Annotated in this window: 121 protein-coding genes, 1 pseudogene and 1 riboswitch (1 of these 123 running past the window's edge); of the genes and pseudogenes, 34 read left to right on the top strand and 88 right to left on the bottom strand. The window is 47.4% G+C overall.

What is annotated here, in order from left to right; genetic code table 11:
* Positions 1-63: 63 nt before the first annotated feature.
* The 9 genes and pseudogenes from IQ294_RS04960 to IQ294_RS04925 all read right to left on the bottom strand — a co-directional run bounded on the left by IQ294_RS04960 (position 64) and on the right by IQ294_RS04925 (position 9,293).
* Entirely contained in the window at positions 64-672 is a 609-nt protein-coding gene (locus IQ294_RS04960) for a 3'-5' exonuclease (protein WP_203332920.1), read from the bottom strand.
* Between the two features lie 53 nt (positions 673-725).
* Positions 726-2,750, bottom strand: a complete 2,025-nt coding sequence (locus tag IQ294_RS04955) for an ABC1 kinase family protein (protein ID WP_203332919.1) — start codon at positions 2,748-2,750, stop codon at positions 726-728.
* A gap of 115 nt (positions 2,751-2,865) precedes the next feature.
* A pseudogene (locus IQ294_RS16280) lies at positions 2,866-2,991 on the bottom strand (DNA mismatch repair protein MutT); the annotation flags it as partial.
* 167 nt (positions 2,992-3,158) lie between these two features.
* A complete protein-coding gene (locus IQ294_RS04950) occupies positions 3,159-3,812 on the bottom strand; it encodes a hypothetical protein (RefSeq protein ID WP_203332918.1) in 654 nt (217 codons plus the stop codon).
* 402 nt (positions 3,813-4,214) lie between these two features.
* Positions 4,215-4,676: an SRPBCC family protein gene (locus IQ294_RS04945; protein ID WP_203332917.1), complete on the bottom strand. Its 462-nt coding sequence runs from the start codon at positions 4,674-4,676 to the stop codon at positions 4,215-4,217.
* Between the two features lie 81 nt (positions 4,677-4,757).
* Complete coding sequence (locus IQ294_RS04940) at positions 4,758-5,480, bottom strand: 3-ketoacyl-ACP reductase (protein WP_203332916.1); 723 nt, start codon at positions 5,478-5,480, stop codon at positions 4,758-4,760.
* A gap of 203 nt (positions 5,481-5,683) precedes the next feature.
* Positions 5,684-7,615, bottom strand: coding sequence for a PTS fructose transporter subunit IIABC (locus IQ294_RS04935; protein WP_203332915.1), 1,932 nt, complete (start codon positions 7,613-7,615; stop codon positions 5,684-5,686).
* Complete coding sequence (gene pfkB, locus IQ294_RS04930; RefSeq protein WP_203332914.1) at positions 7,612-8,544, bottom strand: 1-phosphofructokinase; 933 nt, start codon at positions 8,542-8,544, stop codon at positions 7,612-7,614. Before pfkB ends, IQ294_RS04935 begins: the two co-directional genes overlap by 4 nt.
* Entirely contained in the window at positions 8,544-9,293 is a 750-nt protein-coding gene (locus tag IQ294_RS04925) for a DeoR/GlpR family DNA-binding transcription regulator (RefSeq protein WP_203332913.1), read from the bottom strand. Before IQ294_RS04925 ends, pfkB begins: the two co-directional genes overlap by 1 nt.
* A gap of 175 nt (positions 9,294-9,468) precedes the next feature.
* On the opposite strand from IQ294_RS04925, the gene IQ294_RS04920 reads away from it, so the two are divergent.
* Both IQ294_RS04920 and ptsP read left to right on the top strand, forming a co-directional pair.
* Positions 9,469-9,738 (top strand): phosphocarrier protein HPr, encoded by a 270-nt coding sequence (locus tag IQ294_RS04920; RefSeq protein WP_203332912.1) that lies wholly within the window; start codon positions 9,469-9,471, stop codon positions 9,736-9,738.
* The gene (gene ptsP, locus IQ294_RS04915; RefSeq protein WP_203332911.1) at positions 9,735-11,444 is read left to right on the top strand and encodes a phosphoenolpyruvate--protein phosphotransferase; all 1,710 of its coding nucleotides are present in this window, start codon (positions 9,735-9,737) and stop codon (positions 11,442-11,444) included. The genes IQ294_RS04920 and ptsP overlap by 4 nt, the downstream gene beginning before the upstream one ends.
* Before the next feature lie 53 nt (positions 11,445-11,497).
* Here ptsP and IQ294_RS04910 read toward each other — a convergent pair whose 3' ends face one another.
* The 3 genes from IQ294_RS04910 to IQ294_RS04900 form a co-directional block, all read right to left on the bottom strand.
* Entirely contained in the window at positions 11,498-11,914 is a 417-nt protein-coding gene (locus tag IQ294_RS04910; protein WP_203333310.1) for an NUDIX domain-containing protein, read from the bottom strand.
* Positions 11,915-12,342: 428 nt separating this feature from the next.
* Positions 12,343-12,735, bottom strand: a complete 393-nt coding sequence (locus IQ294_RS04905; protein ID WP_203332910.1) for a nuclear transport factor 2 family protein — start codon at positions 12,733-12,735, stop codon at positions 12,343-12,345.
* A 208-nt stretch (positions 12,736-12,943) separates the two neighbouring features.
* Positions 12,944-13,108, bottom strand: coding sequence for a hypothetical protein (locus tag IQ294_RS04900; RefSeq protein WP_203332909.1), 165 nt, complete (start codon positions 13,106-13,108; stop codon positions 12,944-12,946).
* A gap of 126 nt (positions 13,109-13,234) precedes the next feature.
* Between IQ294_RS04900 and IQ294_RS04895 the strand changes: the two genes are divergently transcribed.
* Complete coding sequence (locus tag IQ294_RS04895) at positions 13,235-14,074, top strand: NAD(P)H-hydrate dehydratase (RefSeq protein ID WP_203332908.1); 840 nt, start codon at positions 13,235-13,237, stop codon at positions 14,072-14,074.
* Between the two features lie 48 nt (positions 14,075-14,122).
* Here the strand turns inward: IQ294_RS04895 and asnB are convergent, their stop codons facing one another.
* Complete coding sequence (gene asnB, locus IQ294_RS04890; RefSeq protein WP_203332907.1) at positions 14,123-16,003, bottom strand: asparagine synthase (glutamine-hydrolyzing); 1,881 nt, start codon at positions 16,001-16,003, stop codon at positions 14,123-14,125.
* 143 nt (positions 16,004-16,146) lie between these two features.
* On the bottom strand, positions 16,147-16,272 hold the full coding sequence (locus IQ294_RS16415; RefSeq protein ID WP_255536195.1) for a hypothetical protein: 126 nt from the start codon (positions 16,270-16,272) through the stop codon (positions 16,147-16,149).
* A 131-nt stretch (positions 16,273-16,403) separates the two neighbouring features.
* On the opposite strand from IQ294_RS16415, the gene IQ294_RS04885 reads away from it, so the two are divergent.
* Positions 16,404-17,096, top strand: coding sequence for a Na-translocating system protein MpsC family protein (locus IQ294_RS04885; RefSeq protein ID WP_203332906.1), 693 nt, complete (start codon positions 16,404-16,406; stop codon positions 17,094-17,096).
* Positions 17,097-17,127: 31 nt separating this feature from the next.
* Here IQ294_RS04885 and IQ294_RS04880 read toward each other — a convergent pair whose 3' ends face one another.
* From IQ294_RS04880 to IQ294_RS04865, 4 genes are all read right to left on the bottom strand, one after another.
* A complete protein-coding gene (locus IQ294_RS04880; protein ID WP_203332905.1) occupies positions 17,128-18,102 on the bottom strand; it encodes an MBL fold metallo-hydrolase in 975 nt (324 codons plus the stop codon).
* A 99-nt stretch (positions 18,103-18,201) separates the two neighbouring features.
* Positions 18,202-19,188, bottom strand: a complete 987-nt coding sequence (locus IQ294_RS04875) for a LacI family DNA-binding transcriptional regulator (protein ID WP_203332904.1) — start codon at positions 19,186-19,188, stop codon at positions 18,202-18,204.
* Positions 19,189-19,306: 118 nt separating this feature from the next.
* Entirely contained in the window at positions 19,307-19,834 is a 528-nt protein-coding gene (locus IQ294_RS04870; RefSeq protein WP_203332903.1) for a divergent PAP2 family protein, read from the bottom strand.
* Between the two features lie 130 nt (positions 19,835-19,964).
* Entirely contained in the window at positions 19,965-20,660 is a 696-nt protein-coding gene (locus IQ294_RS04865) for an SGNH/GDSL hydrolase family protein (protein ID WP_203332902.1), read from the bottom strand.
* A 166-nt stretch (positions 20,661-20,826) separates the two neighbouring features.
* Here IQ294_RS04865 and IQ294_RS04860 point away from each other — a divergent pair, with 166 nt between their 5' ends.
* On the top strand, positions 20,827-21,816 hold the full coding sequence (locus tag IQ294_RS04860) for a two pore domain potassium channel family protein (RefSeq protein ID WP_203332901.1): 990 nt from the start codon (positions 20,827-20,829) through the stop codon (positions 21,814-21,816).
* 47 nt (positions 21,817-21,863) lie between these two features.
* Here IQ294_RS04860 and IQ294_RS04855 read toward each other — a convergent pair whose 3' ends face one another.
* Positions 21,864-22,400, bottom strand: a complete 537-nt coding sequence (locus IQ294_RS04855) for a hypothetical protein (protein WP_203332900.1) — start codon at positions 22,398-22,400, stop codon at positions 21,864-21,866.
* Between the two features lie 543 nt (positions 22,401-22,943).
* Here IQ294_RS04855 and IQ294_RS04850 point away from each other — a divergent pair.
* Both IQ294_RS04850 and IQ294_RS04845 read left to right on the top strand, forming a co-directional pair.
* Positions 22,944-23,594, top strand: coding sequence for a lysoplasmalogenase (locus tag IQ294_RS04850; RefSeq protein WP_203332899.1), 651 nt, complete (start codon positions 22,944-22,946; stop codon positions 23,592-23,594).
* Between the two features lie 34 nt (positions 23,595-23,628).
* Positions 23,629-24,399 (top strand): arylamine N-acetyltransferase family protein, encoded by a 771-nt coding sequence (locus IQ294_RS04845; RefSeq protein ID WP_238942660.1) that lies wholly within the window; start codon positions 23,629-23,631, stop codon positions 24,397-24,399.
* A gap of 36 nt (positions 24,400-24,435) precedes the next feature.
* Here the strand turns inward: IQ294_RS04845 and IQ294_RS04840 are convergent, their stop codons facing one another.
* From IQ294_RS04840 to IQ294_RS04830, 3 genes are all read right to left on the bottom strand, one after another.
* Positions 24,436-25,005, bottom strand: coding sequence for a hypothetical protein (locus IQ294_RS04840; protein ID WP_203332898.1), 570 nt, complete (start codon positions 25,003-25,005; stop codon positions 24,436-24,438).
* A 361-nt stretch (positions 25,006-25,366) separates the two neighbouring features.
* Entirely contained in the window at positions 25,367-26,506 is a 1,140-nt protein-coding gene (locus tag IQ294_RS04835; protein WP_349291329.1) for a glycerate kinase, read from the bottom strand.
* 81 nt (positions 26,507-26,587) lie between these two features.
* Positions 26,588-27,715, bottom strand: coding sequence for an IscS subfamily cysteine desulfurase (locus IQ294_RS04830; protein WP_203332897.1), 1,128 nt, complete (start codon positions 27,713-27,715; stop codon positions 26,588-26,590).
* Positions 27,716-27,814: 99 nt separating this feature from the next.
* On the opposite strand from IQ294_RS04830, the gene nadB reads away from it, so the two are divergent.
* From nadB to nadA, 3 genes are read left to right on the top strand one after another with little or no spacing between them, the layout of a single operon-like run.
* Positions 27,815-29,377 (top strand): L-aspartate oxidase, encoded by a 1,563-nt coding sequence (gene nadB, locus IQ294_RS04825; protein WP_203332896.1) that lies wholly within the window; start codon positions 27,815-27,817, stop codon positions 29,375-29,377.
* 2 nt (positions 29,378-29,379) lie between these two features.
* The gene (gene nadC, locus IQ294_RS04820; protein ID WP_203333307.1) at positions 29,380-30,234 is read left to right on the top strand and encodes a carboxylating nicotinate-nucleotide diphosphorylase; all 855 of its coding nucleotides are present in this window, start codon (positions 29,380-29,382) and stop codon (positions 30,232-30,234) included.
* Positions 30,231-31,325, top strand: a complete 1,095-nt coding sequence (nadA, locus tag IQ294_RS04815) for a quinolinate synthase NadA (RefSeq protein ID WP_203332895.1) — start codon at positions 30,231-30,233, stop codon at positions 31,323-31,325. Before nadC ends, nadA begins: the two co-directional genes overlap by 4 nt.
* A gap of 50 nt (positions 31,326-31,375) precedes the next feature.
* On the opposite strand, the gene IQ294_RS04810 is transcribed toward nadA, so the two are convergent.
* The 7 genes from IQ294_RS04810 to IQ294_RS04780 form a co-directional block, all read right to left on the bottom strand.
* Complete coding sequence (locus tag IQ294_RS04810) at positions 31,376-31,573, bottom strand: hypothetical protein (RefSeq protein ID WP_203333340.1); 198 nt, start codon at positions 31,571-31,573, stop codon at positions 31,376-31,378.
* Positions 31,574-31,814: 241 nt separating this feature from the next.
* Positions 31,815-32,402, bottom strand: coding sequence for a TetR/AcrR family transcriptional regulator (locus IQ294_RS04805; protein WP_203332894.1), 588 nt, complete (start codon positions 32,400-32,402; stop codon positions 31,815-31,817).
* 187 nt (positions 32,403-32,589) lie between these two features.
* Positions 32,590-33,081 (bottom strand): DUF1648 domain-containing protein, encoded by a 492-nt coding sequence (locus tag IQ294_RS04800; protein WP_203332893.1) that lies wholly within the window; start codon positions 33,079-33,081, stop codon positions 32,590-32,592.
* 186 nt (positions 33,082-33,267) lie between these two features.
* Positions 33,268-34,128: a YsnF/AvaK domain-containing protein gene (locus tag IQ294_RS04795; protein WP_238942658.1), complete on the bottom strand. Its 861-nt coding sequence runs from the start codon at positions 34,126-34,128 to the stop codon at positions 33,268-33,270.
* A gap of 70 nt (positions 34,129-34,198) precedes the next feature.
* The gene (locus IQ294_RS04790; protein ID WP_203332892.1) at positions 34,199-35,089 is read right to left on the bottom strand and encodes a YsnF/AvaK domain-containing protein; all 891 of its coding nucleotides are present in this window, start codon (positions 35,087-35,089) and stop codon (positions 34,199-34,201) included.
* 136 nt (positions 35,090-35,225) lie between these two features.
* Positions 35,226-35,876, bottom strand: a complete 651-nt coding sequence (locus IQ294_RS04785) for a vWA domain-containing protein (RefSeq protein ID WP_203332891.1) — start codon at positions 35,874-35,876, stop codon at positions 35,226-35,228.
* 81 nt (positions 35,877-35,957) lie between these two features.
* Complete coding sequence (locus IQ294_RS04780; RefSeq protein WP_203332890.1) at positions 35,958-36,956, bottom strand: macro domain-containing protein; 999 nt, start codon at positions 36,954-36,956, stop codon at positions 35,958-35,960.
* Between the two features lie 164 nt (positions 36,957-37,120).
* On the opposite strand from IQ294_RS04780, the gene IQ294_RS04775 reads away from it, so the two are divergent.
* Positions 37,121-37,855, top strand: a complete 735-nt coding sequence (locus IQ294_RS04775) for a Bax inhibitor-1/YccA family protein (protein ID WP_203332889.1) — start codon at positions 37,121-37,123, stop codon at positions 37,853-37,855.
* Between the two features lie 83 nt (positions 37,856-37,938).
* Here IQ294_RS04775 and IQ294_RS04770 read toward each other — a convergent pair whose 3' ends face one another.
* The 3 genes from IQ294_RS04770 to IQ294_RS04760 all read right to left on the bottom strand — a co-directional run bounded on the left by IQ294_RS04770 (position 37,939) and on the right by IQ294_RS04760 (position 40,401).
* Positions 37,939-38,607, bottom strand: a complete 669-nt coding sequence (locus IQ294_RS04770) for a DUF1643 domain-containing protein (RefSeq protein ID WP_203332888.1) — start codon at positions 38,605-38,607, stop codon at positions 37,939-37,941.
* A gap of 181 nt (positions 38,608-38,788) precedes the next feature.
* Entirely contained in the window at positions 38,789-39,025 is a 237-nt protein-coding gene (locus tag IQ294_RS04765; protein ID WP_203332887.1) for a WGR domain-containing protein, read from the bottom strand.
* Between the two features lie 113 nt (positions 39,026-39,138).
* The gene (locus IQ294_RS04760) at positions 39,139-40,401 is read right to left on the bottom strand and encodes an MFS transporter (RefSeq protein WP_203333305.1); all 1,263 of its coding nucleotides are present in this window, start codon (positions 40,399-40,401) and stop codon (positions 39,139-39,141) included.
* Between the two features lie 401 nt (positions 40,402-40,802).
* Here IQ294_RS04760 and IQ294_RS04755 point away from each other — a divergent pair, with 401 nt between their 5' ends.
* On the top strand, positions 40,803-42,212 hold the full coding sequence (locus IQ294_RS04755) for a DHA2 family efflux MFS transporter permease subunit (protein ID WP_203332886.1): 1,410 nt from the start codon (positions 40,803-40,805) through the stop codon (positions 42,210-42,212).
* 78 nt (positions 42,213-42,290) lie between these two features.
* Here the strand turns inward: IQ294_RS04755 and IQ294_RS04750 are convergent, their stop codons facing one another.
* The 3 genes from IQ294_RS04750 to IQ294_RS04740 all read right to left on the bottom strand — a co-directional run bounded on the left by IQ294_RS04750 (position 42,291) and on the right by IQ294_RS04740 (position 43,958).
* Positions 42,291-42,626, bottom strand: a complete 336-nt coding sequence (locus IQ294_RS04750; protein WP_203332885.1) for an SCP2 sterol-binding domain-containing protein — start codon at positions 42,624-42,626, stop codon at positions 42,291-42,293.
* A gap of 5 nt (positions 42,627-42,631) precedes the next feature.
* Positions 42,632-43,483 carry an MBL fold metallo-hydrolase gene (locus tag IQ294_RS04745; RefSeq protein WP_203332884.1) on the bottom strand — a complete coding sequence of 284 codons (852 nt, stop codon included), beginning with the start codon at positions 43,481-43,483 and terminating at the stop codon, positions 42,632-42,634.
* Positions 43,484-43,637: 154 nt separating this feature from the next.
* Entirely contained in the window at positions 43,638-43,958 is a 321-nt protein-coding gene (locus IQ294_RS04740; RefSeq protein WP_203332883.1) for a hypothetical protein, read from the bottom strand.
* 209 nt (positions 43,959-44,167) lie between these two features.
* Here IQ294_RS04740 and IQ294_RS04735 point away from each other — a divergent pair, with 209 nt between their 5' ends.
* Positions 44,168-44,881, top strand: coding sequence for an SGNH/GDSL hydrolase family protein (locus IQ294_RS04735; RefSeq protein WP_203332882.1), 714 nt, complete (start codon positions 44,168-44,170; stop codon positions 44,879-44,881).
* A 193-nt stretch (positions 44,882-45,074) separates the two neighbouring features.
* Here IQ294_RS04735 and IQ294_RS04730 read toward each other — a convergent pair whose 3' ends face one another.
* The 3 genes from IQ294_RS04730 to IQ294_RS16275 all read right to left on the bottom strand — a co-directional run bounded on the left by IQ294_RS04730 (position 45,075) and on the right by IQ294_RS16275 (position 47,660).
* A complete protein-coding gene (locus IQ294_RS04730; RefSeq protein WP_203332881.1) occupies positions 45,075-45,398 on the bottom strand; it encodes an IDEAL domain-containing protein in 324 nt (107 codons plus the stop codon).
* A 231-nt stretch (positions 45,399-45,629) separates the two neighbouring features.
* A complete protein-coding gene (locus IQ294_RS04725; RefSeq protein ID WP_238942657.1) occupies positions 45,630-47,492 on the bottom strand; it encodes a cation:proton antiporter in 1,863 nt (620 codons plus the stop codon).
* 3 nt (positions 47,493-47,495) lie between these two features.
* A complete protein-coding gene (locus IQ294_RS16275) occupies positions 47,496-47,660 on the bottom strand; it encodes a hypothetical protein (protein WP_238942656.1) in 165 nt (54 codons plus the stop codon).
* 369 nt (positions 47,661-48,029) lie between these two features.
* A riboswitch (TPP riboswitch) is annotated at positions 48,030-48,135 on the top strand.
* Between the two features lie 110 nt (positions 48,136-48,245).
* Between IQ294_RS16275 and IQ294_RS04720 the strand changes: the two genes are divergently transcribed.
* The 4 genes from IQ294_RS04720 to IQ294_RS04705 are packed head-to-tail and all read left to right on the top strand — an operon-like array spanning position 48,246 to position 51,593.
* Positions 48,246-48,857 (top strand): YkoF family thiamine/hydroxymethylpyrimidine-binding protein, encoded by a 612-nt coding sequence (locus tag IQ294_RS04720; RefSeq protein ID WP_203332880.1) that lies wholly within the window; start codon positions 48,246-48,248, stop codon positions 48,855-48,857.
* Positions 48,850-49,431, top strand: coding sequence for an ECF transporter S component (locus IQ294_RS04715; protein ID WP_203332879.1), 582 nt, complete (start codon positions 48,850-48,852; stop codon positions 49,429-49,431). The genes IQ294_RS04720 and IQ294_RS04715 overlap by 8 nt, the downstream gene beginning before the upstream one ends.
* Complete coding sequence (locus tag IQ294_RS04710) at positions 49,418-50,854, top strand: ABC transporter ATP-binding protein (RefSeq protein ID WP_203333304.1); 1,437 nt, start codon at positions 49,418-49,420, stop codon at positions 50,852-50,854. Before IQ294_RS04715 ends, IQ294_RS04710 begins: the two co-directional genes overlap by 14 nt.
* Positions 50,835-51,593, top strand: a complete 759-nt coding sequence (locus IQ294_RS04705) for an energy-coupling factor transporter transmembrane component T family protein (protein ID WP_238942655.1) — start codon at positions 50,835-50,837, stop codon at positions 51,591-51,593. Before IQ294_RS04710 ends, IQ294_RS04705 begins: the two co-directional genes overlap by 20 nt.
* Before the next feature lie 407 nt (positions 51,594-52,000).
* Here the strand turns inward: IQ294_RS04705 and IQ294_RS04700 are convergent, their stop codons facing one another.
* The 4 genes from IQ294_RS04700 to IQ294_RS04685 all read right to left on the bottom strand — a co-directional run bounded on the left by IQ294_RS04700 (position 52,001) and on the right by IQ294_RS04685 (position 54,950).
* Positions 52,001-52,168, bottom strand: a complete 168-nt coding sequence (locus tag IQ294_RS04700) for a hypothetical protein (RefSeq protein ID WP_203332878.1) — start codon at positions 52,166-52,168, stop codon at positions 52,001-52,003.
* A gap of 105 nt (positions 52,169-52,273) precedes the next feature.
* Positions 52,274-52,693: a sporulation protein gene (locus tag IQ294_RS04695; protein ID WP_203332877.1), complete on the bottom strand. Its 420-nt coding sequence runs from the start codon at positions 52,691-52,693 to the stop codon at positions 52,274-52,276.
* A gap of 61 nt (positions 52,694-52,754) precedes the next feature.
* Positions 52,755-53,945, bottom strand: a complete 1,191-nt coding sequence (locus IQ294_RS04690) for an AI-2E family transporter (protein ID WP_203332876.1) — start codon at positions 53,943-53,945, stop codon at positions 52,755-52,757.
* 60 nt (positions 53,946-54,005) lie between these two features.
* Positions 54,006-54,950 carry an LCP family protein gene (locus tag IQ294_RS04685; protein ID WP_203332875.1) on the bottom strand — a complete coding sequence of 315 codons (945 nt, stop codon included), beginning with the start codon at positions 54,948-54,950 and terminating at the stop codon, positions 54,006-54,008.
* 408 nt (positions 54,951-55,358) lie between these two features.
* On the opposite strand from IQ294_RS04685, the gene msrA (IQ294_RS04680) reads away from it, so the two are divergent.
* Positions 55,359-55,889 (top strand): peptide-methionine (S)-S-oxide reductase MsrA, encoded by a 531-nt coding sequence (gene msrA / locus IQ294_RS04680; RefSeq protein ID WP_203332874.1) that lies wholly within the window; start codon positions 55,359-55,361, stop codon positions 55,887-55,889.
* Between the two features lie 50 nt (positions 55,890-55,939).
* Here msrA (IQ294_RS04680) and IQ294_RS04675 read toward each other — a convergent pair whose 3' ends face one another.
* On the bottom strand, positions 55,940-56,890 hold the full coding sequence (locus IQ294_RS04675; protein ID WP_203332873.1) for a DMT family transporter: 951 nt from the start codon (positions 56,888-56,890) through the stop codon (positions 55,940-55,942).
* A gap of 264 nt (positions 56,891-57,154) precedes the next feature.
* On the opposite strand from IQ294_RS04675, the gene IQ294_RS04670 reads away from it, so the two are divergent.
* Both IQ294_RS04670 and spx read left to right on the top strand, forming a co-directional pair.
* Positions 57,155-57,793: a TetR/AcrR family transcriptional regulator gene (locus IQ294_RS04670; RefSeq protein ID WP_203332872.1), complete on the top strand. Its 639-nt coding sequence runs from the start codon at positions 57,155-57,157 to the stop codon at positions 57,791-57,793.
* Positions 57,794-57,808: 15 nt separating this feature from the next.
* Positions 57,809-58,222, top strand: coding sequence for a transcriptional regulator Spx (gene spx, locus IQ294_RS04665; protein WP_203332871.1), 414 nt, complete (start codon positions 57,809-57,811; stop codon positions 58,220-58,222).
* Between the two features lie 215 nt (positions 58,223-58,437).
* Here spx and IQ294_RS04660 read toward each other — a convergent pair whose 3' ends face one another.
* From IQ294_RS04660 to IQ294_RS04650, 3 genes are all read right to left on the bottom strand, one after another.
* On the bottom strand, positions 58,438-58,938 hold the full coding sequence (locus tag IQ294_RS04660) for a GNAT family N-acetyltransferase (RefSeq protein WP_203332870.1): 501 nt from the start codon (positions 58,936-58,938) through the stop codon (positions 58,438-58,440).
* The gene (locus IQ294_RS04655) at positions 58,935-59,660 is read right to left on the bottom strand and encodes a YjjG family noncanonical pyrimidine nucleotidase (RefSeq protein ID WP_203332869.1); all 726 of its coding nucleotides are present in this window, start codon (positions 59,658-59,660) and stop codon (positions 58,935-58,937) included. Before IQ294_RS04655 ends, IQ294_RS04660 begins: the two co-directional genes overlap by 4 nt.
* A 672-nt stretch (positions 59,661-60,332) precedes the next feature.
* The gene (locus IQ294_RS04650; protein ID WP_203332868.1) at positions 60,333-61,514 is read right to left on the bottom strand and encodes an MFS transporter; all 1,182 of its coding nucleotides are present in this window, start codon (positions 61,512-61,514) and stop codon (positions 60,333-60,335) included.
* Between the two features lie 90 nt (positions 61,515-61,604).
* Between IQ294_RS04650 and IQ294_RS04645 the strand changes: the two genes are divergently transcribed.
* Positions 61,605-61,841 carry a hypothetical protein gene (locus tag IQ294_RS04645; RefSeq protein ID WP_203332867.1) on the top strand — a complete coding sequence of 79 codons (237 nt, stop codon included), beginning with the start codon at positions 61,605-61,607 and terminating at the stop codon, positions 61,839-61,841.
* A 294-nt stretch (positions 61,842-62,135) separates the two neighbouring features.
* A complete protein-coding gene (locus IQ294_RS04640) occupies positions 62,136-63,743 on the top strand; it encodes an ABC-F family ATP-binding cassette domain-containing protein (RefSeq protein WP_203332866.1) in 1,608 nt (535 codons plus the stop codon).
* A 48-nt stretch (positions 63,744-63,791) separates the two neighbouring features.
* Here the strand turns inward: IQ294_RS04640 and IQ294_RS04635 are convergent, their stop codons facing one another.
* Together IQ294_RS04635 and IQ294_RS04630 are read right to left on the bottom strand one after the other, a co-directional pair.
* Complete coding sequence (locus tag IQ294_RS04635; protein WP_203332865.1) at positions 63,792-64,268, bottom strand: YkvA family protein; 477 nt, start codon at positions 64,266-64,268, stop codon at positions 63,792-63,794.
* A 513-nt stretch (positions 64,269-64,781) separates the two neighbouring features.
* The gene (locus tag IQ294_RS04630; protein ID WP_203332864.1) at positions 64,782-65,006 is read right to left on the bottom strand and encodes a cold-shock protein; all 225 of its coding nucleotides are present in this window, start codon (positions 65,004-65,006) and stop codon (positions 64,782-64,784) included.
* Between the two features lie 193 nt (positions 65,007-65,199).
* Here IQ294_RS04630 and IQ294_RS04625 point away from each other — a divergent pair, with 193 nt between their 5' ends.
* Positions 65,200-65,619 carry an organic hydroperoxide resistance protein gene (locus tag IQ294_RS04625; protein WP_203332863.1) on the top strand — a complete coding sequence of 140 codons (420 nt, stop codon included), beginning with the start codon at positions 65,200-65,202 and terminating at the stop codon, positions 65,617-65,619.
* Positions 65,620-65,727: 108 nt separating this feature from the next.
* On the opposite strand, the gene IQ294_RS04620 is transcribed toward IQ294_RS04625, so the two are convergent.
* Positions 65,728-65,928, bottom strand: a complete 201-nt coding sequence (locus IQ294_RS04620; RefSeq protein WP_033541967.1) for a cold-shock protein — start codon at positions 65,926-65,928, stop codon at positions 65,728-65,730.
* A 428-nt stretch (positions 65,929-66,356) separates the two neighbouring features.
* On the opposite strand from IQ294_RS04620, the gene IQ294_RS04615 reads away from it, so the two are divergent.
* Together IQ294_RS04615 and IQ294_RS04610 are read left to right on the top strand one after the other, a co-directional pair.
* Positions 66,357-67,055, top strand: a complete 699-nt coding sequence (locus IQ294_RS04615) for a 5-bromo-4-chloroindolyl phosphate hydrolysis family protein (protein WP_203332862.1) — start codon at positions 66,357-66,359, stop codon at positions 67,053-67,055.
* A complete protein-coding gene (locus IQ294_RS04610) occupies positions 67,027-68,205 on the top strand; it encodes a toxic anion resistance protein (protein WP_203332861.1) in 1,179 nt (392 codons plus the stop codon). Before IQ294_RS04615 ends, IQ294_RS04610 begins: the two co-directional genes overlap by 29 nt.
* Positions 68,206-68,661: 456 nt before the next feature.
* Here the strand turns inward: IQ294_RS04610 and IQ294_RS04605 are convergent, their stop codons facing one another.
* From IQ294_RS04605 to murG, 8 genes are all read right to left on the bottom strand, one after another.
* Entirely contained in the window at positions 68,662-70,515 is a 1,854-nt protein-coding gene (locus IQ294_RS04605) for a vWA domain-containing protein (protein ID WP_203332860.1), read from the bottom strand.
* A gap of 10 nt (positions 70,516-70,525) precedes the next feature.
* Positions 70,526-71,383: an ATP-binding protein gene (locus tag IQ294_RS04600; protein ID WP_203332859.1), complete on the bottom strand. Its 858-nt coding sequence runs from the start codon at positions 71,381-71,383 to the stop codon at positions 70,526-70,528.
* Positions 71,384-71,435: 52 nt separating this feature from the next.
* Entirely contained in the window at positions 71,436-71,633 is a 198-nt protein-coding gene (locus tag IQ294_RS04595) for a DUF6501 family protein (RefSeq protein ID WP_203332858.1), read from the bottom strand.
* Between the two features lie 84 nt (positions 71,634-71,717).
* Positions 71,718-72,308: a DedA family protein gene (locus IQ294_RS04590; RefSeq protein WP_203332857.1), complete on the bottom strand. Its 591-nt coding sequence runs from the start codon at positions 72,306-72,308 to the stop codon at positions 71,718-71,720.
* A 137-nt stretch (positions 72,309-72,445) separates the two neighbouring features.
* Positions 72,446-73,717 (bottom strand): 2-oxoglutarate dehydrogenase complex dihydrolipoyllysine-residue succinyltransferase, encoded by a 1,272-nt coding sequence (gene odhB, locus IQ294_RS04585; RefSeq protein WP_203332856.1) that lies wholly within the window; start codon positions 73,715-73,717, stop codon positions 72,446-72,448.
* A gap of 177 nt (positions 73,718-73,894) precedes the next feature.
* Positions 73,895-76,708, bottom strand: a complete 2,814-nt coding sequence (locus IQ294_RS04580) for a 2-oxoglutarate dehydrogenase E1 component (RefSeq protein WP_203332855.1) — start codon at positions 76,706-76,708, stop codon at positions 73,895-73,897.
* 296 nt (positions 76,709-77,004) lie between these two features.
* A complete protein-coding gene (gene dapF, locus IQ294_RS04575; protein WP_203332854.1) occupies positions 77,005-77,964 on the bottom strand; it encodes a diaminopimelate epimerase in 960 nt (319 codons plus the stop codon).
* A 13-nt stretch (positions 77,965-77,977) separates the two neighbouring features.
* Entirely contained in the window at positions 77,978-79,063 is a 1,086-nt protein-coding gene (murG, locus tag IQ294_RS04570; RefSeq protein WP_203332853.1) for an undecaprenyldiphospho-muramoylpentapeptide beta-N-acetylglucosaminyltransferase, read from the bottom strand.
* Positions 79,064-79,188: 125 nt separating this feature from the next.
* Here murG and IQ294_RS04565 point away from each other — a divergent pair, with 125 nt between their 5' ends.
* Complete coding sequence (locus IQ294_RS04565) at positions 79,189-80,547, top strand: MATE family efflux transporter (RefSeq protein ID WP_203332852.1); 1,359 nt, start codon at positions 79,189-79,191, stop codon at positions 80,545-80,547.
* A 14-nt stretch (positions 80,548-80,561) separates the two neighbouring features.
* A complete protein-coding gene (locus IQ294_RS04560) occupies positions 80,562-80,891 on the top strand; it encodes a hypothetical protein (RefSeq protein WP_203332851.1) in 330 nt (109 codons plus the stop codon).
* On the opposite strand, the gene IQ294_RS04555 is transcribed toward IQ294_RS04560, so the two are convergent.
* The 20 genes from IQ294_RS04555 to IQ294_RS04460 all read right to left on the bottom strand — a co-directional run bounded on the left by IQ294_RS04555 (position 80,879) and on the right by IQ294_RS04460 (position 97,911).
* A complete protein-coding gene (locus tag IQ294_RS04555) occupies positions 80,879-81,130 on the bottom strand; it encodes a hypothetical protein (protein WP_203333302.1) in 252 nt (83 codons plus the stop codon). The two genes, IQ294_RS04560 and IQ294_RS04555, sit on opposite strands and share 13 nt — an antisense overlap.
* 2 nt (positions 81,131-81,132) lie before the next feature.
* On the bottom strand, positions 81,133-82,014 hold the full coding sequence (locus IQ294_RS04550) for a CobW family GTP-binding protein (RefSeq protein ID WP_203332850.1): 882 nt from the start codon (positions 82,012-82,014) through the stop codon (positions 81,133-81,135).
* Positions 82,015-82,647: 633 nt separating this feature from the next.
* Positions 82,648-84,192 carry a lmo1851 family serine protease gene (locus tag IQ294_RS04545; RefSeq protein WP_203332849.1) on the bottom strand — a complete coding sequence of 515 codons (1,545 nt, stop codon included), beginning with the start codon at positions 84,190-84,192 and terminating at the stop codon, positions 82,648-82,650.
* A gap of 112 nt (positions 84,193-84,304) precedes the next feature.
* The gene (gene deoD / locus IQ294_RS04540) at positions 84,305-85,009 is read right to left on the bottom strand and encodes a purine-nucleoside phosphorylase (protein ID WP_203332848.1); all 705 of its coding nucleotides are present in this window, start codon (positions 85,007-85,009) and stop codon (positions 84,305-84,307) included.
* A gap of 69 nt (positions 85,010-85,078) precedes the next feature.
* Positions 85,079-85,294 (bottom strand): YozE family protein, encoded by a 216-nt coding sequence (locus IQ294_RS04535; RefSeq protein ID WP_203332847.1) that lies wholly within the window; start codon positions 85,292-85,294, stop codon positions 85,079-85,081.
* A gap of 100 nt (positions 85,295-85,394) precedes the next feature.
* Complete coding sequence (msrB, locus tag IQ294_RS04530) at positions 85,395-85,820, bottom strand: peptide-methionine (R)-S-oxide reductase MsrB (RefSeq protein ID WP_203332846.1); 426 nt, start codon at positions 85,818-85,820, stop codon at positions 85,395-85,397.
* Positions 85,817-86,347: a peptide-methionine (S)-S-oxide reductase MsrA gene (gene msrA / locus IQ294_RS04525; protein ID WP_203332845.1), complete on the bottom strand. Its 531-nt coding sequence runs from the start codon at positions 86,345-86,347 to the stop codon at positions 85,817-85,819. The genes msrB and msrA (IQ294_RS04525) overlap by 4 nt, the downstream gene beginning before the upstream one ends.
* Positions 86,348-86,362: 15 nt before the next feature.
* Positions 86,363-86,938, bottom strand: coding sequence for a YpmS family protein (locus IQ294_RS04520; RefSeq protein ID WP_203332844.1), 576 nt, complete (start codon positions 86,936-86,938; stop codon positions 86,363-86,365).
* 18 nt (positions 86,939-86,956) lie between these two features.
* Positions 86,957-87,748, bottom strand: coding sequence for a GDSL-type esterase/lipase family protein (locus IQ294_RS04515; protein ID WP_203332843.1), 792 nt, complete (start codon positions 87,746-87,748; stop codon positions 86,957-86,959).
* Positions 87,749-88,306: 558 nt separating this feature from the next.
* Positions 88,307-89,146: a DegV family protein gene (locus IQ294_RS04510; RefSeq protein ID WP_203332842.1), complete on the bottom strand. Its 840-nt coding sequence runs from the start codon at positions 89,144-89,146 to the stop codon at positions 88,307-88,309.
* A 110-nt stretch (positions 89,147-89,256) separates the two neighbouring features.
* A complete protein-coding gene (locus tag IQ294_RS04505) occupies positions 89,257-89,985 on the bottom strand; it encodes a lysophospholipid acyltransferase family protein (RefSeq protein ID WP_203332841.1) in 729 nt (242 codons plus the stop codon).
* Positions 89,978-90,475: a dihydrofolate reductase gene (locus IQ294_RS04500; RefSeq protein WP_203332840.1), complete on the bottom strand. Its 498-nt coding sequence runs from the start codon at positions 90,473-90,475 to the stop codon at positions 89,978-89,980. The genes IQ294_RS04505 and IQ294_RS04500 overlap by 8 nt, the downstream gene beginning before the upstream one ends.
* Positions 90,476-90,486: 11 nt before the next feature.
* Entirely contained in the window at positions 90,487-91,431 is a 945-nt protein-coding gene (locus tag IQ294_RS04495; protein WP_203332839.1) for a thymidylate synthase, read from the bottom strand.
* Between the two features lie 96 nt (positions 91,432-91,527).
* Positions 91,528-92,121, bottom strand: a complete 594-nt coding sequence (locus IQ294_RS04490; RefSeq protein WP_203332838.1) for a YpjP family protein — start codon at positions 92,119-92,121, stop codon at positions 91,528-91,530.
* 276 nt (positions 92,122-92,397) lie between these two features.
* Entirely contained in the window at positions 92,398-93,171 is a 774-nt protein-coding gene (locus tag IQ294_RS04485) for a class I SAM-dependent methyltransferase (RefSeq protein WP_203332837.1), read from the bottom strand.
* Entirely contained in the window at positions 93,171-93,605 is a 435-nt protein-coding gene (locus tag IQ294_RS04480) for a BrxA/BrxB family bacilliredoxin (protein WP_238942653.1), read from the bottom strand. The genes IQ294_RS04485 and IQ294_RS04480 overlap by 1 nt, the downstream gene beginning before the upstream one ends.
* A gap of 96 nt (positions 93,606-93,701) precedes the next feature.
* The gene (locus IQ294_RS04475; RefSeq protein WP_203332835.1) at positions 93,702-94,001 is read right to left on the bottom strand and encodes a hypothetical protein; all 300 of its coding nucleotides are present in this window, start codon (positions 93,999-94,001) and stop codon (positions 93,702-93,704) included.
* A gap of 166 nt (positions 94,002-94,167) precedes the next feature.
* The gene (locus IQ294_RS04470; RefSeq protein ID WP_203332834.1) at positions 94,168-95,301 is read right to left on the bottom strand and encodes a virulence factor; all 1,134 of its coding nucleotides are present in this window, start codon (positions 95,299-95,301) and stop codon (positions 94,168-94,170) included.
* 94 nt (positions 95,302-95,395) lie between these two features.
* Entirely contained in the window at positions 95,396-97,279 is a 1,884-nt protein-coding gene (locus IQ294_RS04465) for an ABC-F family ATP-binding cassette domain-containing protein (protein WP_203332833.1), read from the bottom strand.
* On the bottom strand, positions 97,276-97,911 hold the full coding sequence (locus IQ294_RS04460) for an HD domain-containing protein (RefSeq protein ID WP_203332832.1): 636 nt from the start codon (positions 97,909-97,911) through the stop codon (positions 97,276-97,278). Before IQ294_RS04460 ends, IQ294_RS04465 begins: the two co-directional genes overlap by 4 nt.
* 154 nt (positions 97,912-98,065) lie before the next feature.
* Here IQ294_RS04460 and IQ294_RS04455 point away from each other — a divergent pair, with 154 nt between their 5' ends.
* A complete protein-coding gene (locus IQ294_RS04455) occupies positions 98,066-98,275 on the top strand; it encodes a cold shock domain-containing protein (protein WP_203332831.1) in 210 nt (69 codons plus the stop codon).
* Positions 98,276-98,333: 58 nt separating this feature from the next.
* On the opposite strand, the gene IQ294_RS04450 is transcribed toward IQ294_RS04455, so the two are convergent.
* Positions 98,334-98,528 (bottom strand): zinc-finger domain-containing protein, encoded by a 195-nt coding sequence (locus tag IQ294_RS04450; RefSeq protein ID WP_203332830.1) that lies wholly within the window; start codon positions 98,526-98,528, stop codon positions 98,334-98,336.
* 145 nt (positions 98,529-98,673) lie between these two features.
* On the opposite strand from IQ294_RS04450, the gene IQ294_RS04445 reads away from it, so the two are divergent.
* The 4 genes from IQ294_RS04445 to IQ294_RS04430 all read left to right on the top strand — a co-directional run bounded on the left by IQ294_RS04445 (position 98,674) and on the right by IQ294_RS04430 (position 100,397).
* A complete protein-coding gene (locus IQ294_RS04445; protein WP_203332829.1) occupies positions 98,674-99,363 on the top strand; it encodes a queuosine precursor transporter in 690 nt (229 codons plus the stop codon).
* Positions 99,364-99,365: 2 nt separating this feature from the next.
* Positions 99,366-99,755 carry a ribonuclease HI family protein gene (locus IQ294_RS04440; protein ID WP_203332828.1) on the top strand — a complete coding sequence of 130 codons (390 nt, stop codon included), beginning with the start codon at positions 99,366-99,368 and terminating at the stop codon, positions 99,753-99,755.
* 98 nt (positions 99,756-99,853) lie between these two features.
* Positions 99,854-100,063, top strand: coding sequence for a hypothetical protein (locus IQ294_RS04435; RefSeq protein ID WP_203332827.1), 210 nt, complete (start codon positions 99,854-99,856; stop codon positions 100,061-100,063).
* A gap of 16 nt (positions 100,064-100,079) precedes the next feature.
* Positions 100,080-100,397: a hypothetical protein gene (locus IQ294_RS04430; RefSeq protein ID WP_203332826.1), complete on the top strand. Its 318-nt coding sequence runs from the start codon at positions 100,080-100,082 to the stop codon at positions 100,395-100,397.
* Positions 100,398-100,617: 220 nt separating this feature from the next.
* Here IQ294_RS04430 and IQ294_RS04425 read toward each other — a convergent pair whose 3' ends face one another.
* The 4 genes from IQ294_RS04425 to IQ294_RS04410 all read right to left on the bottom strand — a co-directional run bounded on the left by IQ294_RS04425 (position 100,618) and on the right by IQ294_RS04410 (position 102,843).
* Positions 100,618-101,118 carry a GNAT family N-acetyltransferase gene (locus IQ294_RS04425; protein ID WP_203332825.1) on the bottom strand — a complete coding sequence of 167 codons (501 nt, stop codon included), beginning with the start codon at positions 101,116-101,118 and terminating at the stop codon, positions 100,618-100,620.
* Positions 101,119-101,135: 17 nt separating this feature from the next.
* Positions 101,136-102,146 (bottom strand): S66 family peptidase, encoded by a 1,011-nt coding sequence (locus IQ294_RS04420; RefSeq protein ID WP_203332824.1) that lies wholly within the window; start codon positions 102,144-102,146, stop codon positions 101,136-101,138.
* Positions 102,147-102,187: 41 nt separating this feature from the next.
* Positions 102,188-102,394 carry a hypothetical protein gene (locus IQ294_RS04415; RefSeq protein WP_203332823.1) on the bottom strand — a complete coding sequence of 69 codons (207 nt, stop codon included), beginning with the start codon at positions 102,392-102,394 and terminating at the stop codon, positions 102,188-102,190.
* Between the two features lie 191 nt (positions 102,395-102,585).
* Complete coding sequence (locus tag IQ294_RS04410) at positions 102,586-102,843, bottom strand: hypothetical protein (protein ID WP_203332822.1); 258 nt, start codon at positions 102,841-102,843, stop codon at positions 102,586-102,588.
* 207 nt (positions 102,844-103,050) lie between these two features.
* Between IQ294_RS04410 and IQ294_RS04405 the strand changes: the two genes are divergently transcribed.
* Positions 103,051-103,851 (top strand): TIGR00266 family protein, encoded by an 801-nt coding sequence (locus IQ294_RS04405; protein WP_203332821.1) that lies wholly within the window; start codon positions 103,051-103,053, stop codon positions 103,849-103,851.
* Positions 103,852-103,912: 61 nt separating this feature from the next.
* Here the strand turns inward: IQ294_RS04405 and IQ294_RS04400 are convergent, their stop codons facing one another.
* The 3 genes from IQ294_RS04400 to IQ294_RS04390 are packed head-to-tail and all read right to left on the bottom strand — an operon-like array spanning position 103,913 to position 106,453.
* Entirely contained in the window at positions 103,913-104,122 is a 210-nt protein-coding gene (locus IQ294_RS04400; protein WP_203332820.1) for a hypothetical protein, read from the bottom strand.
* 35 nt (positions 104,123-104,157) lie between these two features.
* The gene (locus IQ294_RS04395; RefSeq protein ID WP_203332819.1) at positions 104,158-104,877 is read right to left on the bottom strand and encodes an SDR family NAD(P)-dependent oxidoreductase; all 720 of its coding nucleotides are present in this window, start codon (positions 104,875-104,877) and stop codon (positions 104,158-104,160) included.
* Between the two features lies 1 nt (position 104,878).
* On the bottom strand, positions 104,879-106,453 hold the full coding sequence (locus IQ294_RS04390) for an amidohydrolase (RefSeq protein WP_203332818.1): 1,575 nt from the start codon (positions 106,451-106,453) through the stop codon (positions 104,879-104,881).
* Between the two features lie 182 nt (positions 106,454-106,635).
* Between IQ294_RS04390 and IQ294_RS04385 the strand changes: the two genes are divergently transcribed.
* On the top strand, positions 106,636-107,934 hold the full coding sequence (locus IQ294_RS04385) for a hemolysin family protein (RefSeq protein WP_203332817.1): 1,299 nt from the start codon (positions 106,636-106,638) through the stop codon (positions 107,932-107,934).
* Positions 107,935-107,993: 59 nt separating this feature from the next.
* Here the strand turns inward: IQ294_RS04385 and IQ294_RS04380 are convergent, their stop codons facing one another.
* From IQ294_RS04380 to IQ294_RS04370, 3 genes are all read right to left on the bottom strand, one after another.
* Positions 107,994-108,926: a sulfurtransferase gene (locus tag IQ294_RS04380; RefSeq protein WP_203332816.1), complete on the bottom strand. Its 933-nt coding sequence runs from the start codon at positions 108,924-108,926 to the stop codon at positions 107,994-107,996.
* Between the two features lie 3 nt (positions 108,927-108,929).
* Complete coding sequence (locus IQ294_RS04375; RefSeq protein ID WP_203332815.1) at positions 108,930-112,511, bottom strand: dynamin family protein; 3,582 nt, start codon at positions 112,509-112,511, stop codon at positions 108,930-108,932.
* A 564-nt stretch (positions 112,512-113,075) separates the two neighbouring features.
* Positions 113,076-113,707, bottom strand: the 3' portion of a protein-coding gene (locus IQ294_RS04370) for an SDR family NAD(P)-dependent oxidoreductase (protein ID WP_203332814.1). It continues 127 nt past the right edge of the window; 632 of the gene's 759 nt are visible here — the last part of the coding sequence; its start codon lies off the right edge, out of view; its stop codon occupies positions 113,076-113,078.

Here is a 113,707-nt window from a genome sequence, read left to right as displayed (position 1 = left end):
TAATAAAATAAAAAGCACGAAAACCGCTATCAGGCACGGTCTTCATGCTCTATTGGATCATCTCTACATCCGTCCGATGCAAAACTGATAAATTGCCGCCGTCGCCAAACAGTCGCCAAGTGCATCGTGTGCATTATGCTCAAGCTCCAGATATGCTGATAACGTCGTGAGCTTGTGGTTCTTTGTCTCAGGGATCACTCTGCGTGCCAACTTTACGGTATCAATCACTGTATACTCCGGAATCGGCGTTATCTCTTCCAGTGCATACAGGAATCCCATATCAAATGGTGCATTATGAGCAATGATCGGCAGTCCTCCGATAAATGCGATCAGTTCATGAGCCACATCCTCGATGACAGGTGCGTCCTGTACATCGCTGTTTGTGATGCCGGTGATGCGTGTTATGGTGCTGGAAATCGGCCGTTCCGGATTGATCGTGACATACATCGTATCCACATGCATATGGTTCAGATATTTTACTGCGCCGATCTGAATGATTTTGTCACTGCCGGCACGCAAACCTGTCGTCTCAAAATCCAGGACGACATAATCTTCGACCCGTTTCATGCTTGATTTATATTTTCGCGGCTTTGCCGGTGCATTACGCGTCCAGCGCGGCCGGGTCTCACGCATTTTCTGTTCCAGAATCTCCCTTGCGCTCGGTCGTTCCATCCAATCACTCCTTTAAGATCCTGCACCGTATCTGCGCAGGTGTTCAGCATCTCCTATAGGCCGCTGGTCCGTTTCATATCTCGTATGGCCTGTATCGACAGCCTGACCAATAATACAACACTTAGGAATAGGCCTGCATAGGAGGCTATATTTAAATATACCGCATATCCTGTATCGATAAACTGGGCGATGGCAAGTAACGCTGCTGACACCAGTCCGAATGTGATGCCTGTCATAAGCAGGACGAAACGCGAAAATAACTGCGTTACGAACATGGAATTATGCTTGTCCGAAAATACATCGTGATGCAGGATCACTTTCCCGGATTCCACTCGCTGCACGAGACGGTCGAGCCTTTTCGGCACCTTCATCAGTTCAGGAAGCCAAACGGCCAGTTCTTCCTCTATTTTTTCTTTTGTGGCAGATGGCTGTGTTGTGGCAGATGGCTGTGTGAACGGTTTGAAAAGATAGGTCGTTTTGTGTTTCTTAGCAAACGTTTTTGATTCCTTGAACATATCAAGATCCGGGTCCACAAGGCGCAGCGTGCTGTCCAGTACGATCAACGCACGCAGCGCCGTGCTGACAGGCGGCTGGAATTTCAGCCCGAAATCACGCACTACATCGAACATCGAGTGTATCAATTCCCTCGTCGGAATCTTATCAATATGGGAAATACGCATGAGCGTCTGTCCCAGTGCATATTCAAACTTGCGCCTGTCGATCGATTCACCTTCCTGCACCAGCTCTAGAACAGCGTCAGCCATGATATCCGTATCGTTTTGCTGAATCCCGAGGACAAACAGGTAAAGTGCATTGCGCTGACTTTCCGTCAGCCTTCCGACAGCCCCGAAATCAAGGATAATGGGATTGCCATCCATCCGGTCGATGAAAATATTGCCTGGATGCGGATCTGAATGGAAGATGCCATTGAAGAAAATCTGTTCCAGGTAGGAAAACAGGACTTCCTGGGCAAACCCACTGCGGTCCACATCAAAAAAGTTGAATAATTCATCGCCTTTGGCAATGCTTTTTCCTTCCAGATACTCCAGTACGATCAATTTATCATTGCTGTATTCCGTATAGACCTTTGGAACTTTGATCCGGTGATCGCTTTTTTCCATGATATTGTAGAGCTGGTTCGTATTGCGTATCTCGATATTGAAATTCACTTCTTCACGCATGGAGTTCGCAAATCCGATTGCGAGATCCCGGATGCCGATATTATTGATCCAGGCCGATTTTTTTGAAAGCCATTCCGTAAACTCCACGAGCAGATTCAAGTCATCCCGCATTATACCGCGGATGTCCGGACGCAGCAGTTTTACGACAACTTCATCGCCGTTCTTCAAGAGAGCCCGGTGAACTTGTCCAATGGACCCGGCCGCTAACGGCTCCATATCCACTTGCGCAAAAACATCTTCAATCCGGTAAGGCAATTTCTCATTCAGCAACTTTTCCACTTGTTCACTGGTCAGCGGTTTAACATTTTGCTGCAGCGAACCCAATTCTTTGATGAACGCGGGAGGAAACAATTCGGTATGTGTAGACAGCATCTGCCCGAATTTGATGAAGATGCCCCCACTCTCTTCGAGTGTGACACGGAATGCGCGAGCCAGTTCAAGATCATTCTCCCCGCGGCGGCGCGCAAAATCCAACGCCTGGGAAAAACCGTTGCGGACAGATATTTCCAATATCCGGCTGAGCCTCTTTTGTTCGCGGAGCCGGTTTCGCCAGCGGAAGAAAAACAGCTCCCTCCCCGCTTTCCGGTCCCCGAGTTCCCCCAGCTCGACCGGGTCGAATAACTCGAAAAATAGATACAAGAGCATCGAAATCAATAGCATGCTGCCTATCCATAGGATCGACGTCTCGTCCTGGACAATCTGAAGTGTGTTGAGATCTAAATAATCCGTAAATCGCAGATAGGAGTACCAGTAGAGAAACGTCGTCAGCACCACACCCATCGAAACGGACAGGACCCTCTTCCGGAAATCCACTTTCGGTCCCATGAGTCGGCCGCTGATCAGGTAAATCAGCAAGGCAATCACGATCAGTTCAATCAAGAACTTCAAAATCCCCATTCAGGCAGCCCCTTCCGTCTTAATCTGAAAAATATGACAACGTCATTTCTCTCAGTATAACAAACTTACAGCAATAAAATAAAAAACCTCCTTAACAGGAAGTTTTTAAACCGTGAACTTGTCCCCCAGGCGGCTCCCAAGTATCTTGCCTCCACCGCGTTTTGACAAGCAATACTTCTCCTGATCCATTGGTAATATAGGCAGACACTGCCACAATATGCCTTGGATAATCTTCTGCCATAAAAATCCTCCTGGGTATTTTGATTTCTTACTACGAATTTGTTGATTATAATAAACCCTTTTGTATTATGCTACATAAGTAGATAGGATTTCATCCAACCATTGCCCTACAAGCAGTCAGCTACATGATAATTTTAGTGATACAATCCGATGATTTCCTGCATCTTTTCATTGCCGATAGCTCCTGGATTCACGATATTGGCTTCTACCCAGTAAACGATCGAGATCGATGAACCGTCCTATTAGATGGATATCCAGAAAAACCCGGTCTTCATCATCCCCGATTTTACTATATACTTCATCGAATCCCACATAGTCCAGTGCAAGGAATGCTTCCATGAATTGCTCCGAATGCCCTTCTTTTAAGTCCATTACATAACTGCCGTCATAAGAGCTTCTGAGACTCATGCCTGCGACCTTCCTTTTTATATCATAAAGGTCGGCAATCGTTTTCGCCTGCTCATTGTGCTCGACTTGATAGACGGTGCCATCTGCGATTACCCGGAAATCGGTCTTGTATCCAGCAAACTCGTGGATTTCAGTTTCCACATCCAAAAAAGCGGCATCCCCGTTTCTCATTTTATGGTCTGAACAAGCTTTGTCAGCCATCCTATAGCTTACTTCCCCTATTGTCTTGCCTATATCTCCCTCTTTAACCTGATAATTTTCCTGATCAAGCGAAAAATATTGGATGTCATTGATCTTCACACTGTCGATCCAGTTGATCATGGTATTAGGCGGACAGCCTCGATCTCCGCCCATTGGCAAAGAACAACCCGACAATATCAGCAGCACCGATAAAAACAATAAACCCTTATTCATCTATTATCGCCTCTTTTACACTTAGACTTTAATGGGCCGCAAAAGTTACAGTGTCTGAAGAAAATCTGCTGGTGAATTCATGGCGGTAAAAAACTTGATAAATTCTCCGGTTTATTCACTATCGATTTCATGTCCATTATTTGTTACGGTGAATCAGGAAGCTTTTATAGTGCTTTCGGTTTCTTGGAGGCAGATTTGTTTTTGATTATTAATCCTTATGTAATTACCTACATATACTAGTTGGGCTTCATCATGTCTTTTTTATAAACGATATCGCCATTATAACTGATTCTTTTCCTTGCATTGGCTTCTTACTGAAAGTGCGCAGAAAATTATCAGCAGCAATTCCCTTCCCGCTCCCCGCAAAAAAAAGAAGCCTGCTATCCAGGCCTCCCTAAAACTTTATTCCATTTCCATTTTCTCCGCTTTTGTTTGCACGCGCTGCATGAAATCACGGATGGTTTGTTCCCGGCCCTTCCTGCTTCCTGCCAGCAGCATCATTTTCCCTGCAGCCGTCAGCCCTTTTTGAGAACCTTCATAAGTAAACAAGGTTTCCTCTTCGCCTTTTTTATCCAGTGTAAAAAGATAATTGATCTCAAACAAGCCATTCATCTCAAATCTGTTGTGGCGAAACTTTTTAGTCGGTGAGTCGTCAAAAGCGACCGTTTCAACGATGTATGTCTGAAGCTGATTGCCTTGTTTGAAGCTTTGGCCATGTTTTGCCCCGATTTCATCCGGTTTGTTCTCGAACAGCTCATGACTTTCAAGTTTCGGGTAAAGGACCTTCGCATTTTTATCCAAAAAAAGCTGCCACACTTTTTCAATTGGCTGCTTGATGATGATTTCTTCTTTCCATTTAACCAATTGGCTTCCCCCTGTCTTTTTCACGATATGCGTGCCAGGAGACTGGGTCTCCGGCACCAGCACTAGACTAAATGATGACTTTTAAAACGGATTTGTTGCCCACTGGCTCGATTGCGGGATGAAGATGCGCGGGTGAAGCTTTAACTGGGCCACGATATATTCAGCGATATCTTCCGCCTGCATGAATTTTTCCTCACTTTTCTCCGGTGGATTGCCGCCTCCTGAAAATCCAGTTATGACCCGGCTTGGCGTGAGCGCTGAAACGCGGATATTATATTTGCGGACTTCCTGGGACAGCGATTCCGTCAAGCCCAGCACCCCGAACTTTGAAGCGCTGTAGGCACTCGACCCCGCTGTGCCTTTTACGCCGGACATGGACGAAATGTTGACGATATCCCCGCCACTTTTCTCGATCAATTGCGGCAGGACAGCCCGTGTCACGTAATACATGCCGAGCAGGTTGACATCGATCACCCGTTTCCATTCTTCCGGATCTATTTCCAGAAACGGTCCGAATGCGCCCATTCCTGCATTATTGATCAGGATATCCGCTTGGCCAAGTTCTGCAGTCAACTTCGCTGTGGCCTCTTCGACCTGTTCCATCGATGAAACGTCTGCAGTCGCATAGACGGCTTTGGCATCCAGACTTTCGATTTCTTTCGCAACTGCTTGCATATCGGTTTCCGTACGGGCCATCAAGCCGATATGTACACCTTCTTTCGCGAGTGCAAGTGCTGTTGCCCGGCCAATCCCTTTGCCCGCTCCTGTAATAAATGCTGTTTTGTCTTTCAGGCTCTGTGCCATAGACAGTCAATTCCTTTCAGATAAAATTCAACTGCTTCTTAATTCGTCTTTCTTAGAATTCCCTATTCAGTATAAACTACACTTCTTTCAAAGAATAAAATATTTATGGCTTGTTCGTTTATGTCTTGTTCGGCAGAGACAATCAATCCAGAAAAAACCCGTTATAAAAAGGATATCCTTCTTATAACGGGTTTCCAGGAAATTCAAACTGCTGGTATATTCCTTTTTAACAGACCTGCAGTCACCGCAGTGACAGCAGCTCCAATAAGAATGGCTACAGCATACAGCAGAATACTCAAGCCGCTGCCTTCAACGAATCCCATAACGAAAATGCCGCCGTGGGGTGCCCGAAGGCCGATATCGAACAGCATGACCAGCGCTCCGGTTGTTGCGGCACCTGCAATAGATGCTGGAATGACACGGGCCGGGTCAGCTGCAGCAAACGGGATGACGCCTTCCGTTATAAAGCATGCGCCGAGCACGTAAGCCGTTTTACCGGCTTCACGTTCCGGTTTGGTGAATTTCTTCTTGAACAGAGTTGTTGCAATGGCCATACCAAGCGGCGGCACCATGCCGGCAGCCATGACTGTCGCCATGAAATTGAAGTTTTCTGCATCCAGCATGGCAATCCCGAACGTATAAGCCGCTTTATTGACCGGACCGCCCATATCGACTGCCATCATGCCGCCAAGAAGCAAACCAACCAGAATCAGGTTCGTGCCGCCAAGGCTTTCCAGAAACGATGAAATGCCCGTATAAACACTTGTCAGCTGCGGGTTGACGAGCATCATGACAATACCGGTGATGGCAATGCTGAACACCGGATAGAACAGGACAGGCTTCAAACCTTCAAGTGCATTCGGCAGACCCGAGAATGCTTTTTTTACTAACAGCGTCACGTAACCGGCCAGGAAACCGGCGATCAAACCGCCAAGGAAGCCCGAACCGCCACTCACTTCATCAACACCGGAAACCGTAATGGCAATTAAACCACCGATCATACCCGGCGCAAATCCGGGACGGTCGGCGATACTCATGGCAATAAAGCCGGCAAGTACAGGAACCATCAGGAAGAACGCATTTCCGCCGCCGATTGTATTCAGCATTGCTGCAAATTCATTATAATCGGGGTGAGTGGGATCTGAAGCATTTATTCCCCAGAAAAACGAAATAGCAATTAAAATTCCTCCACCGACGACAAACGGCAGCATATTTGAAACACCGTTCATTAAATGCTTGTAAAATCCGCCTTTTGAACTTGAATCACTTGCTTCGTCTTTCGACTTATCATGTTTATAAATCGGTGCGTCATTGGTCACCGCACGGTTCAACAGATTATCCGTCTCGTAGATTGCTTTGCCGACAGCTGTCTGGATGACAGGCTTGCCGTCAAAACGGGCCATATCCACTTTCGTGTCCGCGGCCACAATGATGGCGTCCGCTTCTGCGATATCGGCATCGGTCAGCCGATTTTTTACGCCGCTGGAGCCGTTTGTTTCCACTTTCAGTGAAATTCCAAGTTCTTTTGCGCGTTCATTGAGTTTTTCAGCAGCCATATACGTATGTGCAATACCCGTAGGGCAAGCGGTAACCGCCAAAACTTTTTTGCCGGTTCCTGCAGTTTCTCCTTGTGGTGCCGGGTCTCCTTTTGATGCAGGAGCTTCTTCCGGACCTTCCACTTCAATTTCTTTTTCCGTCACTGCAAGCAGAACTTCTTCTTTCGTAGCGGCAGCAAGAATCCGTTCCCGGAATTTTTCATCCATTAAGAAGGTAGCCAGACGTGACAGCGCTTCTAAATGCGCGTCATTCGCCCCTTCACTGGCTGCAATCATAAAGAACAAATTTGCCGGCTGCCCGTCCATTGATTCAAAATCGATGCCTTCAAGCGAACGGCCAAAGGCAATGGCAGGAGAACTCACAGCTGCTGATTTCGCATGGGGAATGGCAATTCCTTCACCGATGCCCGTTGTGCTCTGTTGTTCTCTGGTCAAAATGTTTTCTTTAAATGTTACCGGGTCTGCCAGTTTTCCTGCTGCATCAAGCTGCGCAATCAATTCGTCGATGACGCCGGATTTTGAGTTTGCCCGCAAATCCATCGCAATCGTTTCTTTTGTCAATAAATCCGTAATTCTCATTTGCTCACATCCAGTCTTTTAATGGGTTGAACTTCTATTTGATCCAGTAATTTTTCCGTATCTTCTTTGGTGCACAGGTCCGCTCGGAATGCAGTGGCACTGCCGCTGGCGATGCTGTAGCGGAAAGCATCTGCTTTTGATCGGCCCTGCGACAGAGCTGCGATGAAACCGGACACCATGGAGTCGCCCGCTCCCACGGTATTAACCATCTTCCCTCTGGGTGCTCTCGCGAAAAGAGCCTGTTCCTTATCCACAAGGATCGCCCCTTCCGCTCCCATCGACACGATGACATTTTCCACACCCTGCTTCGTCAGCTCAAAAGCATACTCTGCGGCCTGCTCTATTCCTTTAATTTCTGTCTGGAATAAATCCCCGAGTTCTTCTTTATTGGGCTTAATCAGGAAGGGCTTGCTTTTGATGAGTTCTTTCAATGCTTTTCCGGAAGTGTCGAGTACAAAACGGGCTCCTGCATTCTGGCAAGTTTCAGCCAGCGCTGCAAAATAAGCCAATGGCAATTCTTCGGGTATGCTGCCGGACAACACGAACCAGTCACCGGAGCGGATGTTTTTCACTTTTTCTTTCAGTTCTTCCAGATGCGCCTTGGTCAATTCAGGCCCTGGACCATTCAATTCGGTCTCGTCGCCAGATTTAATCTTGATGTTGATGCGGGAAATCTGGCCGGTGCCGATAAAATCCGTTTTCACATTTTCCTCCGCCAGAAAATCTTCGATAAACCGGCCGGTGAATCCACCGGCGAAACCGAGCGCTACGCTGTCCACGCCGTGGCGTTTGAGTACACGCGAGACATTGATCCCTTTTCCTCCGGGATAATAATAGACCTTTTCACTTCTGTTCAATTCGCCAATTTTAAAATCAGCCAAATAATTCGTACAATCGATTGAAGGAGCTACCGTACATGTGTAAATCATCATTCCACCACCTTTACTGAAGTTAATTTTTCAAATTCCGACAGTTCTGCCGATCCCAGTCGATTGACAACCAAGGAAGCATCCTGCAGATCCATGATTTTCGCGAAACTCACTTTATGGATCTTGCTGTGGTCTGCCAGCATATAAGTCGTTTTTGAATGAGAGCTGGCCATCCGCTTGATGGCTGCTTCTTCCGGATCTGGCGTCGTGTAGCCGTATTCGGTGTGGAACCCGTTCACGCCCAGAAAACAGATATCAAAATGATAGTTGCCCAGCGCCATTAATGTGCCTGAGCCGACAAAAGCTCCTGTTCTCGGTTTTAATAACCCTCCGGTCAGATAGGTAGTGATTCCGGCAATATTCAAAGCTTCTGCCAATGGCAAACCGTTGGTAACCACCACCGGATTTTTGTCTTTCAGAAACGGAATCATCTGCAATGTGGTTGTGCCTGCATCGAGAAAGACACTGTCACCATCCTGGACGAATGATGATGCGTATTCGGCAATTGATCTTTTCGCTTTCAGATTACGGGTCGATTTGTCCTCGATGCTTGGTTCCTGCAAATTGCTTGAAGGCAAAACAGCACCGCCAAAGACCCGCTCCAGTTTGCCCATATTTTCGAGCTCCGTCAGATCCCGGCGCAGCGTCGATTCCGAAGCGTCCGTTCTTTCCACCAGTTCCTGCAATTTTACAGTCCGCTTTTCTTCGAGTAAATTTAAAATGAAGTCATGGCGCTCGTTCGTTAACAAGTAATCACCCGCTTAAGTAATTTTAAGTAGATAATACTTGAAATCGCTTCCAAAATCAATCATAATCATTCATAAGCAATCAAATTCGTTCATTTCATTGGAATAAAGCCTATAAGCTAAAGGATTTATGGCTGAATGAAAAGATGCGTACACAATTAATGAGGAGGAAATACTAATGATAGAAAAACAATTTAAAATTACAGATGAAGCCGGGATGCACGCGAGACCTGCATCAGCACTGGTAGGTTCATTAAACAAATTCAAATCCGATATCCAATTGGAATTCAACGGCAAAAAAGTCAATTTGAAATCGATTCTGGGCGTTATGTCTCTTGGGATCTCATCAGGCTCAATTGTTACCATTACAGCAGACGGCGAAGATGAAGCAGAAGCAATGGCCAAAGTTGAAGAAACCATGAAAGCTGAAGGGATTTCAAACCAATGACAACAGAACTTTATGGAATTGCGGCTTCTGACGGAATTGCCATAGCGAAGACTTACCGCCTGGAAAGTCCCTCCCTTCTATTTGATAAGACAACGATAGAAGACCCGGAAGCGGAAATCGAGCGTTTGCACGCTGCCCTTACAGTTTCTATGCAGGAACTGGAATTGATCAAAGAACAGGCTGAAAAACAGATCGGCCCGAAAGAAGCGGCCATTTTCGGCGCGCACCTGATGGTATTAAGCGATCCGGAACTCATTGGCCCCATCACCGAAAAGATTAAAAATGACGGCGTCAATGCAGAATTTGCCCTTCAGGAAGTTTCTGATATGTTCATGGAGATTTTTGCTTCGATGGACAATGAGTATATGCAGGAGCGCGCAGCAGATATCAAAGATGTAAGAAACCGAGTGCTTGCCCACTTGTTGGGCGTTAAATTTCCGAACCCGGGCCTGATTTCGGAAAAAGTGATCTTATTGGCAGAAGACCTCACCCCTTCCGATACGGTTCAATTCAATCCGGAATTCATCCAGGGCTTCGTGACGGAAATCGGCGGCAGAACTTCGCATTCCGCTATTCTTGCCCGGACACTCGAAATTCCCGCGGTTGTGGGAGTCAAGAAATTGATGGCGTCACTGGAAGATGGGACTTTGCTGATCATTGACGGCATTGAAGGGAAAATTATTGCCGACCCGTCAGCAGAAATAATCGAAGAATACGAACAGCGCCAAAAGCACTTTGCAGCTCAAAAAGATGAACTGGCTTCCTTAAAAGATGCAGCTACGGTATCATCAGACGGATTTGAAGTTGAACTGGGAGCCAATATCGGTTCACCGAAAGACGTGGCATCTGCCCTCGAAAACGGCGCTGAAGCAATCGGGCTTTTCCGTACGGAGTTTCTGTATATGGGCCGGGACAGCTTCCCGACTGAAGAACAGCAATTCGAGATGTATTCCGAAGTGTTGAAACGGATGGGCAGCAAACCGACAGTCGTCCGCACAATGGACATCGGCGGCGATAAGGAATTGTCTTATATGGATTTGCCGAAAGAACTGAATCCGTTCCTCGGACTCCGCGCCATCAGGTTATCCCTAAATATGCCGGACCTGTTCCGGACGCAATTGCGCGCCTTAATACGGGCAAGCGTCCATGGCAATCTGAAAATCATGTTCCCGATGATTGCCACACTGGAAGAATTCAGGCAGGCCAAAAGGCTGTTTATCGAAGAACAGGAAAAACTGGCAGCTGAAGGCATTGCATTCAATGATAATATTGAAGTCGGCATCATGGTTGAAATTCCATCCACTGCAGTCATGGCGGATGTATTTGCCAAAGAAGTGGATTTTTTCTCTATTGGAACCAACGATCTGATCCAATATACATTGGCTGCAGACCGCATGAACGAAAATGTCGCCCACCTTTACCAACCATTCAATCCGGCAATTCTGCGGATGGTGAAAATGGTGATCGACGCTGCCCATAAAGAAGGCAAATGGGCCGGGATGTGCGGAGAGATGGCCGGCGAAGAACTGGCTGTCCCCATTTTGCTTGCCATGGGCCTTGATGAGTTTTCAATGAGTGCAACGTCCATATTGAAAACCCGTTCAATCATCAGCAAACTGTCCAAAGCAGAAATAGAACCACACATTGACGCCATCCTGTCGCTGGCTACTGCGGAAGATGTGAAAAACTATGTCTCAAAAATCTAATTAATGTGCTGTTTTTTTATACAGAAAAAATCCCCCCGGTAAAAGTGATCCTTTTACCGGGGGGATTTTAGATTCAGGCTGTTCTGACTGATTGCATCTACCAGCTGCTCTGGATACACATTGATAGAAGGCAGCAATCCAATTGGTATCCAAACCGCTTCATAGCTTCCCCGATCCGGTTCAGCTGCAGTGAATTCTTTACCGTTTCCTTTGCCAAACTCACCGCTGGTAATGAATGCCATAAAATAATATTCATGCCCTGTGCCCATTACTTCAAATGCATACGAGCCGATTTCCACATGGACTCCCAGTTCTTCCCGCGCTTCACGCACTGCTGCCTCCTCAGGCGTTTCTCCAGACTCGACTCCGCCGCCCGGTATCACGTAATATGTATCGCCATTCCGCACTCTTTTAATTAATGCTATTTGCTGATCTTCAATCAGGATAATTGCTGCACGTTGTCTCATAATGAATCCCCTTTGCTTACATGATTTAAAAAGCTAAGCTTGAAATTCAGCCATATGGGTATATAATAGTATGTATAAGAAAAAGCCGCCCGGTGCGTCAACACCGAACGGCAAGCAAACGATAGGTCCCAACAAGGGAGATTAGCCATTAGGTTACTTAATAGGAATAACCCGCAGAGCTACCAACTCAAGGGCGGGTTATTTTTTTTGGTCTTTAGACGAAATCATAAGCATCAGGCTTGCGAAAGTTACTGCAAACATCAATGCTTCATATACCGTCATATGCACCACCCCCTTTCTGCCGGGGATGGCCAACCACCCTTGAGTTACCTATTCGACTGCATATTTCAGTTTACCACAAACCATAAATGAGGCAGACAGGCTATTTTCTCATTTTCCTGTCTGCCGGACTATTGATAATTACTGTTTCATTAACTATTTGCCTGTTTCTGCTTTTCCTGCTGTAATTCAATCATGAAGGTAATAATGCTTTTTACTTTTTCGGGATTGCTGTGATCCAATGTATAGACATCACAAAAACAGAAATGACGGGACTTTCCTTCCGTGTCATTGCGTCTCGAAACACCTTTCACTGCGGCTTCTCCTTCATTGCAGATAATCGATTCGATTTCATTTTCCATATTGCTGAAATCCGCTATCCCGAATGCAGCATCCAGTAAACCTTGTTTCCCTTTCACCGGTTCTGAACCGACAATGGACCATACGACGTCCTCTGTCACATGCTCATTGATGAAATCCTGGTCACCTTCGAAAAAAGCTGCATTGAATTTACGGAAAAAATCCATCTTCACTTGTTCGTCCATTCCAGTCGCCTCCACATCCTGATCTATGGCACACTGACAGTAAGCAGTTGAAGGGATGATTTCTTTTATATCACCTCTTTTTCTGATATTTCAGATTATTTCACTTGAATTTATTTTACCTCAATTCCCGCAGGAAATAAATAATTTCTGCTCTCAAATTTCATTGGACATAAACAGCCGCCACCTTTTTAAAGGATGGCGGCTGTTATCATTCTTCTTGGTCCTTCTCTTCGCCGGCGGCTTCTTTGAACTGTTCTTCCTGCCTGCCCTGTTGATCTTCAGCTTCCAGATCAGGGAATTTCTGTTCAGGTGAGCCCGTAAATTTTTCGGTTTTATCGTCTTGTTCATTTTGTCTGTCTTTTCTATCAGTCATCTTAGCCACTCCTTTGAATTATCGGTTTATAGTCCTTTACCCGCTCCTTGGATTTTCAAGCCATTGCCTTTCGGGTTTAATTCTCCAGCTGCAAGGTTATTTCAGCTATAAGAAAGGAGGAGTCAGATGCTTGAAATCCCTGTATGGTCAGGTCAGGATGTCCGCAACACATTGCCGCCGCGCAGTTCTAACAGCCATAAAGGCAGTTACGGGACAGCGCTTCTCGCAGCGGGCAGTCCCGGTATGCCCGGAGCGGCCGTATTGGCGGCCCTCGCTGCGATGAGGAGTGGCCTTGGCAAGCTCACAGTGGCCACTTCAAAGGAATCGATGGTTCCCATTACGACGTTCGTACCGGAAGCGACATTTGAATTCGGCTTCTTCGAGCGCCTTGATGAATCCGGTTTTCCGTTTGTTGATTACCGGGCCATCGCTATGGGCCCCGGGCTGCTTCCGGATGAGTTGACGGAAAGGGCAGTCGAAAGGCTCCTGGAAAACGGCAAACCGCTCGTACTGGATGCCGGGGCTTTATCCGCGCGGAGTTATCAGGTTGCTGATGCTCCCGTCATTCTAACTCCGCATCCGGCTGAATTTTCCCGGATTACAGGCGTCCCGGTAGAAGAGCTGCAAAAGAACCGCGGTTTCCATGCCGTTGAATGGTCTCGTAAGCTCCAAGCCGTAATTGTCTTAAAAGGGGAAAATACGATCACCGCGTTTCCGGACGGACAGATCTATAGAAATCCCACCGGTAATGCCTCACTTGCCAAAGGCGGGACAGGCGATACACTGACGGGCATGATTTTGGGGTTCCTGTGCTGTCATGATGATCATCGGCACGCGGTCTTGAACGCAGTCTTCCTTCACGGTGCCTGTGCAGATGAATGGGTGAAAAGCCGCTCCCCCCACACCCTTCTGGCACATGAACTGACAGACTTTCTCCCGGCTGTCATGAAATCCTATGAACAATAAAAGAAGCAGTCCCTTTTATAAAAAGGGGCTGCTTCTTTTTACTGCAATTTATGATAGAGCTGTTTCTTTGCTTACATCGAGCTGCACGACATTCGGCTGTTCGATGACGAAATACCGTCTGTGCCAGACAAGAAACATGAAAATGGTCCAAATCTTGCGGGCATTATTGGCTTTATTCGTGTAATGTGCCTCCAATAAAGCGAGTATCTCGTTTTGATTGAAGAATTCCGCCGCTTCAGCAGACAAGAAATATGATTTGATCTGCTGATAGAACTTGTCATCGCGGATCCAGTTCCGGATCGGTACCGGGAAGCCCATTTTCTTACGGTTGGCCGAAACTTCCGGCAACGCGCGGCGTGCAGCCAGACGCATGGCATATTTGGTATCATTAGCGCCGATCCGGTATTTGGCCGGCAATTTCGATGCAGTCTCCATGACGCGTTTATCGAGAAACGGCACACGGAGTTCCAATGAATGGGCCATGCTCATCTTATCGGCTTTTAAGAGAATATCCCCTACCAGCCACAGGTTCAGATCCAGGTATTGCATTTTCGTCAAGTCGTCTTTGCCTTTGACACGGTCATAAACCGGACGGACGATTTCTGCCACAGAAGGCCCTTTCCGGTAATCAGCTTTCAGCATACGCACCGCTTCTGCTTCCGGGAATACATTCGCCTGGCCGATAAACCAGTTTTCAACCGGCAGTCCACCTTGGATCAGGAATTGTCTGCCGCGCATTTCCGGCAATTTTGCTGCAACTGAACCGACTGCGGAACGGATACCCGCCGGCAGTTTTCTGTATTTCTTCAGGTTCGGGCGCACGTCGTAATCGTCGTAACCGCCGAATAATTCATCCGCTCCTTCGCCTGACAGCACCACGGTAACATCTTTTTTAGCCATCTTCGCCAGGAAATAAAGCGGCACGATCGATGGATTCGAATGCGGTTCATCCATGAGATACTGGATCTGTTCCAATTCAGTGAAGCATTCCTCCGAATTCAGCACTTCGCTGATATTCTGGATGCCCAGTTCATCGGACAGGATCTGTGCATTATCGATTTCCGAAAAGTTTTTGTCGCTGAATCCGACGGTAAACGTTTTATCTGGTTTCAATACGGAAGCGACATAACTTGAATCCACACCGCTTGACAGGAAGGACCCGACTTTTACATCACTGATGCGGTGTGCCTGAATCGATTCGCGGATGACGGAATCGATTTCTTCCACTGTTTCTTCCAGCGGTTTTTCTTCCACTGAGAAATCCGGCTCCCAGTAACGCTCGATGACGGATTGGCCATGCTTCGGCTCATAAACCATGAAATGGGCTGCCGGCAATTTGAAAACACCTTTAAAAAAAGTTTCTTCCATAACAGAGTATTGGAACGTCAAATAAGGCTTTAATGCATCACGGTTCACTTCTTTTTTGAAAGCCGGATGCGGCAGGAAACTTTTGATTTCCGAACCGAAAAACAAAACGTCGTTCATTTTTGCATAATAAAGCGGTTTGATCCCGAACATATCCCGTGCAACGATCAGTTTCTCTTCCACACGGTCCCAGATGGCGCAGGCGAACATGCCGCGCAGACGGCTGAAGATCGCTGTGCCGTATTCTTCGTAACCGTGGATGATGACTTCACAGTCCGAATGAGTGGTGAAGACGTGGCCTTTGCCGATCAATTCCTCCCGCAGTTCCTGGAAATTATAAATTTCGCCATTGACCATCGATACCAAAGTTTCATTTTCATTGTGAAATGGCTGGCTTCCGCTTTCCAGGTCGATGATGCTCAGTCTTCTGAAGCCCAGTGCCGCTTGCCCTTCGATAAATTCACCAGCCGAGTCCGGCCCTCTATGTATGATCCGGTCCATCATTTTTTCAAGTGTGGCACCGGCATTGTCTGTATTACCGATAAATCCTGTAAATCCGCACATAATATGCCTCTTTTCTGTTTTTAATTACAATGGAAAATTGATACGTGATTAATTAAATCACATGAACCCCAAAAAAAGAATCGTTTTTTGATAAATTTTGTGAAAAGATTTAATTGCATAGATCCAGGTCGATTTGATGTCCATTAAAACCCGGCAGATTCGGAAATGGCTATTTCTTTTTTCACTTCAGGCCATTCGGAAATGGCTATTTCTTTTTTCACTTCAGGCCGCATGGATACGACGCTGAGACGCTTAAAAAGTTTCAGCATGCAGCGGCCCTCAGGCCAGATGTGTGTTTAGCTGAGTCGCTTTAGGGAATTCTGATAATCAGTGGATGTTTCAGCAATCAGCAGTGAATCGTTTTAAATGGTTCTATCAACGAGGAACAGGAGGTTAGAATATGAAAAGTGGAAAAAGCGTGGAAAGTGAAATATCAGGGTATATCTCGACCTTGCTGAGGCAAAATTTCGGCAAAGGGCCAACGTCTGTATACGTCACCCTATCCGGCCCGTTTATGACGATCCATTTCCGCGGATTCATTGCACCCATGGAAAAGATTCTATTGAATAAAAATGAAGACAACCGAATTCTGGATACGCGTGATTTGCTCATGAATGAATTGGCGTCAGACATTATCCTGCAATTGTATAAAATTGCAGGTCTGGAGATTGACCGCATTTTTGCGGACTGGAATCTCCAGAATGAAACAGGGATGATCTGGGCAGTGCTCAGTGGGTATAAAGGGGGAGCTGCCACTGATTGGCCGAAAGATGTCAATAAGGATGAGTTTCACAAAGCACTGGATCTCGCCAGCGACAAAGCCGAAAAAATACCAGCTAAAACAACCATTTACTGGCTGAGTGACCGGACGGCAGCCGTTGTCCGGGATAACATACTTGTACCGATCGAAAAAGAACTGATTTCCAATGGATTTACGGAACAGCTGAAATTGGCTAAACGGCCATTGGAAAAAAGAGTGATCGGAGAAGTCAACATCCCTTCATCCAAAAACCGTATGATAGAAGAGACATTTGTCGATTGGGATTTCAAGAATGACCAGGGTTTTTTCATATTCGTCTTGAAACCTCTGTGAATTCACAGGAAAAACACAAAAGAACCTGCAATCATCCAATTTCCTTGCAGGTTCTTTTTTTATGGCTATTTTTATTCAAATAATCAAGAAGCCCCATCGCACTGACCATCAAATCAAGTTCAATCAGCATGTAAACTTCGTGATTTTCTGGGATCCCTTTTTCGGCAAGCACCAGGGATACCCGTTCTTTTAACCGTGCAGCCAGGTCTATATGGCTTTCCTTCCGTGAAAAGGAAATTCCCGCCTGCTCCATGAAAATATCCAGCCATTCAAGCGATTGGCTGAAAGCCTGTTCCGGCTTGTCAGTCATTCCGAAATGGCCATAAAAAGCGTATGAGAACTTGGCGGCTTTCATCCGGTTGGCCGACTGCCGCATATTATCCGGATCAAACTGGTTGGGGGAAGTCGAAGGAAGCGAAAACAAAATTTGCTCTTTCGCCAATTGCTCATAAAGGATCCCTGCCGTATCACCGGAGAATATGCCGTTACTGATGGGATCGATGATGGCAAAATGATGATTCGCATGGCCAGGAGAATCCCAGAATTCCAGCATGCATCCGGGGCCGATCTGCAACGAGTCCCCTTCCCCTTTGACGAGGAGCCTTTCCGCATCAATCGGAACCACAGGATCGAACAAGGGCGAGAACCGTTCGCCGTAGACTGCTTTCGCACCAGCAACCAGTCGTGATGGATTGCTTAAATGCCGTGCCCCTTTCGGATGGACGACCACTTTCGCATTCGGACATTGCTTCAGCAGCAGACCCGCTCCGCCGGCATGATCCAGGTGAATATGGGTGACAATTATGTAGGCAACGTCTTGGGCTGAATGTCCAAGTTGCTCAAGTCCTTCTACGATATGCGGAATGCTCGGACTCGGACCCGTTTCGATCAAAGTCAATTGTTCTTCATCTATAACGTATGTGCCTGTCCGTTCAGACATGCCCATATCGAATCCGTCGATCAATGAAATGCGGTCGGTTAATTTCCTCGGATACATGGTCACCATAAAATGAGCCCCCTTTTTTGGTTACAAGTATAGCAAATATTCCGCAAACTTAAAGTTGCTAATACGAAAGTTTGCGATGAATACGTATACATAAATGATTTATTCTATGGATCCCGTACTTTTTCTTTGGTAAAGTTCAGGCTGAAGCAGGATGCTTCCTATCTTTTCCCTGAATTCACCTGCGATCTTGACCAGCAGTCGATCGGCCGCTTCTTTGTAGATATCCACATCCTCCGACAGGCCGATGCTCGTAAGCTGAAGATAATTCATGGAGGATTGGCGGGAATTGCCGATACCGGCAACATGTATATCTCCCGGAATCGAATAGCCATAGGCAAGCAGGAAATCGATTGCACGCGCTCCCAGTTCGTCTGTTGCAGCAACTAGAGCAGATGGGCGGTCTTTTCGCGCCATCATCGCGGACATCACCGCATCATAATCGGAAATTTCCCCCATCGCGGCGATAACTTCCGCACCATTCGCCTTTGCCTCTTCCATAAAACCTTGGTAGCGGTCCAGTAAGCGCTGGTCTGCTTCGCTGCCGCCGATCCAGCCGATAAACCGGTGTTCGCGTGAACAGATATATTCGGCCGCCAACCTGCCTGCCGCAACATTATCCATGGAAACTGAGCTCCCTGCCGCCAGGTCATCCTGTCCGCAGAATACGTAAGGGACTCCGGAACTTTCCAGCAGCTGCATCTCTTCCCGGGTAATGTGGACAGGGCCGAGAACGATGCCTTCAGCCTGTGTTTGGCTCAGCAAATCAAATACTTTTCCCGGCTGTTCGGCATCCTGGATGTGAAGTTCTGAAGTATAGCCCTTAGACTGCAAATATAAAATCGTTCGTCCGGCAGCATCTGCGGTTTCCGGGTCAGTCAACGGTCCGCAGACAAAAGCGACTTTGCCGCTTGAACGATTGCCCACGAGCGAACGTGCGGCTGCATTGGGGCGATAATTCAATTGCCGGATTGCAGCATTCACTTTTTCAAGCGTCTCTGCGTTCACTTTGCCCGGATTATTCAATACCCGTGATACCGTCGCCTGAGATACTCCAGCGAGCTTAGCGACATCCACTGAAGAAACCATTCCGATCACCTCTTTCATTAAGACCATTTTACATGTATACGTATTCATTTTCAACTGGTGCGATCCACAAAAAAATCCCTTCCTGTTTTTTAGCAGGAAGGGTTTCTCTTTTATTCATTCAGCGTCTGCCGCGGAATTGCTTTCGCTTGCCTGAAACTAATGTAATCCTATCCCGTTTCCGGTCAAGCCTTTCATTTTCCAGCTTAGCCGATATCAATCCGAGGACCACGCCAAACATCGCACCCGCAAATACCTCCACCGGCTGATGGCCGAGAAGCTCTTTCAGCTCTTCTTCCCTTTTGATGAGTTCAAGGCTGGGAAAATCACCTTTCAATGAAATGAGGCTGTCTTCCAGATCGTTCACCAATTGGGCAATTTCGCCGGTATGGCGTCTGATGCCCTGTGCATCGTACATGACGATTGTACCGAACACTATTGCCAAAGCAGTTTCAGTATGGCGGGTACCTTTATTGGCCGCCACATATGTAGCCAAAGCCGATACGCCAGCCGAGTGTGAACTTGGCATGCCGCCCGTAGTGAATGCATGCTTCCAATGCCATTCACCCGTCAATTTTTTATTGGTCAAAATTTTCAGACCTTGTGCGATTCCAATCGCTGATAATGATGTGATTACTCCGCGGTTCATTTAATCCGCCCCCTGCCTTTGGATAATGCAGCTGAATGCTGTATAAATTCCAATACCCCAAAACATAAAACAATAATCGGAAATTCTGGCCATAAAAAATAGAAGCGACCGCGCGCTTCTATTTTCCAGCCTATTTTTTTGTTGTGTGCTGCGGCAGCACAATACCGGTGGAGCGAAGTGTATCGATCAGCAAATCATGCATCACTCTGTAACCTTCATCATTCGGGTGGATTCCGTCCAGCCAGATATCCGGCTTCCTTCCCATTTTATCTGTCCTGGAAATGATGACGCCGCGTTCCCCGATCATCCGGTTCCACCGGCGATACAGTAGTTTCGTCAAACCCATATATTGATGTTCTTTCTTCATGGAATTATAGAGATCGTTCTGGACCAGCAGCGTATCCGGATTCAATTCACGGATTTTCCGATAGATGGCCAATAGATTCTTCCGGTAATTCAGACGGATCGCCTTGAAATTCCGGACAAGCCCCGCAGTGCCGAGTTTCCTGAAACCTTGAAGCAGATCATTGCCGCCAATATTGATCAATACCAGATCAGCTGAAAGGAGTTGGCGATCCCATTGTCCTGAGTCGAGCCTTGAAACGAGACCGTCGCTTGTCAATCCGTTGATCCCCAGATTGATGATTAGGCTGTCCGGAAAACTCTCCCTAAGATATTTGGCGATCCCTTCTTTCGTACCGTAGCCATAGGCGACCGAGTCGCCTAGAATGACAATCGTCTTAACAGTATATTGTTTCATATTATGTTTTATTTTACTTAAAGGCACCTTGTTTGACAGGATGCCAGACATGAATTTTTTATTCAATTACAGCACATCCTTATTAAGAATTACATTAATACAATTATACCATTATAATAATTTATTGACAAAAATCCTGCCTGACAGGACGCTTATGATTATACAAGCAGCGTTATTTCCCTTATCCTTTTCTTATGAGGTTTTAGGAAATCTTTAAAAAGGGGGACGGCGGATGAATGAAATATACTTGATCACAGGTCTTCTTCTATTGGCAATCGGAATCATCGATTTCTGCTGGACGACGTTATGGCCTGACGGGGGTGGCGGCCCTGTCACGAACAGGGTTTCCCTATTGCTGTGGACCGGAATCCGCTGGGTCAGCAGAGACAATTCAAAAATCATCAGCCTGGCTGGCCCGCTGATCCTCCTTGCCGCTCTTCTCACTTGGATATTGCTGTTCTGGACAGGATGGACATTGGTGTTTGCAGCAGATCCCGGCTCATTTATCGATACAAACGATAATAATCCGGTCAGCTGGAGTGAACGCTGGTATGTCGCAGGTTACCTCCTGTTTACTTTAGGAGTCGGTGATTACATCATGAAAGAAGGCGTATGGCAGATATTCGCCATCTTCACTGCCGGAAGCGGACTGATTTTCATCACGCTGGGAGTCACCTACATCCTGTCTGTGCTGGAGGCGGTTTCACAGAAAAGGGCTTTGGCGGAAAGCATCCGGGGCCTTGGTGACAATGCTGAAGAAATTGTCGCCGCTGCATGGAACGGCAATGATTTTAATGACATCGACCTGTTGCTGAACACTTTTTCTTCCCAATTAAGTACACTGACCTCACAACATAACGCCTACCCGGTCCTCCATTATTATCATGCAAGCAAGAAAGACGAAGAGCTATCGGTCGCCGTCGCTGCACTGGATGAATCCCTTACGCTTCTCAAATTCGGCATGAAAGAAGGAGTCGGCCCCAATCAATTGCTGGTCAAGGACACCCGTTCAGCCATCGAGAGCTACGTCAAAACATTGCAGAGCGGCTCCATCGCACCGGCTGATATCAGTCCGCCTGTTCCGGATCTGGACTCCCTGCGTGATCAGGGCATGCCGGCAGTTTCCACAGATGAATTTTTGGAATCATTGGCTAAGCTTGCCGATCGGAGAAAAGCATTATTGGGCGGCCTGCGCGATACCGGCCGGAAATGGCCCACATAAAAAGGACTCTGGAAGGCGATAGTTCGCCCTCCAGAGTCCTTTGATCTTTATTTCTTCACTTTTTTATTGGATTGCCCTTTGTTCGTCACAACCGTATAATTGCCGAACTCTTTGGTTTTCAAGGTAAATACATCACCAGCCAAATTGCCCTGGATGATTTTCCATTTACCTTTTCCGTCTTCACGGGCACCAAACTGGATTTTCACCTTGCTGTCCGTTTTGAAAGCGAGTGTGATGAACGCTTTGAAATTTACGCTGAGCTTACGACTGAATGAATCCGTTGCAGCTATATTCAGCTGCTGTGCCAGAGCCGGACGGTCGTCCACCATTGCCGCATCGTCAAGAGTCAAATGCAGATTGTAGCCCGCTCCCGCCACTTTAGCCAATTGCTGAAGATTATTGGCAGCAAGCGTCAAATCGATATCAGGCATTTCAATATGCAACTCTTTTCTGCTGTTTTTGAAGTCCTTAAGTGTTTCTTCAGAGAATTTAATCCAAAGTTTACCCTCAGCATCAAATTCTTCAGCCTGGATCACCGCAATTGCTCCAGAGAAGTCCACTTCTGCATTCTGCTCACCCGGCATTTCATGCACCTCCATTTCAGAAAAGTCGATTTGTGCCAGCAACGGATCATGATCCGATGCACGTCCATGTTCTTGAAGGTTCCCTGTCTTCAGGTCAGTCTATTCGAATAAAAAACACTTCCGAAGTTTCACTTCCGACGGCGGCGCTTTGATCACCGTGTCTTCAGCTGAAACGATTGGCGCTGTATATTCTGTGCTCCGGCAAGACCAGTAAAACGCTGAGCAAAATCTTTCCGATCGCGCCTTTCGTCAAGCTATTCACTCCCTATTCCAAATTATCTTACTGGTCAATTATACAAGATGAAAATTAGACAATTGTAAATTTATCGTAATCTGACTTTATAAATACCCGATGGTCCCGAAATCCAGAAGACGTCTACAGACCTCTTGATTTCTTTTTCCTATCCTTTTATCAAAATTTTTACTGTCCTGAATTTCCAGCTTCCACTATAGGGAATTTCTAATTTTCTAAATGAAATAAAGGGTTTCATGCAGACCTTAAGGAATACTTATTAAGACTATGAAAACGATGGGAGCTTACATATGAAACCACATTTTTTACCAATCCTGATCCTGGCAATGAGCATTCTCTATATCTTTTTTATCCCCGACGATCCCTTATGGTTTAAACTCATTTTCAAGCTGATTCCCATGATCCTGATATTTCTCTATGCTGTTTTAAGGCTTCCGAAACAGAAACTGAAGATCCATTGGCTGATCCTGACCGGCCTGGTATTCTGCGCAATCGGTGACGCGACACTCCACTGGTTCGTCATCGGCCTTTCCGCTTTCCTCATCGGACATTTATTCTATACTGCCGCCTTCTTGTCCCAGTGGAAATTCAATCGCTACCGGATACTCACGATACTGCCGCTCATTTTCTACGGGTTTATCATGGGAAGCCGTTTGGTTGAAGCTCTGGAAGTCAGCGGGGACACTTCGCTGATCGTACCCGTACTACTCTATATATCAGCCATCATGCTAATGGTGTGGGCAGCCATCATGACGGGGAACCGCTGGCTGATCACCGGCAGCCTGCTTTTTGTCGCATCCGATTCAGTGCTTGCATGGAATATGTTCGTTTCGCCGGTGGAATATTCCCACCTCCTGATCATGTCCACTTATTACGGCGCTCAATTTTTCATTGCCCACAGTGTGGCAAGTTTCCGGAAGCTGGGAAACGGGAATAGTTGAGGCAGACCGTACATGCTTGAAAGGAATGAAATAAATGATGGATCCCATAAACTATCTGAAACGATTCGACGCATATCCGGTCGATGAGAATTTCCTGCAGGACCTTGCGAGACTGCAATCGCTGCATATGCAGCATATCCCGTTCGAGAATTTGGATGTCATCCGCAAAGTGCCGATCTATCTGAACCTGGAAACCATTTACGATAAAGTGGTCAATCAGCATAGGGGCGGCTATTGTTACGAACTGAACGGATTATTCTGCTGGCTATTGCAGGAAATCGGCTTTGATGCAAAAATGATTTCAGCTACCGTCATGAAACCGGACGGCACTTATGCCAAAAAGGACACCCATGCCGCTATCCTGGTGGAACTGGACACTCCGTATCTGGTGGACGCCGGGTTCGGAGACTCGACGATCAGCCCCATCCCGCTCGGAGGCGAACGGGCGACTGACAATAGCGGAACATACAGCATAGACGAAATTGAACCCGGTGTGCATCAATTGACAAGGGAAAATAACGGAGAAGAAAAAGTCCTTTACCGTTTTACACTGGATGAAAAACAGCTGGAAGATTTCCATGAAGGCTGTATATTCAATCAAGTATCGAAAGACTCGACCTTCACGCACGATGATATCGTAACCCGGGCAACGCCAGAGGGCCGCATCACATTGTCCGGCTTGACGCTCACAAGAACGATTAACGGGGAAAAGCATAAAGAGCAATTGACTGAAGAAGATAAAATGAAAGTGCTCGAAAAAGAATTCGGGATTGTACTGAACACAAAAAAGCCTCTTCCAAATTGAAGAGGCTTTTCGATTGCGCGTTTTTTGGCTGAATCCTTAACGGACTGCCTCGAACATGGCAGGTTCCAGAACATATGCAGATTGTGCATTCAGATGAGGATAACTTCGCAGATTGCCGCGGTACAGCAATTCCATCTCATCATAAGCGAAAATATCACGCGGCTTCACTAAGGCCGGCGGTTTGTCCGCAATCCGGATATTGCCCGCTGCCAGCGCTTCGGTGACAAAATGCGAACAGAAATAGGCATTTTTACGGTTCAGGTCGTAATTGAAAGCTACAGCAAAGAGGCCGGTAAAATTATATTTGAATGAGTCCTTTTCCCGCTCCATCTTCTGGACATATGCCCAGATGCTGTTATAGCTTTCTTCCGACAGTTCCAGTTTGCATACGGCGCAATCTGCACGCTGGAACAGATGATCCTGAACATCTTCTTTCACGAATCCGGCGATAAACGCATTATACGTATCCTTTCTGCCAAAACTGTACATTTGGCTCAAATCTTTCGTGAAGGATATGGACACATGGCTGAATGGGTAGCCTGTGCAATTTTTGATCATCCGCGATAGATTGGTTTTCGTATTGGTGAACACAATGTAAATCTCCATCCTTTTCATCCCCTTTGCTGACTGTCCCGTTAAATGCATGTTCCGATAACTTCAGTTTATCTTTCTCTCTAAAAACCCACATCCGGCGTCAGGCTATGTTGAACTGAGACCAGAGGCTTAGAACAATGCAGGACTTTTCTGCTCTTTTTATATTTAACGTTTGAAATGGTCCGAAGTTTCAAAAATTATGGTTTTTTCTGTTAGATTACTATTCATTATAGCCTTCTTTATCTGAAAAAGAATCAGAAAATTTATTAATAATTTATTAAGAATAGAACCCGTCCAAAAATGGGCGGGTTCATAATAGCTGCTCTATATAATTATTGAAACATCTTCAGTCACCGGTATTCCGCAAAGCAGTTCACCGTTTTTTCAGCTGTTTCCCTGTATTCAAAATCTTCATCAACCGCATCGCCGCACTGTACAGCAGCGTTTTGCTGTTTGCCATCGCCTCTGCGAGAAGCACCGGACCTTCGACGATCGGCATAATTGCATGTACGCCTTCTGTCTCCAATTTTTCTGTGCCGGCACCAATCGAACCGGCAAACGCAATAACCGGAATATCCCGCCGTTTAGCCAGGCGGGCGATCCCGACAGGCACTTTTCCAAAAAGCGACTGTCCATCAATACGCCCTTCGGCAGTCAGGATTAAATCAGTATTTTCCAGCTGCTTCTCCATTTCGGACAATTCCGCAATCATTTCAAAGCCACTCCTGAATTCTGCTGCAAGCAATGCCCTGAACAGGAAACCGATTCCTCCGGCAGCTCCAGCCCCGGCTTCATCGATACAATTCCTTCCCGTCAGTTCCGTGACCAGCACTGCGAATCTCTCCATCCCCTCTTCAAACTGCGCCAGCTGCGTTTCGGCTACGCCTTTTTGCGGCCCGAAGATATGAATGGCCCCGTCCTTTCCGAGAAGCGGGTTGGTGACATCACTTGCCATGATGAAAGTGACGGTCTTCACTCTCGGATCAAGGCCGGACAGATCGATTCGGGCTATGTTTGCCAGGCGTCCACCGACGGCTGAGACTGGCTGATGGATGTCATTTAAAAACTTCACACCCAGCGCCTCGAATATACCGGTGCCGGCATCGACGGTCGCACTGCCGCCGAGTCCTAGGATGATTACAGCCGCCCCGCGGTCAAGCGCATCTTTTATCAATTCACCCGTACCGTAACTTGAAGCGAGCAAAGGATCCAGTTCATCCGGAGCCAATAACGGCAATCCGGAAGCGGCAGCTGTTTCGATGATCGCCATTTTCTCTTTTTCGATCCAGCCGTATGAGGCTTCAATGGTCCTGCCAAGCGGATCGCGGACGCTGCGGTTGATCATTTCACCGCCTTTATTCCACAGAACCGCTTCGACCGTCCCTTCTCCGCCATCTGCCATCGGGATCTGGACAGTTTCAATCAGCGAATCGAAATCCTTGATCGCCTGATGGATGATTTCGGACGCCTGTGTGCTGGAAAGGGATCCTTTCAATGAATCCGGTGCAATCACTATTCTCAATGCGCTCTCCTTCTTTCTTATGTATGGACTAAAGAAAGTGTAGCAGGCGTGCCGATTTTACTCAAACGATTCTCAGATCAGGGCATGTGCGACAGAATTATTGACGACATCCAGAAACCGGGAAAGGTCATCGGCAGTGGTCTCCTTGGAAAATGAAATCCGGATGAACTTTCTCGCAGCGTCGCTTTCCACTCCCATGGCAAGCATCGCCGACATCGCTTCACTGGCTCCTATCTTGCAGGCGGTGCCGGTTGAAATGGCGATCTGGTGGCGGTTGCATTCCAGCATCATCCACTGTCCCTCGACATGCGGCAAGAGAAGACCTTGGATAAAAGGTGATTTAGACCGGATATCCCCGGCTGCACGGACTTCCGGATGGAGGTTATCAAGAAGGAATTCTTGAAGCAATGCCGCTTTCCTGTAATTTTCCGCCTGTTCAGCTACGGCATATTTCGCCGCAATTGCCGCAGAGACAATCCCCGGTACATCAAGCGTCCCGGCGCGGAACCCTTGCTGATGCGTCGTCCCTTCATAGACCGGCTGCCAGTGGATGGCAGGGTCAAGGTAGACAATTCCGACCCCTTTCGGCCCCCCGGTTTTATGGGCTGAAAATACAGCTGAAGTGACGCGTGACGCGTTCAAATCCACCGGAATTTTCCCTAAGGCCTGCACCATATCGCAATGGAACGGCACGCCGAACGCCGCAGCATGTCCCGCCATTCCGGCAATATCCTGGACCGCCCCCATTTCAGAGTTGACGGATTGCATGACAACCAATGCAGTGGTTCCATTGACCAACCGTTCAAATTCACCTATATCCACCCTTCCTTTCCGATCCACCGAAACGAATCGGACGTCGTATCCTTCCTGACCAAGTTCATGGAGCACCGCCAGAACAGAGGCATGCTCCAGCTTAGTTGAAATGATGCTTCTGCAATTGTCCGGTCTCCCTTTCAATAAAGAACGGATAGCCAGCTGATTGCCTTCCGAGGCGCTGCCGGTGAAATAGAAGCCGTCTTTTCTGCCATTCAGTAATTCACCCAGCATCCGCCGGCACGAGTCGATGTAACCCGCAGCTTCCGACCCTGCATCATGGAGGCTTTGGGTATTGCCGAATGCTTGTGCGGCTGTTTCCATATATGCATCCAACGCTTCTTTCCGCATCGGAATGGTTGCTGCTGCATCGAGATAATAGGTCATTTCATCATCAAAATCCCTTCGAAAAACATTTTTGCCTTGTAATCACTTTATCTTTATGTCATTAATAGTGTCAAGACACTTGTAAAGAAGGTGTAAAGATTGTTTGATGTATGCATCGTGGGCGGAGGCGCAGCCGGGTTGATGCTTGCCCGTTCCCTCCCCCGATCTTATAAAATAGCCGTTTTGACAAAAGCTGCTCCTTCAGTATCGAATACCGCCCTTGCGCAAGGCGGCATCGCAGCAAGCCTTCATTCCGCCGATTCGGCTGATGTCCATGCTTCCGATACCATCAAAGCCACCGCAGGCCATGCGGATACCGGACGGGTAGAGATGCTGACCCGGGAAGGTGCCAGCGCCATCCGTCAATTGATGGAGGACGGACTGCCCTATGATAAAACTGACAGCGGCGAACCGCTGCTCGGGATGGAAGGTGCCCACAGCGTCCGCCGGATCCTCCATTCGGGCGGCGATCAGACCGGAAAAGTGCTGATGGACTTCTTAATGAAGGAAACCGAAAAACGAATCCAGACTTTCAATTATCACCAAGTGCTGGAATTGCTCGTCGATGACAATAAATGCACCGGGCTAATGGCCAGTGACAGCAGCGGGCAACGGAAAATCATCCATGCACGCCACACGGTCCTGGCAACCGGCGGCATCGGCGCGCTATACAGCCACACGTCCAACTCCCCCGTCGCGGAAGGCGACGGGCTTTCGCTTGCTTACCGGGCCGGTGCTGTTCTGGAAGATCTGGAATTCATCCAGTTTCATCCAACGGTCCTGAATATAGACGGCACATCGGCTGGCCTCGTTTCAGAAGCTGTCCGCGGTGAAGGTGCACTGCTCGTCAATAATCGGGGCCATTCCATCATGGATGGTTTTCATCCGTTGAAAGAACTGGCTCCGCGTGACATTGTGTCAAGAGCGATTGAATGGCATTGGCAAAGAGAGGGGCCGGTTTACCTGGATGCCCGGCATATCCCAGATTTCCACGTGAAATTTCCTGCCATTCACCAAAACTGCCGTTTACACGGGCTGAACCCTTCAGCCGATTTATTGCCGGTGCGGCCAGGTGCACATTTCCATATGGGCGGCGTGAAAACTGATGATAAGGGTGCCACCACTATCAAGCGGCTCTATGCCATCGGTGAAATCGCTTCGACAGGCGTCCACGGAGCTAATCGCCTTGCCAGCAATTCGCTGTTGGAGGCCATCGTCTTCGCAAAAAGGCTGGCCGGATTGATAGCGCAGCTGCCGGCTGAAGCCGGGGAATCGGATGTTCCAGCGATTCAGCAATTGCCATCCGGTCGAAGTCTTCCTGCCGTCACTCTGCCGTATCCAGGACCCAAACGTTTAAAAATGACGCAGGATGTAGGTATTCTGCGGAATAAGCAGCAATTGCAGGATTTTATCCGGGAGAATCCTCTGCCGCCTGACCTTGAAGTGAAAAATGCGAGCAATGAAGCGGTAGCGCATCACCACCGACAAACTGCCTGCACGTTAATGGCAATGGCTTCCCTATACAGGGAGGAAAGCCGCGGCGCTCATTTCCGCACCGACTTTCCTGCCCCCTCAGCGGACTGGCAAGGGAAAACGATTGCAATATCGAAAAATGGCATTTTCACCGAACACCGCGAAATTCTAAGCAAGGAGACTGTATGATGATGAATAAATTATTGGCATTGAAAGCATTGGAACACTTTTTAATAGAAGATATCGGCGAACGTGATGCGTCATCTGTTATTTTCGGGGATGATGCCACATGCGAAGCTGTTGTAAGGGCAAAAGCTGAAGGCGTGGCAGCGGGACTGGTTATTTTTGACTGGGGCTATTCCCTGCTCGATCCTTCGGTAACCGTTGAAACGCTAAAACAGGACGGAGAAACTGTAGAATACGGAGAGGCACTGGTCCGGATCAAAGGTCCCGTTTCCAGCATCCTTGCCGGGGAGCGGGTTTTTCTGAATCTCGTGCAGCGGATGAGTGCCATCGCCACCTTGACCCGCAATTGTGTGGAAACGCTAGGATCCTCCGGCACGCGAATCGTCGACACGAGAAAAACGACGCCGGGTCTGCGGATGTTCGAGAAATACGCAGTCCGTGCAGGCGGCGGTTTTAACCACCGCAACGGATTATATGACGCAGTCATGCTGAAAGACAATCACATCGCAGCGGCCGGCTCGATTTCAGAAGCCATCCATAAAGTGAGGGCATCGCACGGCCATATGATGATGGTCGAAGTCGAAGTGGAGACGGAAGCACAATTAATGGAAGCGATCTCCGCAGCACCGGACGCGATCATGTTCGATAACCAGACGCCGGAAGTAATCTCGAACTGGGTAAAACTTGTCCCGGCAGGCATCCGAACAGAGGCATCGGGCGGCATCGATTTAGAGAAATTGGCCTGCTACCGCAATACCGGTGTCGACGTCATTTCGCTCGGTGCATTGACGCACAGCGTCTCGAATCTCGATATGTCCATGAATTTGATCCTGTCACATAAGGAGGCTATCATACAATGACATCTTTACTCGAAGAACTACAGCTGGCCGATGCAATGCCGGCACATTACCTCTCAGCGCCAACCGAGGAATTGCACGCGCGTGCCAGCCATGCACGTGAAATCCTGGGCGACCGCCTGTTTATCCTGGGACACCATTATCAGAAAGACGAAGTGATCCGGTATGCTGATGTTACCGGTGATTCCCTGCAATTATCACAGGTCGCAGGCAAGCAGAATGCTGATTATATTTTATTCTGCGGAGTCCATTTCATGGCTGAAACAGCCGATATCCTGACCACACCTGAACAGGCAATCATTCTGCCGGATATGCGGGCAGGCTGTTCGATGGCGGATATGGCCAATATCGACCAGACTGAGCGCGCCTGGGTAGAGCTGCAGGAATTATTCGGCGACACGATCACACCACTCACCTATGTCAATTCGACAGCTGCCATCAAAGCGTTTGTCGGGCGCAACGGCGGTGCCACCGTGACATCTTCGAATGCGGTGGAAATGGTGGAATGGGCATTGGGGCAAAAGCAGCGGATGCTGTTCCTGCCAGATCAGCATCTTGGCAGAAACACTGCTGTGAAACATGGAATTCCGCTCGAACAGATGGCCATCTGGGATCCGGTCAAACAGAAGCTCGAATTGCAATGTGAGATCGAAGATGTCCAAGTCATCCTCTGGAAAGGCCATTGCTCGGTCCATATGAATTTCCTGCCGAAACATGTGGAAATCCTGCGCGAAAAAGAACCGGAACGCAAGATCCTCGTTCATCCGGAATGCACGTACGATGTGGTCAGCATGGCCGATTACGCCGGATCGACGAAATACATCATCGATATGATCGAAGCCTCCGCTCCGGGATCCAAATGGGCGATCGGAACGGAAATGAATCTTGTAAACCGTCTGATCAAAGATTTCCCTGACCGTGACATCATATCATTGAATCCGTATATGTGCCCTTGCCTCACGATGAACAGGATTGACCTGCCGCATTTGACTTGGGCGCTGGAAGAATTGGTCGAAGGACGCGTCATCAACCGGATTTCCGTTGATCCACTGACTGCTCGTGAAGCGATAATGGCATTGGAAAAAATGATGTGAACGAAAAAATCCCGCACACCGATTTCAGGCGTGCGGGATTTTTATATGGGTCAATAACTTAATGCTTTTTGATAAATCCAGGTCTTCAGGTTCCCGATGGATGGAAAGTGAATTGACTCACCGGTAGCCTTATTCTCAGCTTTGATGATGACATCAAATTCATTGGGAGTGAATGACCAGCCTTCTTTCATCAGTTTGCGCGTCATCTTGATAATCATGCTTGAACCCTTGATCGTTTCCAAACTCATTGGTATCAACTCCTCATTCAGGATAGGATGCTTCTTAATATTATTTCAAAACTGAGAGAAATGAAAGTTTAATGATTTATACCTTCTTTCAGAGATTATTAAACCATTCCTATTCTTATGTAATTTTGTTATGTAAACTTATTAATTTCCAATCTCACGTTATACGAATTCTGTATAACTATTTAACTTTTAAATTAAACTGCAAAATATAAAAGAGCGGAAATCAACAAAGATTTCCGCCCTATTCCTTGCATATGGAATTCAAATGCGTTTCAAGCATCAAGTTGTATTTTCGTGGCCTGTCCCCTGTCCTCTCAAGCAGCGCATCCATCGCCAACCCATCCATCAATGCGTAAAGACGGTCCGTTTCGAGGCTCAACTCCACATCTTTCTTCAGCATATTAAGCATCATCAGATTCGACATGATGGATTTTATGGCCTGATAGACACTGTCCTCGCTTTTTTTATAGCCACTTCCCAAGTATTTGGAATGGTATTTGAAAATCAGCCGGGCTTCTGCAGCAGGATCCTTCCCGTCCCTGTCCGGTAACAGGCCATTTAATAACTTAAGTATTTTTTCCCTCGGCGGCAAATCCACCATGAATAGTTCAGCCGTTTTTTCAGCAAGACTTGCATGTACCAGCTGTTCCGTATAATTGATCAGTTCTTCTTGTGTAGTGAAATAATAACGCAGGGCTCCAAGCGTAATCCCGGCCTCCTTTGCAGTATTCCTTACAGATACACCGTCCATACCCTCCTTCAATAGAATTCTCCACGCGGCATGTGCAATATCCAGCTTCTTCTCTTCAATATTTATTAGTTTTGGCATATATCCATTTTATCAGAATACTTCTATAATTCAATAAATATAATACACCTGTATTGAAAAAGAACTCCTCCGAAGCTTTATTTAATACAACTGTATTATCAAATAGTTGATAACTTAGCCGGTTTGTGGATAACCTGTTTTATCTGTGGGTTATTGGATAACTGGGGTTTATGAGTATCCGATCGGTCTACAGCCGGAACATCCTTACCATAAATATGATCATACTTCCGAAAATGACAACCAGGAATATCGGCATGAAAAAATTGCTCAATCCTTCTGCTTCCCCTGCCGCTACCCTTATTCCCTGAAAAATCAGATAAGCAAACAGCAGGACGCTTTCATTCTTCAAGACGTTTATCATGAGCTGGCCATTGCGGTATTGCGCTTCAATATTGTCTTCACGCATATTCATATAATTGAAGGTATGCGGAAATTTTTCCACTGCCGTCATCATGATCCATAAACCGATTGCCACGATCGGCAGAATCAGCAGCTCCATTTTACTGCCCCAGCGGTCCACCGTTCCGCTCGCATCGTAATGCCCCGGTACCCGGTCAGGCAAACCCGGGAATTCAATGATCAAATAAATGAGTACTGCCAGAAACAGCATGATTGTCAGGAAATCCAAAAATTTGGCAAAGCCGGATTTCGGCAGTTTAATCCTCGGTTGTTTCTGCATAAACTCCCCTCCCCTCTCTTCTTCTCTTCTTATATGTATACGGACCAATGCGTAATGGGTTCCGGATAATATTTAAGGCAATGGATTTTATATTTGCACATACAGGGTTTTCCTCATTAAAAATCTTCATAAAAAACCCGCCGAGAGTTGAAATCTCTCAGCGGGTTTGCATTGAATATGAGGTTTTTATAATCCCCGATTGCGGTCTTTATCGTCAAACAAGCCTTTATCGCGGTCTGTGCCTTCATTTCTCAGTGTATCTTCATCGATATCCGCTTCTTCTCGTCGCACCGTTTCACGGACATGTTCAGTGTCCTGGACTTTGCGTTTACCCACAACGATCTCTTCACTGACTACATCGTCTTTTGTCACATTCAAACGCTCTTCAGTGACATCGACATTGATGGAATCTTTATCGTCATATCCGCCGTAATCCGTACTCGCTTCATTCACGGGGCGCCGTTCGACATAGACTTCTTCCCGTTCAACCGGAACATCAACTGTCTGCTCTTCTTCCACCACGTGCTTGCCGACATTCACTTCACCTGTCTGCACACGTTCTTTATCGACATTCAGACGCTCCTCGTGCAGTTTCAGGCTTTCTTCGGTACCGGCTGCAGTATCCGAGAAATCACTCCGCGTGCGGTCTGTCCCTGCGCCTGTTGCAGTGCCGGAAGTAAATGTTCCGGATGTGCCCGCATAATCACGATCGACATATAAAAGGATACGGCCGTTCTCTACATGGCTGCCATAATCCGAGTCATAGGAAGTATCATCATTGATGCTGCGATAGGAACTTCTTTCCGTATCGTCACTTGAGAATAGATTTTTGAATTTATCTTTCCAATTGCTGTCATGGTCACTGGATGTAACGTTGATCCCGGAGGTCCCTTTCAATGTATCGACATTTGCACCGTCTTTGGCAACTACATACATATCTTCTTCACGGTAACCCTGTTCTTTCAATTCTTCGATTTTCTTGAATACCTGCGCCTGCAGTTCAAAAGTGCCTACAAGTTTGTCATTGTTGTGATTATTGTTCATCATCTTAAAACCTCCAATGAATTGTTTGTTTTTATTGATGAAGCTAGTATCTGTGTACCCGCTGAAAATCGGGTTAAACATTAGGTGGCCTGTCGCCATCCGGCAGGTTGCTTTCATCGATATCCACTTCTTCACGCCTCACCGTTTCAGAAATGTGTTCCGTATCACTGATTTTTCTTTTCGTAATGACAATCTCCTCTGTCACAACTTCCTTTTTAGTAACCACCAGCCGTTCCTCAACAACCGGAATATGGAGTTCGTCTCCGACATGATAAGGTTCCGTTCTGATATCGCTGCTTCCATCGCCAGAGTCATCCACCGGTCTCCGTTCAACCACGACGTCATCCCTTTCAACCGGCACATCCATCTCCTGCTGTTCTTCCACTATGCGTTTATTGACATTGATCTCACCGGTCTGCACACGTTCCTTATGGACTTCCAATTGTTCTTCATGAAGAAAAAGACTCTCTTCACCAGATCCGGATTGCTGCTTGCGCCGTTCGGTTCGGCTCATGATCGGCGGTCTGTCTGAGCTGCCATCCTTTGATTGCCCATCATCAGAGTAGTAATTGCCTGATTTGAAAAGCTCTTCCCTGCTGCCAGGATCAGCGTTCCGCACTTCGCTGTATTCTTCATCATCGGCAAATAAAAATATTTCGCCATTTTCAATCCGGCGGTTATAGTCCTCAGATTGCTCCCGCGTGAATCCCATTTCTTCAAAAACATTTATCAGTGACTGGTTTCCGGAAAAAAGATCCTTGAATTTATCGATCCAATCCCCTTCCTGCTCCGTACTGAAATGGACACCGGAAAAGGAGCGCAATCCATTGATCTGTTCATTGTCCTTCGCAATAACATATAAATTATCTGATGGGTAGCCTTCGGACTTCAATTCTTCAATCTTATCCTGAACCTCCAATTGCCCACCGAAGAAACCGAATTGCTTTGCACCTTTTTTCTCCATTGATCTATACCTCCATCATTCGATTTGGATTAGGTTAGCCATTATAGACTCACTACCCTTTGCCTTTTGGATCAAAACAAACCAGGTCCGCACAAAACAAAACAGCCCTCTTCCTGGAAGGGGCTGCCGACGGGACCTATTTTTTCCTGCGCGAACTGAAATCTCTTTCTATCTCTTTTTTCCAGCTTGGATCGATGGATTTACCTATCCGGAAGGAAGAGACCGCTTCGCTCAAAACGTTAAAATTGAGTTCTGTGCCTTCAGCATCTGCATGATAATTGACGGCGAATTCCTCTTTTACCCCGAATTTCTTCGCCGTGGCGATGGCATCGATATTCGCACCCAAAAAGATGAATTCCCAATCGGATCGACCTTTCATTTTTCCGATCATCTCCTGGACCTTTTTATAATCATATTCACAGCTGGCGTTTTCCATGCCGTCTGTCGTGATGACAAACATGATTCGGTCTGCACGCTGATCTTCTCCAGCCCCTTTTTGGGCATTCGCTGCCTTCTGTATGGCAAACCCGATTGCATCCAGCAGGGCAGTCGTGCCGCCTACTGCATACTCAGTTTCCGTCAGCGGCGAAACTCCTGCCAGCGGAATTCTGTCATGCAGCAATTCATATGCCTGGTTAAACAGCACAGTTGTGACCCGCACATCTCCGGAAAGTTTCCGCTGTTTCTCGATCAATGCGTTGAACCCGCCGATTGTATCCTGTTCCAAACCTGCCATCGACCCGCTTTTATCCAGGATAAAAATTAATTCTGTCTTGTCTTTTCTCATTTAAAGTGCCTCCCTAAGAGTTATTTACATCTTAAGGATAGCTCTTTGCCCTTACGAATAGGTCGCTTCGGAAGCGACATTTCATACCCCCAGAAGCAGCTGGTCGAATGCGAATAAAGCTTCGTTGATCTCATGGATATTATAAATTTTCCGCTCCACAAAATACAGGATGATCAAATCGAACTTATGGCTGCGGGACAAGCCATAGCCAGCTTTCCGAAGAAGATCCTCCATTTCCGGAACCGTCAGTTCGAGAGCGACAGCAAATGCGTATATCGTTTTTTTCATCGGTGTATATCCAGGGGAATTGCGTATTTTCGAAAATAATTTCCGGTCGATATTGGCTTTTTTATAAGTCTCCGTGTCGGTCATGCCTTTTTCATCGATATGGCGGAATAAAGCTGAGGTAAACGATTCATCCATATTCTCCAACAGATCTTCCAGGCTTTCGCCCAGATCGGATTCCAACCTGACTTTCTGCTCGAGGCTGTGCGAGATGATCTCCGGTGCATCTGAGAAACGCCGGCGATTATGCTTTTCCTCCATCGCAGCCGCTTCATGTTCCTCAATGAAGGAAGAAATCGATTCAACAAGTTTTTTGCTGATGCCAAAGGACTGCTTATCGAACACCACTAGCGATACATGCATGTCATGATTTTCCAGGTATGCAGCAATTTCTGAAATGGCGACCTTCAGAGCAGGTTCTTTCGGGTAGCCAAAAATACCGGTGGAGATGAGGGGGAATGCTACCGACTTACAGCCGATCGATAACGCCAGTTCCAATGAATTCCGGTAACAATTCCGCAGCATGGCCTCTTCATGATGGGTCCCTCCTTGCCAGACCGGCCCAACTGTATGGATAATAAACCGGGCAGGCAGCGCAAACGCATCGGTCCAAACCGCTTCACCGATTCCGCAATAGCCGATGCGCACGCAAGCTTCCTGAAGCTGGTACGCCCCGGCCGCATTAAAAATGGCACCGCATACGCCGCCGCCCATTTTCAGCCCCGAATTGGCGGCGTTGACGATGGCGTCCGTATTCATCTTGGTGATATCATTCCGCACAATTTCGAGTGGCATGTCCGCATCCCCTTTTTGGCTCTCTTTTCTTTTTCCAGCTAGTTTCTCTCATTTTATCATATCCGTTGATGTCAGCTATCCAGCAACTGTCATTCCCAGTTGGTGGATCAGCCCATTCAGGATATAATTAACTCTGCTCAAGAAATGGAAAAGAGGTGTTAATTTTGAGAAGCGGAAATCCAAGTTTGAAAAAAGATGCATTCGAAAACTTCGACAATTCCGGCTCAGGTGAAACGATGACCATTGGCGGGACAGTAAATAAGACGCTGATACTGATCCTGCTGGTGCTGATCACCTTCGTCTACTCCTGGAATCAGTTCGCTACCAGCCCGGAAAACGTATTGCCGTTGATATTAATCGGGGCAATCGGCGGTTTGCTCATCGCGTTGATCACTATTTTTGTACCGAAAGCATCGCCATTCATTGCGCCATTATATGCTTTATTGGAAGGCCTGTTTCTCGGAGCCGTCTCTGCACAGTACGAAGCTCAATACGGCGGCATCGTGTTTCAGGCCATCCTGTTGACGATCGCCGTACTGGTCAGTCTGCTATTGGCATATAAATCAGGACTCATCAAAGTGACACAAAATTTCCGTCTCGGAGTCGTGGCGGCAACCGGTGCGATTTTCCTTGTATATGTCATCTCGTTCATCGGCAGATTTCTCGGCTTCTCCGTGCCCTTCCTTCATGAAGCTTCGCCAATCGGCATCGCCATTTCGATCGTCATCGTCATTATTGCCGCGCTGAATCTGGTGCTCGATTTCGATTATATTGAACACGCTTCAGCCAACCGCGTACCGAAATACTTCGAATGGTATGGCGCATTCGGTTTGCTTGTCACATTGGTGTGGCTGTATCTGGAGATCCTGCGGCTGCTGTCGAAAATCCGGAGCCGGTGATGATCATCCACGATGCAATCCAATAAATGCTGTAAAGCCGCAAATGGAGATAATCCGTTTGCGGCTTTTTCCTGGAATTTATTTCAGACCATTTCCCGTACCGCTTTCAGCTGCGCCTCCATATCATCGAGCCACATCATACATTTTGTCTGGAGCCACGGGAATGGATGATAATAGAGTGGATGCTGTCTGAAACGCAGCCCCTTCACTTCTGCGACTTCCCATAAAATTGTATTCGCTTCGGTAGCGGCAGACAGTATTTGCGGTTTTGTTCCCCATCCTGCTATCACGGTTTCCGCATTTTCTACACGGTCCAGCAATTCGTGGTAGCGGTCAATGGAAAAGATGCTGTGACGGTTATACCTGTGACCGGACATCCATTGCTGGCCAGCCTTATATTCTTCGAATTTGGCCGTCCTTATATCCGTCAGATTGATGATCTGGACATGATTCCATCCCATCCGTTCCATGAGGCGCATCAGCTGAAACATCGTATTATCGGGAGCTGCCGGCACCATCGGCAGGGATTCCAGCTCCCCTGAAGGCAGCGAAATACTTTCCTCACCTTCCACAGGCAGGCATTTCCCCGGGTTCAGAAGAACAAATAGCGCATCCGCTTCTTCCTGCCACACCCCATTCCGCCGGATCGCAGCCACACTCCTGCATAAATGGATCCGTCCATTCGTTTCCAATTTGTAGAAAACCGCTTCTGCCGAAAAAATCGATTCCAATTCCTTACTGTTTTTAAACATGAAAAAACCTCCTTCAAATTTTTGGTCTTGATTGAAGAGGCATCCCCGGGAATGAGCGGCAAAGTGATCCGCCATTCCATATGTATATAAAATCATTATAGCAAACAGAACTTATGTTCGCAAATATTTTTTGATTATTCTAACTTTCTGTTCGTCAGAGCAGGAGATCCGCGAATTTCTTCTATTTCATGTGACCGGAAAAAGTGCCTTCTTCTATTTCCCTGTATCCTTTTTTCAGTTTGGAATGGATCATCTTTTCCGCTTCTATAAGGCATTTTTCAGGGGTCGGAAATTCCTTTGAATTGACCGATCCCAAAGTGCCCATTCTTCCGTATGAAACAATGAAAAAATTACCTGACACTTTTATCTTCCAGAACTTATTGGATTTTAACGTTCTGCACACCAATGATTTTTCCATTTCCCTGCTCCATTTCTTTCAAGACTCAATAGGTTTGTTTCGATTTAAATATCTTCAATAGAAAAGGTGAGAGCTCCAGACTCCCACCTGCCGTCAATAATTCTTCATCCAGTTCAATCAGCTGCAGGTTTATTCCTTCCCAGCGACCAGACAACCACCGGTATGAGAAGCAGCGCCAGAAATCCTCCAGCGAGCGACAGCACCGTATAGCTGAACCCTGCGACCACCATGCCCGACAGCATTCCGCCCGCTGCACCCGACAATGCGACCAGCACATCGACCGTCCCCTGTGTTTTCGCCCTGGCTTCTGGCAACGTCGAATCGACGATCAAAGCTGTTCCGCTGATCAATCCGAAATTCCAGCCGAGGCCGAGAAGTGCGAGAGCAAGAACCAGCATCGGCAAAGAACTGCCGGGCGCAAAGGCTGCGACGATACCTGCAGAAAGAAGTGTGATGCCTGCCGCAACAGCCATGGCTGTCCGTCCGACTTTATCGACCAGGATTCCTGTCAAAAGTGATGGCAGATACATTGCCGTGATATGGATACTGATCACCATGCCGACTGCGCCGAGGCTATGGCCGTGATGGCCCATATGGACAGGTGTCATTGTCATGACGGCCACCATGACCAGTTGTGTAATGACCATCACAGTAGCGCCAAGGAATACTCCCCGGCTATTGATCACTGGCAGTTCGGCTGCTTGTTTATTGGCGGATTTATCATCCTGTCCTTTTTTGACTGCTGCCGCCTGTGCGACAAGCAGCGGATCTGGACGCAGGAATGTGAAGAGCACGAGGGACGCCAAAAAATACACTGCAGCGGCCAGGATGAAAGGTCCCGCGAGTGCCGGGACGCCTATGGACTCGGCGAAACGGCCCATGGCCCCCACCAAATTGGGCCCTGCAAAAGCACCGAATGTGGTGGACACCATCGCAATACTGATCGCCTTGCCGCGCTGTTTGGCGCTGGCAAGATCCGTACCGGCGTAACGGGCAAGCAAATTGGTCGCCGTTCCGGATCCATAAAACAGCAGCGAAATCAGCAGCATCGGTAAATTATCCGCTACCGCTGAAAGGATGACTCCGACTGCGCCAGCCGCACCGACGAAAAATCCGGCAGACAAACCTGGACGCCTTCCGAATTTCTGCGATATTTTACCGACCGCATAAGCGCCGCCTGCCGATCCCAATGTGAAAAGAGCTGTCGGAATACCGGCGAAGATCGCGTCGCCGAACATATCTTCCGCAAGGAGTGCCCCGACTGTGACACCTGCAGCAAGGCCAGCGCCACCTAGAATCTGTGAAATAACGACAATCCACAAGGTTTTCCGGTAAAGCTGCCGCTGCATTTCAGCTGAATCCACATACTGTTTCATCAAGTCTGTCCGGCGCTTTGCCGACGTTCGAACTTCTTTTTCCTGAGCCACTGCACTTCCCTCTTTCTATTGATCAATACGCTAAGTATGGACGGTAAACCGGAATTCATCAATAGCTTATATGAAAATGAAGGCCTGCCTGAAATCCATTTCTGATGGACGGGCTAATAGTCCATTGGTAGCAAAAAATAATTTGGAACAAAATGTATACAATAAGGAATAATTATCCTTATTTTGGAAAATTGCTATTGAGTTTCCCCTGATGATTTTGTATAGTTGCAGATAGGCGGTTCGGTTTTAGAGAAAATAATGTCATGCTCCGGTGTACAGCCGGTGCCAAGCAGCCAAACATTTGCCATCGCCTGCAAGCCAAAACTAGATAGATAGAAGGAACTCCATTCATGCATTCACATGTACAAGTTAAAAGACCAAAATTAATGGCCGCTATTTTGATGCTCGGCTCGTTCATCGGCCTATTCGGTGAGACTGCGTTGAATATGGCTCTCACAAACATCATGGAAGATTATTCGATCACAGCGGGCACCGCCCAATGGCTGACCACCGGCTATTTACTGGTGTTGGCCATTCTGGTGCCCCTGTCCGCCTATTTGGTGCGCTGGTTCAGCACGCGTCAGCTGGTCATCGCAGCTTTAGTGATTTCCTCCCTGGGCGCAGCGCTTGCTGCAATGGCGCCAAGCTTTTCCTTCCTGTTGACTGGACGATTGATACAAGCGGTCGGCACCGGGATTTTCCTGCCGCTCATGTTCAGTGTCATCATGCTGATTTTCCCCATCCAAAAACGCGGAGCGGTGATGGGCATTGTCGGCTTGGTCATTACAGCCGGCACCGCTTTGGGCCCTACACTCAGCGGTTTGATCATCAGCGCAAGCAGCTGGCATTATATCTTCTGGGTGATGGTGGCATTAAATATCGCTTTGCTGCTTAGTGCCCTGAAGATTGAAAACGTGTCGGATATCACCAAGCCTAAAATTGACGTCCTGTCATTATTCTTATCCACCATCGCTTTTGGCGGCATCATCTTTTCACTTTCAACTTTGGCTGAAACACCATTTACAGATGCGCTTGTCTGGGCTCCACTGACGATGGGGGCAGCCGCCTTAATGCTGTTCATCCTGCGCCAGCTGAACATGGACCATCCGATGGTCGATCTGCGTGTCTTCAGTTATCCAATGTTCGCCCTTGGCACGCTGCTGATGTTCCTGACCCTGTTTGTGATCTTGTCCGTCGCCATCATGATCCCGATCTACCTGAAGAGTGTGCTCGCCTATACGTCAATTGCTGCCGGGTTATTGATGCTGCCGGCCAACCTTTTGAATATCATCATGGCCCCGGTCGTCGGTTCGAATTTTGACCGCGTCGGCGCCCGTACTTTTACACGTCTCGGCTTCGGTTTCATCACAGCGGGGACAATCATGTTTCTGCTGTTCCTTTCCGCAACAACTCCCGTATGGCAAATAATTGCGGCGCTATGTGTATTGTTCCTGGGGATATCCATGACGATCATGCCAGCGCAAACCCATGCGATGAACCAGTTGCCGCGCAATTTGTTCGCAGATGGTTCAGCTGCCATGAACACGTTGACGCAAGTCGCCGGTGCTGCTGGAACCGCAATTGCCATCACATTATTCACTGCAGGCCAAAACGACTTTATCGTGGAATTCGGGGCTTCCTCCCCGCCGGAGTTTTTGGCTAACGGCGTCCATTATGCATTTTATGCAGTGCTCTCAGCTGCCATAATCGGTTTGATCGGTTCCGTATTCATTAAGAATAACCGGGCGGAAGCAGAATAAAGTCAAAAACACACCTATCCCGTATCGGATAGGTGTGTTTTTAAATCCATCGATAAAACAGCTCGCTATAAAGGGAGTTCAGATATCCAGCTCATACTGTTTCACAATAGTCTCAAGCTTCAATGCTTTTGTTATGTCACCCTGAATTTTTAATTTCCCGGTCATGAATGCGGCCATGCCGTTCAGTTTGCCTGCCAGGAATTTATTGAAATTATCATAGGACATGACCAGGGTACAGTTTGGATCCACTTTATGTTCCAGTATTTTCGCCTGGCCATCCTTCAATTGCAGCTGATAGGCTTCCCCGTCGATTTCGAATTGATAAACCGTATCCATCGATGCGATCGGCTCCGGATTTTGATTGATTTCCTTTTCAATTTGCTGCATGGTCTCATTCAGTGTAGCATTCGTCATTCATTTCATCCCCCAATGATTTTCTTAGTTTTCAGTTCTAGCGCACGATTTTCACCATTCACAATCGAATTGACAATATGCAGCGAATCCCATTCCCTGCCGGAAATTTTGATGAGCGGATATTGCTTCGGAAACAGTCTTTTTCGGATTTCCTCTGCAGGAAGCCCTTTCTTATGCAGATCGAGCACTTCCGAGCGGACAGAATTCAAATACTCCCTTTTCTGCTCCAGGGCTGTTCTTCCCTCTTGAATAATGCCAGCATGATTACAATAAAGCACACCAAAATCATAGGACAGCACCCGGTCCAGCGACTGGATAATTGAGGGAATGTCCTCTTCTGCCAGAATAATTTTCGTTCGCGGGTTGACAAAAAGATCCCCGGTAAAGAGCTGGCCGGTTTCACGGTTCAGGAAAGCCTTATGGTCATGGGCATGCCCCGGTGTATCGATGACATCCCATTCGGCATTCCTCGAACTGAACATTTCCGGCATCGGCTTTGCAGTGAACGGCTCCCGTTTCCCCCAGAACAACTTGCGGTACAGCGGGTAATCCGCTTTCTGCGCGCATGCATCCACTGATTTTTCGCTCAGATAAATCGGTACGTTCTTCGTCTGTTCGATATAGGCGGCGTTTCCCGAATGATCTTCATGGGAATGGGTGATCATGACCTGGTCGAAATCCGCCTCATCGATAAATGGCTTAAACTGCTTATGTAAGGATGCCCCGCCCGTATCAATCAGCACACCGTCAACCAGATAACTGTAGACATTCAACGAAATACGCTGGAACTTCACTTGGCCGTTCAGCCAGGACACGCCATCCTGTTCACCTGCCTGCATCTGCTTTTTGAACACCATGCGTCTGCTCCTTTCATATCCCTAAAAATGAGTGGCCATTCAATTTTAACTTAAAAAGACAGAAAAATAAATCTTCTTCCGCATATTTTTTTATATGAAGAAAAGCAGCCGCTTGCTCTTCTGTAGGAAGCAAGCGGCTGCTTTATCGTTTTATTCAATTCGTATAACTTTCCTCTTTCTTACTGTAAGCTTCGTAAGCGAAATAGCCGACCAAATAACCGAGTGCACTCCCCATGGTGATCGTTGTCAGTAAACTGAACGGCAGAAACCAGCTTGTGGCAGCACCCAGCATAGCACCGAACATCAGGCCGAGTGGGATCAGGCTGTTCAGAAGAACCTGTGCATTTTCACTCTTCTTCTCACCAAGCGTGCCAGTCCGCTGTTTCGTTTTTAACCGGAACACGACAAACAGTGCAATTCCGGAAACAAAAATAAGCGGCAATAAAATCTCAAGTATATCCATAATTGCTTCCATGCGAGCAGCTCCTTCCCATTTAAAATTCATCATGTCACATTATGCGCTGCTTGAATTATCACCATATTGTAAGGATAACCTATCCAAAAATTTATACCACCGATACTATCAGAACATTCAAATAAAATGCATTGTTTCCCCAGCTTATCTTTAGTTCTGCCAAGTAAATTCATGTTATCATGAACAGAAAAATGCGAAGGAGCTATGATATGACGAAGATCAAGCTAGCTTTTATTATTTTGATTTCCTTAGTCCTGAGTGCTTGTTCTCAGGAAGATATAGAGCCGGCGAAGCTTGTCGCTTTAGGTGATTCCATTACATTCGGGGCTAATCTGGATGATAGCGAACATGCGGCATATCCTGTTTTGATCGGAGAAGAAGCGGGTTTCGATGTATCTAATCTTGCAGTATCCGGCTGGCAGACCGGGCAAGTGACAGCAGCTTTACAGCAGGACGAAGAGTACCGGGAACAGGTCCAGGAGGCCGATTATATAGCCATGACCATCGGTGGGAATGATTTGCTGCAGATCCTGGGGAACGCACAAACTGAAAGTTCAAATGACCCGATGAGAATGGCCAACAGCCTTCTTCAGCAGCTCAGCACGAATCCGTTAGCTGCCGATCTGAAAGCCCTGATCGATGAGATCCGGTCATTAACAGATGCAAAAATCCTTCTATATAATGTTTATAATCCACTGCCTCCCTCAAGTGAACTGTATGACATCGGCGAGTCGCTGCTGCCCCAGATAAATGCCATCTTTACAGATATTGCCGAAAGCCATGAAAATGTCGTTCTTGCCGATGCATTTTCAGCGTATCAGGAGAAACAGGCCGACTACATCATCGCGGGCGACATCCATCCGACTGCGGAAGGTCAGGCAGTGCTGGCGGAGATTGGGTTGGAGGCTTTGGGGTTGGAATGACAGCGATTACTTTGAATAAGCAAAATAGCCTGTTCTTCTACTTAAAATATATATTATCATTTTAATGCTATGATAAATCATAACGGTTAAACGTAATGATTTCAAAGGAGACGATAGTGCGCATATCGATCAAATAAAATAAACCTGTAAATCCAATTAGTTCTGGAATTTACAGGTTCGATCTATCGTTTATTTATTGGATTCCATGCTTCTTCCCATTCAACTCACTCGTCAACTCTTCAAACCACTCTTTATCCCCAGTCTGCAAAGCCAGATCAATCAGATACTCCAGCTGTGCCGTATCTTTCGGCACCGTCTGCTGCAGACTTTCAACCTGCTTCACAGCCAGTGGAATCGTCTTGCCAATAATTGCTTCGTTGTCACTTTCAGCTACCGTCACGTTCACAGCACCGTGTACCATGCTCATCGAATCAATAAAGCCGATGATTATTTCACCGTTTATGGAAGTCGCTTTTACCCAATCGCTTGTTTTCAATATTGTTTTCTCTTCATTCATCTCTGAACACCCCTTTTAATCTATTTTAAAAAAATATTTTAGCATTCTAGTTATCAATACCCTCTTCAACTATTTATATCCTTCTCGAAGGGGGTAAAACGAATATTACTCCTCCTGCCACCGTAACTCAATAAATATGCTCTGAATTCAGGATAATTACCTCACTCATGTCCATCTATCTATAATATCCTCCCCCGCGAAGCTGTTTTGCGGAATATCGGTTATTAAACACTACTCCTCCTGCTCAAACAACGTCACACTTTCAACATGATTGATGAATCTTCTCAATTCCTTCACTTCTTCTCTTGATATGGATCCGGATTCGTAAAGCCTGAAGATTTCGGACCGGCCGACATCCAGTAACCGGATCCGCAGCACTTCTTTTTGAATTTCATATTTATCGGCAATCGACTGGTCCGGATTTTCCATGCGGGCGATTTTATGCCGGTATTCTGTAATGACCTCATGCAGCAGATCATCATCGCCCTTGTCTTCCGCCAGTTTCTCCAGTTCCTTCACAGCTGCCTGGAGCGCCTGCAATTGATATTCCTGTCCTTCAGGAAATGACTTCGGCTTCCTATTCACCTCGATGGCAGATCCTTTGAAATGGTTCCAGGCTCTCCTCAGTTTTCCCTGAAGATACAGGGAAAAAGAACGGATATTGTCTGAAGCGACTTCTTCCCGCCGGTCAAAGGACTTTTCAAAGGCCTTGAAGATTTTCCGGTCCATTTCCCCGTTCTCTTTGAGCCTCTTTATAAAGCTTCTTTCAGTTTTTAAACCGATCCGTCTCAATTCATTTATTTTCCTAACTCTTTCCTTATCGGCTTCCGACTTCGGATTTTCAGAAGGATCGAGCTGCTCGAACCTGCATTTGTATTCATCGATTAAATCGTATGCAGCCAATTCGTTCTCTTTATTCATTTCAGAGCGGATCTTCTGCAAGGAAGCCAGCAGCACCATTCTCCTTGCCTCTTCTAAACTCATTTCAGGTTTGGTCACACTTTGCTCCTTCGGCAATCTGTTCAAAAGCGGAAGGCTCACTGTAGCCAGGATCAGCGTGAACAGAATGGTTCCCGCTGCCAGGAAAAGCAACAGCGAACGCTGCGGAAAGCCGTCTCCGTTCTCAAGGAGCAGCGGAATGGACAGGACCCCGACCATTGTCACGGTTCCGCGTACGCCGGTCAGGCTGACGAGCAAGGAAGTTTTGAAACTCGGCTTGGAATCAGGCGCGATTTTTCCATAATTGTATTCATAAATGGAGAAAAGGTATGCCCATATAAAACGGATGCCGAGGATTACGAGCCCGATGGCGATGACATAAGAGAATATCAAGCCCAATCCCATTTCCGGATTTTCCAGAATCCCGCTCATGGAAGCCGGGATGCTCATTCCGAGCAGCAGGAACACGATGCCATTCAAAATAAATAAAAGAATTGTCCAGATATTTTCTGTCAGTACCTGTTCTTCTGCTACCAGTGTCGCTGTCTGTTCCCTCACCAATGAATGGATGATGCCGGCAACCACTACAGCAATGACACCTGAAGCATGCAGCACATCTTCGGAGATGATGAAGATGAAAAAAGGCGTAAGGATCTGCAGCAGCGTATGGAAAGTCACATCGATGATGCCCTGTCTCCGCAGCGCCAGCCGGATACCGATGAGCAGCAAAGCAAGTACCAGGCCAAGAATCCCGCCGGCTACAAATTTATACGAAAAATCGAGGGCTGCTTCCTGCCAGGAGAAATAGCCTGTCACGACAGCAGTGATCGCATAATTGAACGCGACAAGTCCGGATGCATCATTGATCAGTGATTCCCCTCTGACCAGGTTCAATACTTTCTTCGGCAAACGGACGCGCTTTGCAATGCCATTGACTGCAACAGGATCCGTCGGTGACAAAATAGCTGCCAGGGCAAATGCGGCCGCCAATGGAATTTCATCAATCAGCCAGTGGATGAAAAAGCCTCCGCCAAGCGTAGTCAGAAATACCAGAAGTATCGCATTGGAGAGGATAGCCCCTTTCATCCGCCATAATTCATCGCGGGGATAATTGCGGCCGTCATTATAAAGGAGCGGAGCGATGAACAGCAGCAAAAATCATTCCGTCTCAATATCCAGTGCAATATCTTCAAATACCAGAACAAGAATCAGCCCGAGCGGCACCTGAATCAAAGCGACAGGTATAAAAGGTATATAATTGCTGATGACATTGGACAGCAAAAGACAACCCAAAAGCAGCAGCACAGTCAGTAGTAAATCCATGGGGTTCCCCATTCCGCTTTAAAATAGTAAGTTTAGTATTCTTCTATACCCAATAATCCATTCCTTATATTTATTGTTTGCTTGTTTGAATGTAATAAATTCATTTTTTGAGTCCTTTTATTCTTATTAAAGGATGTAAGCTAATGAATGAGCGGAAGATGGCGACTCCTTGGTGATCAGCGGTAAATGGAGACCCCGCACGGAGCGAAGCGCAGGAGGAGGCTCCATTCACCGCCACTTGGAAAGCGTCCATCTGCAGCGAATTCATCACCCTCACCTCAGATTTCATTATCCCCTTTACATCCCCCACTTCTTCATTTACACTGGAGCCATCGGGACCAACCCGAACACAAAACAACCGCATACCGTTTTCTGCACTGGGGGTGCTTATTTTAGCTGAGATGCGAGCGAAAGCTCCGATCCCTTATGACTCGATCAGGTTAGGACCTGCGTGAGGAAGTGCGGTGACTTTCCGCAAAACGAACTTTTCAGGAGAAGGAATCTCCTTTTAATTTGCATGGAACAGTGGCTGCATCTTCACGGATGCGGCTTTTTTTGTGCACATTTTTAAGGAGGAATTTCATCATGGAACCATTGCAATGCGGCACGAGCCCGATCGTCGGATTTCGCTTCACGCTGAATCCGATGTCCGGAGACTTCATCAAAATCATCAAAGGGGCGTTGAACAGCACCGACACCTCGAACGTCTGGATGCACACGGACGACGTCTCGACCGTCATCCGCGGAAAACAAAATCACGTTTTCAATGTAGCGAAAGCTTTAACGCTGCATGCGGCGAAAACAGGAGAGCACGTTGCATTAAACGGCACATTTTCGATTGGCTGCCCGGGCGATTCATCTGGAGACGCTTATTTGGATAAAGACGATCAGCTGCTAAATACAGATGACACGAAACAGTACGTTTCTTCCCAGTTCGCGCTGTATCCGATGAATAATCCGGATTATATGGCGGTCATTTACCGAGAAGTCGAGCGCGCCAAAGAACACGGCGTCTGGAACGATTCGATGCATTATGCAAGTGGCATCCACGGCGACATCCATGAGGTGTTCGCATTTTACGAAGAGACGTTCACGCATGCCCGTTCAGATGAACACCGCCATCTCGTCATGACAGTGTCGATGAGCATCAACAGCCCGTCCCATACCAAAGCTGATGGAGGAAAAGCCGATGCTTAACTCGTGGAAACTGAAGGAAATAGTATTGATGTCCCTCTTCGGCGTCGTATTCGGCATCGTCTATCTGCTGTTCATCCATCTCGGCAACATCTGGGCTGGTCTGATCGGCCCGATCGCCTATGAATGGATGTTCGGCATCTGGTTCATCGTCTCGATCATCTGCATGCACATCATCCGGAAACCTGGAGCTGCCGTAATGCCGGAAACGATGGCCGCGGTCATCGAAGTGATGCTCGGCAATGCGGTTGGCCCCCGCCTCATCCTGTCCGGAATTGTCCAGGGACTCGGCGCTGAAGCGGCATTTGCGGTAACACGTTACCGCCACTTCAATCTTTTCGTCTTTATGCTCGCAGGTATCGGCGCCGCGGTTTTCAGTTTCATCTACGGTTTTTTCGTTTCCGGCTATGCCGCGCTTGACCCATCTTTTGTCGCGCTGATGTTCACTCTGCGCGTTCTCAGCGGTGCGATCATTGCGGGAATCGGCGGCAAATACATCGGGGATGCGCTCCTTGCAACCGGCTCGCTCCGGGGTTACGCAATTGCCCGGAGTAAAACAGGTGATGCAAGTGCCTGAAACGATTTTTGCAATGAACGACGTGTCCTTCCGTTTTCCTGATGACAGCCATCAAACGCTGTCTTCGGTCACCTTTTCGATCAATCGGGGTGAACGGGTCGCCATTTCAGGACCAAGCGGCTCAGGAAAATCGACGCTGCTGTATTTGCTGAACCGCCTTTATCCAATGAATTGCGATGGCATCGTCAAGGGTGAAATCGAGCTGTTCGGGAAGGCTTCCGAACTCTATGCGCCGGGGGAAATCAACAAGCGGGTCGCCACTGTCTTCCAGGATCCAGATGCGCAATTCTGCATGCCGACTGTCGAGGAAGAGCTGGCGTTCACGCTGGAGAACATGAGAACTCCGGCTAAAGAGATAGAAAAACGGATCGACCGTGTCCTGGAGTCGACCGGATTGACACATTTAAAGTACGTGAATATCCAAACACTGTCCGGGGGGATGAAACAGCGGGTTGCCACCGCCTGCGCACTCGTCATGGAACCTGAGGTCCTGCTGTTGGATGAGCCGATTTCACATCTAGATCCCCTAACCGCGAAGGAATTCATTTCCTGGCTGGACCTTTTGCAGCGGAGATTCGGCCTGACTGTCATCGCCGTCGAACATCGCCTCGACAGCTGGGGAGCTTTCTTCGACCGTGAAATTGCGATTGATCGTGCCGGCAATATTGCGGAGGACCGGGAATTTATTCCGCATGAAACATTGCACTACCCTGCCCGGATAAAATCGGTGAGTGACGAAGATTCCCTGTCTGCAGAAGGCCTTTCCGTGACAATAAAAGACAGAACCCTGCTCCTGCCCTTATCATTCACGTCGAAAAAGGGGGAATGCATCGTGATCGCCGGACCAAACGGCAGCGGCAAATCCACCTTAGTGAAAGCATTATGTGGAATCCTGAAAAAAGATTCGGGAACAGTTTCCGCCCATGCATGCGGTTATGTGCCGCAGTCGCCTGAATTCCTGTTTTTGACTCCGTCTGTGAGCCGGGAAATCGCGTTTTCAGGGACCTCTTCTGCACAAGAGCTTGAAGAATTGATGGAATCGCTGCGTCTGGCGGAAATAGCTGAGCACAATCCGTTTGCCGTCAGCCACGGCCAAAAGCGTCGGGTCGCAATCGGTGCGATGCTGGCGGATAAACGGAATATCCTGTTTCTGGATGAACCGACTTCTGGACAGGATCAGAGGGCTTTATTGGAATTATTCCACTTGATCGAAGAAAGATTGATTAGCGGTGACACGGTTTTCATCGTCACACACGATATGGAGTTCGCCGCGAGCGTAGCGGACTCGGTTCTGTTATTGAAAGAAGGCCATTTGTCGGGGATGTTCCCCGCCGAACAAATTTGGGAAGAAACAGATTTGCTTGCGGAACACAATCTGCTGCCGCCAAAAGGAGTGATGCAGCTTGCGGAATCTCCTGCATGACATGAATCCGGCTATTAAATTTGTGATGGTCACGGTAGTGATGCTGGGCTTGGCATTCTTCTTCAATCCGTGGACGCCCCTGCTGTTCTTTTTCGGCGTCATTTGCCTGCAATTATTCTTCAGCCGGATGGATTGGAAAATCTGGAGTTTATTCATGCTGCCTTTTACTCTCGGCGCGTTCGGTTACCTGTGGACAACGATCGTCTTCGGCGCTGAAACAGAAGGAACTGTCATCTGGTCGCTGTTCGGCTTTGAAGTGACCGATGAACAATGGGCAGTCGCCCTGTCACTGGCATTCAGAGTTCTGGCTTTCTCTTCCCTGTCACTCCTGTTCGCTTTAACGACGGACCCGGTCCGTTTCGTCATGAGCCTGATGCAGCAATTGAAATTGTCGCCGAAAATCGCTTACGGCGTACTGGTCGGCTACCAATTTCTGCCCGTGTTGAAGGATGAATTTTTCCAGATCCAGCAGGCGCATCGACTGCGCGGAGCCGCCACAGAAAAATATTGGTGGCAGCGTCTTCTCGGTATTCGCAGGGTCATCATTCCCATGCTTGCCGGCGCAGTCCGAAAAGCGGAACGCTCGGCTTTTGCAATGGAGGCGAGAGGATTCACGGGTGAAGCGCGTACGGAGTTTTACCGCCCGGTCCGTGCCGGCCGATTGGATATGGTGATGAGTCTCGTAATTGTCGCTTTGTTTGTGGGAAGTTGTGTGTTCGGAGTGTATTTGAGCGGTTAAATGAAAGACTGTCTGCGTTTGCGGACAGTCTTTTTGGTTTTTCGGGCTGCTTTCGCGGAGCGAAGGCGGCCCATGCAATTATTCTTTTGGATTTTTAGCTTTTCGCGTGCGAAAAGCATCCGTTTGTCTTTTGTATTGGAGTTTTTGATGGAAATGAAGCTCTTTTCTTCTCATAATCGAATGTTGAATCGAGCATGACGCCATATATCGGCGCTCAGCACTTTTTATCGGCGTTCGCCAAATCTCGCCTGAAGAATCTCACCCTTTGAGAGCAAGCTGCTGGTTTTTTCACTTTTTGCGTGCAAAAAGTATCCGTTTGTCTTTTGCTCTCGCTTCTTTAGAGCACTCTTCTGAGGTGCTGTGCGCAAATGCGGCCAGCACCTTTTTTTTATAGAGAATGGTTTCACTTATAGTCCGTCAAAGAACTGATAAGCATTGTCTCCGATTGGCTCGTACTGAATGGCGCCATCAAAGAAACGGGATTTTAACTCGTCGTCCGTGTAATGGTCTTTGCCGTTTCGTCCAGTGGCCAATCCGCTGATGGACTGGAAAACAGCGCCTCTATACCCCTCCACCCTGTTTCTTGTTGACGTTCTTTATTTTCGAAAAATCCCATATGTATTATATTACTTATATTCATTTTCAACCTGCTCTTTTATTCCAATAAAAAAGAGAGCCTCTCAGCTCTCAATTTTTCCGTATGTAATTTCGTCTTCGTCTCTGGCATCCACGCCTTCGCGGATATGGACAATCGTCCGCAAGATCAGGCGTGTTTTATCACTTTCAATCAGCCAGCGCTCATCCGGCACGATCTCGAATTGCTGCATGACGGTCTCTTTTGACTTTACAGACCCGGCAAACTCCATCGACTGTTTCGAAACGATCGTTTCGATGATGCTGAAATCACTGTCTGGACGGTCGTCATCCATCTGTTTGACGATCTGCAATTCGATGTAATCGATATCCTGATCAGCCTCTCCGCCTTCCAGATAAATCGTCCCATTCAATGTTTCGCCTTCTTCTAAGTGCGGCCGCTCCACTACAGTATCAATTTTCATGGATCCGACGCCTATCGATGATAAAAACTCCTTGAATTTCATAATGGGGAAACCTCCAAATTTTTGTAATGGTCTTTACCACTGATTGGAAAATGCTAAACGCTTAATGCAATTCAGTGTAATCATAATGATTTTCAAGATCCGCCTCATGTTTATTGTATCGGCGTTTGAATAATTTATAGGCATGGGCCACCAGCACGCGCAAAATTGCGTAACCCGGGATCCCCAGGATGACGCCCACAAAACCGAACAGCGAGCCGGCTGTCAAGAGAACGAAGATGATAGTCACCGGGTGGATGAACAGCGTTTTGCCCATAACCTGCGGAGAAATCAGATTTCCTTCCACGAGCTGGACCACCGTCCACACAACCGCAAGTTTCACCAGCATGAATGGCGAAGTGACCAAGGCGATGATGGCGGCTGGTGTTATGGCAATCGCCGGCCCGATATACGGAACGACACTTGTCACCATCGCCAGAACACCGAGCAGCAATGCGTAATCCATTCCGATGATCAGGAATCCGATATAGACCATGACGCCGATGCAGAATGCGACGATCAGCTGACCTTGGATATAGGCGCTGAGCTGACGGTCCATTTCATGAAACACTTCTTTCGTGTCGCGGCGCATGCGCGGCGGCAACAGCTTTAAAGCATACGCAGGCAGTTTCTCCCCATCTTTCAGCAAATAAAACAGGATGAACGGCACGATGACGATCGATAAGACAAATCCTGTGATCGTGGAAATAAAACTGGTGATCCCCGTCACGATCGAAGTCGCCGCATTCTGGATGGTTTCCCCGATATTGTTCGGCAGGGTTTCCAGCAATTGATCGATATCGAAGCTGGAACCTGTGTAATAGCCTCCGATAATGGATGTCCGCAAAAATGCATCGAGATTATTCAGCAACTGCATGAAATAACTCGGGAATTCTTCGATCAGATTGGTGAATTGTTCCCGCAGGAACGGCAATACCAATACGGTGATCAACGTCAGGATTCCCATTACTCCCAGGAAGAGGATAACGATTCCCCAGATCCTGGAGATCTTCAAACGCTCCAATAGCCGGAGAACCGGCCGCAGGAGATAATACAGGATCAACGCCAGGATGATCGGCAAAACCACTGTCTGCATAAAGACGATGACAGGATTGAAGATGAATGACACTTCCCTGAATATGAAAATGATCATTCCCAGCAGCAAGAGAGCGATTAACGTGAATAAGGTGTTTCGGCCACCCATGAACTGAATATAATTGGTTCTAAAAAATGAGGGCTTCTCTTCCGGCTCCATAACTCGACCTACTTTCAAATACCAGTTTCTCTGTCCATTTTACCATATATTCTGAAAGATTCATTGCAGTGATTGACCTAAAAATTCTCCCAGCGCCTGACGGTTCTGGTCGAGATCGATCTCAAGCACGGATCCGGCATGTGAATAGCTGGCGTTTCGATAGCTGTTGTCTACAGGAATCGTCAGCCTTTCAATGTCACTTGATCCGCCGATTGCCATGTCGACCGCCAATTTCATCTGGTCGAGCACCGGCATATCAGTTTGTACATATCCTTGGGCGGCACCCGCCAGCTTTGGAAATTTCGGAATGGCGGACAGGCTGATCATTTCTTCTTTCAATGCAGCCATGACCTGCTGCTGACGGGACACCCGTCCAAAATCCCCTTCACTGTCTGCACGGAAACGGGCATAGCCCAGCAGTTCCTGGCCATCCAGCTTTTGTCTGCCCTGAGTTAATGTAACACCGATTTTTTCCGACATATCTTTTTCGACATCAATTTCTACACCGTCCGGTGCACCGATATCCACTAATTTTTCAAAACTTGTAAAATCAAGCATAGCGTAATGGTGGATTTCAACTCCGAACATGCTCCGCAGCGTGTCAGCAAGAAGATCTGCTTCCCCGAGATAGAACGCTGTATTGAGTTTATAGGATTGGTAACCAGGAATCTGTGCATATATATCCCGCATGAATGAAACGACTTTCACATCGTTCGTTTCCTTATTATGGGCGACGAGCATCATCGTATCTGTCCGGGATTGCGCTTCCCCGCGTGAATCGACTCCCAGCACCAGGATATTTTCATAATTGCCGTTATCATCATCTCCACTGAAATTCATGGCAGGCAGATCCGTTTCTTCAGCCAGATTTTTTCCGCTTTGGAATTGGAAGAATGAATAAACTCCGGCAGCAAGCAGGACTATCAGCAGCAGGAGAAGGATTCCCCGTTTGCGGAATCTTTTCTTTTTCCGTCTTTTTCCTCTAAGTTGGCGTTCTTCTTCCATTTTGACACTTCCTTTTCTCTTTCCCATGCAAATATAGACGCATGGCCACACCAGAAGTTTCTGGGGGCATTTCTAATTTTTTTTAAGTTAAGCTACTTATTAACCGCTTCGGCGCTATGGGCCGGTTTCCCTCAATAAGCCTAGAAGGATTGCTGAGAGATGGAGCGAAACAGCAAAGACTCCCAATTATAGTCAAGGAAAACATGTGCTCCAGATCGCTTCGCTGCTTCGTCGCAAAGACTTAGCCTCGCTGGCGTCGGCTGATGTCTTCGCAGCTGTTTTGCGGAATATCAACTTATAGATTCATCAAACAAACTCATCTACCTCCAGTATAATCAATTTTATTGTCTGGAAACAGCGGCAGTGGTACTATTTCTTTTATGGAACATGAGAGGGGGAATGAGATATATGGAGAAAGCGACTTTTGCAGGCGGCTGTTTCTGGTGTATGGTCAAACCATTCGACCAGTTTGAAGGAATTGAGAAAGTGGTTTCCGGCTATTCCGGCGGCCATGTGGAAAACCCGACATATGAGCAAGTGAAGACCGGCACGACAGGCCACCTTGAAGTGGTGGAAATCACTTTCGATCCGGCTGTCTTTTCTTATGAAAAGCTATTGGACATCTACTGGCAGCAAATCGATCCGACTGACAATGAAGGGCAGTTCCAGGACCGCGGCGAACAATATAAGCCGGCAATCTTTGTCCATAATGAAAGACAACGGCAGATTGCTGAACAATCCCGCGCTGACCTGGATGCGAGCGGACGCTATAAAAAACCGGTCAACACGGAAATCCTGGATGCCGCTCCTTTCTATACAGCGGAAGATTACCATCAGGATTATTATAAGACGAACGCCGAACATTACGCTGAAGACCGCGCACAATCCGGACGCGACGAATTCCTCGAAGAAGTCTGGCAGGCTGAAAAAGCGAAATGATCCAACAGCAACGGACGCTTCCCACGTGGAAGCGTCCGTTTTTTTATTGCCTATAGGAGTTGGATGAAGATGATGCCTGCGAGCATAACGGCCAGGCCCAGAATATGGAGTGTCGTGATCCGGCCCCGACTTGAGCCCAATAGTCCGAAACGCTCCACCAGCAGGCTGCCGGTCAACTGCCCGAACAATGCCAAAATGACCGTTTGCCCTGTCCCTATTCTCCCCACAAGGAAAACGTTCAGCAATATATACAAGCCTCCGAGCAATCCGCCAATCCAAATCCACCACGGCGCTTTTTGCTCCACAGGATTTTTGACCGCTGCAAACGAGCGATATCGCAATGCGACCACAAGGACTAGAAATGCAGCCCCTGTTAGAAATGAAACGAAAGCTGCATGGACCGGCGAGCCGAGTAGAGATCCCAACTGTCCGTTCACAGCTGCCTGAGCAGCCATCAGCATACCGGCACCGGCACCGAGCAGGCGCCACGGCGATTGCCCGTCGCTCCGTTTCTCGGCAGCAGCCTGTTTTATTGCCACATGCCGTCCCGAAATGAGATCCGTCAGTGCAACGGTAAGGAAAATCCCGATGAACAATAGGATAACGCCGATCAACCGATTCCAGGTGAACGGCTGTTCAATCGAAGCGAACCAGCCGAAGTGATCGATGAGCATTCCCATAATGATCATCCCGAGTATCGGCATGACCGATGCCTGGATGCTTCCGATTTTAGGAAATAAAAAGATGCTGGTCGTCAGGCCAATGACCCCGAAGATTCCACCCAGCCAGATCCACAAAGGCTGCTCCGTTACAATATCCAAGGAAATAAGCAATGGCGTCCCGCTGACCACCATGACCATGGTGAGGAATACGGTACCCACCACGAATGAAATCATCGATGCCGTAAATGGGGATCCGACAAATTTCCTTAACCGGGAATTGACTGCCGTCTGCATCGCCAGGCCTATTCCAATACTTACCCCCACCAGCGCTAACAGCATAAAGTCTTCCCTCCGAATTAAATTTTATTCTTATAGAAGGAATCTGTTGAAATCCATCTTCCGGATTTTTCCCCTTCTTGTTCCGCTCCATCTTTCAAAATGCACAGAAATAGAGGACGGAACGAAAGAATTCCACTCTAGCATAGACCCTGGCGGCACAATTGTCAGCTATGTGACCAGAAAAATAAAAAAACTGATCAAAAACATGAACTCGAGTTCATGTTTTCGGTTTATTTATGTTATCTTTAATCATGAGGTGAAAATATGCCGCATGATAATTTAATCGGGGCCTATCCAAGCTCCCCGAAACAGCTGCGTTCAAAGCTAAAGAAAGAGGCTTTGGTCCAAAGTGGGCGCGAGTTATTCATCCTGCAAGGATATGAACAGACCACCGCTAAAGAGATTGCCGCCCATGCTCAGGTTTCAACAGGCACCTTCTATCGATATTTCTCGGACAAACGCCAATTGCTGATGTCATTGATCGAGGAACAAATGGATACCCTGATGCCGATGGAATTGGAATGGAAAAGCGGAGATCCGGAAAAAGTGCTTGCTGCACGTCTGGAATTTCATTTCCATGAAATAAATAAAGAGCATCTGCAAAAGCTGATGCCTGAACTCTTGATGAAAGACGCTGAATTAGCTGCATTAATGGAAGAAGCGAAAATGAAGATGCGGGAAAAATTCCTCGCCCATTTAACGTATTTGGATGAAAAGTGCCTGCTTTGGCCAGACCTGGACAGAGACACTTTGATGTGGTTTCTGGAAGCCCTGCTTGAAAAATTGAGGAACCGGGTCAGCCAGGGAATGCAAGTGGATTACCAGCATTTTGCGAAAGCATTCTGCCGGCTGTTATTTCCGCCGGAAACTGTACACAAGATGCGTAATGGAGAGATCAAATGAAAGGGATGTGAAAAAATGAAAACGAAGCTTTTTACGATCAGCAGCAACAATTCCTGCAGGAAAGCGATCCAATGGTTAACGGATTTCGGAATTCCATACGAAGAAAAAAACCTCTCCAACACCCCTATCACCATTGAAGAAATCCAGGAAATCCTGTCTCTCACAAATGAAGGAACCGAAGAAATCATTTCCAAGAAGACGAACATCGTCAAAAAACTGAAGATCGACCTCAACAGCTTATCATTGCCGCAACTTTATGAAATCATCATAAAAAATCCCAAAGTTCTCCATCTGCCGATCATCCATGACGGCACAAAACTTCAAGTCGGATATAATGACGATGAAATCCGCCAATTCCTCCCCCGCTGGATGCGTTTGGAACGGCTGAAAGAATTGCTGAATCCCAAGCAGGCGGAAATCGACAGCTGAGGATTTAACTTCTACGAAATAATAACAGCTGAGCACAGGCCCTTGCCCTTGCTCAGCTGTTATTATGACCGGCGCAGAAAAAATGGAATTACATTTTTTGCAGACGGGCATAACACTACCTCCAGCCGGAATTATTTCCAGTGTAAAATTCCCGGCAAAAAATGCCCGCAACAGTGTCGATCCATTATCCGGACGTTGTGTAATCCCTGGTATTCCTAAACTCCAATCAGCTTCGCCATATAATATTCGTCTATGTATTCCCCATCCACTTTGAGCGAGCTCTTTTTAGTTCCTTCTATAAGAAAGCCCATTTTCTGATAGAGTGCTACTCCGGCATGATTCCTTACCATTACGGTCAGTTCCAAACGGCTGATGCTGTTTTCGATTGCCCATTTGTCGGCTTGTTCGAATAATTTGGTGCCGACTCCCTGTCCGCGGCTGCTTGAGTGAATGCCGATCGCCAGGTATGCACTGTGTCGCGTCCTGTTTGTCTCACTACCGATGATGAAAAGGTATCCAGCGAGCCCGCCATCGGACTCAGCCACCAGAATGGCCGACGTATCGGCTTGTTTCATTGCTTCAATGCGCTTACTCAATCCTGCCGGGGTCATTTTCCGCTCACCGGGATCGAACATCATGTTCCCGGAATTTTCGGCATCGGCAATCAAACCGATCAATTGTTCAGCGTCTGCAGGTTGTGCTTTTCGGATGATCATAACGGCTCTTCCTTCCCCGCTCCAGTTTGCCCTTTTACGATATCGACCACTTCCAAAAGATCTTGAATTTCATAAGTCGGACGGATGCCCTTTGACGCCGTTTTGCGTTTCGGGTTAAACCAGACCGTATCTATTCCGAAATTATTGCCGCCTTGAATATCGGAAGTGAGCGAATCACCTACAATGATTGACCGTTCCTTCAATGGATTCCCCAGTTTTGCAAAAGCGTAATCAAATATTGCCGGATGCGGCTTCTGATAGCCTGCTTCTTCGGAAATGATGATCTCTTCAAACAGATTGCCGATCGGTGAATTTGCCAGACGCGCTTTTTGCACTTCACCAAAGCCGTTTGTCATGATGACCAATTGGCAATCAGTCAGGCTTCCCAGCACTTCCACAGCCCCTTCCATCAAATGGGTTTCCTTCCCCAGATACTGAAGATAGCTCGAACTGAAAGAATGCGGGTCTTTGTCTGCACCGTGTTCCAGGAACAGCCGGCGGAAACGCTCGACTCCTAGTTCGTGCAACGCGATTTTCCCCTGCTCCAAATCATTCCATAAAACTTTGCTGATGGCTCTGTAGCTGTCATGCATATCTGCAAAGCCGGTAGGCATTTCATATTCCATAAATGTATTATGCAAAGCTGCATGTTCCGACAGCGAAAAATCAAATAATGTATCATCGATGTCGAATATGACTATTTCGTATTTCTTTTTATTCACATTGAACTCTCCTTTATATATAAGCTGAACTAATAATCGTAAATAATCGATATTCCGCAAAACAGCTTTGCTTTCCAAAACCCATGCTCCTGTCTCTGCATCGCTAACGCTAGCTTCGAGACATGGTGGGGCGTTGCATCGCTGCGCTAGCTTCGTCGCAAAGACTTGCCCTCGCGAGCCTCGGCCAATGTCTTGGCTCCCGCCCAATCCTCCTCGTCCGCTGCGCTCCCTGCGGTGTACCGGTCGTGTCGCTAAGCCGCAGGAAAAGTTCGACCGAACAACATTCGGTCGAGCTTTTGCGACGAAGCGCAAAGCGCTGGTGGAGCAGTACGGTTTTCTTCACTGTTTTGCTCCATATCTTAGAAATCCTTCTAGAGCTGAAGTAGTTTCCATAAGCGAACTCGGACCTTCGTCCGAGGGGGTGCCGGGCGCTGCGCTGAGACTGTAGGGCGTCTTTGCTGCTTCACTTCAACTCCAGAACTGGATCCAAGCAAAGGCGCGGCTCAGGAGCAGGCGAATGCCGAGTGGAGCAATAAGACGAGTGTTCTTCTCGGCTTATTGTGGGAACCAAGGTGCGCCATGAACTTGCGGCGCCTCCTTTGCGACGAGCTGTGCGCAGGAGCATAATCTTTGCACGGTCCATAGCGCCGAAGCGATATTTCGGTTATTCCTTTAGTTCAACTTATCCGATGTTTTATTGTTCAGCAGGAACGCGAAAACGAACAGCAAACTCAAAAAAACCAGCAACAGCGACAAGGTAAACAAATGGTTCTGAAAACGGTCATACAGGATGCCGATAGCAAAAGGCGTCGTAGCAGAAATGATATAGCCGCCTGACTGTATCATCGCGGTCCAGCTGTTGACATCGTCAGCCGATGAATTTTCATCCAGCGGCATCATCAGAGCAAGCGGGAATAAGCCGCCGAGCGTAACCCCGAGGAAAACTGCCGCCAGCCAGATAACCGAAGTGCTTGCAAACATTAGAAGCAGCACGCCGATCGTGCCCGAACTGATGCTGACAAGGATCCATAAATGGCGGCTTGGCCATTTTGCCAGTAAAAAAGGAAGCGTGATATTACCTAGGATGCCGACAATCGATACGACCGTCAGTACCGCTCCGGCCAAGAGAATCGATAGGCCTTTGTCGATGGCAATTGGTGCAAGCCATGTAATGGTCGAAAAGAACAGGGAGGATTGCAGACCAAAAAATGCCAGCATATACCATGCACGCTTATTCCGGACCGGAGACACTACTGCTACTCCCTGTACCGGAACCTCTTGGACTTCCGCTGCCGGCTCTTTGACCCTCAGCCACAGGATGACCCCGGCAATAGCGAGTGATCCCCAGCTCGCCAAAGCGATGGGCCAGCCGGCAATCGAATAAAAGACGCCCGTAAGACCGGCCGCCATCGTAGCGCCAAGCCCCATGCCGAACGAATAGACGCCGATCAGCGAAGCGGTGCGCGTCGGGAAATTCCGCTTGATCATCGCCGACAGCAGCGGGCTGATGATGGCGATGGACATGCCGATGAAAAATGCGCTGATCAAGAGCACGGGATAGGTCGGCAGGATGCCGCGCAGCAAAGTGAATAGGCCGATTGCTGCAACAAGTATTGCAACCGATGCCTTTAATCCCAGTTTTCTGTTAAAAACGACTGCCAGCGGCGCAAACAAACCCATACAGAAAACCGGGACGGAAGTCAGCAGGCTCACCTGGCTGCTTGATAAGTCAAGATCCGCCCGAATCGTATCGAGCAGCGGACCGATGGAAGAAATGGCCGGACGCAGGTTGACCGATACCAGCAGAATCGCCAGGACCATCAGGCCGAGCGCTGATTTTTTTTGTGCTGTCATGGTGGATACACTCCTTTATTACTAGTAAATCAAACTTGTGTTCGCCGCAAATTTTTATTAAACTAAGGGCAGTGAAAGGCGGTTACTGTTATGAAACTTGTGAACTGGAGCTATGCAAAACGATATAATATCAAAGCGATTTTCGATGAATTCCCGCACGTGGTCGTCTGGTTCCGCCAAATCGGCGGCTATTATTTCATCTTTACGATGAAAGGCCTGACTCCGGAACATATACCGACACGGCGTGATTATGTAAAAATGGAATATTTATTGAACAAAGATCTCGGGATGCTCGAAGCTTATAAGGAACGGAAATATAAAGTTTAGTGATCCAATATTAAAAAGAAGTAAATATTAACTTCCAGTCACCGCTTTGGCGCTTGAGAAGTCTCTGGAGATATGGAGCAAAACAGCGAAGACTCCTGAGTTAGCTCAGCGCAAGCCCCCCGGAACGCGAAGCTGTTTTGCGGAATATCGGGTATTAAGGGTTATTAATTCATCTTCTATATAAATAATTACTTCACTTCTATTATGTTACCAACTGGCGCGTTCAGATGCTATCTGTTTGGGACCGTTTCATGGTATACTAATCACATTGTGAAATTTAGGAGGTACGTATTAATGATAGCAGTTAATGATGTAAGTTTGCGTTTCGGGGACCGTAAATTATTCGAAGATGTTAATATCCAATTCAACCCGGGGAATTGCTACGGACTGATCGGTGCCAATGGTGCCGGTAAATCGACATTCATCAAAATTCTTGCCGGTGATATAGAAGCACAATCCGGTAACGTAACGATGGGTTCCGGTGAGCGTCTTGCGGTATTGAAACAGGATCACTTCGAATACGAAGAGAATCAGGTTCTTGATACAGTGATGATGGGTTATAAGAAACTGTATGAAGTCATGACGGAGAAGAATGCCATCTATATGAAAGAAGATTTTACTGATGAAGATGGCATGCGCGCTGCTGAACTTGAAGGTGAATTCGCTGAACTGAACGGCTGGGAAGCTGAATCTGAAGCAGCCATCCTGCTTCAAGGCTTAGGTATTCCAGACAGCCTGCATGACAAGAAAATGGCTGAACTGTCAGGTTCCGATAAAGTGAAAGTGCTTTTGGCACAAGCCTTATTCGGTAAGCCGGACGTTCTTCTTCTGGATGAGCCCACCAACCACCTGGACCTGAAAGCGATCCAGTGGCTGGAAGAATTCCTGATCAACTTTGAAAATACAGTCATCGTCGTATCGCATGACCGTCACTTTTTGAATAAAGTCTGCACACATATCGCGGATCTAGATTTCGGGAAGATCCAGCTGTATGTAGGAAACTACGATTTCTGGTACGAATCAAGCCAATTGGCAACTCGTCTGGCATCCGACCAGAACGCGAAAAAAGAAGAGAAGATCAAAGAACTCCAGGCCTTTATCGCCCGCTTCTCTGCCAACGCTTCCAAATCGAAGCAGGCTACGTCCCGTAAAAAAATGCTGGATAAAATCGAGCTGGACGATATCCGCCCTTCTTCAAGAAAATATCCGTTCGTCAACTTTACGGTCGGCCGCGACATCGGAAACGACGTCCTCACTGTCAAAGATTTGAGCCAGACAGTCGACGGCAATCAATTGCTGAACAACATCAGCTTCAATATGAATAAAGACGATAAAATCGTTCTCATCGGTGATCCGCTTGCGAAATCCGCCCTTCTCCGCATCCTTGCAGAAGAAGATGAGCCTGCTGAAGGTTATGCACGCTGGGGTGTGACAACTTCTCGCGCTTACCTGCCGATTGACAATTCAGCCTATTTTGAAGGCAGTGAACAGTCGCTTGTCGACTGGCTGCGCCAATACTCTCCAGATGATGAAAGCGAAACGTTCCTTCGCGGCTTCCTCGGCAGAATGCTGTTCTCCGGCGAAGAAGTGAAAAAGAAACCTTCCGTCTTGTCAGGTGGAGAAAAAGTCCGCTGCATGCTGTCTAAAATGATGTTGTCCCATGCAAACGTCCTGCTCCTTGACGAACCGACAAACCACCTGGACCTGGAATCGATCCAGGCTCTGAACAATGGTATGATCGCATTCAAAGGCGCAATGGTCTTCACATCGCATGACCATCAGTTCATCCAGACAGTTGCAAACCGTGTGATTGAAATCCGTGAAGACGGAACGATCCTCGACAAGCAATTGACTTATGACGAATTCCTTGAATGGAAAGAATCACAAGGCATTACAAACTAACCAATAAATCCCGCCGCACAAACCATTGTGCGGCGGGATTTTCTTCTTTTATTTAAGGAATCGTTTCACCATTTTACTTGCCGGAAGACGCCATGCCCATTTATTTCCTTTGTCAGCAAGCCTGCTCACTACCTGCAGCAGATCTTCATCGCCTGCCCAGTGGGACATGATCACTTCTTTCGGATATCTGTTCAATAATGTGTTGATGACGTAAACTGCCACGACGACATCATCTGCAAAACCGACCGGGCCGAGAAGTGCTTCCGGCATAAGGTCGATCGGGGCGATGAAGTACAGGATACCTGCACCGATCATCGATTTGCTCTTCGCCTCGATACGGCCATCAAGCATCAATTTTGTCAACAAGTGGAAAAAGTCCGGTGCAAACATGACATATTTCAGGAATTTATTGTCCTTGCCTGTCTTGCCCTCTACCCAATTTTGAATTTTAGCTCTCAGTTTCTGATAGAAATCTCGCTGCTCCTGCTGTGACGGCAACGGCTTTTTCAATTCTGCATTTTCCATCGGTGGTTCCCCCTTCAAAAATTTCTTTATTATAACTATACCTTAAATAAATAAAACTGAAACTATATGTTCAACTAAAGAACTGATAAAATATCGCTTCAACGACATGGACAGTAAAAGTTTGTGCTCCACCGCTGCACCACTCGGCATTTCCTGCTCCCGAGCCGCGCCTTTGTTTAGGTCCATTTTCCAAGTTATAGGAAAGCAGAAAAGACTGCCTGCAGTCTCAGCACAGTGTTTATCAACCACTCTGACAAGTGTCCGAGTTCGCTTTTGGCAACGGCTTCAGTACCAGATGGATTTCTAACATATGATGCACAACAGCGAAGGCTCCCAGCCGCTCGGCGATGTGCTGAGATCCACTTGGGCAAAGCGGAACGGGTCCGAGTCAGCTAAGCTCGAGCAGACGAGTGCGGCCAAAGGAACCTCAAAGTATCGCTCATTTATCTCCGTGCCGAAATCCATTAAAAACAGCAGCCCCCGAACCCATCGGTGGCTGCTGTCTTTTGTGCTTTAAAATTTCAAGGTTATGTTCGTCGCTACCCGTTCCCGCTCCGGATTTCCTTCAAAAATATTGAAATTCACCTTCTGTCCGGGCGTCAAGGCGCCAAAATCGTTGCTGATTGAAATCGATTCAAAGAAAAATTCCTCACCTTTTTCATCTACGATATAGCCATACCCTTTGGTGGTGTCGAACCATTTGACTTCTCCCGCCCCTGATCCAATTTCTTCAGACATGCTAAAACCTCCTTGTGTATATACGTTCCTACCCATTCATACCCTTTTCGTAAAGGTCGTTAAACTACCAAGGTAAGACAGGTATCCAATCCGATGAAACTCGGTCTATTGAATCGTGTCGTTTGACTATGGACATCGTTACGGGTTAAGTTTGAATTGTTCTCAAATACAATGAAGGAAAGAGGTTGGAAAAATGGCAGCATTATTCACAACATCCGTAACAGCCACTGGTGGCCGTGAAGGACGAGTTATTTCCGAAGACAACGTAATTGATCTTCAATTGGTATCGCCGAAAGAACTGGGCGGTCCGGGAGGAGAAGGTACGAATCCTGAACAATTATTCGCAGCAGGCTATTCATCTTGCTTCGACGGAGCATTGAATCTGATGATCAAACGTGAAAAAGCCGATGTTACCAGTACTTCCATCAAAGCGGATGTCCATTTCCTGAAAGACGAGGAAGATGGCGGCTTTAAAATCGCTGTAACATTGAATGCGCACCTGGAAGGCGTCGATGAAGCGACTGCCAAGGACCTTGTCGAAAAGGCGCATGCATTCTGCCCATACTCGAAAGCGACGCGCGGCAATGTCGATGTTGAATTGAAAATCGTCTAAGCCAGTCAACCGAAAATTGATGAGGGAGAAAAATCGCCGATTTTTCTCCCTTTTTGTCTGTATAAAAATAGAAAAAAAGAGCCACTCGCAATGAGCAGCTCTTGGAGATTACAATTTAGTTACGTTTGTAGCCTGAGGTCCGCGGTTGCCTTCCTCTACTTCAAATTCAACTCTTTGACCTTCGTCAAGCGTTTTAAAGCCTTCGCCTTGAATCGCTGAGAAGTGTACAAATACGTCGTCTCCGCCTTCAACTTCGATGAAGCCAAATCCTTTTTCTGAGTTAAACCATTTTACTGTACCTTCTTGCATGTTGAAAAACCTCCTGGTAATAAAAAAATTTTCAATATGTGAATTTCCATAAAAAAATTCACATATTCCAAAAAGTACCATAACTTGCTGATCACTTTTTGGAATATGTGAATAGCTGTATCTGGTGGAGATGTATTAATTTCCTTTATAATAACCAAATTGAACTCAAAAGTCAAACAAATCTAAATATTTATAATTATATTCCGTAAAAAATTCAGTATTAAGCAATAAATCGATTGCCCTATCTAGCATTTTGCCAAATGATGCGCTGTCTGTCCAGTAAAAAGCTTCATTTTACGTAGAAATTCCGAAGTTTGTATTGACACCCCCTTTCACGTAAAATAGGGATATAACTGATGAACACGAAACTTTTTTGACCTTCATTCGTATAGATACAGTAGGAAACGCCTTAAAGGAGTGACTTTCGCATGAAGCGAGTCCAAAATTTTATCACACGCCAATCTGTCAGCCTCCCGATTATGGGAGTGATGTTTCCGGTCCTCTATCTCGGTGCTGAGATCGGATTGCTCGCTTCAGGAGCAGTCGCTGCCGGAAGCTACCTTGCCAGTACGACAACGATGAAACAAGTGCAATTCTCCTCCACCTCCAAAGAGCTTGGAATGACGAGAAGTGAATATAAACACGTACTCAAACAAGTACAGGAAGCAAAAGCGAAAGTGAAACGGCTGCAGAGCCATTATTACCGGGTCCGCTCCATCTCCTCTTTTAAACAATTGATGGAAATGACTAAAATTGCAAACAAGATCCTGATGATTGTCCAGCAGAACCCCAGAAAATTTTATCTGGCCGAGTCCTTTTTCTATTCGCATCTGGACTCCGCGCTGGAACTTACCCAAAAATATACGTTATTGGCCGGACAGCCGGTCAAAGACCGCGAGATGACGATCGCCTTGCAGGATACGCGTGAAATGCTCCAGTCAATGAACCGCGTCATGGCAAATGATTTGAAACGGGTTCTGTCTTCCGATGTCGAGCAGCTTCGCATGGAACTTGATTATGCAAAACTTGCTGTCGATAATCAGCAAAGCCAAAAACTATTGGTCCAACCCTTAACCGAAGACGAAGGAGACGTGGAAAATGAACGAAAATCAATCGACTCGCAGTGAATTGGATGACCTTTTGCAATCCCCATTCGGAATCCAGATCGAAAAAGAGCAGTCCCCTGCCGATCAGCAATCGGGACGCCCTGTCCTGCTCATGGATAAATTATCAAACGAAGACAAGAAAAAAGCGCAGGAACTGGCAAAACAGATTCCTGCCGGCAATCATGAAGCGATTCTGACGTACGGTGCAAATGCCCAGAGTCAACTTGGTAATTTTTCCCATAAAATGCTCGACCATGTGCAACAGAAAGATATCGGTCCTGTCGGCGACGTCCTTCACGATCTGATGAAAAAATTGCAGGAACTGAACCCTGAGGAACTGACTGCTTCGAATAAAAAGGGCATCCGTAAAATCTTTGCCAAAGCGAAAAATTCCATCCAGGAAATCATGACCAAATACCAGAAACTGAGCACGCAAGTCGACCGCATCTCAATCCAGCTGGATCATTCGAAGCGCGGTCTGCTGGAAGACGTACAGATGCTTGAAGAATTATATGACCAGAACAAAATGTATTTCCAGGCACTTAATGTCTATATCGCCGCTGCCGAATTGAAGCGTGATGAAATCCTGAATGAGACCATCCCTGCCCTCCGCAAAAAAGCGGAAGCATCGGATGACCAGATGGCCTACCAGGAAGTCAACGATATGGTGCAATTTGTGGACCGTCTGGAAAAGCGCCTTTATGATCTGCAATTATCACGCCAGATCACCATTCAAAGTGCACCGCAGATCCGGATGATCCAACAGACCAACCAGACTCTGGCTGAAAAGATCCAGTCATCCATCATGACATCGATTCCACTTTGGAAAAATCAGATTGCCATTGCTTTGACACTCAATAAACAAATGAAAGCTGTCGAAGCGCAAAAGCAAGTGACTTCCACGACGAATGACCTGCTGCTTAAAAACTCTGAAATGCTGAAGATGAATTCAATCGAAACCGCGAAGGAAAATGAACGCGGCATCATCGAGATTGAAACCCTGAAGAAAACGCAGGAAAACTTGCTTACGACCATTGAGGAAACGCTGCAGATCCAGACGGAAGGGCGCCGGAACCGCCGTGCAGCTGAAGTTGAAATCGGTAAAATGGAAAATGAACTCAAACAGCGCCTCCTTGCCATCCATGAAGGTGAAAAATCCAGAGAAGTCTAAAAGGAAATCCCGCCAAGCATATGCTTGGCGGGATTCTTTTTGTTATTGAAAAGTTTTTGCCCTCTTCCACCATTTCGCTCCAGGCGGATGCTTTCCGCGGGGAGCGGCTTGAGCCTCCTCATTGCTGACGCTCTTGCGGGGTCTCAGTCTCGCTCTTGATCCCGCAGGAGTCACCGCCTGTCGCTTCATTCTAATTATGCCTAGAATTGAAGTGCCTGCTTCTAAATGATGGCAGTCTGAATGATATTTCTTTTATAGAAGGCAAACATAGATATGGAGCAAAACAGCGAAGACTCCCAGGGGATCAGAAAGCGAGTTGGCTTGCCGACTCCCTTTCGAGCGAAGTGCTGAGATCCACTCGGGCGAAGTGAAACGAGCACGAGTTAGCTCAGCGCACGCCCCCAGGAAAGCGAAGCTGTTTTGCGCAATATCGGTTTTCATATTACATTCTGAAAATCAACCAGATAGAATCACCAGATGCAGCGTCCGTTTCAGCAGCCGCAGCGTCTGGTCGACGAATTGCTCCAGCGAGTCGGCACTGACGGATTTATTGCCGTACATCATCCGGTAAAAAGCGGCTTGTTCTTCTGTGATCGCTTCACTGCTGAGAAACAGGTGCAGCAGTTCGACGCCTTCTTTTTTCGCTTCAGCCACAGCGTTCGCCGTATCGACGACTCCATTTTCTGCGTAATTATAGGCTGACGGTTCGCCGTCGGAAAATACGAGCAGGAAGCGATGCTTTTCATTGCGCCGCTTTACCCGCTCCGTCATCCAGCGGATAGCGAAGCCATCCCTATTATCTTCGTGCGCTTCGAATGAGGCGATTTCCTGGGCATGGTCACGCCTGCCGTCTTCGAATTTATGCATCCACTCGAAATAATTCGGCTGCACCCTGTCACTTGCTTCATAGGCATCCTCGTAATACAGTACGATTTCATGCGGGATTCCAAGAGCCCGGAGCACATCGTGGAAAAGTAAGACTGCCTGTTTCGTTTCATCCAGTTTATCGACCATCGATGCGGATCCATCGATCAATAAACAAAAGACCGCATCCAGCTCTTTGGAAGGTGCAGATTTCCGGTAAAAAGGCTTCGGACGTTCTTCCAGCGCAAGCGGCAGCAGATTTTTCGACAGACGGCCAGCGTTGAGGTTTGTCCGGTAATCCTGATGGCGCTGGGTGATGCGTTTTTTCAATTCCTTTAATAATGCCCGGACAAACGGCGACTGTTTCCGTCGCCAATCCGCAATCCGCCGGCTGTGATCGCCGCTTGCTGCGAGGCGCTGCTCATAAAACACAACCTGTTCGTTGGCACGGCCAAATTTGCCCGCTGCCCGCTTCGGACCGCTGTCCATATCCCGGTCTTCCGCTTCATTGTCTTCTATATGCTCACCGTCCGAATCACCTCTGCCGGTCTGCTGCACTTCGTCCGCACCCGCTTCTTCCCTGCCGCCTGTAGCCAATTGGGAGTCGCCGCGCTCCAATTCGAATTCCATTGCCGGCGTATCCGTCCTGTCATTTTCCCGGTGCCAGGTCTGGAACCATTCCTCGATGGTCTCGATTTCTTCAGGCTGCTCCGCTTTATCCGCTTCAATGCCTTCATGATAATGAAATGGAGGCATCTTCTCGGCTGCTTCGCCGAATGTATAATATGTATGTATCATATCCTCATTCAACAGGTATTCAAGCCGCCCGGACATGCGTTCCACGACAGCTGCCGAATCCGCAGTCGACTGGGCGTCAAATAAGTTCTTCCATAGTTGAAGCAATGCTTCCCAGTCATTGTCAGCCCATTTTTCAATACCGCGCAGGCTTAAATAAGCCGAATTCAAAAAAGCATCGGCTAAGAACCCTTTTTTCATATTCTGATCGTATTGATCCCGGTGATATTCCGTATAGACCCGTTCCCGTGCAGAAAAAGCCGCCGCCGTCCCAGGTCGCTCTTTCACAATCATTTCGGACATCCGGAATTCCTCTGCACAAAGCAGCAATTGTTCAAGCAATGAAGAAAGCGGGGATTGTACGGCAGTGAACCTTTTCCACGCCGGCAAGCTGAAATTTCTCCAGAAGCCGGCGCTGAGCAGATAGATATCCGATAAGTATCCAAGCCGTTCCAATTTCTTCTCACGATGGCGCCAAAAAACGCTGACCGAAATTGCCGATTCTGCCGGACGCAGCTCGATCAATTTCCGGGTCGTCACTTTCAGGTAAGGCGCATCCGCTAGTGCCCCTGCCAGCCGTTCCATCCCGTAAAGCATCTTGGTATCAATCGTTTCATTATTGAATTGTATAAAGCGGTTTACAGAAGCCATACATCTTCACCTACTTTTTCCAGGTAGTCGCCAGGTCCATGAACAGGTCGCGTTCACTTTCGTCTTCCAATTTCTGCGCGATTGCATAATCGACGGCCCGCAGGGGATCCATATGTGCCGCCAGAGCTGTCGCATCCAACAGACTCCGGATGGAAGCCGCTTCTTCTGACAACAAACCGTTTTCCACTTGTTTCATCAAATCTTCCGCCAGGTTCAGCATGAATTCTTTCAAGGCAGGGAGCGTATCGGGAAACTCCCTGTCCCATAATCCAGCCAGCTGATCGCCGGTCAAATAAGGAATCGGATAAGCGACAAAGCGATTTTTCAGCGCTTCGTTCATGGGAGCCGTTCCAATATAACCTTCGTTGATCGCCGCAATGACACCGAAATCCGGATGGGCTTCAATCACTTCACCGGTGAATGGATTTGTCATCATCCGCCGGTGATCGAGTGCCGAATGCAGAATCGGCAAAGTTTCGGCCTTCGCCATATTGATTTCATCGATATACAGGAGATGCCCTTTTTTCATCGCCGTAACGACCGGTCCCTCTACAAATTCGATCCGGCTCTGGCCGTCCCGTTGAACCAGTGTCTTAAACCCCAGCAACGCTTCAGCGTCCAGGTCCACCGAACTGTTGATGCTTTGCATCGGTTGACCGAAAGCCGCTGAAATCGATTCTGCCATCCGGGTCTTCCCTGCTCCGGTCGGGCCTTTTAAAAGAACCGGTTTTCTGAGCACCACAGCGGCCATGACATCGTGCCATAAATGTTCATCCGGGGAAATATAGCCGCCGGTGCCGATCAGCTTTTCATATCCCGCATGGTCTCTTTTCAGACGCGTTTCAATTTCTCTTTCAATAAAATCCATGTTCATCCCTCTTTCCATCAAAAAAGCCGATGAGCATGCATCGGCTTTTAGATCATTCAAAATAAGTTTTATAGAATCCGCCGATTTTACCTGTGTTGTCCACTACAAAGATAAACTCTTCGGTTTCATTTTTCACTTCATACGTTTTGCCCGGGGTCAGTACATTCGACACCAAAAACTTTGCTGCATCGGTGTGTGTGCAGGTAACCGTGCGGATCGTCTCTTTAGTCAGCCATTCGTTATGAATCACAGTCCTCATCCTTTTCTAAATGTCTATGTATTTCAGTATAGGGAAATCCCGCTTTAATTTCAAACCTATCCTTCTGTCAGGCGCTCATTTTGAAATTTTTCGCGCCATATAAAAATATCGTCCAAGCAGTACGGCAATGATGAGCACCGATAAGAGAATCAGAAAGCCCTGCAAATGTTCAAGAATCGATTTATAGGCGTAAGGAAATGTCCGGCCCAGATTAAAATAGACCAGCATCCAGACAAAACCTGCCGTATAGGCATAGACCACGTATCGGGCAAACGGATATTTATTGGCTCCGACGACATACGGCATCGCCCAGCGGATACCAGGCAGGAAAAAACTGAAGGATATTGCGATCTCTCCATGCTTTTCCAGAAAATTGGAAAAGTTCGCAATCGGCTTTTTCAATTTTGTCCTGCTGAGCCGATCGAGCAATTTCTGTCCAAAAAACCGTCCGATGAAATAGGCGAACGTATTACTCGTGATCAATCCCAGATAAGCGGATATAAAAGCTAAAATCGGTTTGAAATAACTGATTTCTGTCAATACGCCTGAAAACGCAGCCGCCACTTCATTGGGAATCGGCATGCCGAACAGGAGCAGCCAGTTGAAGATGAACATGCTGATATAGCCGTACTCTTTCACTAAATCCATAAAAAATGATAAATCCATCCCATTCAACCGCCTTCTGGCCCTTCTCTTCCTATCATGACAAAAAAGAGAATGGACTGCAATCCGAAACTCCCGAAACGCAGGAAATAAAAAATCCGCCTGCCGGCACAGAGCCGACAGACGGATTTACTGTTTCATTAACCTTGAAGCAATAGATCTTCAGGGTTTTCAATCAGGTCTTTGACCATTTTCAGGAAGCCGACAGAATCGCTTCCGTCGATTACACGGTGGTCATATGAAAGTGCCACATACATCATCGGACGGATTTCGATATTGTCGCCGACAGCGATCGGACGTTTTTGGATTGTGTGCATTCCAAGAATTCCGACTTGCGTACCGTTAAGGATCGGTGTAGACATCAATGAACCGAAGACACCGCCGTTCGTGATCGTGAACGAACCGCCTGTCATGTCAGCTATCGAAAGTTTCTTATCACGCGCTTTTGTTGCAAGCTCGCCGATAGCCGCTTCGATTTCCGCGAAGTTCTTCTTGTCCGTATCGCGGACGATCGGCACAACAAGTCCTTCTTCTGTTGAAACGGCAATCCCGACATCATAGAATTGTTTCAGCAATACATCATTGCCATCAAGTTCAGCATTCACGTAAGGATATTTTTTCAATGCAGCCGTTACTGCTTTTGTGAAGAATGACATAAAGCCTAATTTCACATCATTGTTTTTAAGGAAATCATCTTTTTTACGGCTGCGAAGAGCCATAACGTTCGTCATGTCGATTTCGTTGAACGTTGTCAGCATCGCTGTGGACTGCTTGACTTCAAGCAAACGTTTAGCGATCGTCTGACGGCGTCTGGACATTTTCTCACGTACAACGCGTCCATTTTCTTCATCAGAAGATGGAGCTGACGCTGCAGCTTTTGGCGCTTCCGATTTAGCTGGAGCGCTTTGTGCCGGTTTTGAAGCGTGTGCTTCCACATCCTGCACGCGGACACGGCCCATAGGATCAACCGGTGAAATAGCAGCAAGGTCGATGCCTTTTTCACGAGCCAGTTTACGTGCAGCCGGGCTAGCGATAGTGCGGTCAGAAGAAGATTGCTCTTCTTTTGCAGGTGCTTCGACATTCGCTTCCTGTGTTGCAGGAGCTTCAGATTTAGCAGGCTCTTCAGCAGCCGCTTTTTCTTCTTTCGGCTCTGCAGTTGCCCCGGTTCCTTCGCCAGAACCTTCGCCGACGATTGCGATCACTTGACCGACTTCTACTGTGTCGCCTTCAGCAGCCATAAGTTCCTGTATGACTCCGGCTTCTTCCGAGATGACTTCAACGTTTACTTTGTCTGTTTCAAGTTCAACGATGAATTCACCTTTTTCCACCGTATCGCCCGGCTGTTTCAGCCATTGTGCAATCGTTCCTTCAGTAATCGATTCTGCTAATTCAGGTACTTTGATTTCTGCCACAAAAAATTCCTCCTTAGATTATGCTCAAGATTTAGCTGCATAAGTTGAACCAACTAATTACCGCTTCGGCGCTATGGACGATGCGAAGATCATGCTCCTGCGCACTGCTCCCCGCAAAGGAGGCGCCGCAAATTCACAGCGAACCTTAGCTCCCCCAATAAGCCGAGATTATAGGTATCAGTTCAGCTTATTCAATGCTGAATCAATGATTCGTGCCTGTTCCACTTTATGTGATTCCCCGTCGCCTTCAGCAGGACTTGAACGGACAATACGGCCGTAATAATTTATATCAATGCCATCTGCAATGTCACGTAATTGTGGTTCTGCAAATGACCATGATCCCATATTTTTCGGTTCTTCCTGAACCCATGCAAGTTCTTTGAGGTTCGGATAACGCTTGATGACCGCCTGGATTTTCTCTGCCGGGAATGGATAAAGCTGTTCAACACGGACAATGTGCATATCCGTATATTCTGAACCGTCTTTCACCCGTTCTGCCAGATCGATGGCCATTTTACCGCTGGCGAATAATAGACGTTCCACTTTATCCGTTTCCTGTCCCATGCCCGGCTGTTCAATAATCGTCTGGAAATGGCCTTCCGTCAAATCGTTTACATCCGCCCCAACGAGTGGATGACGCAATAATGATTTAGGTGTAACGATGATCAACGGACGGATTGCTTCGTCGCCAAGCATTTTCGCTTGTCTGCGAAGAATATGGAAGTAGTTTGCCGCACTTGAAAGGTTCGCCACTGTCCAGTTATTTTCTCCGGCATTCTGAAGATAGCGTTCAAGGCGTGCACTCGAATGCTCCGGACCTTGTCCTTCATAGGCATGAGGAAGGAGCATAACCAATCCTGATTTCTGGCCCCATTTAGCGCGGGCAGCAGAGATGAACTGGTCGAACATCATTTGCGCCATGTTGGCGAAGTCGCCGTACTGTGCTTCCCAGATCACAAGCGCTTTATCGTTCTCGACATTATAACCATATTCATATCCGACGATGGAAGCTTCGCTTAACGGGCTGTTATAAACCACGAATGATGCTTTGGCATCTGAGATATGGTGAAGCGGGATCAGCTGGTTGCCGTTTTTCTCATCATGCAGCACCAGGTGGCGGTGTGCAAATGTTCCCCGCTGTGCATCCTGTCCTGACAGGCGGATCGGATTGCCGTCATGCAGGATAGAACCGAATGCCAGGGTTTCAGCGTGCGCCCAGTCAATTTTACCCTTGCCATTGAACGGGTCCTCACGGCGTTTCAGAATCCGTGCAAGCTTGCCGAATGCTGTGAAGTCGCTTGGCCATGACAGCAGCTCTTCGTTCATTTTCGTCAAAACGTCTTTATCGACGCCCGTCGGAACTTCAGGGTATCCCTTCATGATCGCTTCAGGTATGACGATTTCATGTTTTTCATCGGATTTGTTTTCTCTTACCCGATCATATGCTTTTTGCATCTCTGCCAGAATATCACTGTCGAGTTTTTTCACATCTTCTTCAGAAAGTGTTTTTTCAGCAGCCAGTTTCTGTCCGTATAGTTCACGGACAGTGCCATGCTCATGGATGCCATGATACATTTTCGGATTCGTCACAAGCGGCTCATCCATTTCGTTATGGCCATAACGGCGATAGCCGATCAGGTCGATCAGAATATCCTTGCCGAATTTCTGGCGGTATTCGAACGCAAGCCTTGCTACTGCAATAACTTCTTCCGGTTCATCAGCATTCACATGGATGACTGGCACTTCGTAGCCTTTTGCAGGATCCGAAGAATAATGGGTCGATCTTGAATCATATTGTTCCGTCGTAAAGCCGATCAGGTTATTGGCGATGATGTGGATCGAACCACCCGTCTGGTAACCGCGGATCCGGCTGAAGTTCAATGTCTCCGTGACTACACCCTGTCCAGGGAATGCAGCATCCCCGTGGATGGTGATCGCAAATGCTTTATTGACATCGATCGGCGCAAGTCCGCTCTGTTGAGTCATTTCCTGTGCAGCACGTGTTTGACCTGCGATTACAGGCCCGACAATTTCAAGGTGGGACGGGTTATACGCCAATTTGACATTGGTGCCATTCGGTGATTTATAAGAAGCACCCATATGATATTTAACATCGCCGTACCAGCCTTTGGTAATTTCCAGAGATCCATCTTCCGGCAGGAATGTTTCATCCGATACATGTGCAAATCCGGCAAACATCATCTCATACGGTTTGTTCAAAATATGTGTAAGCACATTTAAACGACCGCGATGCGCCATCCCGATCATGATATTTTCAGTGCCGGCTGTTTCGGATAAACGGACAAGTTCATCCATTAACACGACTAGCGTATCGACACCTTCTATAGAAAAGCGTTTTTGTCCGACAAATGTGCGGTGAACGAATTTCTCAAAACCTTCTACGCGTGTCAGCAATTCCAGTACCTGTTTTTTCTTGTCAGCGTCAAGGGAAGGTTTCACATCACCAGCTTCGATTTTCGATTGCAGCCAGCTGCGTTCCTGCGGCTGAACGATATGCGAGAATTCGAAAGCGACTTTGTCCGTGTAAAGTGATTTCAGGTATTCAATCGCAGCCAGGCCATCTTTCACGTCAGCCGGTGCGTTTTCCAATAACAATGAAACTGGCACTTCTTTCAAGTCCTGCTCGGTCAATCCGTAAGTCGACAGCTCCAGTCGCTGTGTTTCACGCGGCTGGTCTTTCAGCGGATAAATATCGGAAGCAAGATGGCCGTGGGCACGGATGGCTTCAGCCAATTGGATGGCGCCAAGCACTTTACCGAATTTATCGCTTTTCACTTCTGCGGTTGCTGCGGGCTTCGTTTCAGCAGCAGGATCGGCAGGAGGTCCATATTGTTTGAACAGCTCTGCAAATTCCGGATCAAGCAGTTCCGGAGACTCCTGATAAATGTCGTACATTTCCATAACATAACCTAAGTTAGCACCTGTAATGGAACTCCATGGGGATTTTGAATCTGAATAATTGCTAGACATAAAAAAACCTCCAACTATTTTGCCTCTAAGGCAGTCCTGTAAACACATAAGTCTTCCCTATTTTATCACGCAAACCGCTATACACAAAGCAGAAGGCGTCCAACCCATTGAAGAACAATTTTCCATATCAATCTTACTACTTCCGTTAGAAAAAACAATGCTTTTTAGCGAAATTAATCACATATCAAAATGTTAAGCGCTTTCATCCAGAAATCATGCAGAAAATTAGAAATTAATGGATGTTTTCAGCAGTTGAATCGGCGAAATGAATGGTTATTCAGCGTTATCACTGAGTTTTACTCTCTTGCGAATTGTTCAACCACATCAGAAATCTGTCTGATGAAGTTCTTATAATTGCTTTGTTCATCCACCGGCTCATCCGCTAGGAAACTGCTGCCGCCGCTCCCCGAGATCCAGCTGAATTCATGGATCGAGATGCGAGTGGCGTTCCCTTTCAGCAGAAGAGTGAAAGTATCTCCAACTTTTTCGACGGTGCACTTCACCATGCCGCCCGGATTATAGACCTGCACCTCACCGAAAGGAACTAGTCCCGAGAGGCAGCTGACGAGCGCAGAAGCAGTCATCGCCGTCCCGCATGCATTTGTGAATCCCACTCCCCGTTCAAAAGTCCGCACGAAAATGCCCTGTTCCAATGCCGTCACATAACTGACATTCACCCCATCAGAAAAATAGTCATTCGCTCCATTGAACTTTTCAGCCCACCGTTTCTGATGGGTCACATCTTTTTGGATGTGTTCCGGCACGATGCCGATCAGATGCGGGTTCGGCACGGCCACCGCTGTAAATTTGATGTCGCCCGAAATTTCCGGGATGGCGTCAAGGATCAGCTGGCTGCGTCCATCGTATTCCATCGGCAGGTCTTCCAGTTGAAATGAAACCGGTGATATTTCCACCGAATATGTCTCAATGCCGTCCATGAGCGGCTCTTCTCTTCTGACTTTCAAATCGGCTTTCATCGTTTCGATGATCGCTTCCTGTATTCCCTCTTTTTCACAAACATAACGCGCTACACACCGGAGTCCGTTTCCGCACATCGAAGCTTCTGATCCATCACGGTTAAAGACACGCATTTTTGCATGTGCAACAGCAGACGGTAAAATGACGAGGAGACCGTCCACCCCGCTGTCCTTGCTGCAGAGCTGGAGCGCCAAATCCGCATAATCGTCACGTTCCTGGCCATCCAGCATATAAAATGTATTCATCGACCCGTGAACTTTTTCCAGAACCACCTTCATATCCATCACTCCATCATTTCTCTTTCTTTGTATGGGCTAAAACAAGCTTCGCCATTTCGTGTGCTGTTTTCGGTGACTCTGCCTGATTCATATTTTCAATCAACATCTCTTCGTCAGCTTTCACTTGACTCAAAGCCTGTAAAAAGCGTTCAGGATTTGCTTCTTCCTCTTCAAGAACGAGTGCAAAGCCGTTCTTTTGGAAAAGCTCGGCATTCAAAATCTGATCGCCTCTGCTCTTCTGCCGTGACAGCGGAATCAGCAGCATCGGCTTTTTCAGCGCCAGGAATTCAAAGATCGAATTCGAACCTGCGCGCGAAACCACAAAATCTGTCAGATGCAAAAGATGCGGCAATTCATGCGTCACATATTCAAATTGCCGATATTGATTGATTCCCTGGAGGGTCTCATCAAGATTCCCCTTGCCGCAAAGGTGAATGATATTGAAAGACTGGATCAGCTCCTGCAAGTTCGAACGGATGGCCGTGTTGACCACTTCCGATCCCTGGCTGCCCCCCATGATCAACAGCACTGGCAGGCTATTTTCGAATCGGCAGATTTCACGTCCGGCTGCTGCCGAACCATCCATCAGTTCACTGCGTATGACTGCCCCCGTGCATGTTGACTTTTCCTTCGGCACGTATTGCAAGGTTTCATTGAATACGGTGAATATATGATCTGCAAAAGGCATGGCAATTTTATTCGCAAGACCGGGCGTTACATCCGACTCGTGAATGATCACTGGGATGTTCATCATTTTCCCTGCCATGGCAACCGGCACCGATACAAAACCGCCTTTAGAGAATATCGCAGCCGGTTTCGTTTTGCGGATGATATTCACCGCCTGGATCAGACCGCCTGCAACCCGGAACGGATCAGTGAAATTCTTTACAGAGAAATATCTTCTTAACTTGCCGCTGGCGATCGTATGATATTTTATCTGCGGAAAAGATTCCCCAATCAGTTCTTTTTCTATACCGTCTTTCGACCCGATATATTCAACGTCATAATCCATTGCCATGATTTCAGGAATTATCGCCTGATTAAGAGAGACATGGCCAGCCGTTCCGCCGCCTGTCAATATAATGGTTTTACTAGTCATTTCCTATCCTACTTTCACATGAGAATATGTAATATTTCTTCCAGTCAAGAAAGATTTAAGTGTAAGCTTCTATGCTATACTAGTTTTTATCTAGTTTATGGTTATCGTATTTCAGGAGGTTGAACATGCACGAGACACATTCAAACAGAGAAAAGATAAAATTGCTGATTAAAATTGTAGCACCGATACTGGTCACACAAATCGCGATGTATTTAGTGACGTTCTTCGACATTTACATGACCGCCCGCTACGGCACAGATGATCTCGCCGGCGTATCGATCGGCTCATCATTCTGGGTTCCCGTCTATATCGGTCTTGCGGGAATATTGATGTCCATCACTCCAATTGTAGCACAATTGATGGGCGCCAAGAAAAAAGAAAGCGTCAAGGAAGCCGTTCAGCAAGGGATTTATCTCGCCATCCTGCTGGCGCTGATCGTATTCCTGTTCTTTTATTTCTTCATCGACTCACTGCTCGGATTCATGGATCTTGAGCCGGTTGTCGCAGACGTTGCCGGCCGCTATATATTTGCCATGAGCATCGGACTCATCCCGTTATTCGTCTACAATGCGCTGCGCTCATATATCGATGCACTCGGTGCAACGCGCGTCACGATGGTGATCACATTATTGTCCGCTCCTATCAACGTCTTTTTCAACTACCTGCTGATTTTCGGGAAATTCGGATTTCCTGAACTGGGAGGTGCCGGAGCAGGAATGGCATCAGCCATCACCTACTGGCTGATCCTATTGATCGCCGCCATCATCATCCATACCCAAAATCCTTTTTCAGGTTATGGGATTTTCAGGAATTGGGAAAAGATTTCCTTGACCCGCTGGAAGGAAATCAGCCGTATCGGTGTCCCGATCGGTATTTCCATCTTTGCTGAAACGAGTATCTTCTCGGCCGTCACGTTCATGCTGGCCGTCTATGGCACTGTAACGATCGCCGCACATCAGATCGCTTTGAATTTCACTTCTCTTCTCTATATGCTGCCGCTCAGCATATCGATGGGCGCGACGATCCTTGTGGGTTATGAAGTTGGAGCAGGCCGTTTCAAAGATGCAAAATTATACAGCTGGCTCAGCGTCGGTACCGCCATCGTCATCAGTTTCGCTTCGGCCAGCATCCTGTTCTTTCTACGCGAACCGATTGCTGAATTGTATTCATCGGATCCGGCAGTTATTAATCTGGCTGTCCAATTCCTTGTTTTTGCGGCACTGTTCCAATTATCCGATGCCATCCAGGCCCCAGTGCAAGGGGCATTACGTGGATACAAGGACGTCAACATCACGTTCATCATGGCGCTGATCTCCTATTGGGTGATCGGCCTGCCTGTCGGATACCTGCTCGCACGGTTTACTGATTACGGAGCATTCGGCTACTGGATCGGACTTATTGCCGGCTTGACTGCCGGTGCCGTAACTTTATCGATCCGCTTGCTGTCGATTCAGAAGAAACTCGGCTCTGACACTGTGAAATAACTGAGATATGCGCCTTGATTGGCGCATATTTTTATTTTGAAGGAATTTCAGCGAGATTTGAAAGTTTTTCACGAAAATTAAACCAAATTATTCCTTTTTGCAGGGAGTTTTATGGCAGCTTTCAATTTTATGATCGGCATTCGCCTTTTGTGATCGGCATTCGCCTGTTTATGATCGGCATAAGTACTTTTATGATCGCTATAACAGGATTTGTGATCGCCATTAATTATCATTACATTTTATCCCTTCAATACAATAAAATCCCAATACTCAGTTTAAAGAAATCCAATAGAAAAACCGCCCCTAAAAATCCGGGCGGCCAAGTTGCCGTTCAGTCGATCTGAGCGGCAACTTTTCTATAGAAGCTGATGAGATCCTCTTTCTCCTGGTCATCGAGCTCCGACTCTTCGATTCTCTTCACAGCAAGCTCCAATTTCTGCTGCTTTGTTTTTCGGACACGCGGATGCGTCAGTTCATCATTCAATTCGACCACGATCATTTTCCGCATGTCTTCTTCCGACTCAACAGACAACGCTGCCAGCCGCTCAGGCCATAACTTTTTGAACGCTTCGACCGTCTTCATCTTCACGGCAGCTCAACTCCGTCGATCCCTTCTCCGATCACCACGATCTGGGGCTGCATCTTCATATATTCCGGCAGCCACTGTGCCATTCCGTAGGCATATTGAAAAGCATGCGGATATTTATCCCCATCCAACGGCACATAGCCTTTGATGCGGTACACCGTTTCCGGCAGCGCCCTCAGCCAGTCTTCAAATTTCTCGCGGTTGACGGGTGCATCAAAGCGCAGCACTTTCGTATTCAAGTTCAATTTCCCTATATCTGCACTCTCTACAGCACCTTTGGATGATGCCGATAGATCCTCCAGTAATTTATAAGGGATCTTCGCATTGGACGTCTGGACGATCCGCGCTTCCGAATTCAAAGCCTGCAGTCCGAACACCGCATCCCCCTGCTCTTTTTCACTCAACAAGTCCATTTTGTTCGCCAGGATCAGGTCAGCGTGGCGGATCTGTTCAAGGAATAAAGAACGGATCTGCGGCGACATACGGTCACGGTCAAGCCAGCGTTTGCTGTCGGCCACCGTGACAATCCCTTTGAAATTCAGCTGTTCCGCAAATAAAGGCGAGAAAATCGCATCCAATGCTTCGACCGGATGGGCGGCGCCTGTCGTTTCAATCAGCAGAACATCAAAAGTCTCTTCCGCCAGGAGCGTCTGGATCTGCGCTTCCGATTTTTCGGAACCCGTACAGCAAATACAGCCGTCCAGCAATTCCTTGAGCGGTACGCCGTCCTCCACTTCGTCGGAGTCGACAGCAAGCTCGCCCAGCTCATTCATGAATACAGCCGGCTTCAAGCCTGCATCTTTTATCTGCAGCAGCATACTTTTCAAAAGCGTCGTCTTGCCGCTTCCAAGAAACCCGCTGAATAAATATACATCGATCATAGTTACCCTCCTTCATCTCTTTAAATTCTATCATAAAACAGCAAAAGAAAAGGCAGTCGAAAAACACACCTATTTTTTAATCATTCCGCTCCAGACAGACGCTTTCTGCAGGGAGCTGCCTGAGCCTCCTCGCTCGCTGCGAAAACCAGTGCTCCTGCAGCGTTGCACGTTTCGTCGCAAAGGTTCGACCGAATGCTGTTCGGTCAAACCTTCACTGTGGGGTCTCAGGACTAGCTCTACATCCTGCAGGAAAGACTTTGGCCGAAGCCTACGAGGGCAAGTCTTTGCGACGACGCAGCGCAGCGATGCAGCGCAGCGATGCAGGAGCATATCTTTGCCCTTCGCTGTCTTCCGCTACATTTTGGTTCAGAATAATATTTATTTGCAGGCTTTCACAATAAACAGAATTAGTTCATCATGTCCCTTATAGAAAGCAATCAGAGAGGTGGAGCAAAACAACAAGAATCCCAGGGGAGCAAGCAAAGTGCTGAGATCCACCAAGCGAAGTGCAATAAGCACGAGTTAGCTCAGTGCAAGCCCCCAGGAAACCGAAGCTTTTTTGAGGAATATCGATTCCTCTAGTTCTTGCTACAAACCAAAAGAAAAGGCCCGCACACGGCGGACCTTTCCATCTTATTCAGCAGAATCCTCTTCGGTTTCTTCAGCCTCTTCATCCGTTTCCGGAGGAGCGGCTTCGATGCCCGCTTCTTCCATCACCAATTTCTTGGCTTCCAGAAGCATCGGATCATCCGCCTGGATTTTCGCACGCAATTCATCCATCAGTACATAGATGCTGTCGCCTGTCAGTATGCCAGTCACTTCCAGCTCTTTGCTTTCCTGGAAACTTTCAACAGCAGTCACCATGGCTTCGTCAAATACGCCGTCTACCTCACCGACTTCATAACCAAGAGCTTCAAGCATTTTTTCAGCTGTCCGCACCTGCTCCGAAATCGTCCCGTCCTGTAATTCCAGCGTGGCATCCAGATACGGAAGTGATGCATATTCCGGATAAGCAACTTCGATATCAGGTTTTATTCCTTCTTCGTGGATCCAGTTGCCGTCAGGCGTCAGCCATTTGGCCGTTGTGAATTTCAGGTTGGAACCATCGGCCAGATCGTTGGCAGTCTGAACAGTCCCTTTGCCGAACGTCTTTTCCCCGATCAGCTTAATGCCTGCGGACTCACTCATTGCCCCGGCCAAAATTTCAGAAGCTGATGCGCTTCCTCCGTCGATCAGGAGTGTAACCGGTATTTTGACTTTATTGCCTTCAGATGCCAAATAAATTTCAGGCTCAAGGCCTCTAGCCTGGACTTCGAACATTTCTTCACCATCTTCGATGAACAAGTTAGAGATTTCCAGAGCGGATTGCAATAGACCGCCCGGATTTTGGCGCACATCGATGACCATCGCCTGCATGCCTTCTTCTTCCATTTCGGAAATAGCCTCTTTCAGTTCTGTAAAGGTATCCTGTGAAAAGCTGGTAATCTGAATATGTGCGACATTGTCACCGATCATTTCGGAATAGACAGTTTCGATCGGAATTTCATCACGGACGATTGTGACATCCATCGGTTCCTGCATGTCGCCTCTTTTGATCGTCAATGTCACTTCAGTTCCCTTTTCCCCACGGATCAGCATGACGGCTTCGGTCGTACTGAAACCTTGGATGCTTTCTCCGTCGACAGCGATCACCTGGTCATTCGGCTGAATGCCAGCTTTTTCGGCTGGAGAATTCTTTATCGGCGAAACGATTGTTATAAAGCCGTTCCGTTCCTGAACCTCGGCCCCGATTCCCTCAAAGCTTGAAGAAATCCCTTCAAGGAACTGGGAAGCTTCTTCTTCATTCATGTAATCGGAATATGGATCGCCGAGTGAATCGACCATGCCATTGATGGCACCATTGATCAATTCTTCGCCGTCCACTTCTTCAAAATATTTGGTCTGTATTTCATCATAAGCAGAGTATAATTTCTGGAATTCACGGCGTTCAGGTGAATTCACTTCCACCGCTTTCTCGTCGCCGAAGGTCAATGCGAAAACCGTCAGCCCTGCAGTTGCCAATATCAGCAGCACGACCAGCATAATGAAAGAAAAAGTTTTCAGGCGGATATAATGCCCTTTGGATTCTTCCACTGGCGGCAATTGCTCATTTCCCTCTTCCGGATGTTTCTCATCCATTCTGTTCACCACTTTCATAAATCACGGCAATTGATCATTATCCGTATAGCCAGATTCCTGTATTTGAAAAAAAGACTGTATCGACAGTCTCTTTTCCATGTATGTTTTTCGTTTAGTCCTGGATTGCAGCTTCAAGCGCAACAACGATCATGTCGTTGAACGTCGTTTGGCGTTCTTCAGAAGTCGTCACTTCTCCAGTCAGCAAGTGATCGCTGACAGTCAGGATCGACAATGCCTTAGCTCCAAATTTGGCAGCAAGCGTGTAAAGAGCCGAAGATTCCATCTCCAATGCCAATACGCCGTACTGTGCCCATTTCTCGTGTTCTGCATGGTCGTTATAGAAAACGTCTTCAGTGAAAACGTTACCTACACGCAAGTTCAAGCCTTTTTCAAGTCCAGCGTTATAAGCTTTCAACAGCAAATCGAAATCTGCAGTCGGAGCATAGGATACGTTGCCGAAAATGATCGAGTTCATATTCGAATCTGTAGATGCGCTTTGCGCCAAAATGACATCACGGACTTTTACATCCTTATGGATCGAACCGCAAGTTCCGACACGGATCAATTTCTTAACGTCGTATTCGTTCATCAATTCTGTTGTATAGATGGAAATGGATGGTACGCCCATTCCAGTACCTTGAACAGAAATGCGTTTGCCTTTATAAGTTCCGGTGTAGCCGAACATATTACGGACTTCGTTGTACATTGTTACATCTTCCAAAAACGTTTCAGCGATGTATTTCGCGCGAAGCGGATCTCCTGGAAGAAGGATCGTGTCGGCGATTTCGCCTTTTTTTGCATTGATATGAACACTCATGATAAAACCTCACTTTATTTTAGTCGTACTTATCATACTGTTTTTTAGCCGTCAGTGCAATGAAGAGCATTATAGACGGATATATTCATCCCACATTTCGTCGAACACGGAAACTTTCATGACGGGATGCGCACGTTCTTCCAGATACCTGGAGATTTTTTCGAAATCCTTCGCGCTTCTGGGAAATGAATGGTCCAAAAACATCGCATCGGCAAAACGCGAGAAATCGTCGGCATTCAGTTTTCCCCTGTAGCTCAGTGCAAAATGGTAAAATGATTTGTCCATATTCAGGGGACCCTCCCAATTAATGCAAAATAAAACCCCGGACAGCCTGACCGGGGGAATTTAAATGTTTCCTGACTTGCTGTGGCTGGAACGGAAGATGTTATTCGAAGAGCTGTCTGTATTCAGGATAGCCCTCTTTTTCAAGATCGTCCTTAGCTACGAAACGGAGCGCTGCAGAGTTGATGCAATAACGCAGGCCGCCAAGTTCGGATGGCCCGTCCGGGAACAGATGCCCCAGATGCGAGTCGGCAGTAGCAGAACGTACTTCTGTGCGTCGCATGCCATGGCTCGTATCGAAACTTTCCTTGACCTCTTCCGCTTCGATCGGTTTTGCAAAGCTCGGCCATCCGCAATGTGCGTCGTATTTATCTTTTGAACTGAACAGTGGTTTGCCTGATACGATATCGACGTATATGCCTTCTTCAAAATGCTGATCATATTCTCCCTGAAACGGCGGTTCAGTGCCGCTTTCCTGTGTCACATGATATTGCATTGGAGTCAATTTCTGTTTAAGATCTTCACTCATTGTGATTCCCCCCAGTTTCTTTGGATAAAAGCAGCCCTGCCTGAGCCTACGGAATATCGCTCATAATGTGCAGGATTCTTCTTATAATAGTCCTGGTGATAGATTTCAGCCAAATAAAACGGCTTGGCTTCGAGAATCGGCGTTACAACCGGTTTATCGAATTTCCCTGACGCCTCCAGCTGCTCCTTCGATAATTCAGCTGCCGCACGCTGCTCTTCATTATGATAGAAAATAGCGGGGGCATAGGATGAACCGCGGTCAAAGAATTGGCCGCCGCCATCTGTCGGATCGATTTGAGACCAAAAAATTTCCAATAATTTTTCATATGGGTAAACGTCCGGCTGGAAAACAATTTCGACAGCTTCTTTATGACCGGTCAAATTTGTGCAGACCTGCTCGTATGTCGGATTTTCCAATTCGCCGCCCGTATAGCCGCTGACCACCGATTCTATGCCCGGCAGACTGTCGAATGGTTTAACCATGCACCAGAAACAGCCTCCTGCAAATGTCGCTTTTTCCGTTTTCAAATCCAGCACCTCTTTCTATTGTGTGAAGGTTACCCGTAACCGGATATCATCTTCTTCCAGATTAAAAGCTTCCGCCCTGACACTGATTCCGTCATCCAATGGTATATCAGTCAGCCTCAGCAAAACTTCCTCCGAAGCTGGATTCACTTCCATGAATTCAGGAAGGGACACCGAATCGCGCAATAATTTCAATGCGGATTCCGGAGGTATATCAAGCATGCCCACATTGACGGATTTCTGTTCCAAAAGCAGATTCCCATCTTCCTGGACATGCGGTTCAAATTTCAACAGGATCGGCAAAGACATGGAGAAGACCTGCAATTCCGTAGACAGCGCCACATCATTTTCCACCGATAATGTCAATGGGATCGGCTGGTCTTTCATTGCATCGCGGATATACGAATTGGCGATCCCTTCAAAATCGGCTTTGGAAGTCCTGACTGTCAATGTGTTGCCCTGCGCAAAGGCTCTTTTTTCAGCCTGATAGCCGACATGATCTTCTGCCGGAATCGTGATATAAAAGACGAAACCGATCACCACCAGGAGATTGACCGCCAACAACGCAATAAATGCAGCTCGCCAGAATTTCATCGCTTCTCACCCCTCTGTTTAAAACACCATGCCGCATTCTTCCATCCGTTCTACAATCCGCTCAGCCATCAGATCATAGCCTTTTGCATTCGGGTGGAAGAAATCGGTATGGTAGACCAGATTATCATTTCCTGTAAACAAATCCTCCACCGGAACGAAGCAGGCTTGCGGATCATCTTCCACAATATCTTCCATTGCATCATTATAGGCGGCAATGATTTCATCAAACTCATCCACTTCGTCCGTAATCAGAGAAAACGGATTATAGACGCCGATGACAATGACAGGTGCCTGGGGATTCATGGACCTGACGGTGGAATAGATATTCATGTAGCGGTTTTCGTAAAAAACCAGTTCTTCCTGAAACGCCTCGATCGTCAAATTGAACAGATCGCGTTTCACAATGCGCATAATATCATTGCCGCCAATGGTCATCACGATATAATCAGCTTCTGTAACCGGACCGGTCAGTTCACCTTTCTGGAACATTGCCAGAAGCTGATCACTCCGCCGGCCCCGTTTTGCCGTATTTTCTACGGCCGCTCCGTAAACCCCCGGCCACTGCCTGATTTCAGCTGCCAGCCTGCCGACATAACCGCCTCTGTTTTCTTCATCGCCAACCCCTTGGGACAAAGAGTCGCCGAGGGCAGTGATGATCAGCGCCTGCGGAATAAAGTTCGGCGGCACATTGTATCCGGCAAATACGGTTTGCACTCGAGGTGTCGCTTCATCGTTGCCGAATATAAAAGAGGAACTGCATCCCGCTAATACTACCGTGGCCAATAAAACTACATAGAGGATGCGTTTCACTCTTTTCTCTCCTTTGTGATCTGTGGAAATTTCGACTTAAATTTTAAAAAAGTATTTACTGTTTGTATATAAATGGAATTAATTACTCTACAGAATTCGATATTCCGCAAAACAGCTCCGCTTTCCTTGGGGCTTGCGCTGAGCTAACTCGGTCTCGTTTCACTTCGCCCGAGTGGATCTCAGCACTTCGCTGATCCCTTGGGAGTCTTCGCTGTTTTGCTCCATATCTTAGAAATCCTTCTCGTGTTGAAGTGGTTTCCATAAGCGAACTCGGACCTTCGTCCGAGTGGGTGCTCAAGTCTATGCCGAGTCTCTAAGGAGTCTTTGCTCCTTCACTTCATCTCAAGAAGTGGATCTAAGCAAAGGCGCGGCTCAGGACTGGCTGGAGCAATAAGACGAGTGTTCTTCTCGGCTTATTGTGGGAAGCTTGTCCATAGCGCCGAAGCGAAATCTAAATGTCATTTCCTTAATTCCATTAATAGAGTTGTCTAGACTCCAGCCACTCTGCTGTTCAGTCTTATGCTTATCAGAGCTTAACGGGTGCCGTCGCGTTTCTAATTAATCGGTATAGAACATAAATCCTAACGCACCAATCCCTGTATGGGTCGAGATCACCGGGGTCGTATAGTCGAAATAGACATCGCTGAAACCGGACTCGATGATTCGGTCACGCAGCGGCTCCGCCATCGCAAAACCATTGGCATGGGCAAACCCTACACCTTTGACCGTTTTGCCTTTTGTGCGTTCCATGAAATCCTCAAACAGGTAATCCACCACTTTTTTATGGCTGCGCGCTTTAGCGACAGGTGTATATTCCCCGTCATCCAGTGATGCGATCGGCTTGATCTTCAAAAATGAGCCGACCAGGGCTCGGCCTTTTCCGATGCGTCCACCCTTGACCAGGTTATCGAGCGTATCCACAACGACGAACAATTTTGTATTGCGTCTGATTTCATCCACTCTGGCTACGATTTCTTCCATCGATTTTCCTTCTTTGGCCATCTGTGCCGCTTCCAGCACCTGGAAAGACAACGCATAGGAAATATAACGTGAATCGATGACCGTTACATCCGTATCCGTCAGTTCCGCCGCAGCACGTGCCGATTCCACTGTCCCGCTCATTCCTCCGGTCATGTGGATCGACAGGACCTGGTCCCCATTTTCACCGAGTTTATCGTATAGCTCTTTGAAAATCCCCGGAGCCGGCTGTGAACTTTTCGGCAGTTCATCCGCTTTTTCCATCAGCTCAAGAAACGATTTCGGTTCCAGATCGATTCGGTCCAAATAGGTTTTCTCGCCAATTTGAATCGTTAACGGCACCATGTGCACATCATACTGTTTTAAAATTTCAGGACGCAGATCCGAAGTCGAATCCGTCACTATATGAATCCTTGACATGACATCACTTCCTTCTTTCTTATATACCTTATTTCCTATTCTAAAAACATACAGGAGGCAAGGCAACTTTTAAGGCTGAGGCGTTACCGCCTTCAGCCGGGTAAGACCGCTTATTTATCGGAATGCATGTCCAGAGCCTGTTCGACTGTGTCCTGCACAAACCGGACCGCCTCTTTAGAAGGCATTCCCTTGTATATTTCAGGTCCAATCGGTTCCAGCACTTCCAAAGTTACATTGGCTGGCCTGATTTTATTGTTGTTCTTCTCCATGATATCCGCTGTCCCTTTTATCGCCAGCGGCACTATCGGCACACCCGCATCCGAGGCAATCCGCATGAAACCGGCTTTAAATTCGCTGATCCCTGCCCCTTTGCTCCGGGTGCCTTCCGGAAAGATCAGGATCGAATGGCCTTCTTTCAGCTTTTCGGCTGTATCCGATATTGACTTCAGCGCACTTCTGCGGTCGGTCCTGTCGATGAAGACACAATTCATATCTTCCATGTATACCGGTATGATCGGAAGTTTTTTCACTTCTTTTTTCGATATGAACCCGAATGGTTTCGGGATGCTCGATAGGATGACCGGAATATCGAAATTGCCTTCATGATTGCTGACGAAAAGGACTGGCCCTTCCGGCAGCCGTTCAAGTCCGGTGACTGAAACTTCACTTTTTGTACGCTTCATGATTCCGGCTGCCCATTTCAGCGGTTCCGTGTGAACCAACCGGTCGTATTCGTCTCTACTCAAATGCGGTTTCTTCTTTTGGAATCCTTTTAACTTTACTGCCGCAACAGGGAGATAGCCGAACAGGAAAGAAAATGTGCGGATGGAACTAAACATTGCCGTCTCCTCCGCTCCGGCGATCAAAAATCAGGTAACTGTATGGGACTCCGCCCGATTCGAACCGCTCTGATTCAGCCGTCAATTCCCATTCGTCTCCATATTCAGGGAAAAAGGTGTCACCTTCGAATTCTTTATGGATCAGCGTGATATACAGGCGGTCCGCTTCCGGAAGAATGCTCCTGAAAATCTGCTCACCGCCGATGATCATCACTTCTTCATGGAACTGCTCGGCCCTTTTGACGCCGTCTTCGATGGAATGGACAATATCCACTCCGTCGATCTCCAGCTCTTTATTGCGCGTAACGACGATATTCAGTCGTTTCGGCAGCGGACGGCCGATCGATTCGAACGTATTCCGCCCCATCACGATCGCTTTTCCGACCGTGTGTTTTTTGAAATAAGCAAGATCCTCCGGTATATGCCATGGCAATTGATTGTCCCGTCCGATGACATGGTTCGGGTCGTGCGCAACCATCAATGAAATCATTCTTTTTCCTCCTAAACAGCTACAGGCGCTGATATCCGCGGATGGGGATCGTACCCTTCAATCCGGATATCTTCCAATGTAAGATCAAAAATCGACTCGACCGATTCGTTTATTGCGATCGTCGGCAGCGGTTTCGGTGTTCGGCTCAGCTGCTCCCTCACCTGGTCGAGATGGTTCACATAGAGATGCGTATCTCCTGTGGTGTGGACAAATTCGCCCACTTGAAGTCCGCATTCACGGGCAATCAGATGGGTCAATAATGCATAGGAAGCGATATTGAAGGGCACTCCCAAAAAGACGTCTGCACTGCGCTGATAAAGCTGGCAGGACAGTTTGCCGTCCGCCACGTAAAATTGGAACATTGTATGGCACGGTGGCAGAGCCATATCCTCTACGAATTCCGGATTCCAGGCAGTCACCAGATGGCGGCGGGAATCCGGATTTTTCTTGATGGCGTCGATGACATTCTTCAATTGATCGATCGTTTCGCCTGTTGTCGTATGCCAGGAGCGCCATTGCTTCCCGTAGACAGGGCCCAGGTCGCCGTATTTTTCAGCAAATGAATCATCCTCTAAAATTTTCTCCTGAAAGATAGTCATCTGCTCTTTATACAGAACGGCGAATTCGTCATCCTTTTGGGCTCTTCGGCCGAAATCGGTCATATCAGGACCTGCATATTCCGGACTCGACACCCACTGGCCAAAAGCCCATTCATCCCAGATATGATTATTTTCTGCAATTAAGGCCCGGACATTGGTGTCACCTTTTAAGAACCAGAGCAATTCTGAAACGATCAGGCGAAAGGCAGTCTTTTTCGTCGTCATCAAAGGGAATCCTTCTGCAAGGTCATAGCGCATCTGGTAACCGAACACGCTCAAAGTCCCGGTTCCTGTGCGGTCTTCTTTTTTTGCTCCATTTTCAAGGATATGATTGCAAAGATCCAAATATTGTTTCATTTCATTCGCCTCCATTATACGTTCAATCATAACAAAAAAACCGTTAAGAGTTCTAACGGTTTTGACGCGGTAATTCAAAAGTTTGGACGCTGTCGGTCAGGACAGCCATTTTGGAGGTGTGTTTTTAGACCAATAGATGTCTCCCAGAGTGATATGCTGCTGAAAGTCATCGTCTTCCAGATGGTAATGGAAATTGAAATAATAGCCTTCCTGGGGCTTTTTCTCCGTCCTTACATGGAAGCGGATCTTATCCTTATTGGTTTCTGTGTCGTAAATGTGAAATATTTTTTCGGAATGGCTGCCGGATGGTTTCTGTGAAATGGCCAGTCTGCGGAGATCGTCCCCATCCACTTGCGCAAGATGAAGGTCGATCGCCTGCTGGATGTTCGGCAGAATCTCGTTCTTGAACTCATCTTCGATGACCGGTCCGATGCGTGAACCGAATTTCATATACGCCTGCTCTTCAGCTTCCTGCTGGAATGATTCCAGAATGGAAGGATTGCTGTAATAGAATTCGGACGGGTCCAGCCAATCATATGCAGTTTGACTATTCTGACTTTTTTCGGCGTGTGTTTTCAGTTCCGTCTTATCTTCGAGCAGGTTCTCCCAAATCGTGTGGTTTGGAGAGATCATGCCGAGTGTGAGGACTGCCACTGTCACAACGAGCGATTTCTGCCACCAATTTTTCATCTCATATTCACCCTTCAATTTCGAACAATTTGTAAACAACTGTGTTTAATTATACGAATTAATCTGGTAAAGGTTTCATCTTCTTGAAATTCATTGTACAATAAATACAGCAATTATGCGCTGTTTTTTTCGAAAAGGAGGAATTTTCATGGATACTTCAATTTTAATCGGAATAGGCCTGCTGCTTATGCTCGTTTATCTGACGTCATTGAGCTTTACTGACTAATGCAAAAAATGGAACAGCCTCTCCTGGCATTCAGGAGAGGCTGTTTTATTTCATCCGGTCTGGATGACCCCATAATGGAATTTCGTATTCGGCCGGATGCGCCGCTTGAAACCGAATGCCTCGAAATCCGTTGAACGGAAATGGGCTTTTAAGACAACGGCTCTGCGCGCAACCCTCTTGGCTTCCGCTACCCATTCCCCTGTCAGCTGCCCCATATCGGCAGTGTTTCGGACCGGGGAAAAATTCGATGATTCCGCAATCGCCTCTGTAAACATCGGATCCATATAAATGACATCGAAACTGTCATCTTCCTGACTCTTCAAGTATTCAACAGCATCAGCGGCTTCCACTTCGATCCGCTGCATAGCCTCTGTCAGATGCGGCATCATGCTGTAGCTCTTCAGCCCTTCCTTGATAATGAAGGCGATGATCGGATTGCTTTCACAGCCCACTACTTTCCCGCCAGCTCCAAGCCACTGTGAGACCGTGAGCGCATCGGAAGCCATTCCGAGTGTGCAGTCGAGAAAACGTTCACCCGGCTGTAAACCTGAGATTTCAATGAGCGGATCTGATGCCAGCGGACGTTTGGTACGGAACGCTGCTGAATTCGGATGAAAAAAGAACGGCTCCGCTTTTCCCAAAGGGTAAAGCTCAAGCCGCTCATTCATTGCCACGATTACATCCGATCGTTCCTCCATATGCAAAGCTTCAATCGGCCGTTTGTTGCGGCTGATGAAAGGAATCCCTAAATCTGCAGCTATCCGCTCCGCATCAGCGATCGTCTTTGCAGTCGGCCGGTATGCAGTAGTGACGACCGTCCCCATTATTCTGCAACCTGCTCCAAAGCCTGCGCCAATTGGTCACGGATGTGCTCTACCGAATGGTCTTCAATCTGTTCACGCGGGATGAAATGGGCTAGCTGGCCGTCTTTCAATACTGCGATCGACGGTGAAGAAGGCGGGACATCTTCAAAATAGCTGCGCATCTGCGCAGTCGCTTCCTTATCCTGTCCAGCAAAAACCGTCACCAGATGATCGGGCTTTACTGCCGCTTTCTCCAGCGCTTCGATAACGCCGGGGCGTGCAAGGCTGGCCGCACATCCGCAGACCGAGTTAATGACCGCAAGAGTCGTTCCGGTAGCTTCGCTGACATGTGCATTGACATCATCTGCAGTCAGTAATTCCTTGAACCCGTGATCTGTCAATTCCTTGCGCATCGGTGTAACAATGCCTTTCATATATTCATCGTATGCATTCATCACATTTACCACCTTATCGTTTATACTCTCCCGGATAACCCGGGAGTCTCTTCTTCTATTCTAACGGATAGCTTGGGTGATTTCATGCATACCGTTCTAATATTTAGGATATTCATTATTAATATAGGAAAGCAGCTCCTCAAATTGGTCTGCATCATACCATTCATAAGGAACTTGCTGATCCACTTCACCGTCTTCCTTGATCTTCAGGCTTGTGGCGGATAATTGCAGGATCTGGGTATCATCCACGTCGCTTTCCTTATCAGCTATTGCATGTGAATTGAATTTCTCCAGAATTTTATCGTAGAGTTCATCACGCGCAACTTCATTTCTGAAATCCCACGATTCGTACTTCCCCTGGTAAATTATTTCAATCGAAAATATATTCCCTTCCATCCGAAATCCCTCCTTGAAATTCTCGCTTAGAGATAAAAGCTGTTTCAAAAGCTAATACCTCTTTATGCTTACCCGAAAACATCCTGCTTCAGTAAAACTGGGGTTACGGCAATAAAAAAATAGCCAGCGGCATAGCTTGCCGCTGGCTTTGGAACAACTTCACCTTTTATTTTTGATCTTTCATTGCCTGCCGCGCTTCTGTCATCTGTTTCCATACTGAGCCTTCCGCTTCATCACCCTGCTCAATCCGGGCGATCGCCATTTTGATCTGCAGTTTCACTTCAAATTCCGGATCATTTTCCGCTTCTTTCAAAGCGGGCAGCGCAGCTTCTGTTCCCGTTTCATAAAGGAACATCGCCGCACGCCAGCGGACAAGCTTGTTTTTGTCTTTCAATGTTTCGATCATGATCGGTTCGAACTCTTCAAAGCCCAAATCACTGATCGTATCGCCAGCAGTTCTGCGCACTGCCCAGCTTTTATCTCGCATCGCGTGTTCAACATAGGGAACAACTGCTTTATCGTCAATATCTCCGAGATAAATCGCAGCCTGCCGGCGGATAGACATCTTCTCGTCATCAAGTGCCTTGCCGAGAAGCGGCAGATCTTCCAGGTCGGCTTCGATCATCTGATCAAGCAACTGGAATCTCGTTTCCCAGTCAGGTGCGTCAAATTCCGCCACAGTTACTTTGCGGCCGCGAACTGCTTCTGCCTGTTCCTCCGCATCTTTTGTTTGTGTGAGGGCATCCAGGCGCTCCTGGGGATAAGCAGCTTCGATTTCCTCAACCACATTTTTTCCGATTTCTTCTTTTTCACCGTAGCGTACGCCGTAATCTGCCCATTTGCGCTGCAGCAGATAATTTTCTTCCGTCGGGTCCATGACGATGCTCATTGCCGCCACAAACCGCTCAGGCATGCCAAATCGCTGTTCCGAACTGTTGTCGAAGACTTTCACCTGCAGCGGGATGCCTTTGAATTCCTGTACATGTACATAGACTTCGCCGTAATGCTCATCCAATTCAATCTCAGCACCAGGGCCTTCACTGTTCTCCCCCAGCGCTTTCCGTACGTCTGCCAGAATATTTTCCCAGCCGAATTTGGCGATGCGTTCCACTGCAAGGAAATCTGCAACATGATACACACCCTTGACCCCTTCGATCGCGAGGATCGCCTGGATTTCAGCGGGCGCCCCTTCCAGATTGCCCGTATTATAATTATGGCTTTTCCCAAATGGCAATTCCTGATCGATGATCACTTTCATCGTATTCGGGCTTGGTGTAGGTTCAATCGTTTTGATTTTCACAAAAAATCCCCCCTGTTAATATGATCTCTAAAAGTTTCTGCCAGAAATATCGATTCCGCAGGTTTTGTAAGACAATTTATATCAGTTTGCGTTTTTACCCCTCAGCCAGCTCCTGAAGATAAGTCCAGCGTTCAAGTTTGGCGTCGTATTGTGCTGTGAGGTCATCGATTTCCGCAGTCAGTGTCCGCAGTTTATCGTAATCCGCACCTGCTGCCGCCATTTCTTTCTCGCGCTCTTCAATTTTTGATTCCAAAGAAGAGATATCTTCCAGAATCGTATCGTATTCCAATTGTTCTTTATAGGTCATCTTCTTTTTCGGCGCCGCTTTCGGCTTTTCCGGTGACAGGGCTTCTACCGGAATTTTATTGTCTTCCGTTAACGCGCCTGGCTTTTCTTTGATGAATTCCGAATAGAGGCCCTGGTATTCCACAATTTTGCCCGTACCGGTCGTCCATAGCTTATGTGCGATGCGGTCAAGGAAAAAGCGGTCATGCGAAATCGTCAGCACGACGCCCGGGAAGTTCTCGAGGAAGTCTTCCAGGACACCGAGAGTCTGGATATCGAGATCGTTTGTCGGCTCATCCAGCAACAGGATATTCGGCTGTTCCATCAGCAGCTTCAACAAGTATAGCCGCTTGCGCTCCCCACCTGATAATTTGCCAATTTGTGTGCCGTGGCCATTCGAAGGAAACAGGAAGCGCTCCAGCATTTGGGTGGCTGACAGACGGACGCCTTTTGCCGCTTCGTAATCATTCGAGATCTCCTGGATATATTCAATCATGCGCTGGTTTTCATTCATCTCCGGAAGGTGCTGTGTGAAATGGGCGATTTTGACCGTGCTGCCGTATTCCAGTGTGCCTTCTGTCGGCTCGTAATCCCCCGAAATCAATTTCATCAGAGTGGATTTCCCTGCGCCGTTCGGTCCGACGATACCTATGCGGTCTCCTCCCTGCAACAGGAAGTCGAATCCGCTGAAAATATGTTTGTCGCCAAAAGACATGCCGAGATTTTCACCTTCGATGATTTTTTTGCCAAGACGCTGGCTCTGCATAGACAGTTCCAATGAAGTGTTGTCATTTTCTTTCTGCACATTCTCTTTTATTTCGTCGAAGCGCTGGATTCTGGCCTTCTGTTTGGTCGACCGTGCTTTCGCTCCGCGGCGGATCCATTTCAATTCAGAACGGAAACGGTTTTCAAGCTTTTGCTGTGAAGCGGCAGCCATCTCTTCCCGCAGGGCACGGTTTTCAAGGTAATCGCCGTAATTCCCTTTATGTGTATACATCGTCTGATCCGCAATCTCAAAGATATGCGTCGATACCGCGTCCAGGAAATACCGGTCATGCGTTACGAATAGCATGGCCGAATTCATGCGCAGCAAAGTTTCCTGCAGCCATTCAGTGGACAGGGCGTCCAGATGGTTGGTCGGCTCATCCAGCAGGATCAGGTCTGCCGGCTCGATCAGAGCTTTCGCCAAAGCGACACGCTTACGCTGGCCGCCTGATAATTCGCCTATCGGCTGATCGTACATATCGATGCCCAGTTTCGTCAGCGCGGTTTTTGCCAGGGCGTTGATATCCCAGGCGTTTTCACGCTCCATGCCTTCCTGGATTTTCATGAGTTCATCCTGAAGTTCAGTTGAACTGGAATCGGTCATCATGTTTTTCAGCGCTTCTTCATATGACCGGTTAAGCTGCAGGATCGGTGAATCGCCTGAGAAGACCGTCTCGAGCACAGTCAGCGATTCATCGAATTCCGGCTCCTGCTTCAAATAGGTGATGTCATATTTTTTCGGATGATCCATTGCAATCGAATCCGCATCCATTTCTCCGGCAATGATCGACATCAATGTCGACTTGCCTGTTCCGTTGACTCCGATCAATCCGGCACGGTCTCCAGGATATAACGTAAATTCAACATCTTTGAATAAAGTTTTGGCTCCGACCGTCTTGGTCAGTTTCGTAATATTTAAGTGGCTCATGCATTACCATCCGTTTCTTTTTTAAGTTGCTCTAAAAAGGATAGCATAAATTGATGGCGTTCATCAGCTATTTGCTTCCCTGTCTCCGTATTCATGCGGTCTTTCAACAGCAATAACTTTTCATAAAAATGAGTCGCGCTGCTCGTCGGCTTGTTTCGGTATTCCTCTTCCGTCATTTCAGCTCTTGGTCTTTCTGACCAGTCATAAAGACTGCGCCCTTTTGCTCCGCCATATGCAAATGTCCGGGCAATCCCGACTGCACCGATGGCATCCAGCCGGTCAGCGTCCTGGACAATCTTCGCTTCGGTGCTTGCAGGCGCCTCCCCGTTGCCGCCTTTGAAGGAAACCTGGCGGATGATCCGCTTTATCAGGTTCTGCTGATCTTCAGGAAGAGACAAAGAAGAGAGGATCTCTTCTTCAGGATTTTCACCTTCTTTACAGTATTTCGGATCGGAGACATCGTGCAGCAGGATCGCAAGCTCCACTACAAACCGGTCTGCAGATTCATTTTCCATAATTTCTGCAGCATTGTGGAGCATCCGTTCAATATGCTGCCAGTCATGGCTCGCATCGAAAGTATCATAAATCGTTTTTACCTGTGTTTTGCATTTTTCAATAATAGTTTTTGACATATCAGCTCTCCTTCCATGCCCTGGCAATTGTCTCCCGTTTAAGCCGCACCCACATCAAATTGACGGTTTGACGGGCTTCGTGTATAGTATAAGCCATCCATTAGTACTATATTAATGGTACCACGAAAGTACTCAATACTGAGGGGGAACGTGCATGCACCAAGGAACGGTCAAATGGTTTAACGCAGAAAAAGGTTATGGTTTCATCGAGTATAATGATGGCGATGACGTGTTCGTCCACTTTACAGGTATCACCGGCGAAGGTTTTCGCACATTGCAGGAAGGCAAACCCGTCTCATTCGAGATTATTGACGGAAATCGTGGTCCTCAAGCCGCAAATGTAGTCCAGCTGGACTCGGAATAATTTCAACTTAAAAATAATCACAAAAAAAGCAGAAACGGGATTGTCCGTTCCTGCTTTTTTATTTTTTGTTGCCGTGCTTATTCAGTTCATTGCCCAAAAATTGCAGCTGTGTCCCAATTGTACAGTTGCTGATGCAAAAACGGTGTGCGGCCGTTTTCCCGTTGTCTTTGCGAATTTGCGCTTTGACGAAACATCCTTCGCAATACGCAGTCAGCATTTCATCTATTTCATTGATAATCGATGTTTTATTCACGCAGTCACCTCTTAATAGAATTGCCGTTTTTTCATTTTACTACTTGTTTGTTATTTATTCCAATAATAGTTATACTGTCAAAGGATATTTAGTATCCAAGCGGTTCGTGAACTCCCGCTTTACCAAAACTAAGGAGGAAATCAATTTGTTCAATGAATTCTGGGGCCTCGGCTTTGCCGTGGCCAATTTTGCAATGCTCATCATCATGTATAAGGTTTTCGGCAAGACGGGATTGTTCGCCTGGGTGGCAATGTCCACGATCCTTGCCAATATCCAGGTCACAAAAACGATCGAAATCATCGGGCTGACGGCGACCCTTGGAAACAGCCTCTATGCTTCGACCTTTCTTGCTACAGATATCCTGAACGAGAAGTATGGTAAAAAAGAAGCCAAAAAAGCTGTATGGCTCGGTTTCACTTCCCTGCTTGTCATGGTCATCGCCATGCAATTCGGATTGAAATTCATCGCCGATGACAGTGATTTTGCCCATGGCTCACTCGAAACCATATTCGGTCTCGTCCCGCAGATAGCTATTGCCAGCATGATCGCCTATCTCGCCAGCCAGCATATCGATGTCCTGATCTTTGCGGCTCTTCGGAAAATCTTCCCGAAAGACAATCAATTTTGGATACGCAATAATGGTTCGACGTTAATAAGCCAGTTGCTCGATACGCTGATTTTCACCAGCATCGCTTTTTACGGTGTTTTTCCGTTCGACGTGTGGCTGCAGATTTTCATATCCACTTATGTTCTGAAGTTTATCGTTTCGGTGATGGATACCCCGTTTGGCTATATCGCGAAATGGATTACCCCACTTGATGAAAAGAAGGTGTAGACATGCTTGAAGTGTTTGTCGATGCCGCAACCGCGGGATCTCCCAAAGTCAGTGCTGTCGGTGTTTTTATCCGGGGAGAAGGGCAATTGATCAAATGGAATGAATTTGTCGGAGAAATGGACAATCATACAGCTGAGTTCACTGCTTTGGTCAAAGGGCTTGAACTTGCTGCTGGATTGACCTCAGAAATGGTATCGGTGAAATCGGATTCCAAAGTTGTGGCCGATGCTTTTGAAAAGGAATTCATCAAAAATCCGCTTTACAAACCGCTTCTCGAAGAAGCCCTGAACCTTTCAAAAAATTTCTCTTATTGTTTTATCAAATGGATACCCGATTCCCAGAACCGGGCAGCGCATGATTTGGCCGGTACGGCTCTCCGGGCTAATAGATGAAAGGGCACCATCACCTGAAACTTTCCCATTTCACGACCGGACCGCTTCTTTTTCTGATAAGATGAGAAGAGCATAAGCCATACAACTGGAGGAAGTACATGAGAACCAAATTAGGCACAGCACTTGATATTTTCATCCTGGTCATCGGACCCTGGATCATTTACACCCGTATCATCCAAATAATGGAGAGCGGTCCGTCGGCATATCCGATCATTTCCATCATTATCGTGACACTTGCAGTGATTTTTTCGATTTACAATTTATATGCGCTGTATAATAACAAGCAGCAGGATAGTATGAGAAAGTAACCGGAAAGGTGATTTTGTGAATTCCATTCTTTTTTATCTGATTCCATTATTCGTTTACGCCGTTGTCAATAATATAGTTGATAATCTGTACTGGCCGCATTTTTTGGTGCTCCTTCTTTCATTTATCGTATTCCAGCTTGCCCGTCTCCGGTATCCGAAAGACAGAATCCCATCGACCGCCAAAATTGCGCAAGGCGCTTTTTATGTGTTGACTGTCGCTTTCATATTCCGGGATCAATTTCTTGAACCGCTGTTCATCAATATCTTCCTCGGCATTACGGCAGGACTCGTCATCATGGACATCATGCAAGGCAAAAAACAGGCCCAGGATTAAGGCCTGTTTTTTCATTCTCACTTATTTTTTGGTTTATTCTACTCTTATGGAAGAAGAGGGAATCATCAGATGAAAAAACGGATTTTATCACGTCTTTTCCTGATATGCCATAACAGGCTGCATTGATGCAAAGCAGAATGGTCAGGACGTAAACAGGCCAATACTTTTAGCCATATCAAAAAGCGCAGCGAAAAATCGCTGCGCTTTTTCGATTACTACGCTAGTTCAGAAATTTCACCATTAAATCTTCATCGATATACCGGTCTCCGCTCTTCATCGCACGGACTTCTGTACCGTAGTGTTCAAAGCCGAACCTGAGATATAAATTCCTTGCCGGAAGGTTTTCAGATGCGACCATGAGATCCAGCTGTTCGATTCCTTCCCAACGCGCTGCATAAGCCAATAATTCCTCCATCAGCCGATCCGCGATTCCTTTTCTCCGATGGGCCGGTGATACGTAGACGGCTACGATTGTCGCTTTGTGCCTCATCTTTGGGATCGATTGCCTGATCAGGGTCATATTACCGATCAACTTGCCATCTGCGAATGCCCCGAAAGTCACCGCATGGTCCGAAGCAAGGTTAGCCCGCGTCTTCTCGATCGGGCTGTCGAGGGCGTCTTCATATAAAGTCGCAAATGAGTCCGGGCTATTGAGCAATGCTTCCAGCCTTAAGATATAATAGGCTTCCGCATCCTGCGGTGTAAGAATTTTTATCTCCATCCATTTGAACATCCTTTTCAGATGAATTTTTGTGTGATTTCCGCTTTTCCTTCATTGAATTCAACTTGGGCAAAAGCTCCATTGACAAAGATGATCTGGGGCGGCATGTGCCCGCAGTCAATGTCATAGATGACCGGTATCCCGAGCTCCTGCTCCAAATCTTTGTACATTTTTTCCACAGTATACGTTTCTGTCGGATGATTGGCGGGGCTTCTGCCGAACATGATGCCCGCACAGTTTTCAAACCAGCCTGCATACTTCATCTGTGTCAGCGAGCGTTTCAGATCAGCTACAGACATTTCACAGTTTTCCAGGTACCAAACGACCGGTTCACCCGGGATGTGCTGTTCCCTGAATGAAGCAACCCTCCCAAACGGCGTCCCTGCCAGATGATGGATCACATCGATGCAGCCGCCGAGAAGCCTGCCTTCAAATTTGAGACGGGCGGCCCCGGTCGTTTTCCAGACCGTTTTTTCTGTCAGATGAAAGACTTCCGGAGAGGGATTGGCATGCTCCCACTTCTTTTGATACTTATCGGATGAGGCCTGGATAATTTCTTCACCCGCAGCAGTCAGAAGCACATCAATCCATTTGGCTGTTGTGCCATCGATTTCAGGTCCTCTTAAATCGATGATATTCGTACCGTGGGCTGTAGCAATTCCTGTATTCAGTGTAATCGCCAATAGCAGCATGCTGACATCGGAATAGCCCATGATCCACTTCGGCTCCATTTTACTGAAATCCAAAAACTCCAGTATCTCTATCAGCAATTCACCGCCCCACGGGGGTATGACGGCATCAATCCCCTCATCCGTCAGCATGTCCATCAATTCGGCTGCCCGAATTTCCGCAGCTGCAGATTTAGCATCATGCTGTGTCCAAGCCGTTTCGCCCACTTTAAAGTTATAGCCTTTTTCCTTATGGTGGCTGATGGCCCTTTCGAGCAGATGGTGAAGCTCCTGTTCCACGCCCGAAGAAGGTGCCGTGATTCCGATTGTTTTTATGATGGGTGCCGGATAACGGATCATAAGCTCATTCCTTTCTGTTCAAGTCAGCTGATTCAGTCAAATTATGTAATCGTCAATAAAGCCAAAAGCATTCCGCAAAGAATGATTCCGCCGAGCAAAAATAAAAACGACTGCATTAAAAAGTCGAGAAATCTATTAGCTTCACGATCCGTTGATTTACCGTCCATATTCGCGACACCGTATGACAAGCCTGTGTCCTTATGATTTTTTGTCCGGCGGAAATCCTTCCTGCTTCTCCGTAGCTCCATCTTACCCCTCCTCAGTCTTATAAATACCTGACCTACGCTTGATAGTATTCATTATACTGAAGTTCAGGAGATGCGAAAGACCCACTTTCTAACAATTCGAATAAATTGATCATAAAAACATCAAGATCAGCTGATTCTTCTTAACAACAGCATTTATTAGATAAAAAAAGATCCCGCTGCGGGACCTGATTTTATGCCTGGACCTGTCCGGACGACTTATAGCTTTTTACGCCAAGCACCGCCTGAAAAATAGAGGCTACGGTGCATATGATGATCGCGGCATATCCCAATCCGGTTATCGGCTGGAGCATCAGTGTCCGGATGACAATCAGCGCCAGCATCGCCGTCAGTGCAAAATTCACGATATACGGGCGGTCATAAAATTTCTTTAATGCATACGCTGCAAATATTGCGACCACAATTATGGCTACGGACAGAACATTCCCCATGTCTTCCCCTCTTTTTCTGAAGATTTTCTATTAGTTTACCATGTTTTTTGAACATTCGATACATTGCCAGGAAAATGCTTACTCCAGCAGTCATTTTTCTCAAGACGTTTTCAATGGATTCATCAAGTTTTTATAAAAAGACATTCTCTTATTTCAGATTTACTTATATAGTAGAAATAACCATAATTCAAAAAGGAGAGGATCAGGATGAATAATCACGAAATCGACTTTAAATTGTACGGCGACGACATGCAGTTTGTAGAGATTGAATTGGATCCAAATGAGACAGTGATTGCTGAAGCCGGGGCATTCATGATGATGGAAGACGGCATTGCGATGGAAACGATATTCGGGGATGGCTCCGCCGGCAGTTCCGGCAGCGGTGTCATGGGGAAATTGTTCGGGGCCGGCAGAAGGATCCTGACAGGGGAAAGTTTATTCATGACAGCTTTCACAAATAAAGGCGTCGGCAAACGGACCGTTTCTTTCGCTTCCCCTTATCCCGGTAAAATCGTACCGCTGGATCTCAGCCGGCTGGGCGGCAAGGTGATCTGTCAGAAAGATGCATTTTTGGCTGCCGCTAAAGGAGTATCCATCGGCATCGAATTGCAGCGGAAACTGGGAACCGGCTTTTTTGGCGGTGAAGGATTCATCATGCAGAAATTGGAAGGAGACGGGATGGCTTTTATCCATGCCGGCGGAACGCTGTATCGCAAGAATCTCCAAAAAGGCGAAACGCTCCGCGTGGATACGGGCTGCCTTGTGGCGATGACGGCTGATGTCGATTACAGCATCGAAACGGTTCCAGGGATCAAAACGGCACTTTTCGGAGGCGAGGGACTTTTCTTCGCAACCTTGAAAGGACCTGGCAGTGTCTGGATCCAGTCGCTGCCTTTCAGCCGCCTTGCCAGTAAAGTCTTTGCAGCTGCTCCACAAAATCCGGCCGGCCGTTCACAGGGGGAAGGCAGTGCCGCCGGAGGTTTATTCGACATTCTTGGCGGAAGATAGGAATCCGCTCAAAAAAAGCATCCTGATCAGCCAGAAAACTGGCTGTCGGGATGCTTTTTCATTAATTTTTCTGCTTTTTCATGAGTTCCACTGCTTCGTTGTATTTATCAAAATCGAATTCGACACTGTTCGGCTTATAGAAAAATAGGATATTCTCTTTTTCTCCATGTGCCAGTAAATGAGTGACCACCGCTTTTGGGCTGGCCATATTCACTCCCGCTTGATCGGCATCTGCAAGCAACTCCAGGATATTGGAAGGGAATTTAGTCATGTCCATGCTCCTTTCTGATTCATCCGTTTGAAAATTTAATCGAAATCCCTGATGTCTGCTATTGTATTCAGCTCTCGAAAATCAGTTCTTTCCATAAGCTGGACCAATTTCTCGGCGGTCTCATCCGGTGTGCTCAGCCTGCCTTTAGCCTTATAGTCTTTAAAATACGCCAGCAGAGGGAAATCCGTATCGGAACTGGATCTGATTTGTGCCTGCATATCAGTATCTATGATTCCAGGTGCCACTGAAATCACTTTAATGTCCTCATATTCTTTTTCAACCACCGAACTGAAATGATCAAGACCCGCTTTTCCTGCGCAATAAGCGCTCCAGCCCTCGTAAGCGTTCCGCCCTGCTCCGGATGAAATATTGATGATGGCTTTTTCAATGGAAATGTTTGCCGTCTCTTGGATAAATGCAGCAGTCGTGACCATCGGGGCTGTCAGATTCAGGGTTACGCTCCGGTTTATGTCTTCAGCCCTGTTCTTTCCGGCAAAGCCGATCGGCGCCACGGTGCCTGCATTATTTATCAACACCACTTTTTTAGTATCCGCCGGTATTTCCGAAAATGTCCTTTTGATCAATGCCGGAATCTCGTCCGTATTCAGCAAATCAAATTCAAATGGTTTATTGCCTGGCCAGCCTCCCTGAAAAGTCCGGGCAATCCCCAAAACTTGATGTCCCTTCCTGGCCAGCACTCCACTGAGGGCGAGGCCGATTCCTTTTGAAGCTCCAGTAATGATATAGGTCTCCAAATCACTGTCTCCTTTCAAACATAATTTCTCCAGCTACAACGGTCAGCTCGACCTGCGCTTCGAGCAATTGTTCTTCATTGCCCTCAAACAGATCCCGGTCAAAAACAGTGAAATCAGCGTCATAACCTTCTTTGACCATGCCCCTCGAATCTTCTTTGCAAATCGCTGCAGCACTGCCGGTGGTATAAAGGCCGATTGCTTCGAAGCGGCTCAATTTTTCTTCCGGCATGTATCCTTCGTGCGTTTCATATGGTTTACGCCGCGTTACTGCCGCATAGATCCCCTGCTTAGGATCCACTTCTTCAATCGGTGCATCCGAGCCACCCGCGCAGATGAGTTTGCGGCCGATCAGCTTCTTCCAGGTATAAGCCCAGTCAAGCCGATCTTCTCCGAGGCGCTCGATCACCCAAGGAAAATCGGAACTTACGAAACTTGGCTGCAGATCAAGAACCACATTTATCTGTTCCATGCGCTCAACCAGATCTTCACGCAGGACCATCGTATGGATCAGCCGGTCCCGCTTGCCAGCCGGCACTGGGTAAGCTTCAATGGCGTCGAGCGCCTTCTCCAAAGCCAGGTCGCCGATTACATGGATCGCAACTGCTTCCCCGTGTTTCCGGGCGATGGAAACAAGGCGTTTCAGCCCGTCGTCCGAATGGATGGCCACACCGCTTGTGGAAGGGTCATCATTATATGGTTTGCTGAGTAAAGCTGTGCGCCCACCGATGGAGCCGTCCGCAAAGATCTTCATCGGACCCGGATCCACGAACGGTTCCAGATAAGCCGCATTTTCCATCATTTCCTCAAACGCACTATGCGCCCGCAGCAGATGAGCCCGGAACTTCGTTTCTTTGCCTAACACATTCTTGAACGCCTGCAAAGGTTTCGTATAATGGCCGTAACTTCCCATATCTTCCGTATGTGCACCCGTCAAACCCAGTGCCAGAAGATCATCGACAGACGATTGAAGCGTGCGCGTCAATTCTTCTATGCTCTGTTCGGGTACAATGTCCGCCACTATTTCCTGGGCAGCATCCAGCAGATAGCCTGTCGGCTCGCCGTCAGCATCCCGTACGATCAAGCCGCCTTCAGGATCCGGTGTATCTTTCGTAATGCCTGCAAGGGCGAGCGCGCTGGAATTTGCCAGTACGGCATGCCGGCAGACGCGTTTCAGCATCATCGGGGAAGCTGAGATTTCATCCAGCTCCAGCCGGTGGAAAATCTTGCGGTCAGGGAAATTATTTTCATTCCATCCTTCTCCGATAAACCACTCGTCCTTCCCAAGCGATGCGGTAGACTCGATCAATTGCTGCTTCATCTCTTCAGATGTTTCGATTTTCGACAGATCGACCCGCATCAATTTCTGGCCATGCCCGATCATATGCATATGGCTGTCCACAAATCCTGGATAAAGGACATTCCCTTTCAGGTCGATTTCCCGGTCAGCCTTCCCTTCCAGTTCTTCCACTGTTCCCGTTGCCTCTATTTTCCCGCCAGAAACCAACACAGCTTCGACTGTCTCGCCTTCTGCCGCCATTGTATAAATTTTGCCGCCATGCCATAACAATTTTTCCATCGACTCACTCCTTTTCTGTTTTAATCATAAGTTGAAATCTTCATATATTCAATAAATCTCTGGCTTATTTTCTGAATTTTCCTGTGGCCTGCAATCTGCGGTGACCTTTTTCGGATCGATTTTATGATATACTGGTTAATATTTGGAAAGCAGAGGTGAACCTCCTTAAACGGGAGGATCTATTGGACAGTATACTAATCATCACATTATCAATCATGGCTTTATTGATCTCGCTGTCGGCATTATTTGTAACAGCGGAATTCTCCCTTATTAAAGTCCGCATTTCCCGGATCGATCAATTGATATCGGAAGGCAATAAAAAAGCCGTAATTACAAAACGGCTCATGGACAATCTCGATTTCCACCTGACCGCTTGCAGGCTCGGCATTACGCTGACGGCCCTGGGTCTCGGTTGGCTAAGTGAGCCTGTAATCGAACGGCTACTTCAGCCATTATTCAAAGTGATGAATTTCAATGAAACGGCTGCGACATTCGCTTCATTCTCCGCGGCATTTCTACTCATCACCTTCCTTTATGTCGTGATCGGTGAAATGGTCCCCAAAATGATCGCCATACAAAAGGCTGAAAGCGCAGCTTTACTTGTTTCATGGCCGCTTTATATCTTCAGCGGCATCATGCAGCCCGCCATCCGGCTCTTGCAGTCCATTTCGAAAGGTGCGCTCGGTATATTCGGGATCAAAGTCGACGGCCACGAACAGGGGCATTCGGAAGAAGACCTGAAAGTCATCATGACACAAAGCTATAACAGCGGCGAAATCAATCAGACGGAACTTTCTTATATGCAGAATATCTTTTCGTTCGATGAGAGGATGGCAAAAGATATCATGATTCCGCGAACCCAGATGGAAACCATTTCCCTTCAAATGGATCATGGCGATCTGATGGGGATTGTACATGAACATCAATACACACGCTATCCTGTGACAGAACAAGGAGATAAAGATGATATCATCGGCTTCATCAACGTGAAGGAAATGCTGACTAACTATACGCAGCAAAAAGATTTGAAAAAAAGCATCGCGCTCCATGATCTTCCTTTTGTGCATGATATGGCACCGATTCAGGACGTGCTTGTTAAAATGCAAAAAGAGCATGTCCACATGGCGATCGTCGTCGATGAATACGGCGGAACAGCAGGCGTCATTACCATGGAAGATATACTCGAGGAAATTGTCGGGGAAATCCGGGATGAATTCGATGAAGATGAAAGAGACGAAATCAAAATGCTGGATGCAAACCGCTACCTGTTGAATGGCCGCGTGCTGCTGTCTGAACTGGAAGACCGCTTTGCGCTGAATTTCTACGACAGTGAAGATGTGGACACCATCGGGGGCTGGGTGCAGCTGATGAATACAGATATCAGCGAGGGCGGCTCAGTCGATTTGCCGGGACATAAGATTACGGTAATGGAAATGGAAAACCACCAGATCATCCGGCTGCAGCTGGAGAAAAAAGAATAAAAGAAAAAGGCATATCGGAAAAAATCCGATATGCCTTTTGCATTCATTGATAATGCACTCTACTCTTTTTCCTGCAGCAGCGACTTCTCGTATTCGAATTTCTTCATCAGCATTTCACCGCTGTAGCCTTCTTCGATAAGCTTCGCCAAAATTGCACGGCTATCGTCGTCTGAAGCTGCCGGCTGGATGTCCCGGTCAATTTCGACTTCATTTTCCGGATCTGCAATCCAGTCGGAATAGCTGCCCGTATAAAGTTTCAATGACGTAAACCCTTTTTCAGCGAGCATCGCATATAGCGGTGCAGCTGTAACACCGCTGCCGCAGTAAACAACAATCGGTTCATGGGGCTGCCCGACTGCAGAGAAATCCACCCCGCTGTCAAGCTTGCCGCCAAGGATTAGCTGGCTCCAGTCAAAATTACGGGCGCCCGGAATCCTTCCGGCGACCCGGTCGATCGGTTCTTCGATCCCTGCATAGCGCTCAGGGGAACGGGCATCAAGGAGGAGTCCGAGCTCCTCGCCTTTGATGATGTTCTTCACGTATTGGCGGTCCGCATAAATGTCTTCATTGAAATCCGGCGTCCATTCGCTTTCCGGATAGTCAGGAATTTCTGCCGAGACTGCCGCACCTTTTTCCTTCAATTCCGTGAATCCGCACTTGCTGATGAAAACATTTTCAAAACCGCAATATTTCAACAGCCACCATGCTCTCGCAGCATAAGGTGAACCGCCCTGGTCATAAACGACAATGCTGTCGCCGGCTGTCAGACCGCTCTTGCGGATCAAATGCTCCAATTGTTCTTTCGACGGCATAGGATGGCGTCCGGCTTCAGACTCCATATCGCTCAGATCTTTTTCCAGATCCCAGTAAACCGCGCCTTTGATATGTTCCTGGTCATAGAGGCGGCGCCCTTCCTCCGGCTTGCCCATTTCATAGCGGACATCTATCCAGCGATGGTTCTCCGTGTTTAAGGTCTCAATGAATACATTCATGTCCTACACCCTTTCGCTTTTCAAATTCGCATAAATTTTCTTCCATTGGATCAATTTCTCTTCCTGTTGAAGCAATGTCCGTTCAGAATCGATCTGGTCTGTCCCTTGGCGGATGATATGCTGCCTCAGTCCTTCCGCTTCCTGTTCGATCCAGAATTCCGCCCATTCCATCAACTTTGACTTTTCTTTTTCCAAATACGCACCCGCATCCGGTTCCATCAGGTTTTGCAGGGCATCACGTAATTTCTCTTTTTCATTTTTCTCGAAAAAGCTTTTATTGTTCCGGTAATAGGATTTTACAGCTGAATAATCGGCACCTGTAAACGCTTTGCCTGGTTCCAGCATAACCGCCTCTTCCACTTCGTATGGCGTAAATGAAAATTCCGCGTTATGGGCCCGCAATTTTTCTGTTTCTTCACGGAAGCGGTTTTCGATCGCCCTGGTTATCTGCTGTGCCAACCGGAAGTTCGTCACACGGACTTCCTGCCCGAAATCAAAGCCGGTCATTTCCACGATGTCATGCAAAGCCATCGTTAGGGCCTGCTGTGCAGATTTACCTGCAAACAGCGATGGATTGAAGGATTCCTTGAAAAAGTCATTGAAACGGTAGAACACGCGCTGGTGGACATAATACAGCAATTCATTCAATTCATGGGCCGATTCTTTGATCATCACAGGGGCGGGAGAATCGGCAAACTGCCGGCGGATCAATTGTTCAAGACCGTTCAACTCTTCAAGCCGCTCGTCCTTGCGTGCCATATTGGCATCAGTATGTTCAATCAGCGACCGAAAGCGGTCCACCGTTTTTTGCTCTTCCTCTGCAAGTGACTGCACCGCCATCCCTTTCAGCTCGTCTTTCAGGAAATGCTGGAACGCCGATTCAAAATCCTGCATTCCGGAAGCTTGGCGATCCTTTAATGCCTGTAGGCTGGAGACGCCGAAAAGCCGTGGGAAACGGATGCCGAAGCGCTGCAATTCTTCTTTTACGTATGTTTCGACAGATTCTTTTTCCTCATTGTTCTGTGCAAGGTCGATCGCGTTGACGATGAAGAACATCTTATCCAGTTCGAAGGCATCTTTGACTCTTCCCAGCTGAATAAGGAATTCCCGGTCTGCACGGGCAAAGGCGTGATTATAATACGTGATGAACAGGATGGCATCCGCATTACGGATATATTCGAATGCTACATTCGTGTGACGCGCGTTGATCGAATCGGCACCTGGTGTGTCGACAAGAGTGACGCCGCTCCGGGTCAGCTCGCAATCGTAATAAAAATCGATTTCATCGACAAAACAGCTGCGCTCTTCTTTTGCCACATATAAACCGAATTCTTTCCTGTCCGTGCGGATCGTTTTCCCGAGATTGTCTTTGAATTCACGGTAGCCTGCACGGAAGGCATCGATAAATGATTTATGCACCTGTTGTTCAGGGACAGTCGCTTCCGGCAATTGTTCCGCTTTGCGGAAAGCGTCATCCAACGTCGAAACTTTCATGTTAAAGATTTCGAATGAATTCCGGACGTCATCCGTCATTTGCTGTACCGTCTTCAAGCGCACATCAGCTGTTTCATGCGGATGTTCTTCCGTCACTGGACGAATCCGGTTGATCGTCGCGGTGGTCGGATTCGGTGATACCGGCAAGACGCTTTCTCCCATCAAGGCATTCGAAAATGAAGATTTTCCGGCACTGAACGCACCGAACAACGCAATAGTGAATTCCTGGCCATCAAGTCTGCCTGCTTTTCTTTTCAGGTATTCTGCTGTTTCTTCGAATCCTCTGATCGGTCCAAGTGCCGCAGCCGTCGTCCTTGCACGCTGGATGACAGCATTTTCGTCCTGCAAATTGATGACCGGCTTTTGAACATCAGCTTCTTCCCGCTCTTCAATTTCATCAGCAGCCTCAAGCATGGATGGCTCAAATTGGATCATATCAGCTGCAGAGGCCTGAAATTCACTTTGCCATTGCTGCACCAGTTCCTCAGCCTTGCTCTTTTGGTTCGGCAGCATGGCAGAAAATGCACGTTTGACCTTGGATATTTTCTCTTCCATTTCTTCGAGGGTTTGGATCGCCAATAATTTCTGGTTCAGGTTTTCCGCTTTCATGCCGATTTCCGTTCCGGCATCTTCAGGAAGGGAATCGAATTTTCCTTCCTGAGCGTTCTTCCAGCTTTCCGTTTCTTTTATGAACCAGCGCTGTATGGCGACAGTCAGCGTATTCGCGAAATTCAGAACGGTGTCCCCTGTGATCAATATGCCTTTCGGCAACTGGCCTTCCACAATCGAAAACGGTAATTTCAGTTCCATATCATCAATGGCGAGTGACTCTTTATCGGTCAATAAACCGGCATCCCTGAGAGCGGATTTCATCAATCGCTTTAAATGCACCGTGATCTGTGATGGGATGACAGCCGCTAATTTTTCTTCGACTTCCTGACGGCGAGCGTTTCGTTCCGCTTCCGTCTTTTTCCCGCTGAACAGCATGCCCACTTTAAAATCGGATTGCATCGATTCCAGATAAGAACTTAAGGCATTGCGCAATTCATAGGGCATGATATTGGCATTTTCCAGCAATTCTTTGCGGTTTTTCTCGAAATCCTTTTTCCAGCTTGTAAAATCCTGGACTGAAAGCCTCCGTTCGACCCGGTCCGTCTCATTTTTAAGCTCTTCACGCGCTTCCCATTCCTCCGGACTGAGAACAGAGGAAAATGCTTCAAGCCTTTCCGATTTTTCGTCTTCCAGGTAATTGAGGTGCTCATCTTTCAATTGGGATAAAGCAGATTCAGCTGCCTTTCCGACATTTCCCTGCCAGCCCTCCATGGAAGAGGACACAAGGCCTTTCACCTTTTCGAAATCATTGCCTTCCAGATCAAAATCGCGCAGCGATGTGAAGAATATCCCTTTTGGCTCAACACCCCAGGCAGCAAAGGAATCTTCCACTGACTTCCTGAAATCGGCAAATGACAATTCGCTGTTTTGATGTTTATCGATTTGGTTTACGATCAAATACAAATCTGTGTATTTTTGCAGGTCTTTTGTGAAATTGAAATTCAATTCGGATTGGACATGGTTATAATCCATGACATAAAACACCATATCCGCAATATGCAGGGCCGATTCTGTCGACAGCCTATGGGCGTCGTCTGTGGAATCCACTCCCGGAGTGTCCATGACACTGACGCCTTCCGGCAGGACTGAGTCCCTGTGTCCGATATCGATTTGAGTGACATCTCCGCTCTTGCAATATTGTTTAACCGCGTCGAAATCGTAGTTTTCGGGGAAATAAACCGGTTTCCCTGCAGTCTTATTTACAATGGCAAAATCTTTTTCAGCTTTATGCACATTGACGATATTCGCGCTGGTTGGAATCGGGCTTGATGGCAACAGGGTTTCACCTGTCAACGCATTGATCATGGATGATTTGCCGGAAGAGAAATGCCCGGCGAAACCGATGATGAATTGATTTTTCAGGATCTTCCTCCCGAACAGTTTCGCTTTCGCTGCACGGTCGTTATCATCGTTATCTTCAAAGATGCTGTGCAGGCGTGCTGTTTCGATTAATTCTTTCTGGTGTTCCAAAGCTGTCATATTCAGGAATCTCCTTCATCTTGTACTGCTTTTATCATACCATTTATAACGATAAACGAAAAACATCCCTTCCAATTAAGGAGGGGATGTCAAAAAATTTTCGAGAAAGTAAACGTATAAGTTGAACCGAAGAATCAATATAGATATGTCGCTTCGTCGCTTTGGACTCAGCTTACGCAATAAGCCGAGAAGAGCACTCGTCTTATTGCTCCGCTCCGTCCGGTCGCGCTCCTTTGCTCGGATCCATTTCAAAATATGTGAAAAGCAACGAAGTGTTGAAATCCACTCGGACGAGATGGTCCAAGCACGGGTTTTGAAAAGTGAAGCTTTGTTGCGAATATTGATTACTCCCCTTTATTTCTTTCTAACACGCTGAAAACATCCCTCCCAATGATGAAAGAGATGTTTTCAGCTTAACAGGAACGGGTGCCGTCGCTTTTCTTTGTCCAGACTCCGGCGACCCAGCTCTTCGGGTCATAAGCCAGCTCAGCTGCCGTGGCCAAGGACGCCACTCTGCTGATCCGCCTTATGCCTGTCAGAGCTGAGCGGGTGCCGTCGCTTTTCTTACGAAAACCCATGAATCGACATGCCGCCGTCGACAAACAGTGTCTGGCCGGTGATGTAGCTGGATGCATCTGAAGCCAGGAAGACGACCGGCGTCGCCACTTCCGGTAAATCTCCGACACGTTTCATCGGGGTCACAGCCAGGATCGAATCCAGGTAATCCTGATCGCTTAACAGTTTCTCTGTCAGAGGCGTACGGAAATACCAGGGGCCGATTGCGTTGACGCGAATATTCTTTTCGCCCCATTCCATGGCCATGACGCGGGTCATCTGAATGATCGCCGCTTTTGAAGCCGCATAGACGACACCGGTTTTGAGTGCGCGTTCCCCGCCCACCGAACTGATGTTGACGATGGAACCGCCGTTCTGCATTCTCTTCGCCGCTTCCTGTGAAAACATGAAGACACTGTGTGCGTTCGTATCCATGATCTTATGCCATTCCTCATCCGTCGCTTCCAGCAATTTCGACCTGATATTCATCCCGGCGTTATTGACCAGGATGTCGATCGACCCAAAACGTTCCATCGTTTTTTCCACTGCTGCCTGGATCTGGCTGCGGTCGGTAATGTCTGCCATTACATATTCTGTTCGGTCATTGCCGATGGTTTCTTTTACATGCTTCAGGTCTTCCT

It is taken from the genome of Planococcus beigongshangi (genome assembly GCF_016820495.1).
In the GTDB taxonomy this organism is placed as follows: Bacteria; Bacillota; Bacilli; order Bacillales_A; family Planococcaceae; genus Planococcus; species Planococcus beigongshangi.
The sequence above is the reverse complement of the archived record's forward strand: the minus strand, read 5'-3'. Positions and strand labels throughout refer to the sequence as shown.

Excerpts from the sequence above, each read along its gene's own strand:
- IQ294_RS04960 (WP_203332920.1), bottom strand. The coding sequence starts at position 672 with ATGGAACGACCGAGCGCAAGGGAGATTCTGGAACAGAAAATGCGTGAG.
- IQ294_RS04955 (WP_203332919.1), bottom strand. The coding sequence starts at position 2,750 with ATGGGGATTTTGAAGTTCTTGATTGAACTGATCGTGATTGCCTTGCTG.
- IQ294_RS04950 (WP_203332918.1), bottom strand. The coding sequence starts at position 3,812 with ATGAATAAGGGTTTATTGTTTTTATCGGTGCTGCTGATATTGTCGGGT.
- IQ294_RS04940 (WP_203332916.1), bottom strand. The coding sequence starts at position 5,480 with ATGGCACAGAGCCTGAAAGACAAAACAGCATTTATTACAGGAGCGGGC.
- IQ294_RS04935 (WP_203332915.1), bottom strand. The coding sequence starts at position 7,615 with ATGAGAATTACGGATTTATTGACAAAAGAAACGATTGCGATGGATTTG.
- pfkB (WP_203332914.1), bottom strand. The coding sequence starts at position 8,544 with ATGATTTACACATGTACGGTAGCTCCTTCAATCGATTGTACGAATTAT.
- IQ294_RS04920 (WP_203332912.1), top strand. The coding sequence starts at position 9,469 with ATGATAGAAAAACAATTTAAAATTACAGATGAAGCCGGGATGCACGCG.
- ptsP (WP_203332911.1), top strand. The coding sequence starts at position 9,735 with ATGACAACAGAACTTTATGGAATTGCGGCTTCTGACGGAATTGCCATA.
- IQ294_RS04905 (WP_203332910.1), bottom strand. The coding sequence starts at position 12,735 with ATGGACGAACAAGTGAAGATGGATTTTTTCCGTAAATTCAATGCAGCT.
- IQ294_RS04900 (WP_203332909.1), bottom strand. The coding sequence starts at position 13,108 with ATGACTGATAGAAAAGACAGACAAAATGAACAAGACGATAAAACCGAA.
- IQ294_RS04895 (WP_203332908.1), top strand. The coding sequence starts at position 13,235 with ATGCTTGAAATCCCTGTATGGTCAGGTCAGGATGTCCGCAACACATTG.
- asnB (WP_203332907.1), bottom strand. The coding sequence starts at position 16,003 with ATGTGCGGATTTACAGGATTTATCGGTAATACAGACAATGCCGGTGCC.
- IQ294_RS16415 (WP_255536195.1), bottom strand. The coding sequence starts at position 16,272 with ATGCTGAAACTTTTTAAGCGTCTCAGCGTCGTATCCATGCGGCCTGAA.
- IQ294_RS04885 (WP_203332906.1), top strand. The coding sequence starts at position 16,404 with ATGAAAAGTGGAAAAAGCGTGGAAAGTGAAATATCAGGGTATATCTCG.
- IQ294_RS04880 (WP_203332905.1), bottom strand. The coding sequence starts at position 18,102 with ATGGTGACCATGTATCCGAGGAAATTAACCGACCGCATTTCATTGATC.
- IQ294_RS04875 (WP_203332904.1), bottom strand. The coding sequence starts at position 19,188 with ATGGTTTCTTCAGTGGATGTCGCTAAGCTCGCTGGAGTATCTCAGGCG.
- IQ294_RS04870 (WP_203332903.1), bottom strand. The coding sequence starts at position 19,834 with ATGAACCGCGGAGTAATCACATCATTATCAGCGATTGGAATCGCACAA.
- IQ294_RS04860 (WP_203332901.1), top strand. The coding sequence starts at position 20,827 with ATGAATGAAATATACTTGATCACAGGTCTTCTTCTATTGGCAATCGGA.
- IQ294_RS04855 (WP_203332900.1), bottom strand. The coding sequence starts at position 22,400 with ATGCCGGGTGAGCAGAATGCAGAAGTGGACTTCTCTGGAGCAATTGCG.
- IQ294_RS04850 (WP_203332899.1), top strand. The coding sequence starts at position 22,944 with ATGAAACCACATTTTTTACCAATCCTGATCCTGGCAATGAGCATTCTC.
- IQ294_RS04845 (WP_238942660.1), top strand. The coding sequence starts at position 23,629 with ATGATGGATCCCATAAACTATCTGAAACGATTCGACGCATATCCGGTC.
- IQ294_RS04840 (WP_203332898.1), bottom strand. The coding sequence starts at position 25,005 with ATGGAGATTTACATTGTGTTCACCAATACGAAAACCAATCTATCGCGG.
- IQ294_RS04830 (WP_203332897.1), bottom strand. The coding sequence starts at position 27,715 with ATGACCTATTATCTCGATGCAGCAGCAACCATTCCGATGCGGAAAGAA.
- nadC (WP_203333307.1), top strand. The coding sequence starts at position 29,380 with ATGAATAAATTATTGGCATTGAAAGCATTGGAACACTTTTTAATAGAA.
- nadA (WP_203332895.1), top strand. The coding sequence starts at position 30,231 with ATGACATCTTTACTCGAAGAACTACAGCTGGCCGATGCAATGCCGGCA.
- IQ294_RS04810 (WP_203333340.1), bottom strand. The coding sequence starts at position 31,573 with ATGAGTTTGGAAACGATCAAGGGTTCAAGCATGATTATCAAGATGACG.
- IQ294_RS04805 (WP_203332894.1), bottom strand. The coding sequence starts at position 32,402 with ATGCCAAAACTAATAAATATTGAAGAGAAGAAGCTGGATATTGCACAT.
- IQ294_RS04800 (WP_203332893.1), bottom strand. The coding sequence starts at position 33,081 with ATGCAGAAACAACCGAGGATTAAACTGCCGAAATCCGGCTTTGCCAAA.
- IQ294_RS04795 (WP_238942658.1), bottom strand. The coding sequence starts at position 34,128 with ATGATGAACAATAATCACAACAATGACAAACTTGTAGGCACTTTTGAA.
- IQ294_RS04790 (WP_203332892.1), bottom strand. The coding sequence starts at position 35,089 with ATGGAGAAAAAAGGTGCAAAGCAATTCGGTTTCTTCGGTGGGCAATTG.
- IQ294_RS04785 (WP_203332891.1), bottom strand. The coding sequence starts at position 35,876 with ATGAGAAAAGACAAGACAGAATTAATTTTTATCCTGGATAAAAGCGGG.
- IQ294_RS04780 (WP_203332890.1), bottom strand. The coding sequence starts at position 36,956 with ATGCCACTCGAAATTGTGCGGAATGATATCACCAAGATGAATACGGAC.
- IQ294_RS04770 (WP_203332888.1), bottom strand. The coding sequence starts at position 38,607 with ATGTTTAAAAACAGTAAGGAATTGGAATCGATTTTTTCGGCAGAAGCG.
- IQ294_RS04765 (WP_203332887.1), bottom strand. The coding sequence starts at position 39,025 with ATGGAAAAATCATTGGTGTGCAGAACGTTAAAATCCAATAAGTTCTGG.
- IQ294_RS04760 (WP_203333305.1), bottom strand. The coding sequence starts at position 40,401 with ATGAAACAGTATGTGGATTCAGCTGAAATGCAGCGGCAGCTTTACCGG.
- IQ294_RS04755 (WP_203332886.1), top strand. The coding sequence starts at position 40,803 with ATGCATTCACATGTACAAGTTAAAAGACCAAAATTAATGGCCGCTATT.
- IQ294_RS04750 (WP_203332885.1), bottom strand. The coding sequence starts at position 42,626 with ATGACGAATGCTACACTGAATGAGACCATGCAGCAAATTGAAAAGGAA.
- IQ294_RS04745 (WP_203332884.1), bottom strand. The coding sequence starts at position 43,483 with ATGGTGTTCAAAAAGCAGATGCAGGCAGGTGAACAGGATGGCGTGTCC.
- IQ294_RS04740 (WP_203332883.1), bottom strand. The coding sequence starts at position 43,958 with ATGGAAGCAATTATGGATATACTTGAGATTTTATTGCCGCTTATTTTT.
- IQ294_RS04735 (WP_203332882.1), top strand. The coding sequence starts at position 44,168 with ATGACGAAGATCAAGCTAGCTTTTATTATTTTGATTTCCTTAGTCCTG.
- IQ294_RS04730 (WP_203332881.1), bottom strand. The coding sequence starts at position 45,398 with ATGAATGAAGAGAAAACAATATTGAAAACAAGCGATTGGGTAAAAGCG.
- IQ294_RS16275 (WP_238942656.1), bottom strand. The coding sequence starts at position 47,660 with ATGGATTTACTACTGACTGTGCTGCTGCTTTTGGGTTGTCTTTTGCTG.
- IQ294_RS04720 (WP_203332880.1), top strand. The coding sequence starts at position 48,246 with ATGGAACCATTGCAATGCGGCACGAGCCCGATCGTCGGATTTCGCTTC.
- IQ294_RS04715 (WP_203332879.1), top strand. The coding sequence starts at position 48,850 with ATGCTTAACTCGTGGAAACTGAAGGAAATAGTATTGATGTCCCTCTTC.
- IQ294_RS04710 (WP_203333304.1), top strand. The coding sequence starts at position 49,418 with ATGCAAGTGCCTGAAACGATTTTTGCAATGAACGACGTGTCCTTCCGT.
- IQ294_RS04695 (WP_203332877.1), bottom strand. The coding sequence starts at position 52,693 with ATGAAATTCAAGGAGTTTTTATCATCGATAGGCGTCGGATCCATGAAA.
- IQ294_RS04690 (WP_203332876.1), bottom strand. The coding sequence starts at position 53,945 with ATGGAGCCGGAAGAGAAGCCCTCATTTTTTAGAACCAATTATATTCAG.
- IQ294_RS04685 (WP_203332875.1), bottom strand. The coding sequence starts at position 54,950 with ATGGAAGAAGAACGCCAACTTAGAGGAAAAAGACGGAAAAAGAAAAGA.
- msrA (WP_203332874.1), top strand. The coding sequence starts at position 55,359 with ATGGAGAAAGCGACTTTTGCAGGCGGCTGTTTCTGGTGTATGGTCAAA.
- IQ294_RS04675 (WP_203332873.1), bottom strand. The coding sequence starts at position 56,890 with ATGCTGTTAGCGCTGGTGGGGGTAAGTATTGGAATAGGCCTGGCGATG.
- IQ294_RS04670 (WP_203332872.1), top strand. The coding sequence starts at position 57,155 with ATGCCGCATGATAATTTAATCGGGGCCTATCCAAGCTCCCCGAAACAG.
- spx (WP_203332871.1), top strand. The coding sequence starts at position 57,809 with ATGAAAACGAAGCTTTTTACGATCAGCAGCAACAATTCCTGCAGGAAA.
- IQ294_RS04660 (WP_203332870.1), bottom strand. The coding sequence starts at position 58,938 with ATGATCATCCGAAAAGCACAACCTGCAGACGCTGAACAATTGATCGGT.
- IQ294_RS04650 (WP_203332868.1), bottom strand. The coding sequence starts at position 61,514 with ATGACAGCACAAAAAAAATCAGCGCTCGGCCTGATGGTCCTGGCGATT.
- IQ294_RS04645 (WP_203332867.1), top strand. The coding sequence starts at position 61,605 with ATGAAACTTGTGAACTGGAGCTATGCAAAACGATATAATATCAAAGCG.
- IQ294_RS04640 (WP_203332866.1), top strand. The coding sequence starts at position 62,136 with ATGATAGCAGTTAATGATGTAAGTTTGCGTTTCGGGGACCGTAAATTA.
- IQ294_RS04635 (WP_203332865.1), bottom strand. The coding sequence starts at position 64,268 with ATGGAAAATGCAGAATTGAAAAAGCCGTTGCCGTCACAGCAGGAGCAG.
- IQ294_RS04630 (WP_203332864.1), bottom strand. The coding sequence starts at position 65,006 with ATGTCTGAAGAAATTGGATCAGGGGCGGGAGAAGTCAAATGGTTCGAC.
- IQ294_RS04625 (WP_203332863.1), top strand. The coding sequence starts at position 65,200 with ATGGCAGCATTATTCACAACATCCGTAACAGCCACTGGTGGCCGTGAA.
- IQ294_RS04620 (WP_033541967.1), bottom strand. The coding sequence starts at position 65,928 with ATGCAAGAAGGTACAGTAAAATGGTTTAACTCAGAAAAAGGATTTGGC.
- IQ294_RS04615 (WP_203332862.1), top strand. The coding sequence starts at position 66,357 with ATGAAGCGAGTCCAAAATTTTATCACACGCCAATCTGTCAGCCTCCCG.
- IQ294_RS04610 (WP_203332861.1), top strand. The coding sequence starts at position 67,027 with ATGAACGAAAATCAATCGACTCGCAGTGAATTGGATGACCTTTTGCAA.
- IQ294_RS04605 (WP_203332860.1), bottom strand. The coding sequence starts at position 70,515 with ATGGCTTCTGTAAACCGCTTTATACAATTCAATAATGAAACGATTGAT.
- IQ294_RS04600 (WP_203332859.1), bottom strand. The coding sequence starts at position 71,383 with ATGGATTTTATTGAAAGAGAAATTGAAACGCGTCTGAAAAGAGACCAT.
- IQ294_RS04590 (WP_203332857.1), bottom strand. The coding sequence starts at position 72,308 with ATGGATTTATCATTTTTTATGGATTTAGTGAAAGAGTACGGCTATATC.
- IQ294_RS04580 (WP_203332855.1), bottom strand. The coding sequence starts at position 76,708 with ATGTCTAGCAATTATTCAGATTCAAAATCCCCATGGAGTTCCATTACA.
- dapF (WP_203332854.1), bottom strand. The coding sequence starts at position 77,964 with ATGAAGGTGGTTCTGGAAAAAGTTCACGGGTCGATGAATACATTTTAT.
- murG (WP_203332853.1), bottom strand. The coding sequence starts at position 79,063 with ATGACTAGTAAAACCATTATATTGACAGGCGGCGGAACGGCTGGCCAT.
- IQ294_RS04565 (WP_203332852.1), top strand. The coding sequence starts at position 79,189 with ATGCACGAGACACATTCAAACAGAGAAAAGATAAAATTGCTGATTAAA.
- IQ294_RS04555 (WP_203333302.1), bottom strand. The coding sequence starts at position 81,130 with ATGAAGACGGTCGAAGCGTTCAAAAAGTTATGGCCTGAGCGGCTGGCA.
- IQ294_RS04550 (WP_203332850.1), bottom strand. The coding sequence starts at position 82,014 with ATGATCGATGTATATTTATTCAGCGGGTTTCTTGGAAGCGGCAAGACG.
- IQ294_RS04545 (WP_203332849.1), bottom strand. The coding sequence starts at position 84,192 with ATGGATGAGAAACATCCGGAAGAGGGAAATGAGCAATTGCCGCCAGTG.
- deoD (WP_203332848.1), bottom strand. The coding sequence starts at position 85,009 with ATGAGTGTTCATATCAATGCAAAAAAAGGCGAAATCGCCGACACGATC.
- IQ294_RS04535 (WP_203332847.1), bottom strand. The coding sequence starts at position 85,294 with ATGGACAAATCATTTTACCATTTTGCACTGAGCTACAGGGGAAAACTG.
- msrB (WP_203332846.1), bottom strand. The coding sequence starts at position 85,820 with ATGAGTGAAGATCTTAAACAGAAATTGACTCCAATGCAATATCATGTG.
- IQ294_RS04520 (WP_203332844.1), bottom strand. The coding sequence starts at position 86,938 with ATGAAATTCTGGCGAGCTGCATTTATTGCGTTGTTGGCGGTCAATCTC.
- IQ294_RS04510 (WP_203332842.1), bottom strand. The coding sequence starts at position 89,146 with ATGTCAAGGATTCATATAGTGACGGATTCGACTTCGGATCTGCGTCCT.
- IQ294_RS04505 (WP_203332841.1), bottom strand. The coding sequence starts at position 89,985 with ATGTTTAGTTCCATCCGCACATTTTCTTTCCTGTTCGGCTATCTCCCT.
- IQ294_RS04500 (WP_203332840.1), bottom strand. The coding sequence starts at position 90,475 with ATGATTTCATTGATGGTTGCGCACGACCCGAACCATGTCATCGGACGG.
- IQ294_RS04495 (WP_203332839.1), bottom strand. The coding sequence starts at position 91,431 with ATGAAACAATATTTGGATCTTTGCAATCATATCCTTGAAAATGGAGCA.
- IQ294_RS04490 (WP_203332838.1), bottom strand. The coding sequence starts at position 92,121 with ATGAAAAATTGGTGGCAGAAATCGCTCGTTGTGACAGTGGCAGTCCTC.
- IQ294_RS04485 (WP_203332837.1), bottom strand. The coding sequence starts at position 93,171 with ATGGGGACGGTCGTCACTACTGCATACCGGCCGACTGCAAAGACGATC.
- IQ294_RS04480 (WP_238942653.1), bottom strand. The coding sequence starts at position 93,605 with ATGAATGCATACGATGAATATATGAAAGGCATTGTTACACCGATGCGC.
- IQ294_RS04475 (WP_203332835.1), bottom strand. The coding sequence starts at position 94,001 with ATGGAAGGGAATATATTTTCGATTGAAATAATTTACCAGGGGAAGTAC.
- IQ294_RS04465 (WP_203332833.1), bottom strand. The coding sequence starts at position 97,279 with ATGAGCCACTTAAATATTACGAAACTGACCAAGACGGTCGGAGCCAAA.
- IQ294_RS04460 (WP_203332832.1), bottom strand. The coding sequence starts at position 97,911 with ATGTCAAAAACTATTATTGAAAAATGCAAAACACAGGTAAAAACGATT.
- IQ294_RS04455 (WP_203332831.1), top strand. The coding sequence starts at position 98,066 with ATGCACCAAGGAACGGTCAAATGGTTTAACGCAGAAAAAGGTTATGGT.
- IQ294_RS04440 (WP_203332828.1), top strand. The coding sequence starts at position 99,366 with ATGCTTGAAGTGTTTGTCGATGCCGCAACCGCGGGATCTCCCAAAGTC.
- IQ294_RS04435 (WP_203332827.1), top strand. The coding sequence starts at position 99,854 with ATGAGAACCAAATTAGGCACAGCACTTGATATTTTCATCCTGGTCATC.
- IQ294_RS04425 (WP_203332825.1), bottom strand. The coding sequence starts at position 101,118 with ATGGAGATAAAAATTCTTACACCGCAGGATGCGGAAGCCTATTATATC.
- IQ294_RS04420 (WP_203332824.1), bottom strand. The coding sequence starts at position 102,146 with ATGATCCGTTATCCGGCACCCATCATAAAAACAATCGGAATCACGGCA.
- IQ294_RS04415 (WP_203332823.1), bottom strand. The coding sequence starts at position 102,394 with ATGGAGCTACGGAGAAGCAGGAAGGATTTCCGCCGGACAAAAAATCAT.
- IQ294_RS04410 (WP_203332822.1), bottom strand. The coding sequence starts at position 102,843 with ATGGGGAATGTTCTGTCCGTAGCCATAATTGTGGTCGCAATATTTGCA.
- IQ294_RS04405 (WP_203332821.1), top strand. The coding sequence starts at position 103,051 with ATGAATAATCACGAAATCGACTTTAAATTGTACGGCGACGACATGCAG.
- IQ294_RS04400 (WP_203332820.1), bottom strand. The coding sequence starts at position 104,122 with ATGACTAAATTCCCTTCCAATATCCTGGAGTTGCTTGCAGATGCCGAT.
- IQ294_RS04390 (WP_203332818.1), bottom strand. The coding sequence starts at position 106,453 with ATGGAAAAATTGTTATGGCATGGCGGCAAAATTTATACAATGGCGGCA.
- IQ294_RS04380 (WP_203332816.1), bottom strand. The coding sequence starts at position 108,926 with ATGAATGTATTCATTGAGACCTTAAACACGGAGAACCATCGCTGGATA.
- IQ294_RS04375 (WP_203332815.1), bottom strand. The coding sequence starts at position 112,511 with ATGACAGCTTTGGAACACCAGAAAGAATTAATCGAAACAGCACGCCTG.